This window comes from Leptospira yasudae, from assembly GCF_003545925.1.
Lineage (GTDB): Bacteria > Spirochaetota > Leptospiria > Leptospirales > Leptospiraceae > Leptospira > Leptospira yasudae.
Window position 1 is genome coordinate 1 of the sequence record NZ_QHCU01000001.1, and the last position, 115343, is coordinate 115343.

The 115343-nt window shown below is 46.3% G+C and carries 94 protein-coding genes, 1 tRNA gene and 2 pseudogenes (1 of these 97 running past the window's edge); 38 read left to right on the plus strand and 59 right to left on the minus strand.

Annotation, left to right across the window (positions count from 1 at the left end):
* From DLM76_RS21835 to DLM76_RS00020, 4 genes are all read left to right on the plus strand, one after another.
* Positions 1 to 203: hypothetical protein (locus DLM76_RS21835; RefSeq protein WP_206610250.1), on the plus strand; the 203-nt coding region annotated here is incomplete at its 5' end.
* Positions 204 to 770: 567 nt separating this feature from the next.
* Positions 771 to 2177, plus strand: a complete 1407-nt coding sequence (locus tag DLM76_RS00010) for an APC family permease (protein ID WP_241548178.1) — start codon at positions 771 to 773, stop codon at positions 2175 to 2177.
* A gap of 15 nt (positions 2178 to 2192) precedes the next feature.
* Positions 2193 to 2570: a hypothetical protein gene (locus DLM76_RS00015; RefSeq protein ID WP_118956459.1), complete on the plus strand. Its 378-nt coding sequence runs from the start codon at positions 2193 to 2195 to the stop codon at positions 2568 to 2570.
* A gap of 54 nt (positions 2571 to 2624) precedes the next feature.
* Positions 2625 to 3794, plus strand: coding sequence for an acyl-CoA dehydrogenase family protein (locus DLM76_RS00020; protein ID WP_118964038.1), 1170 nt, complete (start codon positions 2625 to 2627; stop codon positions 3792 to 3794).
* Positions 3795 to 3890: 96 nt separating this feature from the next.
* On the opposite strand, the gene DLM76_RS00025 is transcribed toward DLM76_RS00020, so the two are convergent.
* Positions 3891 to 5213, minus strand: a complete 1323-nt coding sequence (locus tag DLM76_RS00025) for a glycosyl hydrolase family 18 protein (protein WP_118964039.1) — start codon at positions 5211 to 5213, stop codon at positions 3891 to 3893.
* Positions 5214 to 5476: 263 nt separating this feature from the next.
* On the opposite strand from DLM76_RS00025, the gene DLM76_RS00030 reads away from it, so the two are divergent.
* Entirely contained in the window at positions 5477 to 7861 is a 2385-nt protein-coding gene (locus DLM76_RS00030) for a sensor histidine kinase (RefSeq protein ID WP_241548145.1), read from the plus strand.
* Positions 7862 to 7937: 76 nt separating this feature from the next.
* On the opposite strand, the gene DLM76_RS00035 is transcribed toward DLM76_RS00030, so the two are convergent.
* Both DLM76_RS00035 and DLM76_RS00040 read right to left on the minus strand, forming a co-directional pair.
* Positions 7938 to 8573: a hypothetical protein gene (locus DLM76_RS00035; protein ID WP_118964040.1), complete on the minus strand. Its 636-nt coding sequence runs from the start codon at positions 8571 to 8573 to the stop codon at positions 7938 to 7940.
* A 125-nt stretch (positions 8574 to 8698) separates the two neighbouring features.
* The gene (locus DLM76_RS00040; RefSeq protein WP_118964041.1) at positions 8699 to 9352 is read right to left on the minus strand and encodes a response regulator; all 654 of its coding nucleotides are present in this window, start codon (positions 9350 to 9352) and stop codon (positions 8699 to 8701) included.
* A 157-nt stretch (positions 9353 to 9509) separates the two neighbouring features.
* Between DLM76_RS00040 and DLM76_RS00045 the strand changes: the two genes are divergently transcribed.
* The gene (locus DLM76_RS00045; RefSeq protein ID WP_118964042.1) at positions 9510 to 9803 is read left to right on the plus strand and encodes a hypothetical protein; all 294 of its coding nucleotides are present in this window, start codon (positions 9510 to 9512) and stop codon (positions 9801 to 9803) included.
* 51 nt (positions 9804 to 9854) lie between these two features.
* Here the strand turns inward: DLM76_RS00045 and DLM76_RS00050 are convergent, their stop codons facing one another.
* Positions 9855 to 10283 carry a hypothetical protein gene (locus DLM76_RS00050; RefSeq protein ID WP_118956452.1) on the minus strand — a complete coding sequence of 143 codons (429 nt, stop codon included), beginning with the start codon at positions 10281 to 10283 and terminating at the stop codon, positions 9855 to 9857.
* Between the two features lie 273 nt (positions 10284 to 10556).
* Between DLM76_RS00050 and bcp the strand changes: the two genes are divergently transcribed.
* Entirely contained in the window at positions 10557 to 11036 is a 480-nt protein-coding gene (gene bcp / locus DLM76_RS00055) for a thioredoxin-dependent thiol peroxidase (protein WP_118956503.1), read from the plus strand.
* Positions 11033 to 12520 (plus strand): leucyl aminopeptidase family protein, encoded by a 1488-nt coding sequence (locus DLM76_RS00060; RefSeq protein ID WP_118956451.1) that lies wholly within the window; start codon positions 11033 to 11035, stop codon positions 12518 to 12520. The genes bcp and DLM76_RS00060 overlap by 4 nt, the downstream gene beginning before the upstream one ends.
* Before the next feature lie 78 nt (positions 12521 to 12598).
* Here DLM76_RS00060 and DLM76_RS00065 read toward each other — a convergent pair whose 3' ends face one another.
* The 3 genes from DLM76_RS00065 to DLM76_RS00075 form a co-directional block, all read right to left on the minus strand.
* Complete coding sequence (locus tag DLM76_RS00065) at positions 12599 to 13870, minus strand: response regulator (RefSeq protein ID WP_118956450.1); 1272 nt, start codon at positions 13868 to 13870, stop codon at positions 12599 to 12601.
* A gap of 365 nt (positions 13871 to 14235) precedes the next feature.
* A complete protein-coding gene (locus tag DLM76_RS00070) occupies positions 14236 to 15087 on the minus strand; it encodes a metal-dependent hydrolase (RefSeq protein WP_118964043.1) in 852 nt (283 codons plus the stop codon).
* A gap of 170 nt (positions 15088 to 15257) precedes the next feature.
* Positions 15258 to 15911: a TetR/AcrR family transcriptional regulator gene (locus DLM76_RS00075; protein WP_158586062.1), complete on the minus strand. Its 654-nt coding sequence runs from the start codon at positions 15909 to 15911 to the stop codon at positions 15258 to 15260.
* 198 nt (positions 15912 to 16109) lie between these two features.
* Here DLM76_RS00075 and DLM76_RS00080 point away from each other — a divergent pair, with 198 nt between their 5' ends.
* The 3 genes from DLM76_RS00080 to DLM76_RS00090 all read left to right on the plus strand — a co-directional run bounded on the left by DLM76_RS00080 (position 16110) and on the right by DLM76_RS00090 (position 19027).
* A complete protein-coding gene (locus DLM76_RS00080) occupies positions 16110 to 16943 on the plus strand; it encodes an SDR family oxidoreductase (RefSeq protein ID WP_118964044.1) in 834 nt (277 codons plus the stop codon).
* 21 nt (positions 16944 to 16964) lie between these two features.
* The gene (locus DLM76_RS00085; RefSeq protein WP_118964045.1) at positions 16965 to 18092 is read left to right on the plus strand and encodes an MBL fold metallo-hydrolase; all 1128 of its coding nucleotides are present in this window, start codon (positions 16965 to 16967) and stop codon (positions 18090 to 18092) included.
* A gap of 281 nt (positions 18093 to 18373) precedes the next feature.
* Positions 18374 to 19027 carry a lytic transglycosylase domain-containing protein gene (locus DLM76_RS00090; protein ID WP_118964046.1) on the plus strand — a complete coding sequence of 218 codons (654 nt, stop codon included), beginning with the start codon at positions 18374 to 18376 and terminating at the stop codon, positions 19025 to 19027.
* Positions 19028 to 19129: 102 nt separating this feature from the next.
* Here the strand turns inward: DLM76_RS00090 and DLM76_RS00095 are convergent, their stop codons facing one another.
* Both DLM76_RS00095 and DLM76_RS00100 read right to left on the minus strand, forming a co-directional pair.
* Positions 19130 to 19981, minus strand: a complete 852-nt coding sequence (locus tag DLM76_RS00095; protein WP_429946398.1) for a substrate-binding periplasmic protein — start codon at positions 19979 to 19981, stop codon at positions 19130 to 19132.
* A gap of 209 nt (positions 19982 to 20190) precedes the next feature.
* Positions 20191 to 22173 carry an acetoacetate--CoA ligase gene (locus DLM76_RS00100; protein WP_118964047.1) on the minus strand — a complete coding sequence of 661 codons (1983 nt, stop codon included), beginning with the start codon at positions 22171 to 22173 and terminating at the stop codon, positions 20191 to 20193.
* A gap of 127 nt (positions 22174 to 22300) precedes the next feature.
* Between DLM76_RS00100 and DLM76_RS00105 the strand changes: the two genes are divergently transcribed.
* Positions 22301 to 22708 (plus strand): type 1 periplasmic-binding domain-containing protein, encoded by a 408-nt coding sequence (locus DLM76_RS00105; protein ID WP_118956443.1) that lies wholly within the window; start codon positions 22301 to 22303, stop codon positions 22706 to 22708.
* A gap of 166 nt (positions 22709 to 22874) precedes the next feature.
* Here DLM76_RS00105 and DLM76_RS00110 read toward each other — a convergent pair whose 3' ends face one another.
* Entirely contained in the window at positions 22875 to 23285 is a 411-nt protein-coding gene (locus DLM76_RS00110; protein ID WP_118956442.1) for a 6-carboxytetrahydropterin synthase, read from the minus strand.
* A 165-nt stretch (positions 23286 to 23450) separates the two neighbouring features.
* Here DLM76_RS00110 and DLM76_RS00115 point away from each other — a divergent pair, with 165 nt between their 5' ends.
* Both DLM76_RS00115 and DLM76_RS00120 read left to right on the plus strand, forming a co-directional pair.
* Positions 23451 to 23678 (plus strand): DUF1858 domain-containing protein, encoded by a 228-nt coding sequence (locus tag DLM76_RS00115; RefSeq protein WP_010574154.1) that lies wholly within the window; start codon positions 23451 to 23453, stop codon positions 23676 to 23678.
* A gap of 176 nt (positions 23679 to 23854) precedes the next feature.
* Positions 23855 to 24613 carry a hypothetical protein gene (locus tag DLM76_RS00120; RefSeq protein ID WP_118964048.1) on the plus strand — a complete coding sequence of 253 codons (759 nt, stop codon included), beginning with the start codon at positions 23855 to 23857 and terminating at the stop codon, positions 24611 to 24613.
* Between the two features lie 54 nt (positions 24614 to 24667).
* On the opposite strand, the gene DLM76_RS00125 is transcribed toward DLM76_RS00120, so the two are convergent.
* The 6 genes from DLM76_RS00125 to DLM76_RS00150 form a co-directional block, all read right to left on the minus strand.
* Positions 24668 to 25474: a hypothetical protein gene (locus DLM76_RS00125; protein WP_118964049.1), complete on the minus strand. Its 807-nt coding sequence runs from the start codon at positions 25472 to 25474 to the stop codon at positions 24668 to 24670.
* 194 nt (positions 25475 to 25668) lie between these two features.
* Positions 25669 to 27174, minus strand: a complete 1506-nt coding sequence (rodA, locus tag DLM76_RS00130) for a rod shape-determining protein RodA (RefSeq protein WP_118964050.1) — start codon at positions 27172 to 27174, stop codon at positions 25669 to 25671.
* Positions 27161 to 29113, minus strand: coding sequence for a penicillin-binding protein 2 (gene mrdA / locus DLM76_RS00135; RefSeq protein ID WP_118964051.1), 1953 nt, complete (start codon positions 29111 to 29113; stop codon positions 27161 to 27163). Before mrdA ends, rodA begins: the two co-directional genes overlap by 14 nt.
* A gap of 1 nt (position 29114) precedes the next feature.
* A complete protein-coding gene (gene mreD, locus DLM76_RS00140) occupies positions 29115 to 29627 on the minus strand; it encodes a rod shape-determining protein MreD (RefSeq protein ID WP_010574150.1) in 513 nt (170 codons plus the stop codon).
* Complete coding sequence (gene mreC, locus DLM76_RS00145; RefSeq protein WP_118956438.1) at positions 29624 to 30730, minus strand: rod shape-determining protein MreC; 1107 nt, start codon at positions 30728 to 30730, stop codon at positions 29624 to 29626. Before mreC ends, mreD begins: the two co-directional genes overlap by 4 nt.
* 80 nt (positions 30731 to 30810) lie before the next feature.
* Entirely contained in the window at positions 30811 to 31833 is a 1023-nt protein-coding gene (locus DLM76_RS00150) for a rod shape-determining protein (protein WP_010574148.1), read from the minus strand.
* A gap of 192 nt (positions 31834 to 32025) precedes the next feature.
* Here DLM76_RS00150 and DLM76_RS00155 point away from each other — a divergent pair, with 192 nt between their 5' ends.
* From DLM76_RS00155 to DLM76_RS00170, 4 genes are all read left to right on the plus strand, one after another.
* Positions 32026 to 33588 carry a Ppx/GppA phosphatase family protein gene (locus DLM76_RS00155; protein ID WP_118956437.1) on the plus strand — a complete coding sequence of 521 codons (1563 nt, stop codon included), beginning with the start codon at positions 32026 to 32028 and terminating at the stop codon, positions 33586 to 33588.
* Between the two features lie 101 nt (positions 33589 to 33689).
* On the plus strand, positions 33690 to 34382 hold the full coding sequence (locus DLM76_RS00160; protein ID WP_241548146.1) for a DUF1361 domain-containing protein: 693 nt from the start codon (positions 33690 to 33692) through the stop codon (positions 34380 to 34382).
* Positions 34383 to 34499: 117 nt separating this feature from the next.
* Complete coding sequence (locus DLM76_RS00165) at positions 34500 to 35372, plus strand: DUF4349 domain-containing protein (protein WP_118964052.1); 873 nt, start codon at positions 34500 to 34502, stop codon at positions 35370 to 35372.
* A gap of 381 nt (positions 35373 to 35753) precedes the next feature.
* The gene (locus DLM76_RS00170) at positions 35754 to 36461 is read left to right on the plus strand and encodes a DNA alkylation repair protein (protein WP_118964516.1); all 708 of its coding nucleotides are present in this window, start codon (positions 35754 to 35756) and stop codon (positions 36459 to 36461) included.
* Between the two features lie 31 nt (positions 36462 to 36492).
* Here the strand turns inward: DLM76_RS00170 and DLM76_RS00175 are convergent, their stop codons facing one another.
* The 18 genes and pseudogenes from DLM76_RS00175 to lepB all read right to left on the minus strand — a co-directional run bounded on the left by DLM76_RS00175 (position 36493) and on the right by lepB (position 54371).
* Positions 36493 to 37593, minus strand: coding sequence for a hypothetical protein (locus DLM76_RS00175; RefSeq protein WP_241548147.1), 1101 nt, complete (start codon positions 37591 to 37593; stop codon positions 36493 to 36495).
* An 81-nt stretch (positions 37594 to 37674) separates the two neighbouring features.
* A complete protein-coding gene (locus DLM76_RS00180) occupies positions 37675 to 39096 on the minus strand; it encodes an MBOAT family O-acyltransferase (RefSeq protein ID WP_118964053.1) in 1422 nt (473 codons plus the stop codon).
* 6 nt (positions 39097 to 39102) lie between these two features.
* Positions 39103 to 40713: pseudogene (locus DLM76_RS00185) on the minus strand (hypothetical protein); the annotation flags it as partial.
* Positions 40714 to 41189: 476 nt separating this feature from the next.
* Positions 41190 to 41355, minus strand: a pseudogene (locus DLM76_RS22100) (GAF domain-containing protein); the annotation flags it as partial.
* A gap of 3 nt (positions 41356 to 41358) precedes the next feature.
* Positions 41359 to 44469 carry a midas domain-containing protein gene (locus DLM76_RS00190; RefSeq protein ID WP_241548148.1) on the minus strand — a complete coding sequence of 1037 codons (3111 nt, stop codon included), beginning with the start codon at positions 44467 to 44469 and terminating at the stop codon, positions 41359 to 41361.
* A 27-nt stretch (positions 44470 to 44496) separates the two neighbouring features.
* Positions 44497 to 44778 carry an SLBB domain-containing protein gene (locus tag DLM76_RS00195; RefSeq protein ID WP_118964056.1) on the minus strand — a complete coding sequence of 94 codons (282 nt, stop codon included), beginning with the start codon at positions 44776 to 44778 and terminating at the stop codon, positions 44497 to 44499.
* Between the two features lie 81 nt (positions 44779 to 44859).
* A complete protein-coding gene (gene atpC, locus DLM76_RS00200) occupies positions 44860 to 45243 on the minus strand; it encodes an ATP synthase F1 subunit epsilon (protein WP_118956431.1) in 384 nt (127 codons plus the stop codon).
* Positions 45244 to 45247: 4 nt separating this feature from the next.
* A complete protein-coding gene (gene atpD, locus DLM76_RS00205; RefSeq protein ID WP_118956430.1) occupies positions 45248 to 46651 on the minus strand; it encodes a F0F1 ATP synthase subunit beta in 1404 nt (467 codons plus the stop codon).
* Positions 46652 to 46675: 24 nt separating this feature from the next.
* On the minus strand, positions 46676 to 47536 hold the full coding sequence (atpG, locus tag DLM76_RS00210; RefSeq protein ID WP_118956429.1) for an ATP synthase F1 subunit gamma: 861 nt from the start codon (positions 47534 to 47536) through the stop codon (positions 46676 to 46678).
* Positions 47537 to 47550: 14 nt separating this feature from the next.
* Positions 47551 to 49062 (minus strand): F0F1 ATP synthase subunit alpha, encoded by a 1512-nt coding sequence (gene atpA / locus DLM76_RS00215; RefSeq protein WP_118956428.1) that lies wholly within the window; start codon positions 49060 to 49062, stop codon positions 47551 to 47553.
* Positions 49052 to 49612, minus strand: coding sequence for an ATP synthase F1 subunit delta (gene atpH, locus DLM76_RS00220; RefSeq protein WP_118956427.1), 561 nt, complete (start codon positions 49610 to 49612; stop codon positions 49052 to 49054). The genes atpA and atpH overlap by 11 nt, the downstream gene beginning before the upstream one ends.
* Before the next feature lie 4 nt (positions 49613 to 49616).
* Complete coding sequence (locus DLM76_RS00225) at positions 49617 to 50138, minus strand: F0F1 ATP synthase subunit B (protein ID WP_118956426.1); 522 nt, start codon at positions 50136 to 50138, stop codon at positions 49617 to 49619.
* A 3-nt stretch (positions 50139 to 50141) separates the two neighbouring features.
* Positions 50142 to 50444: an ATP synthase F0 subunit C gene (locus DLM76_RS00230; RefSeq protein WP_010574136.1), complete on the minus strand. Its 303-nt coding sequence runs from the start codon at positions 50442 to 50444 to the stop codon at positions 50142 to 50144.
* Positions 50445 to 50482: 38 nt separating this feature from the next.
* Complete coding sequence (gene atpB, locus DLM76_RS00235; protein ID WP_118956425.1) at positions 50483 to 51598, minus strand: F0F1 ATP synthase subunit A; 1116 nt, start codon at positions 51596 to 51598, stop codon at positions 50483 to 50485.
* A gap of 96 nt (positions 51599 to 51694) precedes the next feature.
* Positions 51695 to 52024: a hypothetical protein gene (locus tag DLM76_RS00240; RefSeq protein ID WP_118964057.1), complete on the minus strand. Its 330-nt coding sequence runs from the start codon at positions 52022 to 52024 to the stop codon at positions 51695 to 51697.
* Between the two features lie 51 nt (positions 52025 to 52075).
* The gene (locus tag DLM76_RS00245) at positions 52076 to 52801 is read right to left on the minus strand and encodes a TPR end-of-group domain-containing protein (RefSeq protein WP_241548149.1); all 726 of its coding nucleotides are present in this window, start codon (positions 52799 to 52801) and stop codon (positions 52076 to 52078) included.
* 278 nt (positions 52802 to 53079) lie between these two features.
* Positions 53080 to 53367, minus strand: a complete 288-nt coding sequence (locus tag DLM76_RS00250; RefSeq protein ID WP_118956423.1) for an AtpZ/AtpI family protein — start codon at positions 53365 to 53367, stop codon at positions 53080 to 53082.
* A 5-nt stretch (positions 53368 to 53372) separates the two neighbouring features.
* Entirely contained in the window at positions 53373 to 54371 is a 999-nt protein-coding gene (gene lepB, locus DLM76_RS00255; protein ID WP_118956422.1) for a signal peptidase I, read from the minus strand.
* 87 nt (positions 54372 to 54458) lie between these two features.
* Between lepB and DLM76_RS00260 the strand changes: the two genes are divergently transcribed.
* The 3 genes from DLM76_RS00260 to corA all read left to right on the plus strand — a co-directional run bounded on the left by DLM76_RS00260 (position 54459) and on the right by corA (position 57093).
* Positions 54459 to 55262, plus strand: coding sequence for an aldolase/citrate lyase family protein (locus DLM76_RS00260; RefSeq protein WP_118964058.1), 804 nt, complete (start codon positions 54459 to 54461; stop codon positions 55260 to 55262).
* A gap of 2 nt (positions 55263 to 55264) precedes the next feature.
* Positions 55265 to 55816 (plus strand): TetR/AcrR family transcriptional regulator, encoded by a 552-nt coding sequence (locus DLM76_RS00265; protein WP_118956420.1) that lies wholly within the window; start codon positions 55265 to 55267, stop codon positions 55814 to 55816.
* A gap of 257 nt (positions 55817 to 56073) precedes the next feature.
* A complete protein-coding gene (corA, locus tag DLM76_RS00270) occupies positions 56074 to 57093 on the plus strand; it encodes a magnesium/cobalt transporter CorA (protein ID WP_118956419.1) in 1020 nt (339 codons plus the stop codon).
* Here the strand turns inward: corA and DLM76_RS00275 are convergent.
* Positions 57090 to 57824: a LytR/AlgR family response regulator transcription factor gene (locus tag DLM76_RS00275; protein WP_118964059.1), complete on the minus strand. Its 735-nt coding sequence runs from the start codon at positions 57822 to 57824 to the stop codon at positions 57090 to 57092. The two genes, corA and DLM76_RS00275, sit on opposite strands and share 4 nt — an antisense overlap.
* A complete protein-coding gene (locus DLM76_RS00280) occupies positions 57821 to 58873 on the minus strand; it encodes a sensor histidine kinase (protein ID WP_118956417.1) in 1053 nt (350 codons plus the stop codon). Before DLM76_RS00280 ends, DLM76_RS00275 begins: the two co-directional genes overlap by 4 nt.
* A 230-nt stretch (positions 58874 to 59103) precedes the next feature.
* Between DLM76_RS00280 and DLM76_RS00290 the strand changes: the two genes are divergently transcribed.
* The 3 genes from DLM76_RS00290 to DLM76_RS00300 all read left to right on the plus strand — a co-directional run bounded on the left by DLM76_RS00290 (position 59104) and on the right by DLM76_RS00300 (position 61935).
* Complete coding sequence (locus tag DLM76_RS00290) at positions 59104 to 60582, plus strand: hypothetical protein (RefSeq protein WP_118956415.1); 1479 nt, start codon at positions 59104 to 59106, stop codon at positions 60580 to 60582.
* A 14-nt stretch (positions 60583 to 60596) separates the two neighbouring features.
* Positions 60597 to 61328, plus strand: coding sequence for a FecR family protein (locus DLM76_RS00295; RefSeq protein WP_118956414.1), 732 nt, complete (start codon positions 60597 to 60599; stop codon positions 61326 to 61328).
* A gap of 166 nt (positions 61329 to 61494) precedes the next feature.
* Positions 61495 to 61935, plus strand: coding sequence for a DUF1761 domain-containing protein (locus DLM76_RS00300; protein WP_118964061.1), 441 nt, complete (start codon positions 61495 to 61497; stop codon positions 61933 to 61935).
* Positions 61936 to 62183: 248 nt separating this feature from the next.
* Here DLM76_RS00300 and DLM76_RS00305 read toward each other — a convergent pair whose 3' ends face one another.
* The 3 genes from DLM76_RS00305 to DLM76_RS00315 form a co-directional block, all read right to left on the minus strand.
* Positions 62184 to 65195, minus strand: coding sequence for an Ig-like domain-containing domain (locus DLM76_RS00305; protein ID WP_118956412.1), 3012 nt, complete (start codon positions 65193 to 65195; stop codon positions 62184 to 62186).
* Between the two features lie 2 nt (positions 65196 to 65197).
* Positions 65198 to 68698, minus strand: coding sequence for a hypothetical protein (locus DLM76_RS00310; protein WP_118964062.1), 3501 nt, complete (start codon positions 68696 to 68698; stop codon positions 65198 to 65200).
* A 282-nt stretch (positions 68699 to 68980) separates the two neighbouring features.
* Complete coding sequence (locus DLM76_RS00315) at positions 68981 to 70087, minus strand: TMEM43 family protein (protein ID WP_118964063.1); 1107 nt, start codon at positions 70085 to 70087, stop codon at positions 68981 to 68983.
* 269 nt (positions 70088 to 70356) lie between these two features.
* Between DLM76_RS00315 and DLM76_RS00325 the strand changes: the two genes are divergently transcribed.
* Entirely contained in the window at positions 70357 to 71979 is a 1623-nt protein-coding gene (locus DLM76_RS00325) for a DUF2079 domain-containing protein (RefSeq protein WP_118964519.1), read from the plus strand.
* A 9-nt stretch (positions 71980 to 71988) separates the two neighbouring features.
* Here the strand turns inward: DLM76_RS00325 and DLM76_RS00330 are convergent, their stop codons facing one another.
* The 8 genes from DLM76_RS00330 to DLM76_RS00365 form a co-directional block, all read right to left on the minus strand.
* Positions 71989 to 72891: a tetratricopeptide repeat protein gene (locus DLM76_RS00330; protein WP_118964064.1), complete on the minus strand. Its 903-nt coding sequence runs from the start codon at positions 72889 to 72891 to the stop codon at positions 71989 to 71991.
* A 142-nt stretch (positions 72892 to 73033) separates the two neighbouring features.
* Complete coding sequence (locus DLM76_RS00335) at positions 73034 to 74779, minus strand: CocE/NonD family hydrolase (protein WP_118964065.1); 1746 nt, start codon at positions 74777 to 74779, stop codon at positions 73034 to 73036.
* 245 nt (positions 74780 to 75024) lie between these two features.
* Positions 75025 to 76119, minus strand: a complete 1095-nt coding sequence (locus tag DLM76_RS00340; RefSeq protein ID WP_167450707.1) for a helix-turn-helix domain-containing protein — start codon at positions 76117 to 76119, stop codon at positions 75025 to 75027.
* Between the two features lie 80 nt (positions 76120 to 76199).
* Positions 76200 to 80171 (minus strand): PAS domain S-box protein, encoded by a 3972-nt coding sequence (locus tag DLM76_RS00345; protein ID WP_118964066.1) that lies wholly within the window; start codon positions 80169 to 80171, stop codon positions 76200 to 76202.
* Positions 80172 to 80285: 114 nt separating this feature from the next.
* A complete protein-coding gene (locus DLM76_RS00350; RefSeq protein WP_118964067.1) occupies positions 80286 to 81419 on the minus strand; it encodes an Lcl C-terminal domain-containing protein in 1134 nt (377 codons plus the stop codon).
* A 152-nt stretch (positions 81420 to 81571) separates the two neighbouring features.
* Positions 81572 to 82987, minus strand: coding sequence for a Fe-S cluster assembly protein SufB (gene sufB / locus DLM76_RS00355; RefSeq protein WP_118956405.1), 1416 nt, complete (start codon positions 82985 to 82987; stop codon positions 81572 to 81574).
* A 325-nt stretch (positions 82988 to 83312) separates the two neighbouring features.
* The gene (locus tag DLM76_RS00360) at positions 83313 to 83894 is read right to left on the minus strand and encodes a peroxiredoxin (protein ID WP_118956404.1); all 582 of its coding nucleotides are present in this window, start codon (positions 83892 to 83894) and stop codon (positions 83313 to 83315) included.
* Positions 83895 to 84166: 272 nt separating this feature from the next.
* Positions 84167 to 84688 carry a GNAT family N-acetyltransferase gene (locus DLM76_RS00365; RefSeq protein ID WP_118956403.1) on the minus strand — a complete coding sequence of 174 codons (522 nt, stop codon included), beginning with the start codon at positions 84686 to 84688 and terminating at the stop codon, positions 84167 to 84169.
* 49 nt (positions 84689 to 84737) lie between these two features.
* Here DLM76_RS00365 and DLM76_RS00370 point away from each other — a divergent pair, with 49 nt between their 5' ends.
* Positions 84738 to 85163: a DUF1499 domain-containing protein gene (locus tag DLM76_RS00370; RefSeq protein WP_118956402.1), complete on the plus strand. Its 426-nt coding sequence runs from the start codon at positions 84738 to 84740 to the stop codon at positions 85161 to 85163.
* A 122-nt stretch (positions 85164 to 85285) separates the two neighbouring features.
* On the opposite strand, the gene DLM76_RS00375 is transcribed toward DLM76_RS00370, so the two are convergent.
* From DLM76_RS00375 to DLM76_RS00385, 3 genes are all read right to left on the minus strand, one after another.
* Complete coding sequence (locus DLM76_RS00375) at positions 85286 to 86050, minus strand: heparin lyase I family protein (protein WP_158586357.1); 765 nt, start codon at positions 86048 to 86050, stop codon at positions 85286 to 85288.
* A 230-nt stretch (positions 86051 to 86280) separates the two neighbouring features.
* The gene (locus DLM76_RS00380) at positions 86281 to 88005 is read right to left on the minus strand and encodes a methyl-accepting chemotaxis protein (RefSeq protein WP_118964069.1); all 1725 of its coding nucleotides are present in this window, start codon (positions 88003 to 88005) and stop codon (positions 86281 to 86283) included.
* 420 nt (positions 88006 to 88425) lie between these two features.
* On the minus strand, positions 88426 to 89085 hold the full coding sequence (locus DLM76_RS00385; protein ID WP_118964070.1) for a transglutaminase-like domain-containing protein: 660 nt from the start codon (positions 89083 to 89085) through the stop codon (positions 88426 to 88428).
* 241 nt (positions 89086 to 89326) lie between these two features.
* On the opposite strand from DLM76_RS00385, the gene DLM76_RS00390 reads away from it, so the two are divergent.
* Genes DLM76_RS00390 through DLM76_RS00400 form a run of 3 tightly spaced genes read left to right on the plus strand, consistent with a single transcriptional unit; the run spans position 89327 to position 91385 of the window.
* Complete coding sequence (locus tag DLM76_RS00390; protein WP_118956398.1) at positions 89327 to 89758, plus strand: LIC11213 family lipoprotein; 432 nt, start codon at positions 89327 to 89329, stop codon at positions 89756 to 89758.
* Positions 89759 to 89802: 44 nt separating this feature from the next.
* Positions 89803 to 90327: a YceI family protein gene (locus tag DLM76_RS00395; protein ID WP_118964521.1), complete on the plus strand. Its 525-nt coding sequence runs from the start codon at positions 89803 to 89805 to the stop codon at positions 90325 to 90327.
* Complete coding sequence (locus DLM76_RS00400) at positions 90309 to 91385, plus strand: DUF5777 family beta-barrel protein (protein ID WP_118964071.1); 1077 nt, start codon at positions 90309 to 90311, stop codon at positions 91383 to 91385. The genes DLM76_RS00395 and DLM76_RS00400 overlap by 19 nt, the downstream gene beginning before the upstream one ends.
* 181 nt (positions 91386 to 91566) lie before the next feature.
* Here the strand turns inward: DLM76_RS00400 and DLM76_RS21810 are convergent, their stop codons facing one another.
* On the minus strand, positions 91567 to 93753 hold the full coding sequence (locus DLM76_RS21810; RefSeq protein WP_118964072.1) for a hypothetical protein: 2187 nt from the start codon (positions 93751 to 93753) through the stop codon (positions 91567 to 91569).
* 129 nt (positions 93754 to 93882) lie between these two features.
* Here DLM76_RS21810 and DLM76_RS00410 point away from each other — a divergent pair, with 129 nt between their 5' ends.
* On the plus strand, positions 93883 to 94287 hold the full coding sequence (locus DLM76_RS00410) for a PaaI family thioesterase (protein WP_000648186.1): 405 nt from the start codon (positions 93883 to 93885) through the stop codon (positions 94285 to 94287).
* A 21-nt stretch (positions 94288 to 94308) separates the two neighbouring features.
* A tRNA-Leu gene (locus DLM76_RS00415) sits at positions 94309 to 94392 on the plus strand.
* Between the two features lie 409 nt (positions 94393 to 94801).
* Here DLM76_RS00415 and DLM76_RS00420 read toward each other — a convergent pair.
* The 7 genes from DLM76_RS00420 to DLM76_RS00450 all read right to left on the minus strand — a co-directional run bounded on the left by DLM76_RS00420 (position 94802) and on the right by DLM76_RS00450 (position 104444).
* On the minus strand, positions 94802 to 95194 hold the full coding sequence (locus tag DLM76_RS00420) for a DoxX-like family protein (RefSeq protein WP_118956394.1): 393 nt from the start codon (positions 95192 to 95194) through the stop codon (positions 94802 to 94804).
* Positions 95195 to 95339: 145 nt separating this feature from the next.
* A complete protein-coding gene (locus DLM76_RS00425) occupies positions 95340 to 96107 on the minus strand; it encodes a hypothetical protein (protein WP_118964522.1) in 768 nt (255 codons plus the stop codon).
* A gap of 79 nt (positions 96108 to 96186) precedes the next feature.
* On the minus strand, positions 96187 to 97401 hold the full coding sequence (locus DLM76_RS00430) for an EAL domain-containing response regulator (protein ID WP_118964073.1): 1215 nt from the start codon (positions 97399 to 97401) through the stop codon (positions 96187 to 96189).
* A gap of 11 nt (positions 97402 to 97412) precedes the next feature.
* Entirely contained in the window at positions 97413 to 98954 is a 1542-nt protein-coding gene (locus DLM76_RS00435) for a hybrid sensor histidine kinase/response regulator (protein ID WP_118964074.1), read from the minus strand.
* Positions 98944 to 99405 carry a response regulator gene (locus tag DLM76_RS00440; protein WP_118964075.1) on the minus strand — a complete coding sequence of 154 codons (462 nt, stop codon included), beginning with the start codon at positions 99403 to 99405 and terminating at the stop codon, positions 98944 to 98946. The genes DLM76_RS00435 and DLM76_RS00440 overlap by 11 nt, the downstream gene beginning before the upstream one ends.
* A 5-nt stretch (positions 99406 to 99410) precedes the next feature.
* Positions 99411 to 102089, minus strand: a complete 2679-nt coding sequence (locus tag DLM76_RS00445; RefSeq protein ID WP_118964076.1) for a PAS domain S-box protein — start codon at positions 102087 to 102089, stop codon at positions 99411 to 99413.
* Between the two features lie 66 nt (positions 102090 to 102155).
* Positions 102156 to 104444: a patatin-like phospholipase family protein gene (locus DLM76_RS00450; RefSeq protein WP_118956389.1), complete on the minus strand. Its 2289-nt coding sequence runs from the start codon at positions 104442 to 104444 to the stop codon at positions 102156 to 102158.
* 295 nt (positions 104445 to 104739) lie between these two features.
* Here DLM76_RS00450 and DLM76_RS00455 point away from each other — a divergent pair, with 295 nt between their 5' ends.
* From DLM76_RS00455 to DLM76_RS00470, 4 genes are all read left to right on the plus strand, one after another.
* Positions 104740 to 107289, plus strand: coding sequence for a cation-translocating P-type ATPase (locus DLM76_RS00455; RefSeq protein WP_241548151.1), 2550 nt, complete (start codon positions 104740 to 104742; stop codon positions 107287 to 107289).
* Positions 107290 to 107343: 54 nt separating this feature from the next.
* Positions 107344 to 107640 (plus strand): ArsR/SmtB family transcription factor, encoded by a 297-nt coding sequence (locus tag DLM76_RS00460; protein WP_118964077.1) that lies wholly within the window; start codon positions 107344 to 107346, stop codon positions 107638 to 107640.
* Positions 107641 to 107694: 54 nt separating this feature from the next.
* Positions 107695 to 108558 (plus strand): sterol desaturase family protein, encoded by an 864-nt coding sequence (locus DLM76_RS00465; protein WP_118964078.1) that lies wholly within the window; start codon positions 107695 to 107697, stop codon positions 108556 to 108558.
* 525 nt (positions 108559 to 109083) lie between these two features.
* Positions 109084 to 109521, plus strand: coding sequence for a hypothetical protein (locus tag DLM76_RS00470; RefSeq protein WP_241548152.1), 438 nt, complete (start codon positions 109084 to 109086; stop codon positions 109519 to 109521).
* A gap of 172 nt (positions 109522 to 109693) precedes the next feature.
* Here the strand turns inward: DLM76_RS00470 and DLM76_RS00475 are convergent, their stop codons facing one another.
* Positions 109694 to 111259 (minus strand): sensor domain-containing diguanylate cyclase, encoded by a 1566-nt coding sequence (locus DLM76_RS00475; RefSeq protein WP_118964079.1) that lies wholly within the window; start codon positions 111257 to 111259, stop codon positions 109694 to 109696.
* 270 nt (positions 111260 to 111529) lie between these two features.
* On the opposite strand from DLM76_RS00475, the gene DLM76_RS00480 reads away from it, so the two are divergent.
* From DLM76_RS00480 to DLM76_RS00490, 3 genes are all read left to right on the plus strand, one after another.
* Positions 111530 to 112681 carry an AraC family transcriptional regulator gene (locus DLM76_RS00480; protein WP_118956385.1) on the plus strand — a complete coding sequence of 384 codons (1152 nt, stop codon included), beginning with the start codon at positions 111530 to 111532 and terminating at the stop codon, positions 112679 to 112681.
* Positions 112682 to 112837: 156 nt separating this feature from the next.
* Positions 112838 to 113941: an AraC family transcriptional regulator gene (locus DLM76_RS00485; protein WP_118964080.1), complete on the plus strand. Its 1104-nt coding sequence runs from the start codon at positions 112838 to 112840 to the stop codon at positions 113939 to 113941.
* A gap of 184 nt (positions 113942 to 114125) precedes the next feature.
* Positions 114126 to 115343, plus strand: the 5' portion of a protein-coding gene (locus DLM76_RS00490) for an Lcl domain-containing protein (protein WP_118964081.1). Its footprint extends 1038 nt past the window's final position; only the first 1218 of its 2256 coding nucleotides appear in the window; the start codon lies at positions 114126 to 114128; its stop codon lies beyond the right edge, outside the window.

Consider the following 115343-nt stretch of genomic DNA (forward strand, 5'->3'; position numbering starts at 1 on the left):
TTACATTTTTGTGTTCTCAAGAGCACCTCTACTCTCAAGAACCTCTCTATCGCAGTATATATGTTGTTAAAGATCTTACGCGTTTCCCGAAACAGAATCTTTTAACCTGGTCTGCCAAGAATGACAAACGAAGAAAAGAAGCAGCTCAGTTGTTCGCTCTCTGCTGTCTCATTTCTGAAACAGCCGTAAGGACCAAAGTATAAATCACTTCTACCTAGTCAAATAGAATTTATAAAAATTCTTCACTTTTTGGAAGAATGTATATGAGACAATTTTCGGTGATTATGTCTAGTTGAATCCGAATTCGCAATTTAAGAATGAATGGATTGAGATCGAGGTTTTTGTGATCTTTATTTTTTTGAAGGAAGTGGACGGAACTCCAGCCTCACTCAAGAAAAATCGGTTCTCGAACAAATCCAGAATCTCAATCCAAAGGTGGACGATTCATTCTTTCTCATCGCATTTCCATTGAAACAAGATTGAAGATTAGGAGCCCCCATTTTTCAGATTTGAACTTATCCACCATATTTGGCCGTAAGACCGTCCTCATTCCGACAATCCATCCTTCCATACAAGGCCCTTACTGCTATCCGACACGAACAACCGATCACCTTTCCGAAGATAACGACATTCGTGGACGGAACTCCGCCCCAACTCCCATAAAACATTGACAAAAGGAAAAATCCTTGTTTGCGGCAACGAAACTCCCATGCTGTCAGAAAACGATGCAACTCAAACGGTCCCTCAACCTATTCGATTCCATATCTCTCATGTTCAGCTCCATGGTAGGACCGGGAATCTTCATCACGACGGGATACATTCTCCATCAAGTTCCGAATCCCAACATCGTTTTACTCGCGTGGATCTTGGGAGGGTTTCTCGCAGTCGCGGGCGCCATGTCCTACGCAAAATCCGCGTCCTTATTCCCCTACGCGGGAGGAGATTACGTTTATCTTAAAGAAGCGTATTCTCCCATCGTCGCCTTTGCGAGCGGATGGCTTTCGTTATCGATCAACTTTTCCGCTTCCATCTCTTTATCTGCATTAGCATTTTCTAAATCGTTTTTTTCTTTGATCAACCCGTCCTGGGACATTTACTTTTTCGAATTTCCGTTTTTGGGATTAACGATTTCGATCGGCACCGCGCAAATGTTGGCGATGGGCGCGATCCTTCTTTTTACGATCATCAACTTCTTCGGAATCTCCACCGCGTCCAGAATTCAAAACCTCTTTACGGGGGTTAAGATTCTCGGATTGGTCTCGTTCGTTGTGTTGGGATTCATTATCGGAAATTACGACACTTCGCGTTTTCAATCCTTCTCACTGCTTCCGTCCGGATGGAGCGGCATGGAATTGCTGTTAGCCGGAGTCATACCCGTAACCTATTCTTATCTCGGCTGGAACATGATCACATACGTAGCGGAAGAAGTCAAAGATCCGGATAAAAACATCTACAAGGCCGTGTTGTATTCCTGCGCGCTCGTAACGACGCTTTATATTCTCATCAACTTTCTTTTTCTCAGTTCCGGTTCCGTCGCGGAATTATCGGGGGATAAGATCGGAATCACCGCCTCATCCGCGTTATTCGGACCGAAAGCGACGATCTTGATTACCGCGTTCATCTGTTGGGCGTTTTTAGGATCAATCTCCGCTTATATCATCGGCGGTTCGAGAATTTATTTTGCGATGGCGAGAGACGGATTCTTTTTTCAAAACATGGCAAAGCTCCATTCGAAACACAAAAGTCCGTATATGTCCTTGCTCTTTCAGTGCGGATATGCCTGTCTATTTTGTTTCGTCAAAGAGATAGAAAGCCTTTTGTATCTCATCACCTGTTCCACTCTTCTTCTTGCGACGATCACCGCATACACCCCGATTCTTTTTGAAAAAAGACATTATAAATTGAAGTTTAGAATTCCGGGATATCCTTATACAACGTATTTATACATCGCTTCCAATGTGGGAATCATCGCTACTCTGCTCTGGAACAAACCGACCGAAGCGTTCTGGGGAGTCGGCTTCACACTTCTCTCGGTGCCGATGTATTATTATTTTAAAGCGACACAGAATTCTTCACCGAAAGTTTCCATTCCTCTCGACTCCGAAGCTCCGGAACTTTTAGCCACCAGTTTGCTTCCGGAGAACGAACCGGTTCCCGTTGCCAGCGGAGAACCTTAAATCGCCGTTCTTTCTTTGAAAGCGAAGAATCGACTCAGGCTCCATTCCTATTCGGGAATTCTTTCGATTCTGTTTTTAACCTGCAGAATTTTTCTTCCTTTGTTTACAATTCCCTTTCTTCCCCAAGACCTTTATCTTCATTTGGGAAGAATCGGAATCTTTCTCGGGCTTTTCGCGTTTCTCAGCGGATGCGGACTCGGTAAATATTTGTTCGTGCAAAATTCTGAATATACGGAAATTCATATCATTCTTCTTTTAGCGGGTTTGGCTCTTCAAATCCCGGCGATCTCGGAAAATCATACGAACTTTTACGCGAACCTCGCCTCTTGGTTCGGGTTTCCGCTCCTGCTCGCGGGATGGATTTACGGCCGAAGAATTCGCCGCAAAAAATAAAACTTTTCTTTCTTTCAAGCGCATGAATAGTCGCCTTCAATTCGCGGAGGTTTTATGGACTTTACTTTATCCGAGGATGAACTTTTGTTCATCAATTCGTTTAACGATTTTTGCAAAAAGGAAATCGAACCCTTTGCGGAAGAAGCGGATCGCAAAAAAGAAATTCCAAGATCGCACTTTCATAAACTCGCGCAAATCGGTTACATCGGTTTACCGCACGAGGAAGAATATGGGGGTCAAAACGCGGGAGCGTTCCGTTCCTTGATTGCAATGCAGATTTTGGGAAAGTCCTGCGGTTCGACATTCTTTTCGGTGGGCGCTTCGGGAGGCCTTTTCGGTTTACCGATTCATCACTACGGAAACGAAGAACAAAAAAGAAACTATCTTCCTTCGATCAACGACGGATCCAAAATCGGCTCATTAGGAATCACGGAACCCGATGCAGGTTCGGACGTTTCTTCCCTTCGAACGATTGCGAAAGAAGTTTCCAAAGGACGTTATCAGCTTTCCGGTCAAAAGACGTATATCACGAACGCTCCGATCGCGGACTTTTGTTTGGTTCTTGCCAAGGTTCGGGATTTAAACGGAAAAGAAAAAGGACTGACTCATTTTTTGGTGAATCTGAATTCGAAAGGAGTTCAACGATCCGCACCGATGGAAAAACTCGGGCTCAAAGCCTCGCCTACCGGCGCGCTCTTTTTTGAAGACGTAGAGGTTTCGTCTAACGATATTCTCGGAACTCTCGGGAAAGGATTTCGTCAAACGATGCAAACCTTCAACATGGAAAGAATTTCTCTCGCCGCTTGGTCGATCGGCTTGATGGAAGCGTGTTTGGAAGAATCCAAATCCTTTGCATCCACGAGAAAGAGTTTCGGCAAACCGATTTCGCAACATCAATCCGTCGCCAACCTACTCGCGGAAATTTATACGAAACTCGAAGCTTCCCGCTGGTTCACATACAACGTCGCCTGGGAAATGGAACGGGCCGATCGATCGGGCAAAGGAAGCATGCATCTTTCGGGCAAATGCGCCTCTTGTAAATTATTCGCGACCACTTCCGCAAGAGAAGTCGCAAACTTAGCCGTTCAGATTCACGGAGGCGCGGGTTTTATGGACGAATACAAGGTTTCCAGACTTTACCGGGACGTTCGACTCGGCGAAATCGGCGGAGGAACAAGCGAAATCCAAAAACTCATCATCGCGGGAAGCATTCAAAAAAATTGATATTCTTTGCTATAGAGATCAAAGCGACGATCTTTCGATAAAGCCTCGAACTTTGACCTCCCCGACCTGAATCGGAGATTCGGGCGATGTCGCTTATCATTTTTTGGGATCGGGGTTTTCGATCATCGTCTTCAAATAAGAATGGATTTCGGGATCGTTGTCCTGGATGAGCTGCCAAAAGGAGAACCCGCGTATTTTATATTTTTTTAATAGATTCATCTTCGTTTCAAACGATCTACGATTCATATAAAACGCGACCCGATCGCAGCCTCCGAGACTGTACCAAAGCGAAGGATCGTCGTAGACATGTCCTTCGTGGCGATAGAGATACGGTCTAAGATAAATCCAATCCCCCGATTTCCGAGCATCCTTGAATATTTTGGAAACGTCGGTAGGCTCCTCGGACCGAGGATTCCAGTTCGCTTTAATATATTGCGCGCGCGAATAAAAAACCGCCTTGGAAGGAATGTCGCAATTCAAAGGCCAATCGTATCCGTATGTCGGAATCGCCATGTATAACTTTTCATTCGGAATTTTTTTAGTAGAATATTCTAATATTTTTTCGATCCACCAAGAAGGAGCTTGCGGCCCGGGTCCGGGAAAAGCGTTCTTTCTCGGATGAAGTTCGTACGCCATGATCTTGATCTTGTCCGCAACTTTCCCCAAAAACTCGTAGTCGTGCGATAGTTGTCCCCGATAGGCTTCGTAAAAATCCACGGACATCTTCATTCCGTTTTCCTTGCACAAATATTCGGAAGGCTCCTCCGCGAACGTTTTCGGATGAATCGCGACGGAAAGAAGTTTGTTTCTCTTTTTTAATTCTTGGGATAAAAGCGTTAAGAAGGTTTCGAAACTTTCCTTTTTGTCGCAGGTCATTCCTTCATAGTCGATATCGATTCCGTCGTAATCGTATGTTTCGATCTCTTTTAGAATTTGTCCGATATGATAATCGCGGATCTTCGTGTTTCCGTTCAAGCCGATCGCATCCGAAACTTTCTCGAAGTCGTTTTCCCATCGGAAGATGGTAGGTATGATTTTGGTTTTCGGAGAGATCGTTTTCAACGCCCAGATATAAACTTCCTGCGCTTTCGGATTCCATACGGATTTGATGTTACCGGTGTTGCTCCGCCCTCCTTCCAACGTATATAAGAAAGGATGCATCTCGTCGTAAAGGTGGACGTTTTGCGCCATCGCAACGATATCTGAGGACCAAGTCGATGCGAGAAAATCCTTTTCGTTATTCAAGTTCGGATTCTCCGAATTGTTAAGCGAAGTCCAATCGAATAAAAACCGGAATTCGCTATGATTTTCGTTTAAGAATCGAAATCCGCTTTCCTTTGCAAAAAGATTCTCGTATAGGAGAAGTCCGATCAAAATAGTTAGAATGGAAACGATAAAAAGGAGTAATTTGGATTTCAAGGCGAGTTCTTATGGGACATTAGATTTTCAACCAGAGTAAATCGGGATGACATTCTGAAAAGAGAATTCCTGGAAAATGGAGATCCACTTTTTCGATTCGGAATCGGATGAAACCGGTCGTTTCCGAATTTTATCAAAATCTTTCTTTCAAAAACGAATTCCGTTTTTACGATAGGCCAATCTTCCCATTCAACACTTTTCTTCATAGAGCTGTCACCGTGTCGCATAGGCTTTTGTTTCGTCTTTTAACCGTTATTTGTTTTTTGGTTTTCCTATTTGCGATCTTTAGCTCCTGTTATGCGAACCCTCAAGATCCTTCTCCGCTTCCGAAAGCGAAACAAGGACGTTTGGATCTTACTCACTGGAATTTCGAAACCGAAAAAACTCTTCCGTTAACCGGGGAATGGAAATTCTATTGGAAGCAATTCATCGATCCGAATGCTCAGAGCGCCGCTTCTAAGGGGAAGTTCATCTTTCTGGATGCACCTGTCGTTTGGAACGGCGTCCTTTTTCAAGGCGAGACCATTTCCAGCCACGGCTTCGCTTCGTACGAACTCGAAATTCTTCTTCCTAAAAATTTTTCGGAAGCCGCCGTCTCGATCCCGGACGAAGGCACCGCTTACAATCTTTACGTGAACGGAAAACTCGTTGCGAACGCGGGAACCGTCGGAGACAAAACGGAATCTTCGCAACCGCTTTACAAACCTCAGATCGTCATTCTTCCCGATTCGGAAATTCTTCATGTAGTATTACATATTTCTAATTTTCAGAATCGATGGGGAGGTTATTGGTTTCCGATTCGAATCGGAAGTTTAAGGGACATTCTCGGAGAAGCGCAGACTAAAAAAGGAATCAGCTTTGCGGTTTGTATCGCGGCGGTTCTTATGGCGGTTTTCAATCTCGTGTTTTTCTTTTTTAGAAAAAAGGATCTCGCGCCCCTTTTTTTCGCGACTCACTGCATTCTCATTTTAATCCGGGGGCTAACCACGGGAGAACGCCTGGGACATCTCCTATTTCCGAACATTTCCTGGGAAATGTTAAACCGACTTGAATACATTTCCGTTTATTTATCCGCCCCCGCTTTGTACGCGTTTCTCCATCGATTTTGTTATACGAAATTTTGGGAAAGATACGGACTGTTTTTTAATATTCCTTTTTTCGTTACCGCTTTCATCGTCGCGGTTTTTCCGAATCAGATCTACACTCTTACGCTCAATCCGATTTCGATCTACGGTTTTTTCGTAACGATTCCGGGCTGGAGCATTTTGCTTCTTTATGGAATTCATAAAAAATACGAAGGGGCGTGGATTTTATTTTTAGGTTACATCGTGATCATGTTCTGCACGTTCCACGATATCGCGCAGAATATGGGTTTTCTGAACACTTCGACGTACACGCTTCCCTACGGTCAACTCGCTATGATCGCCTCGCACGCGGTGTTGATTTCAAAACGCTTTTCCAATTCTCTAAACCGTTCCGAGAACCTTTCGCATAAGATGAAAAGCCTCGTGTCATCCACGCGGGAAATCATGACGTCGGCTTCGTTCAACTCGGCCGCGCAGACGACTCTAAAAATTCTTTCCAAGAACATCGAGGAAATGAATCGGAAAAACGCCTTCCTAAACTTCGATCCGATTTCTAAAAATGAAAAATCGGATTTTTCCCCTGCAAAGAACGAAGGTTTGAACATTTATTTTCCCGAACAGAATTCTTCGTTGTGGAAGCGGTATTCCTTGGATGAAAAAGACGATCTTGTGGTTCAAGAGGTTTCCGGATTTATTTCCAAAGAATCGTTGGAGATCGATCTCAAAGCGTTGTATTCCCCCGCCGTCTTCGGGGAAAGCCTTCTGCTTCCCATACAAAACAGCAAAGCGAGTTTCGTCGTCTTGGATCTTCCGATCGGAAACTTTTTGGGTTCCGATTCCGAAATGGATTGGGTGCAGGGAATCGCGTATGCCTTGGCGCTTTCGATTCAAAACGTGATCCGGCAGGACCGCGAAAAACTCGCGATCATCGGAGAATTATCGGCGGAGATCGCGCACGACATAGGACATCACGTAATCCTCATCCAAAAGGTATTACGGAATTTGAATACAACCGAGGGAGCGAAGTCCGAATTCGATCTTTCGCGCGCCAAAAAGGAAACGGACGCTCTCGCCAATCTATCCTTGGATATATTAGAATTTTCTAAAAAAGTAATCATTTTGGATCTGAAAGAAGTAAGCATCCGAGAATATTTCCAGGGAATCCGAGACGATTTGGAACTTTTCTTCGAAGGAACCGGAATCCGGTTTTCATGCGATATCGCTGCGGAAGGAACCGTTCGATTGGACCCTCTTCGGATTCAAAGATTGATCCTGAACCTCGCCAAGAATTCGCTCGAAGCCATCGACGATACGGGCAATTTTTTTCTTCGCGTCGAAAAGGAAGGAGCCATTCTTTACGTTATTTTTAAAGACGACGGTCCCGGTCTCAGCGAAGAATTAAAAACCGGTTTCTACAATTCGATGGTGGAAACGAAAAAACCGTTAGGAAGCGGGCTCGGCCTTTCCATCGTTCGAAAGATCGCACTCGCACACGGCGGAGAAGTTTTAATCGATTCGAGTCCCGGAAAAGGCAGCAGATTCACCGTTCTGCTGCCTTGCTGATCCAAGGTTAAATGTCGCTTAACAAAATGGACGGAAGAACCGCGGAAGTATCGGTCTCCTTTTTCCGATTCGATTCTTAATCGCAGATCGCTAAAGAACCCGTGTTTTCCGCGGTGGTCGGTTGACCGAATCCGAAATCGATCTTAGTCGCCCAGCCGTTCGAATCATACGTATATGTCATCGCACCGTCCGAGGAAGTCGTAGGTTTGCTCGCTCCCGCCGCGTATGTGTTGGTGATCGTTTGTCCTCCGGAAGTCGTTTTCGGAAATCCGTATGAATCGTAATTCGAATAAGTGACCGTCGGAGGCGCTACTGCGGTCAATTGATTGGAGCTGTTGTACGTAAAGGTGTTGGTCGTAGCTCCTTCCACTCGATTGACTAAACCTCTTTGAACGTGCTGATTGGAGAACGAAGGAGGATCGACTACGCCCAATTTTGCCGCAACCGCAGTGGAATACGTGCGAACAACTGTGTTTCCCGTGTTGGGGACGCAGGTATAAACCTTCCCCGCTACGGCGCACGTAAATGTGGTCGTCGCGGCGGAGTTTCCGTCCTTTATCACAACTATTTGAGGAACGTTAAAACAGTTTCCGTTTGCTAATGCGACAAGAGCGGCAACCAAGGAAGTATCATCGTCGGATTCGGTCTTTTTACAATCCGCAGATAAAAACAAAAAAGCAGCAAGGTTCAAGGACAAGATTAATTTCTTCATGTAAGAATCTCCAAAATTTTCAAAAAATTTTTTCCGAATCGAATTCGATTCTTAGGAGAGAGTATCATCGAACGATGATTTTGTGAATTTCGGGAACTACGGAGAAAAAGTAGGACGGTAAGTAGTTAGAAAAGCCCGGAGGCTTTGAGCTGAACCAGAACTCGGCCGAGTTCGATGAGATTTTCTGTTTCCAATTTTTTAAAAATAGAGGCTCTATGTGTTTCGACGGTTCGAACGCTTAGATTCAGTTCTTCCGCGATCTCGCGGTTCATCTTTCCGTCTGCGAGCAGGTTTAGAATTTCTTTTTCACGTTTAGTCAAACGATTGATCAGACTTCCGATCTCTTTCGTGATTTCGGTTTCCGGTCTGAAATTTTTTACCTCTTCCGGAAATACTTTTCCGCCGTTTAGAATCGTTTTCACCGCGGAGATGACTACGGACATGGATTCGTTTTTTAGAATATATCCGTCCGCTCCGAGTGCGAACGCTTTCTGAAGATAAGACCAGTCCCTATGCATCGTTAGGAACAATATCTTTAAATCCGGAAATTTATTTTTTATGGTTTCCAATTCCTGAATTCCATTCTCCTCTTGCAAAGAAATATCGCTGATCAGAAGATCGACCTTTGAAAAACTCATACGTCGCACGGCTTCCTTCAGAGAAGACGCAGAGCCGACGAATTCAAACTCGGGATCGGCCTGAATCTCCGCTTGCAGCCCGGACCGTACGACGGGGTGATCGTCCACAAGAAAGATGGAGTTTTTTTTCGCACGAACCATTCTACCGTAGGTTAATCCGACTCGAAACTTTGTAAATAGATTCTTTCGAAGTTCGTATTAAAGCGACTTCGAAAAAAACAAGGCGCTCACGTATTACAAAAAAGAATCGGCTTTTATAACTTGATTTAATTGCAGTTAGGTTCTATTCATTGCAGCAATGAAATTTTTGTTCCGTTTTGTTATCCCCGTCTTTACGCTTCTCGTTATAAACGCTTGCAAGATTTCTTATGGATTTCAGACGATCGGGATGCCGAAACCGGACCGTCATGATCGGACGGGAACATTTATGGGTTACGACTACTTTCTCTGGGATTGCGTTCAAGGACAACGAATCGTAGTTTATCGTTGGGAAAAGGAGATGCCTTTTTTGGATTTCGATCCGTATCACAAGGAAGAGGTTCCTTGCGGGAAGATTACCGAGTTCGAAACGAAGAATGGAATCGGAAAGTAAGAAAGGGAAAACGGCCGGAGTTACGGCCAGATTTCCGAGGGAACTGATTTCTTAAACCTGGATTCCCCGTTTTTTAAGAATGTCCAAAGCGGTTTGTCGTAACATAGGATGAATCTGAAACTGGGAAGCGTCCGGAAAACTGGAAGTGGACGGAACTCCGCCATTCTCCCCTACACCCGGATCGGACGGTTCGGTCTTGAATTTGTCCGCGCCGATCCACTGACTCAAGGCCCACATCATTCTTTGAAAAATCTCATCGATTCGTTTTTGATAACCGGCCTTTTTATAATAACCGTAGGCGAGCAAGGGCATCTTCTTCTCATACATGAAGTGATCCCCGAGACGGATAAGACCGTCCTTATATTCCGCCTTTATAAAAAGATCTCTCGCCTTGCGAATATCGCCTTCGTTAAAAGCACGATTGCCTTCTCGAATCGTTTCGGCCCTTTCTCTGGAGTCCATACCAAAACTATCGGACATAGTTTCGGTTTTCGCAAGTGAAAAATCGGGGCGGCTCCTGCGCCGAAGCGCAGGACCGGGCTCAGCCGCGGCTCGCTCACGCTCGGTCCTAACGGACCGCGTCGCGCCGCTCAGATCCCTGCCGCGACAAAAGTGCCGGAGTTCCGTCCACATTTCGGTGCGACAATCGGAACTCGTATGAGTTCCCACATTTCACAGGATTCTCAAACCAACCCGCGAAAAAGACTGACATCGGAGAAAGCGAATAAAACATTATTTTCCAAGAGGTACTCCATGAGCGAACTCAAGGCCGGGTCCAAAGCCCCCGCTTTTACCGCACTCAATGAAAAAGGAGAAAAGGTAAAACTCTCCGAATTAGCCGGTTCGAAAGGAACCGTATTGTATTTTTATCCCAAGGATCAAACCCCGGGATGTACAACCGAAGCCTGCGATTTTAGAGACAATTTTTCCCGAATCAAAAAGACGGGGTTTAACGTCGTCGGCGTTTCCAAGGACAGCGTAAAATCGCATCAGAAATTCATTGAAAAGCAGGGACTAAACTTCACCCTCATCTCCGACGAGGACGGAAAGATTTGCGAAGACTACGGGGTCTGGCAATTGAAGAAGTTCATGGGAAGAGAATTTATGGGAATCGTGCGCACTACGTTCCTCATCGGAGCCGACGGAAAAATTCTCAAAATCTATCCTAAGGTCAGCGTAAAAGGCCACGTCGACGAAATCCTTTCCGACATCAAAACATTGGAGAAAAAATGAAACTGGATAAGAACAAAATCCAAAGCTCGATCGGAAAAAATCCTTCGAAAGCGTTTTATAAACTTCAAATTCTTTTAAAGGATCATTTTCCTGAGAATCTCAAAACGAAATTTTCTTTGCAAACCGCATCCGGAATTTTCACCGGAGACAACGGACAGGTCTTTACGGACGAATCCGAAAAGGTCATTTATCTAGGGTTAGGCGATTCTTCCAAAGTAAAGGTGAGAGGAGTCGCTCAGAACTTTTTTCAATTCGGAGAAAAACTGAAAAAATGGGACGGGGTCGGACTTGAGATTCATCTTCCGAAAATTCTGACAACCGCGCTCCCCGCAGAATTGCTCATATATCAGATCATCAATTCCTTGGAACAAGGGGCGTATGCGATCAACGTTCTCGCAAAAGAATATAAGGAGAATTCCAAGAAGATCGGAAACGTTTCCTTCGTTCTTCAGGACGCAGCAAAAGTCAAAGAGGCCGAAAAGGGATTAAAACGCGGAAAAGTCGTCAGCCGTTACGTCAACGGAGCGCGATACATCGCTCACCTTCCTGCCAATCACTTCACACCGGAAGAATTCGTTTCCCGTTCGAAAGAGATCGCAAAGGACAACGGACTCAAAATCACCGTGTTCGACGAACCGCAGTTGAAAAAGGAAAAGATGGGAGGAATTCTTTCCGTCTGCGAAGGTTCGGACAAAAAAGCGAAGATGATTCTTTTGGAATATACTCCCGCAAAACCGAGTACGAAGAAAAAACTCGCGATCATCGGAAAAGGTCTCACCTTCGATTCAGGCGGAATCAGCATCAAACCCGCGCAGGACATGCACGAAATGAAATACGATATGTGCGGAGCGGCAGCGGCGATTCACGCCATTGGAGCGATCGCCGAACTCGGATTAGGCGTTCCCGTCGTAGCGGCGATCGGAGTCGCGGAGAATATGCCGGACGCGGCGGCGATCAAACCCGGAGACGTTTACACGGCTCACAACGGAATCACCGTGGAAGTGCAGAATACGGACGCGGAAGGACGTTTGGTTTTAGGCGACGTTCTTTCCTATGTGGGAAAGAAGTTCAAACCGGATTATATGCTGGATCTTGCAACTCTGACCGGAGCGATCATCATTTCTCTCGGACACGAGGCAGCGGGCGTGATGAGCAATTCCGAAACGCTGACGAACTTGCTCAAAGAAGCATCCGCTTCTTCGGATGAAAGAATCTGGGAAATGCCTCTTTGGGACGAATATTCGGACGATCTCAAAAGCGATATCGCCGACATCCGAAACGTCGCCGGAAGAGCGGGCGGTTCCTTATCCGCGGCGAAATTCTTGGAACGATTCGTCGATCCTGGAATCGCCTGGGCTCACATCGACATCGCGGGCGCCGCTTGGAGAAAAAAGGGTTCCGGAACGCAGATTGGAAACGGTCCGACCGGTTACGGGGTTCGTCTTCTCGTAGATCTCGCGGAAAAGATCGGAAAGAAAAAATAAAATACGCGGGGCTTCCCGCGTTTCAACAAAGCGATCGAAATCGAACGTCCGATTGACGCAAAAAAAGAATCGATCGGATTAGAAAGTCGACAAGGTCAAAGCGGCTAGAATGACTTCTTCGGGACGTTCTCCCATCGAATGATCGGTAAGATTTTTGATTCCGAACGTCCCACCATGTTTTCTGATAACGATATCGGCTAACGTTAAACCCAAACCGGAAAAGACCTTTTCCGTTTTGACTTTTTCATCGATGAACTTTGCAAGACGATAAAAAGGCTGTTTTACTAGGTCCTCTTGTTCTTGCGAAATTCCGTCCATATAAGTATTATCGAACTTATTCTTAACGTAAAGATTGAAAAGTCCCGCTTTTGTGGAGAAATAAACGTTGATCCTGCTCCCGGTTTCGGAATATTTCAGAGCGTTTACCAGCAATTCGTGAAAGACCACGATAAACGATTCCAGATCGACTTTCGCGGATAAATTGCGCGGAAGAAGCTTTCCGTTCCCGATTTTAAAGGTGAGTTTTCTTTCTTCGATATATTCGGCTTCGTCCTTTTCGAAATCATAAAAACATTCGGTCAATTTTTTGACCAAGTCCGCGACCGAAATCGGTTCCGACTTAACTTCGATGTCCCGATTCAATAACGTCAAAGTCTCTTCCAGACGATTCGCGTTTTTTTCGATGTATTGCGCGTTCTCCGAAAGCATGGTCATCAATTCTTCCGAAATGGCGTATTTAGAATCCTTCTTTTCGGCGGAGCTGCGGATCATTTTAACCAATGTGATTAAAGCTCCGATTCCCCCTCCGCTGAATAAAGCGTATTTAATATTGTTAAGCGTAGTCTTTGAAAGTTCGAGCAAAGAATCCAACTCCGTAAGCTTGGAACGTTTGTAAGAAGCCCAATCCAATTGTTCGCGCAGACGAATATCCGATTCCTGATCGAAGAGGCGGGCGAGTCGTCGATTATGGAGTTCTTGAGCGATCTCGTTAACCACCGCGCGATAGGAAATGGGATCGATCGGTTTAATGATATAATGAAAGACTCCGAGATTCATCGTATCGATAATCGTATGCGGTTCATCGTGACTCGTCATTACTACGAAAATGGAATCGGGCTGTTCTCGTTTTACCGTTTCCATAAATTTTTTTCCGTCCATCACGGGCATTTCCAAATCGACGAAGTAAGCATCGGGTTTGAATTCTTCCTTTTTTTCTAAAGCTTGCACTCCATTCTGAACGCCGCAGTATTCAAGACCGATATGTTGAAATAAGTGCCCCAAATTCGCTCTTAAAAGATTATCATCTTCGACGATCATAATTTTCGGAAGAAGCAGAGAATCATTACCCATATAATTTATCCTAACCCTTTATAAGATGCTACTGTCGTTTTCGATGAAAAGGGGTTTAAGAGAAACACACTCCTTAAACCACGTCAAGAAGTAAGACGTAAAAAGTTATATAAATCTTTTGGCGTAATCGATTTCGAAAAAAAAGAGGGATTGTACTACCGATTCGGTTTAAAAAAGAAATGTGATACAAGACACATTACTTCGGTAATACAAAATATGAATGATGATCTCCTTGCATGCATACTTACCGCTTCTTCGGAAAATACCAAACTCAGTTAATCTCGAATTCGTGAACGAAAGTTCAAGCCCTTCGTTCACAAATTTATTTTAGCAATTGTATCTGTGAATTCTCGACATTCTTTTCTTCAGATTGTTGCCAAAGCCGCATTTGCGAGATCGTAACCTCCGGTTTGCCTCGGATGAAAGCTCGGTTTCAAATATAGAAAGAACGCCTGCGCCGTTTCTAAAAAAAGAATTTTTCCGAAAGGGCGAGACGCTTTTAGATCTTGAAAATATTTTTTGAACCCCACATCCGAATCGGTCAAAATAAACCAGTGTTGAAAGAACGCGACGTAACCCCAAAAAATCCAGGACGCTAAAAAGAATCCGAAGATGCGAAGCACGTAACTGTTCGATACGGTCTGAAGCACGTCATACGCCACCGATTTGTGTTCGATCTCTTCGCATGCGTGCCATAAAAGAAGTTCGCGCATTTCTCCGTAAGCCTTATCGTGAAATCCGTGTCGCAATGTGATCTCGCCCATCGTCGCGGTGTAGTGTTCCATTCCTGCGGTCACGGAAAGTTTCAATTTCTTTCCGAAAAAGAATTCGAAAAACGGAAGCATCACTTTGAACGCGCTCCATTCAAAAAATTTCACGAAACGAGTGACGGGCTTCCCTTGTTTTGCGAGAACTTCCAAAACCTTTTCGTGTTCTTTTCCGTGTTGCACTTCTTGTCCGATAAACGCCTTGATCGCCGTTTGTAATTTCGGGTCCGTTACCTGATCCGCATACGCTTTTACGCTCTTGATAAAGAATCTTTCTCCTTCCGGAAAAAGAATATGATACGAATTGATGATATGCGTGATGAAAGAATTCCCCGCAAAATAGTGATTGGGAAGGTTGCCCATTCCTTCAAAATCCATCTTTCGAACGGTCGGTTGATTCGCGTCGATGGGCTTTAAGTTTCTTTTTTTCGTTTTGATTTCAAGGGTCATGATTTCACTCCTTCAAACTTATCTTTTTATTTTTGTAGCGATCACTATAGAATATTCTAAACCAAAGCTCGCGCCGATCTCTGAAAAACTCTGGCCGATTTCGAAATCAGTAGAAAAAATCACCCGTTTTTCGGGGAAAGTGGACGGAACTCCGGCCGAAAAACCGGGTTTTACGGTAAATTCTTCTGCAACCCGGCCAGAATGGAAACGATTCCGACTTCCAAAGTCTGAAAAAAATCGATCCGAAACACGGCAAATTCGGGAGAAGAATTCAAAACCTTCGTAACGATCGGAGCCGGCTCCGCGTGGTGCCAAAGACCGGTGATCAGCGCGTGCAGGTAGGTGAGAAATAAAATCGCGTCCTCGTTCTTTTTGAATTTTAGAACCCTACAAAGTTCCGGGGCCGATTCGAGAACACTTTTGCGAACGGAATCTTTTAAACGGAAGGCGCTTTCATACGCGATGTTCTTTTCCAAAAGCGCCGACGCGATCGCCATCAATCGAACGGTTCTCTGGTTTTCTTTTAACGAGTTGGTGATCCATTGCGCCAATTCCGACGCGGAAAGCCCCGGATTTTTGGAGCGAAGAAATTCCTGAAAGCCCGCAAACCAAGCATCGTAATCCATCCGATGAATTTCGAGAAAGAGTTCTTCCTTGGTTTTGAAATAGAGATACAACGTGCCTTTTGCCACACCGGCTTTCTTCGCGATCTGATCCATGGAAATCTTTTCAAAGGAAGATTTGTTAAACAGGGAAATCGCGGCCTTGACCAAAAGATCCTTTTTGACCTTCTTATCGTCGTCTTTTACTGCGCGGCTTTTCATCGGATCGGGCTCTTGTTTCGAGTAAGAATCCGAGATCGATTCCCCTCTTTTCCAACAATCGGATTTCCGTTTACAAACACAATCCTCTTTTCCTATAAACCTCCTCCCGTTTTCCATTGACAATGACTTACGGTCATTATAAATTGACCAAAGGTCATTTTATAATGACTTCAAGTCACCACAAGGAGCAAAATAAGAATGAAACGCAGAACTGTTTTAATCACGGGAACTTCTTCCGGAATCGGAAAAGCGGCGGCCAAGCATTTCCAAGCCAAAGGCTGGAACGTGATCGCAACGATGAGAAATCCGGAAAAAGAAACGGAACTCAAAAATCTTCCGAATCTTCTTTGCACAAAACTCGACGTCACCGACGGTCAGAGCATCGACAAAGCGATCGCCGAAGGCATCAAAGCGTTCGGAGAAATCGACGTTCTCGTCAACAACGCGGGTTACGGGCTCGTCGGTCCGTTCGAAGGAGCAAGCAAGGAACAAATCCAAAGACAATTCGATACGAACGTGTTCGGTGCGATGGATGTGATTCAGAAAATTCTTCCTCACTTCCGCAAAAAAAGAAAAGGACTCATCATCAACGTCGCTTCTATGGGCGGAAGAATCACCTTCCCTCTTTATAGCCTTTATCATTCCACGAAATGGGCGCTCGAAGGTTTCACCGAATCTCTTCAATACGAACTGCATCCGTTCGGAATCCGAGTTAAACTCATCGAACCCGGCGCGATCGCGACCGACTTTATCGGACGTTCCTCCGATTCCACTTCCGAACAAGCTCCGGGAGAATATAAACAATTCTCCGAAGCGGTCTTCAAGAATATGGAAGACGCGATGATGACAAGCCGAAGCGAAGCGGTTGCAAAAGTGATCTTCAAAGCCGCAAAAAGTTCTTCCAAACGTCTGCGATACGTGGTCGGAATGGATGCGAAAACGCTTTTGGGATTGCGTAAATTTCTTTCCGACCGACTCTTATTCGGAATGATGAAGTTCGCTTTACTCAGATCCGCAAAAGTCGCGGCTTAAGTTCGTTTTCAAGGAGAAGGTATGTACGGAAATCGGATTCAAAAAGTTTCATTCTTATCTTTGATCTTTCTGATCGCGATCGTCGTTTTGGTTTTTATGCAGACGGCTTGTCTGAGTTCCTTCGGAGGAACTCCCGAAGGCAAACGTCTGGAAAGAATGAAAACGTCGAAGATGTATCGGGACGGATTATTCGAAAACGATCCGTATGTGCCTATGCTCGTCGCCGGATCGTACACCGAAATGCTCTGGAGACAATTGTTCGGAAGCGAACAAAGAATTCCTCCCGCGCCGATTCCGGTCGTTTATCCCGATCCGAAACAGTTTCCGGAGAATGCTTCGCCCGGTCTGAGAGCCATTTGGCTCGGACATGCGTCCGTTCTGGTTGAAATCGACGGAGTGAGAATTCTCACCGATCCCGTATTTGCGGATAAGGTTTCGCCGTTTACGAGCTTGGGTCCGGAACGATTCTTTCCTCCTCCGATCGCACTGGAGAATTTACCGAAGATCGACGCGGTCGTGATTTCCCACGATCACTACGATCATCTCGATATGAACACCGCCAAACACCTAACGTCGAAAGGAACGAAGTATTTCATTCCGCTCGGAGTCGGCGCACATCTCGAACGCTGGGGAATTCCGGAAAGTCAAATCGTCGAACTCGATTGGTGGGAAAAAGGCAATATCGGGAAAGTCGAAATCGTCTGCACTCCCGCGGTTCATTATTCGGGCCGGGGTCTTTTCAACCGTAAGTCGACTCTTTGGTCTTCTTGGAGCGTGATCGGTCCCGAAAATAAATTCTTTCATAGCGGGGACACGGGTTATTCTCCCCATTTTACCGAAATCGGAAAACGTCTCGGGCCGTTCGATCTGACTTCGATCAAGGTCGGCGCCTACGATTATACTTGGGAAGGAATTCACATGAATCCGGAAAAAGCCGTTCAAGCGCATCTGGATTTAAAATCGAAGCGAATGCTTCCGGTTCATTGGGGAACGTTCAATCTCGCGATTCATTCCTGGGAAGAACCGATCCGCAGAACCGTCGACGCAGCAAAGCCGCATTCCATCGATCTGGTCACTCCGAAACCCGGAGAAACGGTGGACGGAAGAACGGCCTTTCCTTCCGAACCTTGGTGGGATAAGATTCGTTAAAAGGAAAATTAGCGAATTCCGAATCGACGAAGAAGAGCGATAGGTTTCCGATCGGAGACCTATCGTCTTACGGCAAGTCCTGATTCTCAGCGAATCGTTTCGTTGAAGCTTGAGTAAGCCCGTCCACAAAAATTCTTCCGTAAAAACGGCCGGAGTTCCGTCCACTTTCCCCGTTTCCACGGCCTCCCAAACCCCGAATAAATGCCTTGACCTATGGTGCACCGCCAAAAAACTGGTCATAGATTGTGCGTTGCACAAATTTGAATCTACGGAGGCATCCCATGAATTTTCGCAAGATGACCCGATTTCGTTTCCGGTATTTACTTTGGCTGCTCTTACCTTTGAGCTTCCAACTGCTTCTCGCTCCGCTTGCAGGAGCCCTCAATCAGAAAAAGATCGTTCTGGACGAAGAATCCATAGAATTAGAGGCCATTCAGGCATATATCGCGGAGGTCCGACCTTCTCTCTCCGCTGAATCTCTCCAAAAACTCTCCCATGTCATTCTCCAGGAATCCAGAAGGCTGGATTTAGAATCCTGCACCTTTCGTTGTTCCGACACCGACAAAGTCAGCCTGCTCATCGGGTTGATCCACCTCGAATCCGAATTCAAGGCCACGGCCCGTTCCCCCAAGGACGCACGCGGCTTTATGCAAATCATGCCCGCGACTGCGAACTGGCTTTCCAAAAAAGAAGGCTGGAGAATCAACCTAAACGATCTCCACAAACCCGAAGTCAACATTCACCTCGGAGTTTCCTATCTGAACTACCTTTTGGATTTGAGAAAAGGAGACACACCGAAAGCCCTTCTTTCTTACAACGCTGGTCCCGGTGCCGTGGATCGTTGGGGAGGAGTTCCCGAATACAACGAGATCATTCTTTCCAACCAGACGCGTTATCTCGAATTGAGAGAGCGGATTTCCAATTCGATTCAGTAAGAATTTCGGAATGTTCGCAAGGTCGATCGACTTGCGAGCGCTTTCCTCGACATCGACTACTACTTTCGATTGCAAAGTGGCCGGTAGACCGGCCGCTTTCTTTTACGGAACCCAATCCGATTTGTTAAAATACTTATCTTCCATTTCGCGCAAAACGCCCGAACGATTCAGCTCCGAAAGAAAGAATTCAAAATTGCGAATCAATACGAGATCTCCGGATGGAAACGCCGCGCTGATATCCTCTCTTTGCACGGGTTCCAAAAGAGGCCGGAAGTTGGACGCGATCGATTTGTCCTTCAACAACAACCCCTTGATGTAAAAAGAATCCGCCACAAGGCAATTCGCGGTTCCATTTTTAACGGCTTCCCAAGCGGAAGGAGTATCCCCGTATGTGAAGATCCGATTGTTCTTAAACTTCTTGAGAAGATATTCGTGCCGATTGGAAAAAGATCGAACCGCAAACGTAACTCCGCTTACGTCCGCGAGATCCAAAATACTTCGAAAACTTTGTGTCGTAATGATATTTCCTTCCGGCGGAGGAGGAAGAGAAGTTTTTCGAATCAACGCTGCCGGAGTCGAGATCAAATACGCGGCGCTGAATTTCACGCGTTTGGATCGTTCGATGTTGCTTGAAATTCCGGACAAGGCCATGTCCGCTTCCTTCTTTTTGATCGCGTCCGCAAACTCGTTGAATTCAGGATAGGGAACGAAGGTAAACTTCACTCCTAAAAAGTCCGCATACGCCTTGCCGAGTTCGTAATCAAAACCGGGATATCCTTCCTTTGCATTCGGAACATAGAAGGGTTCGTCCGCTGGATTTCCGGCAACCTTCAATTCCCCCTTTTCCAAAATTTCCTTGAGCCGGGAAGAATTATAAAACTTGAATGTATCGACCTGTGCATTTACGGGAGAATGCTCCGCTCCGCCGATCCAAAAAATGGCCGTGGCCGAAATCAAAAGGAGAAGTTTGACGATCCGGCTTAGCCCGACCCTACCGAACGATCTACGGAACGTGGACGGAACTCCGGCAACCTGTCCCCCTATCACTTCCCAAAAGAAGACCTCCGCCCCCCCTTGTCCGTTTACGACGGTTTTGCCGATCCTTTTTTCCGCAAAGGTTCCGACAAAGAATCCGAAAAAAGATCGACTCACGGAAATCATCCTTAGTCCGTCCGCAACTCTAAAAGATTTTTATAATATTCTAAACTTTCCGGATTGCTCAACGCCTCTTTGTTGGTGACTGGTTCGCCTTGGACGGTGCGTTTGACCGCGATCTCCACCTTCTTCATGTTGATCGTATACGGAATATCGGGAACCGCGATGATTTTGGAAGGAACGTGGCGCGGTGAAACCTTGTCCTTGATTTCCTTTTTTAATTTTTGAACGAGAGAATCGTCGAGATTCTTACCGCCGACCATCTTTAAAAACAAAACGATTCGAACGTCTTCTTTCCAATCCTGACCGATGATGACGGAATCGGCGATTTCGGGAAAGGTTTCGATCAAGCTGTAAAGATCCGCGGTCCCGATTCGTACGCCGCCCGGGTTGAGAGTCGCATCCGATCTGCCGTAAACGACGAGACCTCCGTTCTTCTTCAACTCCGCAAAATCTCCGTGACACCAAACACCGGGAAAGGTTTCGAAATAAGCGGACTTGTATTTTTTCCCTTCGGGATCCTTCCAAAAATACAAAGGCATCGAAGGGAACGGTTGTTTACAGACGAGTTCTCCTTTTTCTTCCGTGACCGATTTTCCCGATTCGTTCCAAATTTCCACGTCCATTCCGAGACCGCGGCATTGAATCTCGCCTTCATGAACGGGAATATTCGGATTTCCTAATGCAAAACAACCGTTGAGATCGGTTCCCCCCGAAATCGACGAGAGCTGCAGATCCTTTTTCCACGTCCGATACACGTATCGAAACCCGGCCCCGGTCAACGGAGAACCCGTAGATAAAACGGCGCGCATCGGAGTAAGATCCAAACCCTTCGGTTGAAACTCCGACTTCTCCAAAGTAAGAATGTATTTTGCCCCCACTCCGAAAACGTTGATCTTTTCCTCGGCGGCGATCTGAAAGAGAATCTCAGGTCCGGGATGAAACGGATTTCCGTCGAACAAAACGACCGTCGCGCCGACCGACAAAGAACTCACGAGCCAGTTCCACATCATCCAGCCGCAGGTAGTATAATAAAAAATCCTTTCTCCGGGTTTGAGATCGCAATGAAGAACCAATTCCTTCCAATGATTGATGAAAACTCCCGCGCCTTGAACCATACATTTCGGAAGCCCCGTCGTTCCGGAAGAATACATGATGTACACCGGATGATCGAAACCGGTCTGATGGAATTCCGGCTCGGCTCCGAAATTCTCCGTTAGAATACTTTCAAAAAGATGAATATTCTTTTTCGGATATCCTTCCGGCAATACCGTGTTCGTTCGTTCCTTGAAATGCAGAATTCCTTTTTTGTAATCCGATACGATCACCGCTTCCAGAGAAGGAATCGACTCGAGAATCTGCGTTAGATTCTCCGCAAGAGAAAGATCCTTTCCCTTAAACGCATAACGGTCCGTGGTAAACAGAACCTTCGGTTCGATTTGTCCGAATCGATCCAAAACTCCTTTCGCTCCGAAATCGGGAGAACAAGAACTCCAAATCGCTCCGATCGAAGTCGCTGCAAGCATGGCGATCACCGTCTCGGGAACGTTCGGCATCAAACCCGCAACGCGATCTCCCGGTTTGACTCCTCTTTTTTTGAGATCCTTCGCAATCGCTCCCACGTAGCCGCGCAATTCCGCATAACTGACCTCGCGTTTGGAACCGTCCTCTCCTCGATAAATCAGAGCGGGAAAGGAATCGTTTCTCCGCAGAAGGTTTTCCGCAAAATTCAGTTTTGCTCCTGGAAAAAATCGGGAATCGGTGAAATTCTCCGCTTTGCGATACGGAGTTTCGTATTTCCTGGAATGAACGACTTCGGAGAATTCCCAAATGCTTTCCCAAAACGCGCCTATGTCCTTTACGGACCAGGCTCGCAGCTCTTCAAACGAGGATACGGAAAGATTCTTTTTCTCTTTTAGAAATTTTTGATAACGGACTAGATTGGATGATTCGATTCGATCGGAGGAAGGCGCCCATAGCTCTTGATGCATAAAAACTCGATTCTATTTTTTTTCGGTCTCTATTACATTTTTTTCGAAGGGTCGGGTCAACATGAATTTTGATTGAGAAACGGAACACGTCCAATATGTTTAGAAAAAAATAAATCCGAGAAAGCCATTGAACTCATTCGAACACATTCACTTCGCCGAAATCATTCTGATAGCATCCGGAATTCTCTACACTCTGCACGGATTGATTCACCAATTGATCGTCGGAGCGGCGGTCGGTTTCTTTCAGTTTCCGGACGAACGACAATCCCGTTTGATTCTGATGATGTGGATTACCACGGGCGCGTTTATGAGCTTCTTAGGATTTCTTCCCGCGGCTTTGATTTTATTTTTCGGTCCGCAGCCTCCGGTTCTCGCGGCTTTGATTACCGAAGCGATCGCGGTGGGATTTTTAACGCTTCACATTTATCTTTCGGGTTATCGCACGCATACGCAACCGGTTAAGATCGGTTTCTTTTTCAGTCTTGTATTTACGATCGTTTTAGTCGGATATTTGCTCTTCCATTACTGTAGATAACGCGTATCTTTGCGGAAAGGAAGAATGATTTTGCGGCTTGGCTGAGCTACGAGCGCGAAGTATAGCTACGACCATTTCCGCAACGCAGTTCTTTGAGGGAACTATTTTCCAACTTCGTTGGAAGCGAAATGACGACACTCCGTTGTCATTTCTGCAACATCGTTCCTTACGGGAACGATGTTGGCTCGAAATAGGCTAAGTTTTCGGGGCCTTCGTGGATGACGATCCGGTCGACTTTGCCGCCGGCCGAATGGACGCTTTCTTTGAGATAATGATAAAACCATCGGGCGATATTTTCGGATGTCGGATTGATCGTCTTAAATTCTTCCAAATCGTTGATCAGAATGTGATCTAACTTTCCGACAAGCTCCTTGAGCTTTTGTTTGGAAGTGAGGAAGTCGAAGCTGATTCCGTCCTCTCCGATATTCTTTTTTCCCGAAAGGTATAACTCTACTTTCCAGGAATGTCCGTGAATGGGTTCGTCCGATCCGTCCGGAAAATAGCGATAGAGAAAATGAGAGGATTCGAAACGTTCCTCGATTCGGATGTAAAATCTTCCTGATTCTTCAAAAAACATAGCTCTTGACTTTCTTTCCCAGGTCTATATATTGGAAGCAGCTGCAACTTCGAGGCGGTTTCGGTTCGACGAGACGCGACTCGGTTTATTTTTCGCGGTTTGCAGAAGCAAAATATCCGTATCGTTTGAATTCGAGTGCGGTATTTTAGTGATAGGAGATATTCAATGACAGAAGTGGTCAAGCCAAGATTTTATAAGGAAATGACTGTAGGTGAGGCTATGGCTGTTCACCCGGAAGCGGGGCTCGTTTTTTCAAGCTACCATTTAGGCGGTTGCTCACATTGCTCCATCAACGAACTTGAAACGATCGAGCAAGTTTGTATGGGCTACGGTGTGGAAGTCGACGTATTGATCGAAAGCCTGAACAATCTTCTCGAAGACTCGGAAGACTAAAAATAATCCCGGGGAAAATTCGTTTCTCCGGGGACTTTTCCGTTCCTCTTCATTCCTCCTTTTTTAAAATCCGTTTTCAACCATTTACCGATCGTCGTAAAAGAACAGGTATCGGTAGCGATCTTCGTTCCGTCGATTTTCAATCAACCTTCCCATCTTCCATTGTTATAAAACCGATGCACGCGCGACATTCCTTCTTTCAACATTCACTACGATGGATCGGATTTTTTTGGTTCTTCGGTTTCGTCGCTCCTTTCTCCGTGGAAGCGATTCGAATAGAAGTGTTCGTTCCCTTGTGCGACGGAACTCAGCTCGCGTGCGGAAAAGGAAAAGCGGGAGATGTCCGTTCACTCGAAGGAAATCTTTACTGGGGCGCAGCCTACGGCGTGGAATCGTTTTTTAAGAAGGCATCCGGCTACAAAGTCGTCGAACGCAGCGATGAAAGACAAGGTTCTCCCGTTTTAAGACGACTTCGGGTGGAACGAATTCCTCAAAAGGGAGAACAAAAAGTTTCGATTCTATTTCACGCGTATGCGGGAGACAGGATCGACGACGCGTTAAGCGACTTCTTAAATGCGAGCGCGGGAAACAGCGGATCGGATCTGATCGTATGGGCGGGTCACGATCGATTGATGGATCGTTTGCCTCCGAATTGGAAACGGTCGTCGAATTCTCCGAAACCGACCGCGGTCTTAGCTTGTGAAAGCGAAAAATACTTCGGCCCCGTTCTGCGGTCGATCGGTTCGACTTCCGTCGTTTTAACGAGAACGTTTATGGCGCCCGAAGCGTATCTGATTCAAGCGTTAGTCGACACCGCCGCAAAATCCGGTGTTAAAGACAAACGCGCGATTCGATCCGCCTTAGTCGATTCCTATGCAAAGTATCAACGCATTTCCAAACGCGCCGCCGGAACCGTGTTTTCGAAATTGGATTAAACCGAAAACCTATTTGAAACGCAAATCGCGCAGCTCGAGAGATGTTCGGAGCGTTTACGAAGCGGCGGGAATGTAGTAATACCGAACTCCGGCTTTTCGAAAATAATGACGGATGCGATTGTCTTCGCTCCGAATCTCCGCGTTTTCCAGAGATTTGAGACCTTTTCGGAACGTTCCTTCGTTGATCTGAAGTATTTCGCCTAACGTATCAAAGCGGTAGAATTCCAAACCGGTTTCACGCTTTAAAACGAGCAAATTCATCGTAAGAAAACTTTCGTTTCGATATTCCTCTTCGGAAAGTCCGTATACGAACGCGCTCGGAAAAATCCGATAAACCTGTCCTTTGTATTCGACCGTGTTTTTTCTTCGGTCCAAATCCTTGAGAATGGTATACGAAGAACGATCCGTGATGAAGTAAATCGTTCCGCAGCGAAACGTAATGTATTGGTTTCCTTTTTTGTTCGTGGCCGAAGGAAGCACAACGCCGGATGAAATCATATCCCCGGGAGAATAATGATGTTCCGCGATTTTTTCGAGACGGTTGCGTAAGGATTCATCTAGAAATTCCACCGAATCGGTTCGTTTCATCTTTCCGAGCTGATGAAAGATGCGGTCGAACTCGTTTTTTTCGTAACCCTTGTTGCGTACGAACGTATCGAGCTGCTTCTTGAGGGTTTTCAGTCGAATCTGAAAATAGGGAGAATCGTTTTTCCCGGCAAGACTGAACATCTCATCCCAAAGAGTTTCGAGTTCGCGGATCTCGTCCTTTTGGTCGAAGGTCTTTTTTTCGACCTCTTCCAAAATGCTTTCGAACTTATGTTTTAAATCGAAAAAGAATCGGGAATCTCTAACCGGGTCCATACGTGTTCTCTTTTAATATCGGACAGTTTCAATTTTTGGAAGAATTTTCGGATCTCTTTCGCGAATTCTTTTCGCACAAACGCGGCTGCAAAGCGGCCGGAGCATTTCGAACGACCCGTAGGGAGTGAGATGAGTTCAATAGCGGCAGAGCGCGGTTCTTTTCATGCAATGAAAAGAAGGCGCCCGCCATCCTTTTAGTTGGCGTGTTTTCTACTCTTAATGGAAAGAATGATTCCGACCGCGGTCATGGACATGATCAAATGGGACCCTCCGTAACTCATAAACGACAACGGAATTCCCGTGACGGGCATAAGACCGATCACGATCCCGATATTGATCGCCATGTGATAGAAAAGAAGCGCGACGATCCCCGAAGCGAGAAGCGATCCGAATCGGTCCTTACTTTCGTAACTGATCTGAAGTCCTCGAAGCGGTATCGAAAATAAAAAGAATAACAAAAACACCGAACCTAAAAATCCGGTTTGTTCCGCCCAAGAGGCGAAGATGAAGTCGGTGCTGGATTCTGGTACGTGAGGAATTCTTCCTTCCGTCATCTCGGCGTTCATCAGACCTTTTCCGAAAAATCTTCCCGATCCGACCGCGGGTTTGGACGCGCGCAATTGATAACCCGCGCCTTGTTTGAATTCTTCCGGATTTAAAAACGCAGTGAGTCGAACGACCTGGTTTTCGCGGAACGGTACCGTCTTCATCACGACGACCGCGGAGATCAGGCTGATTCCCAAAATCCCGAGAGGAATATAATATTGTCGTAATGTTCTGCTTCCTCGCGCGATTCGGATTCCCACCATCACGAGACTCGCGATCAAAAAGATCGCTCCGAACGTCAAAAGAAGTTTTTGATTGGAAAGAATCTTAAAGAAGAATCCTCCTTCCACTTCCACGACTTGATCGACCACTTCCTTCAAGGCGTTGAGAGTCTTCGGTGTGAGGTTCGCGGCTTTGAGATCCTTTCCGTCCAAAGCCAGCCAAATCTTTCCTCCGAGTCTGTTGACCACGGACAAAAGATCCGTCTTTCCGGTTCTTTGCAGGAAGTCGGAGATGTCGTTGATCAAGGTCAATCTGGAATATTCCACGAACATAGGAACCATCAACGTGATTCCTCCAAACGCAAGCAAAGATCCGATATGGAGAATGTCCGCTCCTCCGAGAAAGAGCATCGTAAAAAGGATCGGCAGAAACGAAACCGCGGTTCCGAAGTCAGGCTGCAATAGAATGAAGATCATCGGAACGATCACGATCACGAACGGAATCGAAAGAACTACGAGATTTTTCATGTCCTTCTCTTTCAGTACCATGAACTGACCGAGCAGAATCACCGTGGACAACTTCGCGAACTCCGAGGCCTGAATCCCGATCGGTCCGATCTTAAGCCAAGAACGCGCCCCTCTTCCGGAGGGCAAGTGACCGATCCCCGGTATCAACGTGATCATCAGTAAAAAGACGGTAAAGACGTAAATCACGAGGGCGTAAGCGCCTAACAACTGATAGTTGACTCGGGATACGAAATACATGATCACAAGGCCGATGATGAAGTAAAAAAGCTGACGATACCACTTTCCGGGTCCGTCCTCGAAATTGACTTCCTGACTGTAGAGAGTCAATACGCTGCAAAGGACGACGATGACGACGGAGATCACCAAAAAGTAATCGATCTTTTCAATGGACTTATCTGGCTTCAAGCGTTCCCTCCTGTCCCGTCGACGGCAAAGAAGGCGGTGCGACTCCATCTTGCGATTTTTTGAATGTTCCCGGTGGAAACGCCGCGTGAAACATTTCTCTCGCGACCGGCGCAGCTCCCGCGGCTCCACCGACCCCGTATTCCACGAATACTACGATTAACACTTGTTCGCTGGCGGGAGCGTTTGCAGGCGCGTATCCCACGAACCAAGCGTGGTTGGAACCGGACGCCCCTCTTCTTCTCGTCTGAGCCGTTCCCGTTTTTCCGGCGATGTCCGGTAAGTACGGTTTGTTCAAGACATACGCCGCGGTTCCGCTTTTGACCACGAGCTTCAATCCTTCTTTGATCGCTTCCACCGAAGATTGATTGATCGGAATGTCTCTTAATATTTGCGGGGTCGTTCTGTTGATGATGGAGTTATCAACCGGATCTCGGATCTCACTGACAACGTAAGGTTGATAGATCTGTCCTCGATTGAGAAGACCCATGTAAAACAAGGCCATTCCCATCGGGGTGGAAGAAATAAATCCCTGACCGATCGAAAGGTTGATCGTATCTCCGTCGAACCACTTCGTTCCGTACGTTCTCTTCTTCCAAGCGGAGGAAGGAACGAAACCGGTGATTTCTCCGGGAAGATCGACCTTGGACTTATTCTCCAATCCGAAAAGGCGGGAATAATTTAAGATCGCGTCGGAACCGAGTTTATAACCGAGGTTGTAAAAATAAACCGAACAGGATTTCTGCAAGGCGTGCGCGAGGTCGTTGGTTCCGTGACCGCCTTTTTCCCAACACATAAAGACCTGATCGGGAACTCCCGCAAACGTGGACTTGAGTACGAAACTTCCGTTGCAGGAATACGAAGTTTCCGGAGTATATCCGATCTTGTGTTGGCTTTCGAGAGCGGCAAGAGCGACTAACGTTTTATACGTCGACGCGGGAGGAAACTTGGATTGAATCGCGAGATTCAAAAATCCTCCGTTGTCCTTTACGCGTTTGAAATGTCCGGTCCGATCCGCCTTATTCTTTCCGGATAGGATGTTCGGATCGTAACTCGGATTGGAAGCCATCGCGAGAATTTCACCCGTGGCGACCTTGATCGCGATCGCGGTTCCTCTGCTTCCTTTGAGAGCCTTGTGCGCGGCGATCTGAATGTCCTTATCGATGGTCAGAATTAAATTATTACCGGGAGAAGAATGTTCGACTACGCGTTCTTCTTCGATGTTTCCCTCGGAACTTCGTTTTTGGATTCTAAATCCGTCCACACCTCGAAGTTCGGAATCGTATTCCAATTCGAGTCCGTTCTTACCTAGATATTGATAGGACTTGATTTCACCGGCTACGAGATCGTCCCGGGTCGGTTTACCGATATAACCGGTAACGTGCGCGAGCGCAGGTCCCATTTTGTAGATTCTTCTCGGAGAAGGAAGAAGAATGATGTATTTGGATATATTATCGAATACTGATATTCTTTCCTGTTGTGCTGTGGTGATTCCTTCCAGCAAAACGATCGGCTTTTTGGATTTGAGATTTCTGGAAAAACGGGGTTCGATCAGTTCGTCTTCGTAATACGAAATCGGAATAGAAAGCGTTCTTGCAAATTCGTGGATAAACGCTTTCGTTGCGGCGGGATCGTATTTGAATAAGGAAGTATTTAAGATCGCGTCCAGGGAAGAATAGTTCGAAACGAGCGCCATCGAAGTTTCAGGCGTAAGAAAGTTCCGATCGAACATTTGACCGCGGGCCGCCGGCATGATCTCGCTCTTCCGTACGAACTTCTCCGCTTTGAGAGCGTTGTCCGTTCCATTGAAGATCTGCAGATTGAAAAGCTGAAAGATAAACGACGCGAGCGTGAATACTACGAGACCCGAAAAGATATAAAGTCGAAGACGGAAACTTCTTTCGAGTCGGTACTCCGACGCAGACTGAGCGCCGCCGAACAACTTACGCGTCCCCCATGTGATCCAATTGATAGATCCAGGTCAGCGCGTAAAAGAACGCGGGGGCGATGAGCGCGTTGAAGATCGAAGTGAAGAATAAGGAATAACTCATATTCTCATGAAAGAACAACGAGAAGAGATAATAGGTCGCCACTCTCGTGACGAACGTGATCAACAAAGAATAGATCGTGATCGAAAGATAATTCTCGTGATACGCGGAACGCGCGAATTTTCCCACGAGATAACCGATCAGACAAAACGTCAAAGAATGAAGTCCGATTTTATACGTGACCACGTTCCCCGCGGCGATTTCTCCCCCGAGTCCCGAGTCGGTTAAAAGACCTCCGAAAAATCCGATCCAAAGTCCGTAGAGTGGACCTCTTCTCAACGCGAAAAAAAGCACGAGAAGAATCATAAAGTCCGGTTTGATCGCGGAGCCGATCTCGAACAGATTGGAGCCGTTCAAAAAGTGCGCGATTAGGATACCGACGGCGATAACGAGTTTTTCTAAGATCATTGCAGGTCGTCCTCGCTCGGTGCGGCGGAAGGATTTTTAGGCGCGTTGGTTTGCGGTTTATTCCCGTTAGGCGAAAGAGGATTCTTGGATTGATTCTCTTTTTGACGATCTTCTCCCGGATAATTGAGTTCTCCGAAATACGGATTTTCGATCGTGATGTTTTGTCCTTCCGGCCAAGTCTCCAGCCACTTCTCGGGCAGCTTGAGAATGATCGTTACGCTTTCGAGCATCTCGAAACGAACGAACGGTTTTAAGAATGCGGTTTTGAAACTTCCGTTTCGTTGTCCTTCTTCCGTGATAAGTCCGACCGGAATTCCCGCGGGAAAAACACCGCCTCCTCCGGATGTATAAACCGGTTTCCCGATCTTACTCAAGGACTCCGTGTATTGAATCATCTCGCTCGGGCCCATCGGATATTCTCCGAACACTCTCGGGTCGATGATGATCCCGCTGTCGATATAATTCAAAAGAGCTTCGGTTCCTCTTCCCGAGTTACCGGAAAGATTGGCCCATAGATTCGTATCGGGCATCGAAACTCCCATGTTGAAGTTGGAGTTGATGAGAGGTTGAACGACGGCCGATCCGCCTGTGACGGCGATCACTTTCCCGACAAGGGCTTCGATGATCGCGCCCTTTTGATCCACGGCTCTTGCGGTCACGGGCATATAGGGTTTGAGTCCCGCGTCCGCGCCTTTGTCGATGATGATGGTTCTATAAATCGAGTTCAAACGAACCGATAAAACTTCTGCCTTGATGCTTGCGTATTTTTGTCTGCTTTGAAAGCGAAGTTCTTTGCGGAGAGAATCGTTTTCACGGTTCGCCTTTTCCAAATCCTGAGGAAGAAGTTTGTAATCTTCCATGACAGCGACGCAAGAATCCCTTTCCTTGCGGACGGTTTCAAACGATTCTAACTTGTTGTAAGCGCCTTTGAAAAATCCACCGAAGGAATCGATGGAACCCGAAACGATATCGCCCACTCTTTGAAAGCTGGCGATTCCTCGAACGATTACGTTGCTTCGGAACGTTAAGGATAGAATGGAGAATAAAACGCAAAAGAGGAGTGAGACCGTCTCTTTACTTCGGCTGAGCTGAAACCATAACATCGAATCTTCTTTTGCTCCCGGCCGTGATCCGAACGATCTGACGTTCGTCCGGAGTTACGGCCCGTTTCGTACGAAACTTCTTAACGAATTCCCGGCTTGATGTATTTCAACTCGTCCAGATACTTTCCGGTTCCGAGAACCACACAAGTCAATGGGTTCTCCGCACGGAAAACGGGAACTCCGGTTTCCTTGGAAAGATATGTTTCGAGTCCTCTTAAGAGGCAACCGCCTCCGGTCAGAACGATTCCTCTTTCCACGATATCGGATGCGAGTTCGGGAGGAGTTCTTTCCAGAACTCGTTTGATTCCGTCTAAGATTTCGTCTGTCGGTTCCTTGAGTGCTTTGCGGATCTCGTTGGATTCCAGTTCGAGAGTTCTCGGTAAACCGGAGATTGCGTCTCTACCGCGCACTTCCATCGTCTCCGCTTTCTTTTCCGGATACGCGTTTCCGATGGTGAGCTTAATGTCTTCCGCGGTTCTTTCCCCGACGACCAGGTTGTATTGGTTTCTGAGATATTTGATGATTGCTTCGTCGAACTCGTCCCCGCCGGTACGGATGGATTCTGCGATTACCATTCCCCCGAGAGAGATCACGGCGATTTCCGTGGTTCCCCCGCCGATATCCACGATCATGTTTCCGGCAGGTTCGTTGATCGGGATGTTCGCTCCGATCGCAGCGGCAAGCGCTTCTTCAATGAGGAAGATTTCGCGCGCGCCCGCTTGTTCCGCCGATTCACGAACGGCGCGTCGTTCCACCTCGGTAATTCCGGACGGAACTCCGATCACGATTCTTGGTTTTACGAAAGTGGTGCGGTTGTGCACTTTCGCGATAAAATAACGGATCATTTTTTCGACGGTTTCGAAGTCTGCGATTACCCCGTCTTTCATCGGACGGATCGCCACGATTTCGCCGGGAGTTCTACCCAACATACGCTTTGCTTCCTGCCCTACTGCGAGAACCTTTCCGGTCGCTGCGTGAACCGCAACTACGGACGGTTCGGAAAGAACAATCCCCTGTCCTTTAACATGCACCAGAGTATTTGCCGTCCCCAGGTCAATTCCCATATCGTTGGAAAACAGGGCATAGAGATTATCAAATATCATTTCGTGTTACCTTTCAACCGCGGAGGTTTTTTATCTTTATTATCTGTTGAAAACGGGAATTCCTGCAGAACTTTCCGCATTTTAACGGTTTCAATAATTTCAGCGGTGAGGTTCCCGGCAACCTCAAAACAAAAAAATCAGAAAACAAATTAAGCTGGATTCGATTTTAGCGAAAAAGCAATCTGTTCAACCATGGTTCAGGAAAAACCTCTCGCGGCCATCGACCTAGGCACCAATTCATTCCACATGATCATCGTTCGGGTTCGCACAAACGGAACCTTCGAAGCCATCGCAAGAGAAAAAGAATCCGTTCGCTTGGGCAATCGACTGCAAGAAGGCGGGCCGATCGACCCCGACTCGTTTCGAAGAGGAATCGATTGTCTGAAACGATTCAAGATTCTCGCGGAAAGCGCAGGCGCGGAAATTAGAGCGGTCGCTACGAGCGCGTTACGAGAGGCTTCCAATCAGGAAGAATTCTTAGAAGCCGCATACCAAGAAGCCGGTATATCCATCGATGTGGTGAGCGGCTATGAAGAAGCCCGTTTGATCTACTTCGGAATCCTACAGGGCATCCCCGTATTCGACCGGAAGATCATGATGATCGACATCGGCGGAGGAAGCACGGAAATTCTCGTGGGCCACAGAGGAAACATTCTCTTCTCCAAGAGTTTCAAGTTAGGAGCCATCCGACTCACCGAAAAATTCTTTAAGGAAGAAACCCTTTCCAACTCCGACATCCGAAAGTGCAGATTGTATATTGAAGAGATGCTTCTTCCCTTCCGCAAAATCCTGCGCGATTTAAAACCCGATTTGGTCGTGGGTTCGTCGGGAACGATTCAAGCGATTGCTGGAATGATTCTCGCGTCCCGGGGAGAAACCGAAGAAATTCCGCTCAACAACTTCTCCTTTGTAACCCCGGAATTCAAAAAGATCCGCAACCTGATTTTGGAAGCGGACACATCCAAAAAGCGAGCCAAGATCCCGGGACTCGACAGCAAACGCGCGGACATCATCGTGGGAGGAACGCTCATTTTGGAAGAAGTCTTCGACCTCGCCAACGTGCCCGCGTTGACCGTTTCCGAGTTCGCGCTCCGGGAAGGAATCGTGTACGACACGATCCGAAAATGGGAACACTTCGAGAACACCGAACATTCCAAACATCTAGACGACATTCGACAAACTTCGGTGCATAACTTTATGCTCTCGTTTTCCCGGGACGAAGAATATTCCCAAAGAGTCGCCGATCTGAGTCTGCAGATTTTCGATCAGCTGAAACCCCTGCATAAACTCGGACAGGAACAACGCGAACTTTTGGAAGCGGCCTCGCTTTTGCACGAGATCGGACAATCGATCTCCCATTCCGCATATCACAAACACAGTTATTATATGATCCGAAACTCGGAGATGCTCCTCGGCTTTACTTTTTTGGAAATCGAAATCATCGCTTTGACGGCGCGGTATCACAGAAAGAATACTCCGAAACCGAAACACAGGGAGTTCAACAAGCTCGCGGAAAAGAATCGGACCTTGGTGAGTCAGCTTTCCGCAATCTTGAGAATCAGCTCCGCGTTAAACCGAAATCGGGGCGGTCTCGTTCCGACCGTAACGTGCAGGATAGAGAAGAACCAGATCCGCTTTCTGCTCAAGACCAGCAAGGGATACGATCCTTCTTTGGAGATTTGGGCCGCGGAAGAACAAAAGACGGCGTTTGAAGAAACCTTCGGTTACTCGGTGGAATTTGCGGCGGCTCCGTAACGTTGTCGCCGCCCGCGTTTTTATAATCAGGAATCGAGAAAGAATCCTTGCTGAAACAAACGGAATTTTATTCAGAAAAATCGGAGGAGAAGACTGTTGAAATGAATATGATACGCAAATACGCGCATACGATGCTTCTTCCGCTTTCTTTGTTTATATCCTGCGCACTCAGTCTTGTCTTAATCGAACTAAGAATCGTCTTATCCGGAAAACAAAATTACGTCTTTCTAAAGTGGAATCTGATCTTAGCGTTGATCCCGGTGTTGATCGCCTATTTCTTATGGTTCTATTACGAGGTCAGAAAGAGATCGATCGATTTTTTCTTCGTACTTCTCATTTTAGTTTGGCTCGTTTTTTTTCCCAATTCTCCGTATATCGTTTCCGATTTCATCCATCTAAAATCTAAACCGGGAATTCCGCTTTGGTTCGATATTCTGCTGATCTTTTCGTTTGCATGGAACGGATTGTTCTCCGGCTATTTATCCCTGAGAATCATCCACAATCTATTGAACGACGAATTCAACGCGTTCGTAAGCTGGTTGTTCGTTTCAGCGGTAGCGCCCCTCTCCGCGCTCGGAATATATATTGGAAGATTTTACAGATGGAATTCCTGGGATATCATAACAAATCCGCTCGCGCTTTACGAAGACATGATTGAGATTCTGATTCGTATCAGGGGAAATCAAAAATTGTTTGGAATTTTGGTATTGATGTCCGTATCGATTTTCTTCGGCTATCTGATCATCTATGCACTAACGCGATTCTCTTCACACTTGAAGAAAAACGAAGCTTAACCTGAAAACTCAACTTCCCGGCAAAAATGCGTCCAAGAACGAAACGCGGGCGCCGAACTATAGGTCATATACATTCAATATTCAGAATATTCTTTTTGACAACGGAGAAAGGCTTTTATGAATTCAAAATGGAAACTCGGTTCGATCGTAGCAGGCGGCGTTTTTCTCTTCCTCTTTTTCTTTCGTCTCGCTTACGGATACGCATACGGCTCCCGATCTTCCGGAATGGAAGTCGCCGACAACTATCGCTCCTTTCTAGGCGGAGAAAACTCGTTCAACAAACAGAACATCGCTTCCAAAAAGATTCGCTACGAAAACACGGGGTCGGCTCCCAAAAGCGTGGATCAAAAATACGAAAAAGTCGCAACGATCGAATCGCAATCTTCGGACATAAAAGCGGACGAGAAAAAGATCAGGGAATCGATCAACGCGAGCGGGTCGGTGATTCAGTACGAAAACAGCTCCGGCCTGAAACAGAGAAAAAACCGAGTCGTCAAACTCGCCGTAGGCGTTCCTCCGGAGAAGTTCGACGAACTCGTCGAACAATTCAAACAGATCGGAAAAACACTGTTGTTGACGATCGATAAAAAGGACAAGACGAACGAATACAAGGACTTGCAGGCAAAGAAAGAATCCCTGTTAAAAACGAGGAACTCCTTAAACTCTCTTAAGAGCAAAGGAGGAAGAATCGACGAATTCGTGACCCTCGAAAATCGAATCCTGGAAATCGAAGACGAAATCCAAAAGCTCGGAATCAGCTTGGGAGAATTCGATTCCGAAAACGAATTTTGCACCGTCTTACTTACGTTATACGAAAACAAATCCTCGGACGAGATCGGAATCTTTCATCGAATCAAGGTCGCACTCGAATGGACGATTAAATATTATCTTCTATTGACGTCTTCATTGTTGTTCGCGGCCTTATTGATTCACTATTCGTTTCCGCTGTTGGAAAAAATCAAAGACTTTGTTACGAAAAGAATTTCTTAAGAACAACCGCTTGTTGCTGCGATCTCGGATGTTTTCATACGGCCCGATCTAAACGATACGATCGTCCGATCAGAGATGGAAACTTCTTCTGAGATCGCACAGCGGAAGAATTTTGTAAGGAACTTCTGAATCACAAAAACGCCGAAGGCGGATTGAAAACGTCGTTTAAACGGACAAGATCGAAATCGTTGATCGTGTAGATTCTCGTATTCGGGATTGGGAAGTCCTTTTCTCTCTGCGAATTAGTTGTTCCGACAAAGCGTCTGCTTTGAAAATCGATTGATTCTTTCAATGAACCTCGATGCGAATTTTTGTTTTTCAAAAATCAACGATCCTATAAAACGGAACGGCGCTTTCCAAATCAAATCCAAGAGGATTTTCATGAACGTCGATCAAGTGATGAAAGAATTAAAAAGTATGGGATCGGAATCCGTCAAAAAAATCTTTATCAATCACGGAGCCAAGGGAGACGTTTTCGGCGTAAAAGTGGGAGATCTCAAAAAGATTCAAAAGAAAATCAAAAAGGACAACGAACTTTCTTTGCGGTTATACAAAACGGGGAATGTCGATGCGATGTATCTCGCAGGTCTGATCGCGGATGAAAAACGGATTCAAAAAAAGGATCTTCAATCTTGGGTAAAGAACGCCGGTTCTCCCATGATCAGCGAATGCACGGTCGCATGGATCGCCGCCGAAAGCAAGTACGGATGGGAACTCGCCAAAGAATGGATCGAGTCCGACAAAGAAAGCGTCGCCTCTTCCGGTTGGAGCACTCTTTCGAGTTTATTGTCCATCGTTCCCGACGATCAAATCGATCCGAAAGAAATTTCTAAACTTCTCAAACGAGTGGAAAACCAAATTCATAAGTCGCAGAATCGGGTTCGCTATTGTATGAACGGATTCGTCATCGCAGTCGGCGGTTTTTATAAGGCGCTTTCCGAAGAGGCCCTCGAAACGGCAAAAAAAATCGGCAAGGTCGAAGTCCTGATGGGTAACACGGCGTGTAACGTCCCGGATGCTCCCGAATACATTCTGAAAATGAAGAAGATGGGAAAGATCGGGAACAAGAAAAAGATGGCGCGTTGTTAAGCGACATCTAAAACATACGCCTTCTTTCGTTTTAGCGAAGAATTTCTTCCGCCAAAATCGGAATCAGTTTTCTCATCCCGCAAACGTTTAAGTGCGTATAATCCCCGAAGTCTTTCGAATCAAACTTGCGGCTACCTACTTTTAAAATCGGAATTTCCTTTTCTATAAGAATCGATTCCCAGATCGACACCTGAGGGAGAGGAGAAACTCTTTCGTCAAAGTCGGGACGAAACGGCAAAGAGAGAGCCAACACGGAAACGTCCTTCGACTTTAGGTAGGCGAATAGATCCTTCCAAGCTTCCAAAGAGGACTTTCTCGTCTTCTGAAGGGCCAATTCCGGATTCGGAGGCAAATCGATCGGACGCTCGTTCCGAACGCAAATACCGTCAAAAGAGGTTCGACTCCCCCAATTCAAGTATCCTTTATTTTTTGAATATTCGATTTCCAGAAATCGATTTTGTTCCGCATTCCGTTTCCATTTTTCGAACGGATTTCCGTGTAGAAGCCGATCCAAATTCTTTTCCGAATAACTAAACTCGTCCCCCTCTCCCACGATTTTAAACGAGGTGGAAACTCCCGCGTTCAAACGCAGAAACGGGAAAGCTCTTCCTAAAAGGTAAAAAATTCCGTTCGAAAGAGTTTTGAGATAAAAATCGCTCCACTGTTGCGTTGTAAAAATTTCGAAATGAAAAGAATCGTAATTCAACACGAGACTTCGATGAGCGCTTGCAACATCCATATCCGAAAGCGAAAATACGGAACCGTTTACGATCACAAGATGCGGTTTGATTCCGATTTTGGATTCGTAGTCCTTATAGCGCAAAAGCATCCCTTCGGGTTGTTCCGAGGGCCGAGGTAAAAACCAGATCGGACGACCGATTTTCTTTTCCAATTCCTGCGGATGAATTCCGGAAAGAATCTGACTGTCTCCCAAAAATACGACGGGAGCTAAAGCTTTCGATCTCTCGAAACCCGATTCCGTAAGCAAGGAAGAATCGATCCTCGAAAGGCGATCGTAAAGAAATGAATTTTTTTCCTGGAACGGAATTAAAAACGGAAACGCGGCGAATTGAATCCCGGCAAGAAAAACAAAGAATACAAGAGTATAAAATAGTAAGCTTTTATAATTCATCGAATCTTATCCCGCCCCCAAATTCTTCAAAATCTACTTTGAAAAACGATAATTCGGGATTTGCTCTCCTCACAGTCCTTTCTAAAATTGAAAGTAAAAGAATTCCTTTTTCTCAAATACGCCGAAGAGAAAAAACAACACGGCAATCCCGAAGGACAAAGGAATCCATCGAATCGGTTGATTCACGATCCGATCCAAAAAGGAATCCGTTCCTCCGGCAAAGATCATCCAAGGCTCCACGACAATCAACGGAAGCAAAAGGAAAACCAACTTCCCGGCAAAGATCCCGTTCCAATACAATCCCCCCGAGGCATTCAAAACAAGAACCCAAAGTTCGCCCGGAGATCGAACCTGAAACAAAAGCAAGCCCAAAGCGAACATCCAGAAAGTGAGCAAAACGCCCCCGACCTTCAAAACCCATTCTAAAATTCGAATATTCGAAGAAACGAATTTGAGAACGCATTTCTGAAAGAGGTTATATCCGACCACCTGCAATCCGCAATAACAGCCCCAAACAAGATATCCGTAGGTCGCCCCGTGCCAAAGCCCGCCCAAAACCCAAACGATCATTAGATTTACATTCTGCCTTAAAAGGGAAACACGGTTTCCTCCGAGCGGAATGTAAAGATAATCGCGGAGCCAAGTGGACAAGGAAATATGCCAGCGCTTCCAAAACTCGGCAGGACTCGAAGAGATAAACGGAAAATTAAAATTGAGAGAGAGACGGAAACCGAGAGCCTTGGCAAGTCCTCTCGCCGCGTCCGTATAACCGCTAAAGTCCGCGTAAACCTGAAAGGCAAAACAGAACGCGATCCAGAAAATCATTCCGGGTTCCAGATTCATTCCCGGTTCCATCGCTCTTCCCGTAAAAAGAAGAAGATGATCTCCGATAAAGACCTTCTTAAAGATTCCCCATAAGAAAAGAATCGCTCCGGACAAAAATCCTTCGCTCGTAACCGTTCGTTCGTTTTCGATCTGGGGCAATAGGGAATCCGGTCTTTCGATCGGACCTGCAAGCAACAAAGGAAAAAAGAGATCATACACTCCGAATCGGACAAAATTCGTGCAAGGAAGAATTTTTCCGGAGTTTATATCCGAAAGATAACTGATATTGTGGAACGTATAAAACGAAATTCCGACTGGCAGAAGAATTTCCGGGATCTTCACCGCGGCGCTCGGAGACAGAACGCCCAAAGTATCGTTCCAAATACTTAATAAAAACAGAATATACTTAAAAAAGATCAGAATCCCCAAGTTGAGAACGATCAAAAACGCGAACCATCTTCGTTTTGTTGCGCCCTCCGCTTTGCCCAAACGGATTCCGCCCGCAAAGTTGAACGCGATGCAGAATAAAAGAAGAAGAACCATTTCCGGTTTCCAGAAGCCGTAAAAGAACAATCCTCCGAAAAACAAAAGACGGTTTTGTCCGAGCGTTCCCAGACGCAGATAAAGGACGTAGAATACGATAAAAAATACGAGAAAATTCAGAGAATTAAAGAGCATTCTCTATCAGGATTCTTCGAGGAGTTCGAGAATTCTTTCCTTTTCTTTCGTGTCTGCGGGATAACAAAGAGTGTGTTGAATCACGGAAGTCTGAAAGTCTTTCGACTTGCGGTCCGTATCGTTGAGTTTGTTTTTGATCTTTCGGATCAGAATCTGCGTTTCTTCCCGGTCCTTGCCGTCGAGAATCACCGCGAATTTTCCCTGACCGATTCTGTAGTTGTAATCGGCTTCGGAAAGATTCTCCTGGATCGCCTTGCGCAATTCTTCGCTGTAAGTAGCGAAAAACCCCGAACCTTTGAGTTTTACCATACGGGATACATTCTGAACTTTGAATATAGTTAAACTAAAGGAGCTGGCCAGCCTCGCCGCCTTGAGAATCATTTCCTGAACTCGTTCCTCGACGGGACTAAACGGATCTTTGAATACGGAATCCCTCTCTTCGATGAGGAGAAGATTGGAAAAAACCGGGGCGAGAACTTCCGATATTCCCACGGCGGTTTCCCGATCCGTATCGGTCCAAGGAACGTCCGTCTCGTGAACGATCAGCATTCCGACTAACCAGTGTAAGTTGATAAAAGGAATCACGATAAAATCGGACATGAGACCGAGTTCGTCGTTGGATAACTTCTGCATCAACTCGGGATGTTTTCGGAAGTTTTCGATCCGAAAGACTCCGGGAATATTGGAAACGATTCCTACGATGGAACTTTCCAGAGGAAGCGTAAAATTGCCGACGTGTTCGGGGGTAAGAAGGTTGGAGGCGAACACTCGGAACTCGTTCTTAGTATGCCCGTCCAAAATCATAAAGGTCGCGCGGCGGACCTTCAATTCTTCCTTAAAGGTTGCGATCAGTTTATCGTATGCGTCGTCCATGCTTCGAACGGAAGCGTAATCGCGCGCAAGAGAAATGATCAGTTCGTTGGTGCGAATGACTTCCTTCAGGCTTTGGTTTTCCTGATGGAGCTGTTCCGTATCGTAGATTCTTCTATAAACGGAACCCGCGATTTCTCCGATGATCTTCAGGAACTCGAGATCCTCGATCGTATAATCCTCTCCGCTGATCGTTTTGCTCAGAATCATAATCCCGAAAAAATCGTCGAGGTAGCGGATCGGAACTAAAAGTTCCGCTTCGGATTGCCGAATGATTTCTTTTTCTTTTGCGGGAAGCGCGGGTTTTAAAAGTTCCTTCGCATACAAAACGGAACCGGCATTCTTTACCGCGTGATAAATTTCCTCTTCGGAAGAAATCGTCCACTCCTGATTGAAGTGCTCGCCTTGATAATCTTCCAAACGGAAAAATTCCTGATTCCCGTTTTTCGAGGAGAAAATTCCGATCGATTCGCTTCCGATTTGTCCCATGACAGAAAACAAAAGATTCTCGAAGAAGTTCGCAAAGTCCGTGGAAGCGCCGATCTCTTTGCTGATTTCGAAAACGGAAATATAGTTGTCCAATTTTTTTCGGGAAGCGATCTGCAGATCGATCGGAGACGTGGAGAAATTGGAATCGTCGTCGAATAAGAATTCGCCCTCCTCTCCCGAAGGTGACTTTGCGTCCTTTTTCGCGGGAGTCCGATTCGCTTCCTGCTCCGCTTCCTTAACCCAATCTCCGAAAGGATCCTTCTCCTCGAGATCGAAACGGGATTCGTCCTCTTCGTTTTCAAAGGACGGAAGTTCGTCCTCTTTTTTGTTAAGCGAAGTCGTTTCCGGGACAGGTTCCTCTCCGAAAAGTTCGTCCAAACTGAAATCGTCCGAATCGGACGTCTCCGCCTGCGGCGCGTTAAACGGATCTTCCGCAAGCTCTTCGGTATGAGTTCCTTCCGGTTCGGAAAGCTCCGGTGGAAGTTCTAAGAAATCGGTTTCCTTCTCCTCCGAAACGTCCGAAGACAAATCGCCATCAAAGGAAGAGTCGGGAAAGTCCGCTTGAAAATCGTCTCCGCCGAGGTCGGAAAGATCGGATTCAGGCGGCGCCGTAAAATCGGATTCGAAATCCGAACCAGTAGTTTCGATCGGCGGAAGGGAAAAATCCTCGGAGGGAGGAGATAAGGTCGCGGTGGAAGCCTGCGGCTCGGAGATATTTGACGTTTCGTCTAACGTCTCATTTCGCATCCCCAACGCTCTTTGAAGAAAACTTTTTTTGGTGCGAAAGGATTCCGATTTTTTTAAAAGGGATTTTTTTTCGCCGGATTCTCGGCTTTTTGACGAGGACGCACCGGAGGAATCGGATTTGACTAACTTACTGACCCTCTCGAGCAAACCCATCGATCATACACCAATCTGCTTCATCAGTTTTTTATAAAGTTCGAAATAATCGGACTGAGAGAACTCGCGGATCAAATCGTCCGGAAGATTTCCGAGGAGTTCGTCCAGATACGTCATGATCCGTTTCATCTCGTCCTTGGAAGGAACAGCTTCTCCTCCGGCGGAAGGAGCGGCCTGTGCGGCGGATTCTTCCGGAGTTTTACGCAGTTCTTCGAGAGGGGAAAGTTCTTCCTCGTCCGCGTATTCGTCGAGAACGATGACCATCTCTTCGTCCTGAACGGTTTCCGCTGTCGGCACGATTCCGGATTCACCGTTTAACGGTTGTAATGCGGATACGTCTTCGTCCATAGACTCGAACGCATCCAAATCGGAAGCGGCCGGAAGTTCTCCTAGAATTTCGTTTAAGTCCTCGCCTTCCTCTTCCGGAGCTTGAACGTCCGAAAGAAGATTTCCGAGTTCGTCTTCGGACAACGCGATCGGCCCCTCGTCCTCTTCCGAGGATTCTTCGGAAGTAAGAATATGATCGAGTTCATCGGTGGAAAGCGCGATCGGTTCCTCGTCTTCCAACGGAACTTCTTCTTGTTCCGACAAAGGAGCGTCCCAATCGATCTCGCTATCCGCTCCGGGGAATTCTTCGGTATCGGTCGCTTCGGCATCGCCGGTGAGAATATGATCGAGTTCGTCGGTGGAAAGAGCAATCGGCTCTTCCGCTTCCAGATCGGAGTCGGTAGTTTCGGCAAGCGGAGAATCCCAGTCGATTTCGGAATCAGAACCCGGAAACGCTTCCGCAGCTTCCGGTTCCGCATTGTCGGTAAGAATGTGATCGAGTTCGTCGGTGGAAAGCGCGATCGGTTCTTCCGCTTCGGCGTCGTCTCCGTCGAGAAGAGAACCGGATTCCGGTTCAAAATCAAAGGAAGAAGTTTCGGTCGGAACCTCGTCGGAGAGATCCAGATCGCCGAAAGAATCCATCGCGGGCGCTGCGCCTTCTTCTTCCGCGTTGTCCGCGAGTAAATTGCCGAGTTCCTCGTCGGAAAGGGCAATCGGTTCGTTATCTTCCGCGTCTTCCATAAAGGAATCCGCAGAGGCTTCCGTTTCCAACGAGTCCAGATCGTTGGTAGGAAGTTCAAAGTCGTCAAAGGAAAGTGCGTCGTCGTCCAAGGACGCACTCGTTTCCGTTGCCGCTTCACCGATCCCGTCCAATTCGGAAACGGGCAATGAAATGAGATCGTCTTCTTCTCCGGTGGAATCGGAGGTTTCAAAATCGAAGCCGGATTCTTCCGAAGTGGACGGAACTCCGGCCCCCTCTTCCATATCGGAAGAAAGTAGATTCCCGAGTTCTTCTTCGGAAAGCGCGATCGGTTCGCCCTCGTCGCTTTCTTCCAATTCTAAGGTAGAATCGGCCGGTTCAAAGGAGAAGTCGGAATGATCGGGAATCGTTTCTCCTTCTTCCGTTAATCCGAATTCGTCCGGTCCGCCTAAGTCCTGTTCTACGGGAAGGGAGAATGTATCGTCCTCCGAAAACATGGAACCCGTATCTTCGGGAAGAGATCCGTCATCGTGCAGAAGATCGCCGAAACCGTCGATGGAAGGTTCTTCGTCAGCCAAAGAGGTTTCATCCGACAAAAGATTTCCGAGTTCTTCCTCGGAAAGTGCGATCGGTTCGTTGTCCTCTTCATCCAAAGAAGAACCGAGAGAATCGTCCGAAACGAAATCGAATCCGGATTCTTCCACCATTGAAGGAGTAATTTCGTCTAACGCTTCCGGCTCCGCATCGTCGGTAAGTATGTGATCGAGTTCGTCGGTGGAAAGAGCGATCGGCTCTTCCGCTTCGGCGTCGCCTCCGTCGAGAAGAGAACCGGATTCCGGCTCAAAATCGAAGGAAGAAGTTTCGGTCCGAAGCTCGTCGGAAAGATCCAGATCGCCGAAAGAATCCATCGCGGACGCGGGTGCAGCGCCTTCTTCTTCCACGTTGTCCGCGAGTAAATTTCCGAGTTCGTCTTCCGACAATGCGATCGGGCCTTCGTCTTCTTCCGATCCGAGAGAATCGTCCGAGGAAAAATCGAATCCGGTTTCGTCCGATAAGGACGGAACTCCGGTCTCTTCCTCATGAATATCGTCGGTATGCGTGATAAAATCGGGGAGTTCGTCGTCCGCGTCGGACGCTTTCTGAGTCGCCGGCTCTTCCGCACCCGTTCCCAGTATATCGTCCAGTTCGTTTCCGCTCAGGGAAATCGGGCCTTCGTCATCGGTGTCGTCTAACGTCATCGTCGGGCCGGAACTCCAGTCCGGCTCTTCGTTTGCGTCGAGAATCCCGCCGAGCTCCGAGTCGGACAACGTGACATTTTCCTCTTCTTCCGCGACCGGGTTCGAAAAATCCGGCATCGGCGTTTCCGCGTATGCGATTTCGCCTAACTCGTCTTCGGATAAGGAAATCGGACCTTCTTCTTCGTTTAAAAAATCGTCTTCGTCAAAGGACAAATCGCCGTGATCGAGTTCGGTTTGTTGATCGTCCTCCAACGTGAAGTCTTGCAGGGAAAAGTCCGGTTTGACTCCCTGCAGATCGTCTTCATGCAGAGAAATCGGACCTTCCTCGTGAAGATCATCGGGCAATCCGAACTCGTCGAGGTCGTCCAATTCTTCCCCGAAGCTGATCGCATCCGGTTCTTCGGTTAGGTAACTGTCCAGTTCGGAAAAATCCTCGTCGGATTGTTCGTTCTCGTCGGCCGGTATAAAAAACGAATCATCGGATTCTAAATTAGAAATATTGGATGTATGAGAGCTTGCTAAATCGCCTATGTCGAGCAGCTTGTCGATCTCGGCGTCGATGAGAGGATCCGTGAGTTCCAGATCCAAGGAATCCTCGTCCAGATTCAATTCGGATGAGGAAGAAGTCTCTTCCGGATGAAAGGAAAAATCGTTTTCGAAACTCGTAGCGTATTCTTCCCCCGAGCTTGCGACCAGACTTTCCAAAGGATCGGCTCCGATACTCAGATCCTCCAATCCCGCGGATTTGGATGCCTCCGGTTCGTTCGAGCCTAACATGGAATCGATATCGTCGAATTGCAGTTCGTCCATACCGGAATCCTGGCCCCCAGAATTATCATCCTTAATCATGTCGTAGTCTTCCGCCATCTTCCTCTATCATTCTTTCAGTTCAATGACCTGTCCGTCCAGGATTTCCCGGTCCAGGTCTTGTTCGTTCTCGGTATTCTTTTTCATTCCGCCCGCGACACGAATCAAGTCTTCGAGAGTGTCCCCCGCTTTGAGTTTGTAGACGCCGGGTTTGTTTACATTCCCGCGGATCGCCGCCGAAATGCTTTCGGGCTCAAATACGCTTCGAACCCAGTCCCGGTTCCTTCTCAATAGGAAACCGACACTTAAGAATAACACCAGTAAGCCGATGACACGGACGGTTGTTTTCATAAGCACGTTTCCCTAATCTCCATTGTATTCGGAGAAAAGGGAATCTCTGCTACTATTTTCGGTTCGGAGGACCCCTAAAAGTTAGCGCGATGCGACTAAAATTCGGGTTTTTGTTTTTTGGAGGAGAAGATTTTTAGAGTCGGAAGGAGGAAGTTTTTCGGCCTCGGCTAACGCCTTTTTTTCGGCTTCCAAATCGATATCGTCTTTGAGAGCGCCGTGATCGGTAAGAATGCTGACGGAATTTTCCTTCACTTCGATGAATCCGCCTTCGACGGAGAGAGCCTTGACTTTTTCTCCCTTGCGGATCTCCAGAACCCCGATTCCGAGAACCGCGACCAGAGGAGCGTGGTTGGGAAGGATTCCGAAGAATCCTTCGCTGCCCGGAACTACGAGTGAGTCCACCTCTCCCTTATAGAGGATCTTTTCGGGAGAGATTACGGATACGTTCAGTTTATGTGCGGACATGCACTTATCCTTTGTATCCTTTCGCTTTCTCGATCGCGTCGTCGATGGATCCAACCATGTAGAACGCCTGCTCAGGAAGGTGATCGTAGTTTCCGGAAATCACTTCTTTGAAGGAACGAACCGTATCCGCGAGTTTCACGTATTTTCCGGGCGCTCCGGTAAATACTTCCGCCACGTGGAAAGGCTGAGAAAGGAACTTCTCGATCTTTCTTGCTCTTGCAACGAGAACCTTGTCGTCCTCGGAAAGTTCGTCCATACCCAAAATCGCGATGATATCTTGAAGGTCTTTGTATCTCTGAAGAATTCTCTGAACTTCGCGCGCTACGGTGTAATGCTCTTCTCCGAGAACCTGCGCGTTCATCACGCGGGAAGTGGAATCGAGCGGGTCAACCGCAGGATAAATCCCTTTATCGGAAATCGCACGGGAAAGAACCGTAGTCGCATCCAAGTGCGCGAACGCGTTCGCAGGAGCCGGGTCGGTCAAGTCGTCCGCAGGAACGTAAATCGCCTGAACGGAAGTGATCGATCCTTTTTTAGTGGATGTAATTCTTTCTTGGAGCGCACCCATTTCGGTGGAAAGGGTCGGCTGATATCCCACCGCGGAAGGCATCCGTCCGAGAAGAGCGGATACTTCGGAACCCGCTTGGGAGAAACGGAAGATGTTGTCCACGAAGAGAAGTACGTCCGTTCCGATGGAATCACGGAAGTGTTCCGCCATTGTAAGAGCGGATAACGCAACTCGAAGACGAGCGCCCGGCGGCTCGTTCATCTGACCGTAGCAAAGAACGGTCTTGTCGATAACTCCGGATTCTTTCATCTCTCTCCAGAGGTCGTTTCCTTCGCGGGTTCTTTCGCCCACTCCGGCAAATACGGAGAATCCACCGTGTTGTTTCGCGATGTTGTTGATGAGTTCCTGAATCAAAACCGTTTTACCAACCCCTGCTCCACCGAAAAGTCCGGTCTTTCCGCCTTTGATGTAAGGAGCGAGAAGGTCGATGACCTTGATTCCAGTTTCGAAGACTTCCGTCTTGGAAGTGAGTTCGTCGAACGCAGGAGCCGGTCTGTGAATCGGGCGGGTTTCTTTTACTGTGATTGCCGGACCTTCGTCGATCGTTTTACCGAGAACGTTGAAGATTCTTCCGAGAGTAACGTCTCCTACGGGAACGCTGATCGGTTTTCCGGTGTTGGTAACTTCTTGTCCGCGGACGAGACCGTCGGTGGAAGAAAGCGCGATCGCACGAACCGCTTTACCGCCGATATGAGTTTGCACTTCCGCGATGATGGTTTCTTTCTTTCCGGAAACCGTGCCCTCGATTTCGAGTGCGCTATAAATTTCGGGAAGTTCTCCGTTTTCGAATTCGATGTCCAAAACGGATCCGATGATCTGCTTGATTTTACCTTTATTCATCCAAGTCGCTCCAATAACGTGTGATTAGTTCAGTGAATCCGCTCCGGCAACAATCTCGGAAATTTCCTGAGTGATTTTTGCCTGTCTGACGCGGTTGTATCCGCGGGTGAGCAGTTTGATCATTTCAGAAGCCGCGTCTGTCGCGGACTTCATCGCGATTCTTCTTGCGATTTGCTCGGAGCAGTTCGCTTCGAGAATCGCCTTTAAGAATGCGGTTTTTACAACAAGAGGAAGAAGAGACTCAAGCACCAATGCGGGGCTCGGCTCATACGCGATCATATCGCTTACGTTTCCTTCTTTTGCAACTTCGAACGGAAGAACTCTCGTTACTTCCGGTTTTTGAGAAGCGGAAGAGTAATAAACCGTGGAAACGATTTCCACCGCGTCCACTTCTTCCTTAGCGAACAATTCCAAAAAGAGATTCGCGAATTCTTCGGCCTCTTTGTATCCGGACTTGTCGTCGAGATGGGTGTAGGTTTTTTCCGCCTTCTCACCCGCGAACTTGAAGAAGGAAATCCCCTTCTTGCCCACGATAAAGAGGCGAACGTTTACACCCGCTTTTTTCCACTCGGCGACTTTCGCTTTCGCGAGTCTGTTGACGTTGGAGTTGTATCCACCGCAAAGACCGCGGTTTGCAGTAATCACGAGTAACGCGACGGTTTTGATCTTGTCCGGTCTTCTTAAGAACGGGCTGTGAACCAGACCGCTCAGAGACGCAAGAGAAGACACGAGTTCCTTGATCTTGTTGGAAAAAGGATGAGAAGCGTTCACACGGTCGCTGATCTTCTTGGACTTGGCCGTAGAGACCATTTCCATCGTCCGTGTGATCTTTCTCGTGTTCTTGACCGAGGTGATTCTTTTCTTTATTTCCCTTGGAGTTGCCAAAGCGATCCTCTATCTCAGTGCTTTCTTAAGAATTCTTCCGCTACTGCGCTCAGAACTTCGCCGAGTTTTTCTTCGTCGGAGATTTTCTTTTCTTTGCGGATTGCATCCAATACTTCGGAGTATTTTTCTTTAATCGTGGTTAAGAGATACTTTCCGTATTCTTGAACTCTTGCGACCGGAATCTTATCCATGAATCCGCGCGTTACCGCGAAGATTTCCACGACTTGTTCTTCCACAGGATACGGAGAAGAAACGGGCTGCTTGAGCATCTGAACGATTCTGTTTCCGCGATCGAGCTGCGCTTGCGTCGCAGGGTCGAGTTCCGTTCCGAGCTGAGCGAACGCTTCCAAGTCGCGGAACTGTGCGAGTTCGAGTTTCATCTTACCGGCGACTTGTTTCATCGCTTTGATCTGCGCCGCGGAACCAACGCGGGAAACCGAAATCCCCACGTCCACCGCAGGACGGAAACCGGATGCGAACAAGTTGGACTGAAGATAAATCTGTCCGTCGGTGATCGAAATCACGTTTGTAGGAATGTATGCGGAAACCTCGCCTTCCTGAGTCTCGATGATCGGAAGAGCCGTCAAAGAACCCGCGCCGTATTTGTCGTCGAGTTTCGCCGCTCTTTCGAGAAGTCTGGAGTGAAGATAGAATACGTCTCCAGGATACGCTTCACGACCCGGAGGACGACGAAGCAGAAGAGACATCTGACGATAGGCAACCGCTTGTTTAGAAAGGTCATCGTAAACTACGAGAGTCGCTTTCTTTTCGTTATACATAAAGTATTCCGCCATACTGCATCCTGAGTAAGGAGCGATGTATTGAAGCGGTGCAGGCTCCGCAGCGGTTGCGGAAACTACGATCGTATATTCGAGTGCGCCTTTGTTTCTGAGCATCTCAACCGTGGAAGCCACAGTGGAAGCTTTTTGACCGATCGCCACGTAAACGCAGATGACTCCGGTTCCTTTTTGGTTGATGATCGTGTCGAGTGCGATGGAAGTTTTTCCGGTTCCTCGGTCGCCGATGATCAACTCTCTCTGTCCGCGTCCGACCGGGATCATCGCGTCGATCGCTTTGATACCTGTTTGCATCGGCTCGCCGACCGGCTGTCTCATCGCGATACCAGGCGCGGGAGATTCCACAGGTCTGGTATGTTTGGCGTTGATCGGACCTTTTCCGTCGAGCGGTTCACCTAACGGGTTTACTACGCGACCGAGAAGTTCGGGTCCTACCGGAACTTCGAGAATCCGGTTCGTTCTTTTTACGCTGAATCCTTCTTGGATTTCGAGGTAATTTCCGTAAACGACCACACCCACGGAGTTGTCTTCGAGGTTGAACGCCTGACCGAAGATTCCGTTTTGGAATTCGACCATCTCTCCGGACATCACGTTTTTGAGTCCGTAAACTCTCGCGATTCCGTCCCCGATCTCGAGGACCGTTCCGACTTCCTCAACGCTGAGGTCTTTCTTATAATTTAAAATTTCCTGTTTGAGAACGGACGTAATTTCGTCTGTTTTAATTTTCATAGATGGCTCCAACCGGTAATTTCTTTTCCAGCATGGCTTTCTTGATTTCCTTGAGCTGGGAAGCGATTGACTTTTCGATTTTTAAGTCATTGAATTGTACGACAAATCCGCCCAGAAGAGACTTATCTTCCGAGACTTCCAGAATGAATTGCGATTTGAATTTTTCCGAAAGTATAGATTCGAGTTTTGTAATCTGAGAAGGTTCTAAAGAAGGATAACTTCTTACTTGCGCGCGAACTCTTCCTTTCTTCTTATCCAGCTCTTCCGTAAACTGCTTTTGAATATCCGGGAAATTGATAAATCTTCCCTTGTTTAAAAGCACTCCGAGAAAGTTCAAAGTCGTCTCTGAAACTTTTCCCCGGAGATTTTTTACAAGAATCGTTTCCTTCTCCTCGATCGATACGGTCGGAGAAAGAAAGAAATTCCTGATCTTTTCCTCTTGAAAAAGAAGCTGAACTAAATCCGCGAGTTCTTGTTCCACTTCTTCCGGAGCGGAACTCGCTCCCAAAAGGGCGGACGCGTATATTTTCGAGACACCGGAGTCGTTCATTGTTTTATGCGCTCAGTTTTTTGAGTTTGTCTAGTTCGTTTTCAACGAAAGCTTTGTAGTCTTCCGCTTTCAGTTGTTTTTCCAAAACTTTGCCCGCAACGGAGATCGTCATATCGACGAGCTGGGATTGCAGTTGTTCCAGAGCTTTGCCTTTAGCGAGTTCGATCTCTTTCACTGCCTGTTCTTTCTGAGCTTTCACTTCTTGGTTGGTTTCTTCCAAGAGTTTATTTTTCAGTTTCAGAGCATCGGACTTGGCTTCGGCGATCATCGCATTTGCTTCGTCTTTCGCAGAGTTCAACCTAGCTTCGTAATCCTTCAGGAGAGCTTCCGCTTCCGAACGGAGTTCTGAGGCCTTTTTGATATCGTTCTGAACGGCTTCCGCTCTTTCATCGAGAGCATTCAGAATTACATCCCAGGCAAACTTTTTCAGAACTAAGACTACGACTAGAAAGGTAACCAGAGTCCAGACTACCAGACCCGGGTTCACATCTAGGAGGCTTAATCCCTTAGCAGCTAAGAGTACCAAGTTTTACTTTCCTTTTTCTTCGGTTGCTGCAGGTGCAGAAGCTTTTGTTTGGTTAGCAACAGTAGCTTTCAGACCTTCGTTCAAAGTTCCCGCAGCTTGGAAAGCGATCACGAGAGCGAACAGAGCCGCACCTTCGATAAGAGCTGCAGCGATAATCATTGCAGTTTGAATTTTTCCACCAGCTTCTGGTTGTCTTGAAATACCTTCAGTAGCAGAACCACCGATTCTTCCGATTCCGAGAGCTGCTCCGAGAATTGCGACTCCAGCAGCGATACCCACACCGATATATCCTAATCCAAATTCCATATTGTCAATTGACTCCTTGTTGATTCAATATTCTCTAATCAATGCCTATGCATGCTCAAACCCACGAAGAGGGAAGTGAGCAATACGAAAATGTACGCCTGAAGGAAAGCCACGAAGATTTCCAGGACGTAGATCAATCCGGAACCGATCACCGAAACCGGAACGATTCCCCAAGATTGAAACTGAAAGATAAAACCCATCAAAGCGAGAATGATAACGTGCCCCGCCGTCATGTTCGCCAAAAGACGCACTGTGAGCGCGAAGGTCTTTGCCATCGGAGAAACGATGAACTCCAGAGGCCACATGATCAAATACAGCGGAAGAGGAACTCCGTTCGGAACGGAATGCCAGATGAACTTCGGTCCTTGATAAATAAAACCGGCGGTATAAATCAAGAGCATGGTAAGAAGCGCAAGCGTCATCGTAACGGAAATATCTCCGGTTACCGTGATACCGCTCCAAATCTTTGCGGCAAGAGGAGCCTCGTGGTGCGAACCGTGTCCGCCGTGGGCCGCGATCACCTGCTCGGGAACCGGAGTGATCAAGCCGATTTTAGTCGCCGCAATCGCACCGTATTCTTTACCGACAACGAGCAACTCGCCGACGGAAGGAACAAGTCCCATCAGGTTACAGAATAGAATAAAGAAGAACAGAGTGAAGATGTAGTGATAGTAGCCGTGACCGTGTCCGTGCATACTTTCGTCTACGATGTCCTTGCGTAAGAAATTTACGAACACTTCGACCGTGTTTGCAAAGCGGGATTGAATCTTCAGAGGATTCTTCGCGATGATTCTCGCCGCAGGAATAAAGATGATAAAAAGAAGAAAGGCTACGATCCACATCATCGTGACGCGTTTCGTAATGTGCATGTCGAAACCGCCCACGTAATGAAAACGTTTTCCGGTTTCGTGATCGGTGAAGATCGCGGAAGTAGAAGGATCGAAACCGGTTTCTCCCTCAAAAACCTGAATCCCGCCGAAATTGAGCGGGAACTCGGCGTTATCCATCAAGTGATGAACGATGACTTCGTTTAGATCAAAGGAAGCTTCGTGAGAAGATTCCTCGGATGCAAAAATCGGGAATTGAAGTAATACGATTAAGAACGCAAAGAAGATAAACTTTTTTGTCATAAAAGAAGTCTTGTTAAGATTCATTTGTTCGAGTCAAAAGCGGAACGGTGAAAAACGGTCCGCTTGCACAGAATTGGCGATATTCCGGCCTTCTTTGTATGTAGTTGCGATTCCGGAAATTCAGCTCGCGAATACAACTATTAGAAAGTGGCTGAAATGGGCAATAAAAAAACCAATTATAAGATCAGAACTATCGTTCTGTGAAACTGCGACCCAAAGGCCGATTCCGTTGCAAAAGAATGAAGCCGCCATTATGCCCATCTGCATTCCTACACCTTTTTCGGGAAATTTAACGATCGCAAGAATTTTTAAGAGATAAAAAGGAACAAGCAAACACAAGGCGAGAATACTTCCGGAAAGAAATTTCCTTTCGGGATAAAAGACTTCGTAACCCGCAGCCAAGGCGAGAATCAAAACGGAAAGTCCTAAAAGATACTTCTTCCAGCTCATCGAATTCTATTTCGATGAGCGTCGTTTGAAATACAAGAAAGAAAGACGAAATTATTTTTTAGCGGGGCTTGCCGCCGGAGGAATCAAGGAAGGATTCAAGGCGGGACCGTCCCAAATCATTTTGATAAAATCGGGATCGGAACGAAACGCGTTGAAGTCGGAGTCGTTTTCAAAGTCCACGGTTTCTTTTCCGAGGAACAAGGCGATCTTCATGTATTGCAGCATTTCTTGTTTGTTTCCGTTCAACGCATGCAGACAAGAAAGATTGAACGCAAGCCTTGCGTCGCCGATCGGATTCGGAATCATCGTTTGAATGAGCGGAAGAAAACGATTGTCCTTGCTTTCTCCCGTATACGCGATCAGGTCCGCGACAAAGTATTCGCGTGCGGAATAAAGATTTCCGCTTTTGGTTCCTTTGATCGTAATATCTCCGATTCCTAAAAAGGGAATCGTTTCTGCATAAATCGAAGCGATGAACGCCGCGGCGGCCCAATTTTTTTGTGCGATCTGCGAATTGAATCGGCTCGCGGTTTCGGCGAGAATATAGTTCCGAAGCGATTCCTTGGTTTCGATCGAATCCTCTTGAAAACGTTCGAGATGAGTAACGTATTCTCTTTCCGCGAGTCTTCGTTCTTGGCCGGAAGACCGTTCCAATTTTTGGACGGAACTCCGCCAACGTTCCGTCGCAGTTTCAACCGGAAACAAGAGCGCACAGTTGACGGAGAATCCGATTCCGGTTCCCGTAAAGAATATTAGAAAAATACGTTTTAGATTCATAAAAACAAATCGACCGACAAGGTAACCACGAAAGCCGCGAAAAGTTTCTTCGTTTTTTGCGGAGTTCGATTTTTTTTGAAAGAGAAGTTTGAATTCCGATAGGAGCAAACAGAAAGAACGCAAACTTGCGCTTTATGAACGATGGTTCAGTAAAACTAACGGGTGATCCAGGAAATTGCGGTTGGATTAAGAAAGTCGGAACTACGAGTAGTTCTTTCAATCAAAACGATCGTTTCCATTGAAAGAACGAGAATTCTTGGAATTAGGTCGGAACTACGCTACTTCTTCAGTGTCGTTCTATAAATGATGTAGTAAATTCCGTAGGAAAATCCGAGCAAACAAGCCCCGAGCAAACCGAACGGAGAAGAATGGAACTTCGTATCCAGATAATTTCCGAGATACACGGAACCGACGACGATCACCGCGAACTCCATTCCCAAGCCCGCAAATTCCCAAGGAGAAATTTCTTTTTCCTTAGATTTAGAATCCTTTTGAAATCCGGAAGGATCGTTTTCCTTGCCGGAGGATTCTTCTTTGCCGGACGGTTCTAAATTCTTTTCAGACATAACGCCTAACGCAGAATCGTGCCGATTCGATTCCAGCGCACTTCCATTCTCCAGATTCTATACCGAAGCGTGCGTTCGATCCAGCCAAGTTTGCTTTCTTCGCGGATTAAACCGATCTCGGAAGGGTGACAGTTTTTTACGAGTTCTTCGCCTTGATACCGTTCCGCGAACTCCGGCCCTTTTTCCGAAAGTTCCTTTCCGTTTTTATACTCGCAGACGTTGTCCTTCCAGTTGATGGAAAAATAAATGATGAGCGCTTTTCCGAGTATGTCTTCCCGTTTTACGAATCCCCAAGCGCGGGAATCGTGAGAATCGTCCCGGTTATCGCCCACGACCATGTATTGATTTTCGGGGATTTCGCACCCGATCGAAAAATTACATTCGTAACCGTCGAGGCGCTTTCTGTCCTCTTCGTAGCCTTCGAGCACGTAGTGTTCAAATCCGGGCTTCTTTTCCTGAAACAAGGTTCTGGTCGGCGCGTAAAGATTGTCCAAATCACCGAGAACATCGCCCTCTTCCACTTCTACCGGATTGTAGTTTTGGAACGTTTCCGATCCCTTCTCCTTGTATTCGATCACGGAGTAGTTCACGTTTCCCTTCTTTGTGGAAAGAAATTTCGAGCTGATTCGAATCGTATCGCCCGGCAATCCGATGACCCGTTTGACGTAGCGTTTTGCAAAGAATCCGTCCCGGCTGTCGCCCAAACTCAGAGCGCGCATCGGAGGTGCGAAGGTTACGATATCTCCCCGTTTCGGATCGTCGATCCGAAAGAGTTCCGCTTCGGTGAACGGCATCCGAACCGAGTATCGCATCTTGTTTACAAAGAGAAAATCCCCGATTTTTAAGGTGGGAATCATCGATCCCGATGGGATATTATTCGCGTCTAAAACCGAGGATTTGAAGGCAAATACAAGGATCACGATCAGAATAAAGGAAAAAGTAGAGCTGATGGGAGATTCTTCCCCGGAGGAAGAATCCTTTGTTTTTACCTCGGGTTCCTGCATAAGGGAAAGCAAAAAGAATCTCACTTCAGTTGTCAATCCTGCGTTAAAAATTCTATCGGTTTTTCAAAATCGGTCGATACTTCTAGCGTGAAAGAGCAGATAGACCGTAAACTCATCGAACTCAGAAGAACCCTCGTTTCTCTTACCGATCAGTATCCGATTTGCGGACTGAAAGGCGGCACGGAAACGGAGGATATGGACGCGGATGAAATCCGAATTCTCCATTTAGCGGCTAAGGATCTGGTTCCGGTCACCGTTAAAATCGGCGGCCCGGAAGCGAGGACGGATATCCGTATGCTCGTCAAAGAGGAGATCGAAGGAATCTGCGCTCCTATGATCGAATCCTCGTACGCACTCAAAAATTTTATTCAGACATTGAAGAGTATGCTCACTCCCGTGAACTACGGCAAGGTTTCCAAGTCGATCAATTTGGAAACGATCACGGGTTATAAAAATCTGATGGAGATCGCGGATTCGCGTTCTTTCGAGGATTTGGATCAAGTCACCGCGGCTCGTTCCGATCTTTCCGCTTCCATGGGAATGATTCCGGACGATGAAGAAGTGATGCGGGTCACGAAGAACATCGTATATCTTTCCAGAGAAAGAGGAAAACGCACCTCCGTGGGCGGAACGATCACGAAGTCCAATTTCAGAAAGGTCGCCGAAGTCATCGGCCCGGATCTAATCAATTCAAGACACGTAGTCGTAAACGCGTCGGAAGCTTTGAAAAAGAATCCGGAAGAAGTCGCGGAAGCGATGCTCTTCTTTGAAATCGAGCTCTACGATTTATTCTCCGTTTTAAAACCCGAAAAGGCGTTCTCTTATAAAAACAGAATGGAAACCAATCGGGAAAGAATCGGAGCCAGAAAGGTTCTCTACTCGATCCGATAAGAATGGCGAAAGACACCCGGGATCTGATCCTAAAAACTTCCCTGAAACTTTTTTCCGAACAAGGGTATCACGGAACCACGATGAGACAGGTCGCTTCGAAGGCGGGCATGTCTCTCGGGCTTGCGTATCGTTATTTCGATTCCAAAGAAGCGATTCTGGAAGGAATCATCGAATCGCATGATAAAATTCTAAAGCGATACGTCACGGATGAGGTGGTTTCCAATCCCAGCACGGAGGATCTGATCCAGCTCGTTTCGGAAAGTATCATCACCTTAGTGAAGGAAAACGAGGAATATCTGCGTTTGTATTGGAATCTAATGCTCCAACCGAAGATCCACAGACTCAAACGAAGAAACATTCACCTCGTGAATATGATCTTTTTTGAAACTTCCAAAAAGACGATCCGCGCGGTTAAACCGAACTACACCGAATTCGAGATCAAAAACCTCGCTTCGACTACGATCGGTTATATGATCAATTATCTTACCAACAAGAAAGAATTCTCTCTCGACGACTTTCGGAATTACCTCGTTTATACTCTGAAGAATACGTAATTCGATTCCGTAAAAATCGAATTCTTGTCGTAGTTCCGACGATCCACCGTAAAACGCGGCGAGCCCCACCCTGACTTTGGGTGGAGGGGTGAGGCGGTGGGAAAGTCCCGGCAAATTTTCACTAACAGAATATTCTCACTTCGTAAAGCGGAATTTCCTTGCACAAATCCTGTCGTACCTACGACAAATTCTCCCTAAATTTATTTCCTTGCCAGCCTCGCTTTGCCGGATAGTCTCATCCGTCGGAGACTCTCTGTTTGAAACGAATCTTACTTACGGAATCCTTTCCCGAAGGCGGCCAGGAAAAAACGGTGGCCGGTCCCTGCGAAGTCCTTTTGGAAGCGGGCGACAAACCGGAGGCAATTCCCGAACTCGAATGGCTCTGCAGCAAGGGACTCGTTTGGATCGATTTGGATTCTACCGAAGGAGCGGATCTCGATTTTCTCGCAAGAGAATGCAATTTTCACCCGCTCGCGATCGAAGATTGCATCAATAAAAACCAAAGACCGAAACTGGAAGAATACGGTTCGTATATTTTTATCGTTCTACATCGTTTCCAATACGACGCGGAAAAAAAGATTCTCCGAAGCAACGAGATCCATATCTTTTATAACGAGAAGTTCGTGGTCACCGTTCATCAAAAGGAGGAACCTTTGATCGAACAACTGCGATCGCGTTGTATGACACAGGGCAACCCTCTTTCCCGTGGAACCGATCAGATTCTGTATATGCTTTTCGATCAAACCGTGGATTCCAACTTTCCGATCCTCGATAAGATGAGCGAGGAAATCGTGCGTATCGAAGCGCAGATCCTCGTAAACCAAGACAGCCAACAGACGATCGCGGGAATTCTCTTTTTAAAACGAAATCTTACGCGCATTCGAAGGGTTCTTTCCCCGCAACGCGAAATCGTGAACAGTTTAATCCGAAGAGACAACAATTTTTTAAGCCCCAAAATTCAGATCTATTTCCGGGACGTTTACGATCATTTGAACAGACTCTACGAAACGATCGATATGGATCGGGATCTTTTGGGAAACACGATGGACGCGTATTTTTCCGTGATTTCTCAAAGAACGAACGACGTTGTTAAGCGACTTACGTTGATCAGTTTGATCTTTATGCCTCTGACCTTTCTTACCGGATTTTTCGGAATGAACTTCACCGCCATTCCCTACGACAGCGTTCCGTTTTTATACATCACGGTCGCAGGCGCGGCCTTGATTCCTCCGGGAATGATCTATTGGTTTCGAAAGAAACATTGGTTCCGGGATTAGTTCACGTTTTCCCGGAATTTTTCCTTTAATACGGAGACGTATTCGCGTCCTACGGGGAGAACCGTTTCGTCCTCGTCGTTCAGAAACACCTCGTATCCACCGCCCGCGTTCGACTTCATCCCCGAAATATATTCCAAATTAAGAATATACTTTTTATGAATTCTCACAAAACGATCTCCCGGAAGTTCCTCTTCCAAATCCCCCAGAAGTTTCGGAGTTTCATGATCCTTTTCCGTGCTGTGCAGCACGCATTTTTTTCCGTTTGCGGTCAGATACAAAAGTTTGGAAAGACTGAGACGGTGCAGAATCCCCGATTCCCGAAAAAACAAATAGGCTTCGGCCTTGTTCCCTTTTTTGCGGACGGACAAGAATTCCTCCACACGGGTCATCGTTTCCCGAAATCGTTCCCGGGAATACGGCTTTAACAGATAATCCAAAGCGCCCGCCTCGAAAGCGCGCAATGCGTGATCCCGATATGCGGTCGTAAACACGAGCGCAGGAGCGGGTTTGCCCTTCTCCTCCAAAACCTGAATCCCCGATTTTTCCGGAAGATTCACATCCAGAAAGACAAGATCGAAATTCTTCCGTTCCAAAACCTCGAGCGCTTGACGGCCGTTGCCGGCGACGGCATCGATCTTAAAGGAAGTCCATTCTTCCAGATATTTGCGGAGAAGTTCCCGGGCAGGAGCCTCGTCCTCCACAATCAAAACAGAATATAATAAATCTTTCATACGGAATATTCCAAAAGAACCGTGGTTCCTCCGGTCTCCCCTTCTTCCAATTTTAATATGGCGTCCCGGAAATTATAATCCAGTCGCGCCTGAATGTTTCTCAAAGTGCTTCGTATCGCCTGCATTCCAAATCCTCCCCCCGGCCCGGAATACTGTCTTCTCGACGTGGAGATCGTTCCGTTGTCCTCGATCGAAATCCGTATCTTTCCGTTTTTTATTTCCGCGCTTACGAAGATCTTTCTCTGCACGTCTCCCGAATTTACGGAATGTTTGAAACTGTTCTCGACCAAAGGCTGAATCGACAAGGGAGGAATCGAAATTCCGGAAAAGTCCCCTTTGCTTTCCATTCTAAGTTCCATAAAATCGGCGAAACGGATTTTCTGAAGCTCGAGATAGTTTCTCGTAAATTCCCATTCTTCCCGAAACGAAACGAGTCTTTCGGAATGCCTTTCGGTTAAAAATCGATACGAATCCGATAAAAGGAGAATTGCACGGTCCGCTCTCGCAGGATCGATTTCCAAAAGAGCGTGAATCGTATTCAAAGTATTGAATAGATAATGCGGGTCCATCCTCGATTGAAGCGCGGCGTAGTGCAGTTCCTTGAGCGCGCTTTCGGATTCCTTCTTTTTTTCGATGAGAATCTGCATGGACTTTTCCAATACGGAGATAAAGAGCGCGAGGATCAAGGAACTTAAAAGGATATTGTACGAACCGCTGTGATGTCTTCCCGGAGTTTCATCGGCCAAGGCGATCGCGTGAAGAATTCCTCCGGCCGCAACTCCCACGATCGCCGCAAAACAAGATGCTAATATTAAAATGGCCCCCGATTTTATAAATCCGTGCTTTTGTCCCGAGGAATTCAGGGATTCAACGGTCATCTCCACGATCCCGCAGACGAAATGCGTGGTGATTTGGGTGGCGAGAAAGACTTTCCAAAAAGGAGACTCGGAATTGTGCGCGATCAAAAGGGCGTTCATGGTTCCGATGACTGTGTTTATAGAGAACCAGAAAAAAAGTTTAAACCAGCGTATGCGCTTACCGGAGTTCATTTTCAATTCACCTGCTTAGTATATGCATTGGAACGCACAATTTATTTCCCGTCATTCCGGATTTCATCCTTTGATTCCTCAAAACCTGCATTTCATTTCCCAAGAGCATACTCTTTTGGGAAAAGAATTGCCAGCGTTTGTTTTTTTTAAGAGGAAAAGAAGAAGAATGAAATCGCATAAAAAATTGACGGAAATAACTTTTTCCCGGCTACTAACGGTTCAGAGGAATCATGAAAATACAATCGATCCGTTTCATTCTAATATCATCGTTCTTATTAACGGCTGAGACCATGTTTGCAGAGCCAGTAGTTACAACAAAAAAAGACGAACCGGACGCCTACTACGGATTGGACGTGCGGGGAGTCATCTCGCCCTCCTACGGGGAAAAGCTGAACAGCGACTCGGCGGGAACGGTAAACAACGGCGCCAATCCCTATTTGAATCCGAACGACAAAGTGGGCTTCTCCACTCCTTGGACCTTATTGATGATCTCGAAAACGTTTCAGGAAACCGGAATACAAACCGAGCTCTGGGGAGAATTGGTCCGCAACGCCCAGCTAACAGCGGATACACGATTGGACGGAGGAACGAAGCCGAATCCGTACGTGATCGCCATCCGCAGAGCGAGCATTAAGAAAACCTGGGAAACTTCCGCGGGAAATTACACGCTCAACTTCGGAATGCAGGAGTTGCCTCACACATACACTCAATGGAGCAATTATTGGAAGTGGAGATATATAGACAGGGGTCCACTTGAATCCCTTGGCTTTTCTCCGCAACCGGCCGACATCGGACTCAGCGCGACCGGAAAGTGGTCGATCGTAAGCTCCCAGCTGATGTTGAGCAACGGAGAAGGATACAGAGAATCGCAAAACGCCAATTCGGCGGGGATGGACGTATCTTCCCGGGTATCCGTAGAACCGGAGTTAGGCGAGAAAGGAAAAGCGGGATTTCATCTTTTTTACAGAAGGGAAAACGCGTTCGGAGCGCGCAAAAACGAATGTTACGAAGGGAAAACAACCTGCGTTCGAAGCGATCTCGATCCGAACACCAGCTATTTCAAAAGCAATCGTTCCCTACAATCCGACACGGCCGGTTCCGAATTCGATTTAATTTGGAACGGCGCGGTTCAAGTGAACTTCGGTATCGGCGCATTCTTTAAAAGGCAATACGCAGGAGAACTCCGCGATCGTTTCCAGCCCTTTTCCGCGCCTTTGGTTTACGGAAAGGATCGTTTCGGGAGAGGCGCTTACGCGTGGCTTTCCATCGGAATCGGTAACTTTTCCGTTTTAGGAAGAATCGAACGCGGAACGGGGAATAACGGAATCGTAGGCACGACCGATTCCCAGCAGAAAGAATGGATACCGGGAACCGGAGTTCCCGTTTCCACGCAGACGCTGCCTACGGCCCTTGCAACGTCCGTTCCCGAAACGTCGAACAACGGTTATGCGAGCAAGAGTTCCTTCAGAAGGATCAGCGTCTTTTTCGAGTGGATCGTGATGCCTCAATTTCGGATGGCTCTCGGTTATGTGGAGAATAAGAATTTCGATTCCAGAGGAATCGCGCAGAATTCTTACATCGACGTGAACGGGACCGAAAGAACCGAACGGGAATATTTGAATCAGTTTAACGGAGCCGGGGGACCGGGGATTCTTTCCCACTCCGCCTTAGATAGACAGATTATCTTAAAGACAACGATAGAGTTTTAAATTAGGAGATTTTTATGAACCGCAAATTCAAGATCGCATCGATACTTCTCTCGCTTACGTTAACCGGAAGTTCGATCGTTCTTCTGAGTCAGGAATCGAAAACGGGAGACGCAAAGGTCGGCTTTTTATTAGGAAAAGCTCATGTTCAGAAGACCGGTAAAACCTCTTGGGAGCCTCTCAAATCGAACGATTTCGTGGACGAAGGAGATTTAATTTCCACCGGAAACGGGTCCAGGATCACCATCGTTTACAAGGGTTCCGAATTCAAGATTCAGCAGAACAGTAAGGTAAAACTCGCCAGCCTCCACGGTGAATCCAAGGACGGACGCGTCGAGGTGAATCAAGGTTTCGCTTGGTTCAAGATCGTCGGACTGAAAGGCAAAAAATTCGACGTGGCTACCGCGACATCGACCGCGGGCGTTCGCGGGACTTCCTTCTCCGTTTTATACGATCCGAAAACGAAGGATTCTTCCTTTTGCACCTGCGAAGGGAAAGTATTGGTCTCCGATTCGGAAGGGAAGGAAATTCTTCAGGAAAAGGGGCAAGGAACGGTCGTTTCTCCCAAAGATTCCGATATGAAGAAAGTTGAATATGAAGGAATTATTAAGAAGCTGAAAGCTCTCTCCGGTTTCGAAGCAAGACTGAAAAAGAACGCTTCCTTAAAGAACTGTCTTTCTTGCCACACTCCGGAAGGTTGGACTCCTCCGAACGACGTTCAAAAGGACGAGACCTACGGTAAACAATAAGTTTCTCTTTAACCAAAACCAACATCCGCTGCCCGGCTTCGGCCGGGTTTTTTTGTGCCTGCGACTTTTACGAAAAGCTCCCTCTTCCTTCGGCCGCTTAAGAACCGCTTGACATCCGTTCGGCGGGGCCTTATACAATTCTCCTTCTCGGAGAAAAGGAGTAATTATGCACCCGGAACTACACATCAATTATCTGGCGGTTTTAGCGGCGGTCGCAGCGAACGTCGTCATCGGCTGGTTTTGGTACGGCCCGATTTTTGGAAAAGCCTGGATGAAGGAACTTTCCATTCCCTCGGACGTTCAACCGGAAACGAAGGAAATGCTGAAGGCTATGGGAATCATGGTCATCGGTTCTTTTCTAACGAGTTACGTTCTGTTTTACACCACGAACGTTTGGAGAGCCTCCTCTTGGCACGCGGGTGAAGACAGTCCGGCTTATGTCTACGGATTCTTTTCCGGATTTTACACTTGGCTCGGGTTCTACGTTCCGATGCTTCTGAACAACGTGGCCTTTGAAGGAAGATCCTGGAAACTTTTTTCGATCAACGCCGGATACAACTTCGTGGCGCTTCAGACGATCGCGATGATTCTTTCCTATTGGAGATGATCCTCGTATTCCTCGCATTTGTTTCGAGAGTATTTTAAATAATCTGAATGTGTCCCAGAAACGAATGCGGGGCGCTTCTGCGCGCTTGCAAAAAACGTAATTGACGAAAATATGAAATAGGCGCGCAGACCAGGCTTGTTCCGCGCTCCGGCTAACGCCTTCGGTCGCCTCTTAACGAGGCGACTGCTCCGCACGCTCCCCATCCTTAGCGCGGAGAAAGCTCAAACCTCCCTTCTTTGGTCGCTCGGTTATGGACAGGTAATCAACACGCCCGGATCCGCCGCGGCAGGTCCGCCCGATGTTAAACGAAGTCCTCCGAATACGTACGGATACGGTTCCGTATCCGCGATCGGCAGAGTATAGAGATAAGAATGTGTCGTTTTCGTAATGATTCCGCAAGCGGTTCCGTTGGTCGGATGCGTAAGCGCCGGCAAACTGATGCTTGCAGGAAGCGGAATCTCCTTCAAGACGTTGTTGACCAGAGGAACGATCAAGGACGGAACCAGGGGATCCACCACGGAGAGAATTCCTTTCGGATCCAGACCGAACGGATTCGGCGCCCCCGCACCGGAAGAACCTTCCAGAATATCCAACGTGTAAGACAAGGTCGAACCGTTTGAAATTTTGATCTGCAACGCGTTGAGATTCGCATACGCAGGATTTCCCGTCGGATTGGAAAAGGTTACGAAATCGAAATCCGCAAGTCCTTTCAAACTCGCTCTCGCCGTACTGATGAGATAGGTGGAGTTGTCCGCTCTCTTTCCTAAGATCGAAAGTTGGATATCGGTGAAGTTCACTTCCAATTTCGGCTTAGCGGTTCCCACCACGGGCTTCAACGTTCCGTTCGGAGCTTGAATCGGACTCACCTGAATGATGATGTCGTCCGTTCCGCTGATCGCGGGAACAACCGCTCCCGTTACGGGATCGATTCCGATCAAAGACGATCTTCCCGGAGCGAGAATGTTTACGATCGGAGAAACCTTAATCAGCGATTCCGTCAATTGAAAGAGAGGATCGCTTCCCGCATACAGCTTGATCGTATCGATGAACGCCTTATCGATGCTCAGATCCAAAGCCCGGTTCTTCCAAAGATGATACGCGGCTTGTGTGATCGAGTCGACCGTCAAAGAAAGAAGAAGACCTGGATTGGCGTTGCTGTTGGAAAATTGATAGAGATTGCTCATCGCTCCGGTCGGCTTGCTGACTACGAAACCGTTCGTAACTTGATGCGTACGAGGAGAACCGATCGGACTCGCCGCCGAGATTCCGAGATCGATGGAACCCACGATTCCCTTGTTCAATCCCGTTACGCGCACTTGAGAATCCGCACCCAACTGAATCTTGATGTTCAACGCGAAGTTAGCCAAAGGCGCCGGAAGATAAGAAGGCAGAGCGATATTGACTCCCGGATTTTTCAAGGACCCGATGATGGAGTTCAAAACGGACGGAGCCACGTCTTCGATAAAGTTACGAAGCATCGAACGTGTGATGAGAGGAGTCAAAGAAGGAACCATTCCGTTCGCCGCACCTTCCGTGGTTCCGGACAACCAGCCCGCGATTCCGCTCGTTGTAGCCTCAAGAAGAACCGAGTTCACTCTTCCGGTTCTATCCTTTACCGTAAGATTGTTCGACCAATCCGTCGTATTGAAGTTGGTCAAGTTCGTAATCGGAGTAAAAATGTTAAGCGAAGCGTCTCCGTTCGTGTCTACGGTCAGACTCGCCTTTCCGGTCGTGGAACGGTCCGCAGGCGGAGCGTCGTTGTAGTTCAGATAGGCGGTCGTCGAGAATACGAAACGGTTCCCCGCGCCGATCACCAAAAAGAGAGAACCGCGGCTTCTCGCGATCATAATCATGTCGACTGCGAGTGTTTTTCCTTTGAAGTCGAATCCCAATTCTCCCGTATTGTTCGCGACCATCGATACGCCGATGTTCTTCAACCCGGGATAACCGGCCACTCCCGTATAAACGGTGATTCCTGTGATATAAACGTCGATATCGAAATCCGTGCAGCTTGTGAAGATCACGGTCGCACAACCTTCTTCCGTAAAGCCTCCCGGATTATCCCCTGCCGGTCCGCAATAACCGTCTCCGAATCCAGTTGCGGAATCTCCGTAGTAACGGATGTAGGCGGGCATGGTAAAACTTCCGATCCCGTTGTAATCGATACAATAGCTCGATCTTCTCGTGGTCGTTTTATCGGAATCGGCAAACTGATTGAAGGTCTTTCCGTTTACCTTAAAATTTCCTGCGGAGAATCGTTCGAGAACCTTGGACAAGAAAGGCATCGCCTGCGCCTGATCGAGAATCAACGAACCGCCGTTGACGATCGGATTGTTCGGTGCGGTATTTACGTTTCCGTAATTGAACGTCGCAAATCGTTTAAACACTTTTCCGGAAGCGACGGTGATTTCGTAATAATAAACGTTCCCTCCGATAAAGGGAGGAATCGCCGAAGTCGTCAGATTGGTGGTAAGCGTAGAACTCATGTTACACGGAGAATTGCAGATGTTGATCCCAGTCGTGTTCGTATCCCCCATGTGTTTGAGTTGGATGGATTGGATCGAGTTCGCACCGACGACCGGATTGTTGAACGTGGAAGTCAACGTCAAGGTCGGGGTAGTCGCCTTGTTGAACGTGACGTCGTTCGTTCCGCCGAGAGTGTTCGTCGTATTGATCTTATTCGTCATCAAATAGTCCGGCTCCGTGGTGAAACTCTGCGAATAGTTCGTAAGATTTTGACCGTCGATCGTTTTGGACGCGCTCGTTAAACTCAGAGTATATTGTTCGTTGGTTTTAAATTCCCGATACGGATCGAAAACCAAACGCGAACTGGAAGCCCAATAAAAAACCCCGCCTTTTCCCGGACCGGGCAGGACTCCGGCGCTCGGAGATAAGGACAAATCCGCTTGAACGGTTGCCTTGTTCATAGGATGAGAAAAACGGATCTCGATACTTTTATAACGATCCACGTCCGATGTGGATGAAATAAAAAGAATCGCTTCGGGAGCCGCGGTTCCGAAGTTGGCAGGAAGACTCGCGGGAGTATCCGTCTCCGTATAAGGAGCGACCACGTTAGCCGAAACCGAAGTATCAGTCGCCACTCCGAAAAGGGATAAGACGCTGTTCAAAGGAGAATTCGCGTTTTTCTCTCCCGAACAAGCCGATACAAAACATACCACGACCGAAAGAATTCCCGAAAGGATTATACGTTTCTTTCCGTTCATCTTGATTACCCCGTTCTTCTCTGTATTTATTCTCATCACTACTGCACCGAAAACATAAAGTTCATATCGTCCCACAACGTCGACGTCGGTTGATCGTTGTTCCAATTGTCATACATGTAAAAACCGACGGGTGAGAATTTTCTTCCCGCCTGATAGATGTCCGCCATCTGACGGATCAAGGTTCCCGTCGAAAATAAAAAGGAACGGTTCGTATCTTCCTTGTTCTGGATGATGTCCGACCGTAGGAAATTTTTCACGTCCGCGAACAGATCCTTCACGGCAAAGGAAGGATTCATAAACATCTTCGCTTCCAGATAACTGAAAAAACCGCCGCTCGCAGCGAGATAATAACCCGTTCCATACAAAGGTCTTCCGTACGGAGACATCGCTTCCAGCACGGGAGGAAGACTTTGCGTGAGAATATTGGTGATCGTATACGATCTCGTATTATCTGCGTTGTAAAAAAGGGAAGAAGCCAAATTCAACAGCTGCGTAATATCGGCGCTGCTCGGAGAGATATCCAAAAGAAGATTCAGAAGAAAATCCAAACTCGCAACGACGGACCAACCGGAACTTCTGGAAAGATAATCCTTAAACAGATTCACGACGTCGTCCACTCCGCTCCACAAAGGATCGAAGATGTTCGTTCCGTTGACGGTCGGATAGTTCGCTACCTTGTCTCTCCATTCCGTGAACTTCATTTCAATGTTGAACTGAGTCGCGGTCGGACTTTCCACGGTAAGTTTGATTTCACCCATCACGAGTTTTAATCCGTTGAAGACCTTCGTCTTAACGTTTACGTTAGCCGGAAGACCGAGTTGACCTAAGAATTTCGTAAGCCCGGTAAGAAGTTGCGTTTTACCGATTAAGTTCAAAGCCCCGTCTTGAAAGCGTCTCGTGTTTTCGGAGAGAACGCTGATCAAGGTTCTATATTCCTGCGCGCCCGAACTCGTGATCGGATAGTATTCCATCACCGAAGCGACCGGATTCCGAAAACCGTCCGCCATTCCCACGATACGGACCTGCGTGAAACTCGGAGGCGCCGGGTTCGTAGGATTGGTCGCGGTCGTATCGGGACCGAAGAACACGAGAGGTCTGGAAAGAATTTCGGAAAGGTTGGTAAGAAGAGTATAAGGATTTTTGAATCCTGCGGTCTGCTGACCGGAGACTTGATCGTCCATCGCTTTTGCTAATGCGACAACGAGAGGAGTGAGGGTGTTTCTCTGACTCCAATTGCTGTTCACAAGATCCGGAATCACTTTCGTGGAAGTGGTAAAACCCAGTCGTTCCAAAACGGGAACGTTCAACGAAATCACCGGAGGAAGCATACCGTAGATCAAATCCGGATTCGGAACGATCAAGGACCAAAGCGCAGGATATACGAACGTGACTTGAAAGGCCTGTTGGCCGTCTGCTCCGAATCCCCAACCTTCGAGCAGCATCACCGAATCGCCGGGAGTGTTGGAAAGATGCGTTAGATCGGAACCGGCCGCGCTGTATGTTTTTACGTAGTTCGCATTGTCGATGGTCCAGCGTCCGTTGTCCGCCGCGCAGGAAGTAGGATTACAATTCGGTTTGAGATTGAGCATTCCCACAAGACCGTTCCCGATCGCGGTGATAAATAAAGCCTCTTCGAACGCGACGGTTGCGGCCAATTTTGCACGAACGGGAAGAACGGCAACAAACCGTTTTTCATACATGAGCCACTGGAGATTTTTGTAGAAGGCTTCTTCGTCGCTGTCCACCGCGCGTTGTGCGTCGGTTTTCGGAATTTCGGTGATGTTATAAAACGTATTCGGAACGTTCGCTCCGTTCTGATAATTTCCGCGCAATCCCACATATTTCGTGTTATTCGGAGCGGGCAGATTGAGCTGAACCTCGTAACTGTGCGTTTGCCAACTCGATTGATACAGGGTTTCGGATAAATCGTTGTTGCGAGTGATCGTTCCGTCCGGGGACAGATAATTTCCCGCGCCGTCTCTGCGGTTTTTGTTGTAATAAGGACCGTATCCGCCGTATGTCACTCGTTTGATCCAATTCAGAGCCCAAGGAAGCGTTTTATTGTAAACTCGATCGAAGTTCGCCGCGGCCGGATCGGTAACGGGAGCGGTAATTCCTCTCGCATTATTTTCCAAAAGGGAAAGAACGCGGCTGTTCAAATCGAAAGAATGAACTGCGCCGTTGCGATAAACTTTCCCGCTATTCTTACTTAAATTCGTAATATTCTTAAAATTGAATGAATCCGAAGAGCCCATCACCGACTTTAAGGAATGAATGGCGTCCCCTACGGTCAATTCTCCGCCCGTGGTTCCATTTACCCAATCGTTCCCGGTGGCCGCAGTATCCCAGGTAAAACCGTAGTTGTTGGCGATCGTTAAAACCACGAAAAGGGTTTCGAGGGCTGACATGGAACGGCTCGTTCCGTCGTAGGCGCGATCCTTACCGTCCACGTCGATTCGGATCAGTTCCTTGAGGGAATTGTCCACGTTGGAGGGCGCAACGGCAAAATCCAACAAAGCCAGATTCTCCGCCGTTTTTTGAAGAAGATTGACCGGTGTTGCGGTTAACGTTCCCGTATCCAAAAGGCTGCGGACGATCTGAAACGATTCCATTAGAAACGATTTCAGTTCTGCGGGATGCAGAGGATCGCCGTAATCCGCGTTGTGTTGCGCTCCTCCCGCCGTGAAATACTTATCCAAATTGAAAACCAATTCTTTCATCGCGGTATTCGGAGTTTTGAAATCGCTGAAACCCGCGCGCTTGAACATCATCTCGCCCAAGTCGTAGATAATGGAAATAAAACCGTCCTTAAGAGAGCGATCGGCGACCAGCGCCGGGTCAAAGAAACCGTTCAAAAGACTTTCCACGCCGGCTCTTGCGTTCGCGTTCGCGACCAAACCCTTATAACCGACGTCTTCGATCTCCACTAAAAGATCGCGCGTGCTTGTGCTTTTTAAATCGGATGCAAATTGTTGAATGGACTGAGTGACTTGGTCCTTCGTTTTGGAAAGATACTCCTGACGAATCGCGTTAGCCGAAATCGGAATCAGATTCCGCACCACCGGTTTCGGATACGCGCGGATTTTTTCAAAAAGAGGTTGAACCGCGTCGTACGCGGCGGGATTCGTAGTTTCCATCTTTTCGATCAATGAAGCTCCGTCGGAACTCAAGGTCTGAATGCTGGAACGGCTTACCAAAAGCGCGGACTGAGTGGCACGAAGGGTTCCGAGATTGTCTTCCCGGCTTGCTTTTGCCAGGTTGTCACCCAAGGCTTTGTTGAAATCAACGGGATCTAAACTGACAAAAAAGCTTTTGAGAACGGGGAATCCGTTCAAAACCGTAAATAGGGAAATTCCGTCGTACGAATTGACGTTATCAAAGAAAACCTTGGTATCGTATTTGGTGGATTGCGGTTTACATCCGAGTACAAAGAGGAGCGCAATCTGAAAAGCCATTAGAATTCTATAAAATAGAATTCGATTTTCAAAAATAGCGAGGGCAAAGTTTGACTTTCGATTGCTGTTTGTTTTCAAATTCATCCCTAAAATCCTCTTCGTCGGTTTCCCTGGAGGCATTCCCCTGTAACGTTCGTTACGGAGATTTATATATATACTAAATTCTAATTATTTTGCAAATATATGCAAATGTTTTTTTATATCAATCGTTCAAATTTTATATCGATCGCTACAATACATGATAAAAAGCTCATGTTTAATATAACGATCGTTATTTTTAAAGCAAAAAGCCTCTCAATACAAAAAGGGCCGGCCTCCCCTGGACGGAAGACCGGCCCTTCTCCGATTTAAAAATCGATGGAAAACCTATGCACCAGCGCTTTGAGGCGCGTATTTCTTCTTGTAGATCGCATATCCGATTCCTCCCAAAAGGAGAATCAACCAGATATACCAGAATTTAATCAGAAGAATGGTGATCGCCGTGATGACAAAGGCGATCACTCCTAAAACTACCTTGATCAGACCGCTGCCCAAATCCCCAAGAAACGGAATAAAGCTGAGCAGGGAAGTCAGAGGACCGGCCATCATAGTAAAACTCCCAAACATCGCGAGAAAGCCGATAAATCTTCCGACCCATTTCATCGTATTATCGTCGGACTTGATATCCGCCATCGTTTCCGCAAAACCACCCACGCTCGCATTCAAGAATTTATTTCCTTCCGAAGAAGTGAACTGACCGACTTTCGAACCCTTCACGTCTCCGATAAACGTCATATCGCCTTCCGGAATCGGAGTTACGGAAACCTTCACTCGTTCGCAGCCTTCCTTTTCGGATTCCGCACAAGACTTGGAGCTATGGAGATAACCGTCCGCATAAACGAAACCGTTGGAAATGATTTCGTCTTCGTTCGCGTCTCTCGAAGAAACCTGCGAAGTGAAATCAACGTCGCTTAAATTCACCGCGTAATTCTTACCGTCCGCAGTGATCGTTCCACCGTTCGCGGAATCTTCCTGATCTTTTACGGATTTTCTATGATAGGCTTTCGCGCGACAACCGGAGAGTTTAAAGCTGGAAGGATTTTCCGGAGAAGAGGTCCATTCCAAAACGCAGTTTCTCACTTCTTTCTTATTGCTTCCCGAACCTTCGGTCTTTACTTCTTCGTCCCACGCATACACTTCGGAACTCACCGCATACGAAATATACGGACCCGATTTTACGAATTCTCCGCCGAGCGAGTTCGCCTTTAAGGTTCCAGTCACGTAAGAAGGCTGACCTTCTTTTGCTTGGCCCGCCGGAACCGCGTTCTTCAATGCGGCGCTCGCCTGCTCGCAGGTTTCCACGTTGTAAATAATGATAAACGACACCGGTAACAAGACGATTCCTGTAAGAATACTCTTAAACGAGTTTCCCATTTGAGATAGGAAACCTACACTCTCCGTTGAGGACATTCCGTCCGGGCTTTCAAACGCCATTGTTTTTCTCCTTTCGTTGTTGGTGAGAATTTGCAGCCTCGCTTCTTTTTAATGCACGAATCCGATCTATGAGCGCGGCTGTAAGCTGTGAGAGTTTCCGGGAAATCCAAGGATTGTAAATAATTTTTTATCTAAATTCGATTCGGAAAGAGGAAGAATTTCGAACTACCGTGCGAGAGAAAATAAGTCGAACTTTTCCGCAGTTCGTTCCAAAATCCTTTTTTTCGGAAGAATTTAAAAAGAAGAAATAGGATTTGGATAAAACGAAGATGTCTGTGTCAGTTTCATTCCTTCCCTTTTTTCTTTTATATCTCCCGATTCAGATCTTGTTCGGAAGCAAAGGACTCGGCGGATTTGCACTCGCAGGAATTTTGATTCTTTGCGTTTTTTTGCATGGGGCGGACCGGAAATACGGACATTCTTTCTTTCGTTCCTTAAAAGTTTCACCGGTTGTCTTGATCTCGTATTGGTCCGTCTTCGTTTTCGCGGAAGGAATTGTTTACACGCAAAGGGCCGCCGACTCGTTTCTGTTAGGCGACTTGGACTACACGGCTCAGTTTAGAATGATTCTTCCGGGAATCGACAAATCGTTTTTTCAAACGCAATACTATGGAACCGAAGAGAATGCGAATTTTCTTTCGCATCACATGTCTCCCGGAATTATTCTCTTAACGCCGTTTGCGATGTCGTTCGGCTCCCCTCTCGGTTTAGGAATCGGAGTTTTCTTTTTTATCGCGATTTCGATTCCTCTTTTGTATTTCTATCTCCTCGCCTCTTCCGTCTCGAAAGAAATTTCCCTTTGCGCTTCTTTGCTTTGGGCCGGTTCTTCCGGTTTGTATCGGCTCGGACATTCCCTTCACTTTGAAGCCTTGGTTCCGTTCGCGATCCTATTCGTTTTAATCGGCGTTCAAAAAGAAAAACATTGGATGACCGTTCTCGGACTCGTTTTCTTTTTAGGAATTAAAGAAGATCTCTCTTTCTACTTGGCGGCGCTTTCGATCGGACTTCTGCTCGCCGATCCGCGAAGAAGAAAAGAATGGATTTTCGTTTTGAGCGTCTGTCTTGTTTATTCTTTTCTCATCCATCCGTATTTAAGCGGATTTGCGGGAAGTTCCGCGCAAAGAAACTGGAAAGAGTATTGGGGAGAAGGGAGCAAGAATCCGTTTTCGGCCGCGCTTTCGTATATTCAAAAACCGGAAGGTATTCTTTCGTATTGGAAAGGAGTTCGAGATCTCAGCTTGGAATGGGGATTTTGGAATTGGACGGGAGGCTGGCTGCTGATTCCGTTTTTCGGTTTGTATTCCGCGTTTCGACTTTCGGTGCATCCGTGGGTTCGGGATCTCTACAGCTATTACGTATATCCCCTGATTCCATTTTTGATTCTTTTTTTAAGAACCGGTTCCGCTTGGATTCAAAATGCCGCAAACGATTTCGAACCTTCGCGAGAATCCGAAACTTCTTTCATTCATCGTTTCGAATTTTTAAAACGAATTCCGAAAGAACGGAAAATTTTCGTTCTTCTTCTTTTAACGTTCGCGTTCAGCGTTTACAGAAACTCGAAGGAAAACGAATATCCGATTCCATTACGACCGCAAACGACCAAAACGCAAGAACTCAAAGAAGTTTTAAAATCGATTCCCGCGGGAAGTTCCGTATCTGCCGGGTTTCATCTTTCGCCGTTCGTTTCGCTGCGCAATCCGGTGTATCCGATCCGGGAAAACAGGGAATGGAAAGAATGGATCGTGTTCGACCAACGATACAATTCTCCGTATCTTTCCTCGGAATTGATTTTGCAAAGAATTCGGAAAGACGTTCAAAACGGAACGATCGAGCCCGTTCTAACTTCGGAAAATTTCGTTTTGTATAAGCGAAGTGCCAATCCGAAACGTTAAAAACGCTTCCTACTTACAATATTCTTTCAAGCGTTTGCCGGAGTCTTGGTATCCTAGATCCAAAGACTTTCGAAAGTCCTTACAAGCAAGCGATGTCTTTTTTAAAAAGACATAGGCAAGACCGCGGTTGTGATACGCGACTTCGTCGTTCGGATTGAACGACAAGGTCTTCGAATAACTCGCTACGGATTCCGCATATTTCCCAAGAGCGTATTGCGCGTAACCGAGTTCGAAAAGAGCGTATGCGTTCTTCTTATCCAAGTTCACCGCTTTCCGCGCCGACTCCAAACCCGCCGTATAATCCTCGTCCTTGTTTTCGCAGCGCGCCTTATGTCCGTAGAGTTCCGAGTTTTTGTTTTCACCGAGATCGATCGCCTTTTGAAAATCTTCGATCGCCTGCATACAATCGTCGATCATCTCGTTTCCGTATCCTTTGTAAAGATAGGCCGCCGTTTTGTTCGGATCGATCTCTACCGCCTTATCGAAATCCTTTACCGCATCTTCGTATTGTTTCATCGTATAAAGCGCAAGACCTCGGTTGTAATAACCGGAAGCGTCTCCCGGAACCAATTCCAGATATTTGGAATATTCTTCGACCGCCTGTTTATACTCCCCTCGTTCGTTGGCTTGATACGCTCGATTAAAAACCTCGTTCGGGTCTTCCCCGGTTGCGGCGCCGGAAGAAGAACCTGCATTCGTATCGGAAGAATCGGAGGAACTGGAAGAAGCCATGCTCGTTTTGATTTCGTGAATCGCGGCGAGAATTCCGCTGAGAGCGGTTTCGATCCAAGGAGGTTGTGCGACAGCGGCGGGATCGTTCGGATTCGCATCCTTTGAACCGGGTAACACGATGCTGAGAAGAAGAATGATAATTCCGAGGATTAAAAACCAACCGAGTATTCTATTTGCCATCAGGTAATAGAATCCAAATTCCTCGAGAATTCAACTTTTTATTGAACAAAAAATTTCCGAAAACGACTCGAATTTTCCGTTTTTTCCGACTTGAAAAAGACGAGCCGAATCGATCGACTCGTCCGAAAATTTCATACCGATTCTACTCGGATTGAATCGCAAGAGTGGATTGTTTGTTCGGATTGTGTTTCACGTCGAGTCCGTATACGAGCATGGTCGGTACTGCGTATTGAGGATCGAACGTGTCGATAGCGATCGCGATTTTATTCCCCGCGGGAACGTCGTAAGCGACCGCGTTCAAGTCGATCGTAAGATCCACGGTTTCAAACGCGGACTCGTAGATGGAAGCGGTTCCGTGCGTAATGAGCTTACCGACTCCGTTCTTTGCAACATCGTAAAAGTAAACGTTCACATTCGCTTTTCCTAATGAAGAAGAAACCTGCCCTTTCCAGAAAATTTTTCCCCTGATCTTCAAGGCCGCGCCGAGAGAATCGGATTCATACACGATTCCGTTGATTCTGCTGAGCCAATCCAAAGACGCGGTCACAGGAACTTCCAGATGGGAAGCGAGAATATCCGAAAGCAAAGGAACGCCGGTCGTAGCGATCGTATCCGCTCCGGAAAGAATGCTCGTGTTCGCATTGTTCGTGTTTTGCGTCGAAGAGATTTTTCCGTCCGTAAAAAGGGTTCTCGGTTTCAGATAATACTTCTTTTCGGAAACGGTGGGAGAAGGCCAGGAAGGAAGAGTGACCCTATCTCCGTTAAAACGTTTTTGAAACGTGACCTGAGGTTTGGACATGATTCCGTTGTTGATTCCTTTCAACCAATAATCGAACCAATCGTATGCGTTCGTCCAAATCGGATTTGCAAGGCCGATCACTCCTCCGATCTCCGCGGTTGCGTGAATTCCTTCGTTCAGATCCAGTTTTTTAGGAACGGTCAAAGATGCGAAGTAATCCAACATCTGATTCGGATGAAACAAGAAATCTTCGAAGTTGCTCGATATATAAACCGGTTTTCCGGAAGCGTTGAGTTGAGAAACAAGACTCGCCGGCGAACGTTCCGCGGCCCAAGCGGTAACACTTTCGATGTCGTTGTGCGAAAGAAGTTTACCGAAATTCTCCGCGATGACCGGATCCATTTTCCCCGTAAAATAACCCGCGCCGATCAGGATCAAACCCCAGACCAGACGAGGAGTGTCGTTTCCGTATAAGGAACGTTTGAGATCTCCCCAGCCGCTCATCGCAACCGCGGTTTTAATTCTCGGTTCGAAGCTCACTCCGATCAAAGAGATTCCGGCTCCATAAGAAATTCCTGATATACCGATATTCGCAGAATCGGCTTGCGTGTTTGCAAGAAGCCAATCGACTACGGCGGTTAAGTCCGCGCGATCCTTGAGTCCGGCGGTATTGATGAGTCCGCCCGAAATTCCGAAACCTCTCGTGCTGTAACTCAGTACGATATACCCTTTTTTAGCGAGTTTGGCTGCGGGAACCAAATACTCGTATTCGTTCAAAGCCCAGCTGTTCACAAAGATCACGGCGGGAGCTTTTTGACCGGCGATCAAATTCTTAGGCTGAAACAAATTTGCGGCGAGGGAAGTTCCGTCCGTGGAACGGATCTGGATCGAATCGTTCCAGGTAAAACTGCCGTCATTCTCCGTTTGAAACGCGGTGTTGATTTGCGCCGAGGTGATCCCTTGTTGAAACGTGCTCCCAGAGTTCGTATTCAAGATCGATTCGGATGCGCCGGGCAGGAACGCAGCGAGCGCCGCGAGATTCTGTTTGGAAGAATTCCCCTGCCCGTCTCCGCAATGCAAGAAGGTTAAAAACAGAAATGCGGTGGTCCCTGCTTTTAACATATCAATCGTTTTAAATCCAATTCTCATTTTTTTTTCTCCTAAAACTTTTAGCGTAATGCCGTTCGTTTCACTTACGGAGAAGGAGTTTAATCGCGAGAAGATTCGAATTCGCCTAAGATTCGAACTTCGGTCGAAAAAAAGGTCTTAAATCCGAATTCTAAACGAAATTGTTCCTGTTGGTTCGATGAATCGAGGAGTTCCAACAAAAAAGATAAGAAGCAAGCGAGACCGATTCAAAATAAAAGTTCGTTTATTTTGAAAGACGAAAACGTTTATCCGTCTCGGCGCGCAGTTCTCGACTGTCTCAGATATTCGCGGGGAGACGTTCCGAAAACGGATTTAAACGCAAGATTGAACGTGGCCTTTGAATTAAAACCGGAACGATACGCGACGGAAAGAATGTTCGCGCCTTCTTCCGTTTTTAATAGTTTGGCCGCTTCTTGAACGCGGTACGCGTTGATGAACTTGGAAAAGTTCATTCCTTTTCTTGAATTTAGATATTCCGTAAGTTGATAGGACTTCAGATCCAACTTCTCCGCAAGAGTGGAAAGATCCAAATCCTCCTGCAGATAGAGTTTTTCTTTTTCCATCAGAGATTCCAAACGGGTTTCCAACTCGGACAGGTTTACGCTTTCCAACCGGGAATTCTGATACGCTTCTTTTACCGCGGGTCCGATTTCGCCCAAAAGTTTCGGAGTTCTTTGATGGGAAAGATAGGCGGCGACGGAATAGATCGTGGTGGCGACAACGGAAGCATACAATAATTCTAATTCTCTTAACAAATACGCGGAAACCAAAAGAAGAGTAACGCTTGCACCTCCGCATAAAATCATGAGAAGAAAACGTCCGCCCGGTTCTTTTTTCAATTGGCTGATCGTAAACAAAGAACGGGTTTCCCAAAAGATAAACGCATAATATGCAAGATTGATGATAAATCCAGCGAGAAACAATAGATCCCAGACGCTCGTCGTCGATTTCCGAAAGTAATCTTCGGGACGATGCGGAAACCATTCCGGCATCGCGAACGAACAAATCGGAATCAGCAACGTTAAGAATATGCCGGGCAGATACAACCATCGATCGGAACGCCAAACGTAAGAATCCTTTACGTTCGCCGAAAACAAACTGTACATGCCCGCACCCAAATACCAGGAACAGGGAATATACATATAATTGAAACAACGCGTCTCGAACCGGACGTCCTTCAGGATGAAATAAACGTATAAGAATAGAATCGAACCGCAGAGGTTTAAAAGAAAGACGAGACGGTTCTGAATCCCGAACGGATTTCGAAGCAACGCCCCCGTGCCGATCAACAACCCGAATACCGTTCCGAAAAATACCGTTTCCGTAAGAATGGAAGACACGAGTTCAGATGGAACTCGACCTCGGATTCTCAGTCCAGAATTTTTTTACCAATGGATCGAAAACGAATATGAACGTCGGTTTATTTTTTGGGAAGAATCACGTGAAAGATCGTTCTACCCGGTTCCGATTCGAGTTCGATTCTTCCGTCGTGTTTTTTTACGATCCTTCTGGAAATGTCCAAACCTAAGCCGCTTCCTTCTCCCGGTCCTTTGGTCGTAAAAAACGGATCGAATATTTTCTCCCGAACGTCGCGCGGAATCCCGGGTCCGTTGTCCTGAATGGAAACTTTGACATCGTCCTTTCGATCTTCGATGGAGATTTTGATCTTTCCTTTGAACCGCATCGCCTGCAGCGCGTTGTAGATAAGATTGGTCCAAACCTGCACGAGATCGTCCGGATAGGCTTCGATCGTTGGTCTGGTCGGAAAGTCCAATTCCACATCCACGCCGCTTTTGATTTTATTGTGATAGATCGTTAGAACGGTTTCGATGTTCTCCGCAAGATTGGTGAGAACCTTTCCTCTGCTTTCTTCCGTGTCGATATGCGCGTAGTTTTTGAGAGCATATACGATCTTGGAAGTACGGTCCACAGCCAATCGGATCGATAGGATATTTCGATACGTATGAATTTCTTCTAATGCGAATTTGATCAACGGATAACGCGCCGGATCGGAAAACAATGCCGAGAATTCTTCCAGAGCAAGAGGAAGCCCGTTGTCCAAAAGACGATCCGCAATATCGTGCGGATTCTCGAATCCCAATTCGGTTAACTTCGATTTGATGGAAGCCATCGCGGCTTTTTTGTTTTCTCGCGAAAGCATCGCTTCCTTGCTTTCGATCCCTCTGCGGATCAGTTCCGAAAGATCGTGAATGAATTCCGAACTCACCTTAACGAACTCGGGACTCAACGTTTCCATTCGATCCGCGGAAGAATTCAAATACGCGCGGAGTTCTCCGCTGAGAGCCGCGATTGCGCCTAACGGATTGTTGATCTCGTGCGCGATCCCCGCGACGAGTTGTCCGAGTGCGGCCATTTTTTCGGAAAGGATCAGTTGTTCCTGCGTCTTTTGGAGATTCTCCAGAGCCTTTGCCAATTCGGAAGTTCTCACCTTAACGGCCTTTTCCAATTCTTCCTTGGCTTCCTTTCTTTCCGCGTTTAATAAAAGCTGGGTGACTTGTTCGGCGACCGTGACCACGAATTGTTTTTCGTATCCTTTCCATCTTCGCTGCTCTCCGCGGTGTTCGAGACAAACGACCCCTTTGATTTTTCCTCTAAGAAAAAAGGGAGCATCGAGAAGGGAACTGATCCCGTTCGGTTTGCTATACGTTTCCGCGAGTTCGGAAGTTCGCGGATCTTGAATCACATCGGACGCGTCGACGAAACGATCGCTTCGAATCGCCTCGAAATAAGTCGGATACTCGGACATGTCCAATTCAATCCGAGGCATATAGGCCTGATCTTTACGATCCCAACCCGCAAACATCGTCCATAGATTCGGATTTTCTTTCGGAAAGATCCAAATCGAAACGCGGTCGCAATCCGCGACCTCCGATACCATAAGAACGATCTTTTTCGTCCCCGCTTCCAGATTTCCGGACGCGAATTCCGAATCGGTCGCAATCTCCATCAGCGCCTGCGCGTGTAAGGCGATTCTTCTTGTTTGTTCTTCCCGTTCTCTGGAGGCGGCCTTTTGTTGCGTAATATCTCTTGTGATCGCGATCGCGATCGGTTCTTCGCCGATTTTGATTCGTCTTGCGGAGAACAGTGTGTCGACGATTTCTCCGCTTTTCTTCTTAAATTGAACCTCGTAGTCTCGGATGATTCCTTCGTCTCTGAGAATCGAGACGACCTTATCCCTTTCCCGAGGATCGTTCCAGATGCCTATGTCGATCGGAATCTTGTCGATCACTTCCTCTTTGGTATATTTGAGCATCTCGGAGAAGTGTTCGTTGACTTGAACGTAGCTTCCGTTGGAAAGATTGTTGATCGTGATCGTATCGGGATTCATCTCGAAGATCATTTCGAACAGATCCTTGCTTTCCTGCATCTTTGCGAAATATTCGTTTCGCTCGAGTTCCATCGCCTTTTTATCCGTTACGTCGATGAGAAGCGCGAGCAACATCGGTTTTCCGTCCAACTGAAAAACCCGATTCCCCGATAATACGTGCTTCACAGTTCCGTCCGAGGTTTGAATCGTGGCCTCGAGACTCGCGGTCCAACCCTTCTCCTCCAATTCTTTTTTGAGTTTCGCACGATCGATCGGAGTTCTCCAGATTCCGAGTTCCATCGAAGACTTTCCGATGATCTGCTCTCTCGTATAACCGATCAGATCGCAATAGGATTGATTGATTTGTCGATAGATTCCCGTTTCCAATTCGGAAAGGGAAACGGCGGCGGGCGTAAGCTGAAAGAGTTTTTCAAAAAGGTCCTTGCTCAGACGAAGTTCTTCGTCCAATCTTCTGCGGTCTTCCTCGGACTTTTTCTTTTCCTCTATATCGGTCGCAAGAGAGATAACCTGTTTTCTTCCGTTGATTTCTATGATTCTCGCCGAATAAAGAATCGGAACGACTTCCCCGTCCGAAGCCTGATAAACGGATTCGAGATTTTTCACTTCTCCCGTTTTGGAAAGAGCTTCGTAGACTTCAGCTCTGAAATTTCCGGACTTATCCCAGATATGAATTTCCGGCGTCGTCTTACCGATCACTTCTTCCCGGGTGCGTTTTGCCATTTCGAGAAATCGTTCGTTTACGTCGACGATCGTCTTTTCCTCCCAGTCGGTGACGACTAACGCGGAAGGAACGAGTTGAAATAACTTTTGAAAAAGGCTTTTGCTCTTTTCGAGTTCCTGCGCGAGATTTTTCAGATTGGAAGCCGACTCCCTGAGATCGGAAATATCGTGACCGATGGAAAGTATTTTTTTCTCTCCGAAGGATTCGATCATTCTCGCGGAAAATAAGATCGTCTTAATCATACCGTTGAAAGTTTTCAGCTTAACTTCAAGGTTTTGTACGATTCCTTTCTCCCTCAAATTTTGAAAAATCAAAGCTCTGTCTTCGAGGTTGTAGTAAAACCCGAGATCGAGCGGTGTTTTGTTCAATACTTCTTCTTTCGTTTTGCCTAAGTATTCCAAAAACCTTTCGTTTACTTCTAAATACGTACCGTCGTCTTTCGATAACGTGATCGCGGATGGATTCATCCGAAAGATCTGACTGAGGATCTCTTCCTTTTCCCGGACCTCGTCCAAGAGTTTTTGTTTTTCCCGTTCTTCCTTGATCCGATCCGTCATCGGAACGGTGATGCTTAAAAGAGCGGTCCTTCCTTTGTATTCGATCGGCTGCGCGGAAAAGAGCGCCCAAAATTCTTTTCCTTTCGTGGTTCGAAACGGAATCTCGACGCTGTCCACGAAGCCGTCCCGTTTCATGATCGAAACGATCGTTTCGCGAACCTGCGGCGAAAACCAAACGCCGAGTTCCAAGGTGGTCTTGCCTACGAGCTGATCGTAGTCGTATTCGATCTGTTCGCCGAACTTGCGGTTTACTTCCAGAAGTTTTCCCGATCCGATTTCGGAGATCGCCATCGGAAACGGATTGAGCACGAAGATTCTCCGTAGAGCTTCCCATCCTTCCTTGATTTCATCGTATAATTTTTCGCGGACTTCTTCGTTTCGTTTTTGTTCGGAGATGTCGCGGATGATTCCCCAAATCGCCACCGGCTTTTTGGAATCGTCCTGAAGCACGTACGTCTTAACGCAGATCGGAACCGAACTCCCGTTCTTACGAACGTATTCTTTTTCGAATTCCTGAGAATAACCGGAAGAAAGGAGATTCTCTTCGAAGTCTTTTTGTTCTACCGAATTCCAGTGAGAAGGAGTTAAGGACCAAAAGCTCTTCCCCCTCAGATCTTCCAGAGAATAACCCGTAAGAGTTTGAAAGGCGGGATTCGCTTCTAAAAAATTTCCTTCGAGATTTGCGATCGCGATTCCGTCCCGACTGGTTTCGAATATCTGCCGAAAGAATTCGGAATTAAGCAAATTTGAATCTAAGGTTTTCATGGGTCGGGCGACGGTTCCGCTTCTATTTAAAAGACGTTTAAATATTAAAGAGAACTCGAAAAAGGAAAAATCATTTTACACGGGATTTTCGATTTTTTCGCGATTCAGTTCCGATTATGGAGCGGTAACGCAGCGAAGATACCAGTTCGAACTTTTTCCGTTCCCGCCCATGAGTCCGCTCGTAAAGAAAACGGCAAATCCGTAGGTCAGGTTGTTCCTGGCCGTGGACGAACTCCAATAGTATTGGGAAACGGTTCCCGGAAAATAGGTCGCATTGATCGCGGGACTTACGCCGGTATAATCTACGATGCTGAGAAGTTCGTTGATGTTCGGGAGTCTCCAACTTTTACCCGCGAGAGAAAGAGAAGAACAATAACTGAGAGCGCCTTGCCATGTGTTCGTTCCGCCCGAACCCGCACCGCCCTGCCAAAGCAAACCGGTTCGATTGTCCGTAACGGTTCCGTCACCGTTATTCGTATAAGAAGGCGCAGAGAGAGAAGTTCCCGAAACGCAACGAACTCCGTACGGGCTGGTTCCGTAGTTCAATTGATCGTAAAAACCCGCGTTGATTTGAATGTGCCAACCCGTTGTGGAGGGGCTTCCCGAATACGGAGTATCGGAAATAAAATTCACGCTCGGGTTTCCCGGAAACGCGGAAGAATCCACGGCCGTATTGCTTTCGATATTCGCGAATCGTTCGAGTTCGAAAATCGAAGGCATTCTCCAAGTCGTGATTCCCGCGTACCCCGCACCCGAGTTCTGCGCGTTCAACGCGGCGCAATAAGTCGGCGCGCTTGCGTACGTAGTCGCGGTCGCGGTTCCGGTCGAGCAAGTAGGTCCGCTCAAACCTTCGGCACAGGTTTTCCAAATAAGCCCGCGGACCGCATCCAAGGTCGTATAATCGTTCGTATAAACCGAATGCGCCGTGGGACCGATATAACTTCTGTTAGACGGAAGATCCAGAAAATCCCCGTCCTGACGCGGATAGGTTCCGTTACCGCAGGAGATGTTGGTGGTTGCATCGTAACAGAGCGTTTGTCCCGTATCGGAAATCTTATCCGGAAAAATGGACGGTAAAATCGGGGGAAGTCCGCAGGAAGAATTTTGCCCGAGCGCGCAACGAAGAATCACGCTGTCCCACCAAGCCTTGGAATACGGGATTTCGGGATTGTATGGTTCCTTTCCGGGATCACAGGCAATCAAAAACAAAAAGACGAATAGAAAAAATCCCCGGGACATATCTTTCATTGTAACAAACCGAAAAAACGTTTAGTCAACATCTTTTTGATAAGACGAAATATTAATCCGACATGGATCGTTTTATAAATCGTCAGGATCGATTTTTTTCGCGATCGAATTTTTAAAAGAAGTTCAAAAACGGAAAGGCGACTTGTTGAGGATCAGCTTACGACGGAGCCGTTGTTTTCCTGAATGACGTGACCGTCTTCTAAGATCATTCGGATCAAACGCGTCATCTCGACTGAGTATTCCACGTTGAGATGTTTGGTCACACCCTCGCAGAATCCGTTGATGATGAGAAGTTTCGCGTCGTCTTCGGACAATCCCCTCGATTGAAGATAAAACAGCTGATCTTCGTCGATCCGCGAAACAGTCGCTTCGTAGTTGAGCGTTCCGTTTTGACCGGAAACGTCGTTGTACGGATACGCGTGCGATTGGGAACGATTGTCCATCATCAAACCGTCGCACTTAACGTGAGAGTAAGAATTCTCCGATCCTGCGGTGAACTTAACAAGACCTCGGTAGGAGTTGATTCCTCCGTCGAGAGAAACACCTTTTGCTAATATATTGCTTCGAGTATTTTTACCGACATGAATGATTCTCGCGCCGGTATCCTGGATCTGTCCTCCGCCCGCAAACGCAAGAGAAAGAATATCTCCCGTGGAATGATCGCCTTGCAGAACGATTCCCGGATATTTGACGGTGTTCGCTCCGATGTTCACGTCCGTCCAAGTGATATGCCCTCTTTCGTGGCATAACCCGCGTTTGACGGTCCAGTTGTACATGTTCTTCTTCCAGTTCTGGATCGTAGTATAAAAGATCTTCGCGTTTTTGTGTGCGATGAGTTCTACGACCGCGGTGTGAAAGTTCGTGCCCTTGTCTTGAACGGAGGAACAACCTTCGGAGTATTCGATCTCCGCTCCTTCATCAGCAATCAATAATGTTCTTTCATACTGACCGGACGAAGCGGCGGTGACTTTGAAGTAAGCCTGAAGAGGCATCGGAGTTTTCACTCCCTTGGGAACGAACGCGAACGAACCTCCCGAAAAAACGCAGCTGTTCAAAGCGGAGAATTTGTTGTCTCCGACGCTCACGACCGTGCCGAGATATTTGCGTACGATGTCCGGATATTCTCGGATCGCCGTGTCGATGTCGCAGAAAAGAATTCCGAGTTCGGTTAATTCTTTTTTTACGTTTGCATAAACGGTTTCGGAATCGTTCATCGCTTCGATTCCGGCGAGATATTTGCGTTCGTGTTCCGGGATTCCGAGTCGTTCGAAGGATTTTAAAACTTCGGGATCGACCTCGTCCCAGGATTTTTTCTTTTGCTGATTGGAGCCGATGTAGTGCGTGTAAGAATCGATGTCCACGTTGAAGTTGGGAAAGAATCCCCAAGTCGGCATGGGCTTTTGTTCGTAGATTTCAAAGGCTTTGAGACGGAATTCAGTGAGCCAGCCGGGCTCGTTCTTAATATGAGAAATGGATTCAACGACCTTGCGTGTGAGGCCTTTCGGAAAATTATCCGGACGATAATAGCGATCTTCGGGAAGAATTTCTTTTTCCAGAACTTGTTCCATTTTCATCTCCTAAGTCGCGACCCATAGGGAGCGACTTGCTGAGTTTATCGCGACCCATAGGGAGCGACTTGCTGAGTTTATCGCGACCCATAGGGAGCGACTTGCTGAGTTTATCGCGACCTAAAGCCCTGTTCTAAAAGATTAGACTGAGATTGCGACTCATAAGAACAATCCGCTGCCTAATTGCAACCCCTTGGAGGCAAATCCATCGCATTTTCGCGATCGGGAAGCAGAACAACAATATCAGAACTATCTTACGAAATTCAGCGCTTCTGAAAACCAGAATCCGCAGGCGAGCGCCTGCGGACAGAAAAAAACCGTGAACTTAGTTCACAGCGGAGAAATAGTCTTTGGACTTTTGAGGGTCCGCAACCATCGTTTTCTTTCCTTCATCCCAGTTCGCAGGGCAAACTTCGCCGTGTTTTTCCACGAATTGGAACGCTTTGATCAGACGAATCGCTTCGTCAATATTACGTCCCACAGGAAGATCGTTGATGGTAGCTTGACGGATCACTCCCGCCGGATCGATGATGAACGTTCCTCTCAGAGCCACGCCACCGTCCGTAAGAACGTTGTAGTCTCTGGAGATGGACTTCGTAAGATCCGCGATCAGAGGATACTTAATGTCTCCGATTCCGCCTTCTTTTTTCGGAGTATTTTTCCATGCCAAGTGAGTGAACGCGGAATCCACGGAAACGCCGAGAACTTCCGCTCCGAGTTTTTTGAATTCTGCGAGCTTGTTATCGTATTCGATGATCTCAGTCGGGCAAACAAAGGTGAAGTCGAGCGGATAGAAGAATAGAACCACCCATTTTCCTTTGTAGTCGGAAAGTTTAACTTCCTTAATTTCTTTTCCAAGAACAGCTTCCGCTTTGAAATCCGGCGCGAGGGATGTAACCTGAGGCATTTTGTTTCTCCTTTTGAATTTTGATTTTGAAACTTAGACCCTTCCATAGTATCGCCTCCACCCCCGGAAGCAAATATTTTTTAGAATGATTCTAATTTTTTTTCAATTCTAAAAAATGGACGGAACTCCGGACCGACAGAGGAGAATCCGACGATCCTCCTGTTACAATGTATGAGTTCCCACAACCTGCGGAAATATCTTGAATTGTTCCGGAGAAGCGTTCGGCCGAAGTCATACGGAGTTCCGTCCGGAGTGTGGGAACTACCACAAATTTAGGAAACCTGTAAGGCTTCCCATTCCGGCCGAAGAATACTCATCTCGTAACCGGACCAAAATCCGTCCCCGAACCGAACGGTGTCCCGGTTTAAACCTTCGATCTGAAATCCGACATTCTGATAACAGGCGATCGCGGCTTTGTTAAAATCATACACGTTCAGAGCGACCCGGTGTAATCCGAGATCCACAAAACAAATCCGCAAAAGAAGTTTTACCAATTCTCGGCCCATCCCTTTTCCGCGAAACTCGGGTTTGCCGATCAAAAGCCGCGAAAGACGAGCGGACCCGTGTTCCATGTTGATCGAAGCGAGTTCGCAATAGCCGATCCTTTCGTTCGAACTCGTTTCAATGATGCGAAATGCCTTGCGATCGACGGCGCGGAGATTCTCCAGAAGCTGATCTTCGGTTAAAGGAAAACGAAATACAGGACCGGAAAATTGCAACAGCAGCTCTTGAGTATCGACCCAGGAAATCAACAGAGGAATATCATTGGTTTCAAACGGTTCCAATCGTATCATGACATACGGAAGAAACCTCGAAAAGGAATTTTAGAAAAGTCTAATTTTTATGGAAACGGCGCTTTTGATTCTTCTTTGCTGCACGACCTTGATCGGACCCAGAACCGGAGTCTACGACAAGGAACTCAACTATTGTTCTCCGAGACCGAACTGCGTTTCGAGTCAAAGTTCTTCGTTTAACTTCATCCATCACATCGAACCCTTCCGCTACAAAGAGGAAAAGGAAGAAGCCTTTCAAAAACTCAAAGAAAAACTCGAACAGGCGGACCGCGTAAGCGTTTTGGAAGTCGACGGTTATTATATTAAAACCCGCTTTTATACCAGGGTCTTTCATTTTCCGGACACGGTGGAATTCTTATTTGATGAGAATGACAAGATCGTTCAGATCCGCTCGGAATCCATTCTAGGTTTGTTCGATTTTCTTGCGAACCGGAGAAGGATGAACAATCTCCGCGAAGAACTCGGCTGGGAATAAAAAATACGAAGTCGCTTAACAAAAAGTAAATCGTTACTTATGAAGAACCGTCGCTTGCGCGAAATTCGAATAGATTTCCGTCGCTGATTCCTTTTTTACAATCTTTCGTCGATCTCTCGATCTTACGGACTCGCGTCCACTTCTTCGATTTTCAGATCGTCGTTATAAACCGTTCCGCTCGAAACGCTGGGCGGCGCGTATAAACCGAAATGCATTTGCGCGATCGTATTCTTTCTGCAATACACTTTCGCTTCCGAAACGAGGGTTCCGTTCTGCCAAACTTTGACGTTTCCTTCCGGATTGGAAAAGTCCAAATAGACTTTCAGCTCCACCCATTGAGACTTCGGAAACGACAACGAACTTGTCTGATAGGAAGTTTGTTTCTGCCCCATCCAGGGAACGTGCATCAGATGAACAAACCCTTCGTTGTTTAAATTTACTAGAACGGGGCTGTTCCAATTATCGGAAGAATCATCCGCGATCGTCGCAAAGCTGAACCACTCGTTTTCCGGCTGCATCGTCCTCAAATTCATATCCAGCCAAACGTTCATCGTGATCAAAACCGGAGTCACGAAACTTCCACCGCTCGTCTTATGCAGCTGTATCGTCGGATAACCTCGGTGATTGTTGTTCACGAAAAGACTGCTCGCAACATACGAAGAATACACCCAACCCTTGTGCGACTTTGCTCCGGTCTTTACTTGTTCGGCGGAAAGATCGTGAGAACAGGAATTGTGATAGTTCTGCGGAACGATATAGAAGTTCGAAAAATCGGAAACGGATTCAAAGGAAGTGAAGAAGGTTCTCTTCGCTTGCGTTCGCGTCGCATTGGCGGCGGAAGAACACTGCGCTTGATTGTAGGCTCCGAGCAGGAGCAAGGCTTGCATTTGACTTTCATCCGAATCTCGGCGACAAGCGATCGCCAGAAATGAAAAAGCCAAAAGACTCACAAAAAGTCTTTCGGCTTTGGTTTTTTTTCGGAAAGTCTCTTTATCAATTTCTTTCCAAACAGGCTTCATGTTCTAACTCAACAATTCGACCGAATCGTTTTTTTCAGTTTCGGAATATTTTCTTTCTATAGATGCGATTTTAAATCTACTTTTCGTTCCGAAAACTTCTATCCCTTGAGAAAGCTCATCGTTTCCTGCAGATTTTTCGCGATCTGCAACAAACTCACCGCGCTTCCCGCAATCTGTTCCGAATTCGCCGCGCTGTTTTGAACGGTAATGGAAATATTCGAAACCGCGTTTGCGGTTTCCGCGATCGCCACCTTTTGTTCCTTCACGGAATTGCGGATTTCTTCTGACTTCGCGTCCACTTGATCGACTCCCGAACGTATCTTCTCCTTCTTCTCTTGCTGAAGTTCCATAGTCGCCACGATCTGGTTGGAAGATTCCTTCAAATGTTCGAGACCGCTCAAGATCTGAGCGTAAACTGTAACGGAATTTTCCACGATCTTTCTTCCGGTTTCAATCTCGGCATTGCTCGTTTTGATGAGTTCTTCGATCGTCATCGCACTGGAATCGGTTTGTTCCGCAAGTCTCGTAATCTCGCTTGCAACCACCGCAAACCCTCTTCCGTGTTCCCCGGCTCTTGCCGCTTCGATCGCCGCGTTTAACGCGAGTAAGTTGACCTTTTCGGAAATCTCCTTGATGATCGCGGTGATGGATTGCATTTCCACGGAACTGTTCTCGATCTTTTCCATACTTTCGGAAAGATCGCCCATCGTCTTCTTACCGGAATCGGTTTTGAGATACATCTCGGAAATCTTATCCAGAGAATTCTTAACCGCGTCTCCCACCTTCGAGATCATTCCTTCCAGTTCGCGCATTTCGCCGTTAAACGAAGAAATCAAGGCGTATTGGGATTCCGCATTCCTCGTTACGTATTCCATCCCGGAACTGATTTCTTCCACGGATGCGGAAATCTCCTCCACCGAAGCGGACTCTGATTGCGCATTGGAGGAAAGGTGATCGGCCGATTGGGAAAGCTGTTCGGAAGAAGCAACGATACTTTCCGAAAAGTTCATAATCGTATCGAGCATCTCCTTCACCTTAATCTGAAAAAGACGGAAGGCAATCAGAAGAAGATAGAGTTCGTCCTTTTTCTTTTTGTCCTCGTCCACCTCGACCGGGTGAGAAAAGTCCGCGTTTACGATCGCTCCGCTGATGGTGGTCAGGCCTTTGACCAATTGGATCGAGTAGATCACCGCGATCAGAAGAATGTATGTCAGAGTTATTCCCGAAAGAAGAATGAACACGAACCAGCTGAAAGCGAATTCCTTCTCCGCTTTGATGTAAATCGAGTCCGTGATTCTCAACTGAACCTGGATCAACTCTTCGATTTTTTCGGTCACCGGATCGATTCTAGGATAAAGGCGTTTTTCCGCAAAAACCCCGAGTTCTTCGAAGTTTCTCGTTGTCATCAGCTCTCTCGCTTCGGCAACCGCGGCGTTGGATGCGTCAAACAAAGGAGTTAATTCCTTGATGATCACTTCCTCTTCCTTTACGAGATGCGTCGAGCTGTAAGCGGTCCATTCCTTTTGAATTCCGGAAGTCGCTTTATCCAGATTGGCAACGCCTTCTTCGGGGGTGAACGCTCCGCTTCTCACTTTGTGAACGCAATCCACGATGAAAATCGCGTAGAGATCGGAGATTTTCTTCAATTGTTTCAGAGGAATTACACGATCTTCGTAGATCGTTTCAATGTCTTCGATTCTATCTTTCGTGTTGGTAAGCGCTAAACCAACCAACAAAGCGATCGGTATCAAAACCGATCCGAATAGAAGCATAAGCTTTTTTCGAATTCCTAACCTTTGGATGAATATATATATCTTTTTCATAGATTTTAAGGCGGCTAATAATAGCCTTAATCCCATGGGTAGTCAAGTGTTTTCAAAAACGAGGCAGTGTTTACTTATATAAGTTTATAAAGTAATCAGACGCAGAGATAATGTGAGTCAAAGCTCTTATGTTTTAGAGCAATTCTAAACGCAAAGAATAGCGCACACACATACAAAGGGTTATTCTAAAAACAACAGAAGGAGCGTTCACTTATTTCTTGGAGGAAAAGAGACCGTATACTTATTTAAATGAACACATCGTAAAAGATAAGATGAGAAAAACGAATCCAGAGCACGGAAGAATGCAGGAAATTTATTTCTTCGGTTTAAAAAGAAGTTCCGATTTGGAATGATTTTAAATCCGCACTAAAAAGAGACGTAATCAAATCGCATAGAAAACGGATGTGTCCGACAAGAATGTCAAACCGAAGGCTTTTCGTTTCTCAAATCACCTTGAAACGTCTTACCCATCACGTTCGGATAGAAGTCCTTGAGACCTTGGATTACGAATTCGAACGGAAAGTCCTCGAAAACTCCCCGATGATTTACGTATTCCATGAACTTCTTCCCTTCTCCGTCGAACGAATGAAAGATCGTATCGTTTTTTCCGTCGAAGTCGAGAGGAGCGACTCCGAATCGTATACAAAGTTCCTTGTCAAAAACGGGAGTCGCTTTGACCCAAACTCCGTCTATTAGAATTTCTGCATATCCATGAAATGCGAAAATCGTCGTCCCAAGATGACGGATCAATCGTTCACTCGCTAGATGATTGACCACATCCGAAAATCCGATCTTGGAAGGGAACCCGAGAGCCCTTGCGCCGGACGCAAAAAGAATCGACTTCGGAATACAATAGTTCTGCTTACTGTCGGCGATCGTACTGGACTTATAGGATTCTTTCCGATCGTTCACTTGATACGGATTGTATCGAATCTGATCTCGAACACCTAAATAAAATTCTTTGAGTTTTTCCAAGGGAGAATTTTCGGCGGTCGTCACTCGTTCCAAAAATTTCCGCACCGATTCGGAATCGTGATCGAGATAGTATGTGGATTTTAAAGTCGATTCCAGGGATTGCATCTTCGTACTCCGACTCGGATTTGCTTTCACTACACTATTTTTTACGGGGACCTTCGCGTCCACTGCAATCGATCCTATAATTCGGAGAGTCAATTTTTGATTTTTCTTCCCGAAAATCGTGCGTATGTTCTTGGAAATGCGAAATTATAAATTTTGATTTTTACTGTAAAAATCCGTTATAAGATTGGAAATCGCGAACGGTATTCTATCTGTTGTAAATCCGTTTTCAAAGGAGAATGTTATGAAAGAAAAACACAATCGATGGACGATCGGAATTTTAATTCTCGCTCTCGGCCTTTCCTCGATTCTACTCGCCTGTCAAAACGAAAAAAGTTCGGATAAGGAGGATTCTCTCAGGAATCTCGCCTTTCTACTGGGTTCGGCCGCTCCTCTCAAAGAACTGAGCAATTCCGATTGCACCGATCCCGCTCCCGCATTCTCCACGTTAAACGCGGCCGGAACTTCGACTTGTTCCACTTGTCATAATGCGAGCAACGCAAACGCCGGTTTTGATATCACTTCTTACAACGCGGTTCGAAACCGAGTGGTCGTAAACGATCCGAGAAACAGCCTTCTGTTTCAAAAAATCAACTCGGGCACGATGAGAATTTACAACAACGATTCGATCAACAAGGCGGTCTTCTGCTGGATTCTCAAAGGAGCCAATCCTTGATTTCTGCGCTTCTTCATTCGAATCGTACATTCGCTTTTTATTCTATTCTAATTTTCTGGAGCTTTTCCGCCTTTGCGGCGGATAAGAATCCCAAGGAATGGATCGTAAAAGAGGCGAACATTCGGTTTTTGAGCGAAGCTCCTCAGGAAACGATCCAAGGAACCGCTTCCAAAGCCGAAGGAACGGCCAATTTGGATACGAAGAAGTTCTGGTTTCGCGTGAATCTGAACGACTTGAACGTTCCCAATCGACTGATGAACAAACACATGCACGAGAATTATCTGGAAACGGAAAAGTTCCCGCTCGCAACGTTTCACGGAAACATCGTCAAGTGGGATAAAGCTTCCAAAACGGTACTCGTGGAAGGAGAATTTTCGATCCACGGAATCTCCAAGAAGAACGTTCGAGTCCAGGGAATCTTCGAGGAAAAAGAAAAAGAACTTGCGGTCAACGCGACCTTCGATCTACTTCTGACCGACTTTAAAATCGAAATTCCTAAATTAGTAATTTTGAAACTGAATGAAAAAATAAGAATCGAAACATCCGTAACATGGCAAACCAAAGAATAAAACTTTTCCTTCTTCCTTTTTTGTTTCTAATTTCTGTCGGACTTTCCGCGCAGGAACAAAGAAAATCCGCGTTTCTCGGAAGCAGTTTGATCCACATGCCCAGCACCGAGGACGTGGGCAAAAACGGATTGGACTTCCGAATCAATCACCGTTTCGGAAATGCGAAGTCCACTTCGTACGACTTCATCGGTTTGGACAACGGAGCCAACACGCAGCTTTCCCTCGACTACGGATTGACCGATCGGATCACGATCGGAGTCGCAAGGACTTCGTTTCAAAAAACGTACGAGGCGAGAGGGAAGGTTCGCCTTTTGACGCAAGATTCGAACTTTCCGGTAACGGTCAGTTTTTTCGGAGTGTTCGGTCAGGAAACGGAGGAGCAGGAACGATTCTACGGTCCTTATCTCAAGGTTTCGACGGGACTTAACACCTTCGATTCCGAGGCGAATAAAAAGCTGAATACGTACGAACTGACGTATACAGATCGCCAAAGCACTTTGGCTTCGTTCTTGATTTCGAAACGATTCGGAGACGTGTTCTCTCTTCAACTTTCTCCGATGTTCGTTCATAGAAATTTCGTAAAAGATCATATCTCGAACGATCGAACCGGTTTGGACGTTTCGTTCCGGATTCATCTTTTCAAACGATTGGACTTCACGTTCGGAACGATTCTCACCCCGAAACGGGATTACATCGGAGACTCGTATGTTACCGAAGACCGCAAAACGAAAATCGGAGGAGTGGAATATTCCGCTTCGGAGATCAACGATCTCATCGCGAGAGGAAGAACGATCGACGCGGTCATCAACAACATTCTTCTTTCCAAGCCGGTGGAATACATGTCCGTTCCTTTGAGTTTCGGCGTGGACTTTGAAACCGGAGGCCACGTGTTTCAATTGTTCGTTACGAACAGCCGATCCATCGCTCACACGCAATTGCTCCGCGGGGCAGATTACGATTACAACAAGAAAGAATGGACGGTGGGTTTTAACATCCATCGTTATTTTTCCTTGGAGAGTTCGGAGAATTCTACCGCCGCGGCTCAAAAAACGAACTAAAAATCGGTTAGCGTTCTTTGGCTTACGGTCTTAGCGATCGAACAAAGAACGCTTCAACCAAGAATGGAAGCTCGCGTTCCGAGAAAATCGGAGAAAGAGCCGCTTACGACTGCGTTTTACTTTCAGAAGCAAGGGAGAATCGATGATCGCTCTCCGATCGGAAATTTTTCCTGATTAGCCGTTAGCCGCCTTTGGCCATAAGATATTTTTCCATAAACTCGGTGATGTCCTTGATGTTTCGATTGATCATCTTTCTGAGTTCGGGAGGAATGTTCTGCGATTTGATGACTCGATAGTAGTTCAGCGCGTTCTTGAGCATCTTCCTTCTCGCGAATTCCTGCGCCTTTACGAGCATCGGTTTATACTTGTAATAGGAGTATTCCATAATACTGTAATTCTTAGAAAGTTTGAAGGCGTGCGGAATCTTGTCGAAGTCGTAGGTCAGAGTCAAGAACGGGGCGTCGTCCACTTCCGGAGGTTTTAACTCCAGAATCCCGTGGATCATTCTCGGTTCTTCTTCTTTGGAACCTCCTCCGGATTCTTCTCCGCCTCCTTCTTCTTCCTCCGTTTCCTCGTCGAACGGCTGCAAACCTCCTTCGAGAACCTCGATCTCGGGAGCTTCTTCCGCTTCGGGAGTCGTCGGAGTAGGCGCAAGATGCGGAATCTCCGGAGTCGCTTCGGCAGTCTTTTGATATTCCGGATCGGGTAGACCTATTTTAGGAAGTTCTAATGGTTTAAATTCTTTTTCCGGAGCTTCGGAGGGAGCCGCTTCGAAACGAACTTCTCCGGAAGGTGCGGGACTCGGAGCCGGGGGCGGACCTTCATCCGGAGGACGAACGGTTTTGTCTTGCGGATCGGGAAGTCGGATCGGTACGAGTTCGATCTTAGGAACGACGGGAGCCAAGAACGGAGGAAGGTCGTCCCGCATCGGCGGCATTTCCATTTCCGACCAGTCGTAGGGAGGCGATTCTTCCGACGGAGTTGGAGCTTCGGCTCGTTCTTTCTTTTTCTGTTCTTCCTTTTGTTTGAGATAGTCATCTCGAAGTTTGAATAGATCTTCTTGTCGGCGGTCGTCTCCCTGTCTTCGATCCTTTCGGGTCGGATCTTCACCGCGACGGTCACTGCCGGATCGTCTGCTTTCTCCGGTTCGGCGATCGACTAAAGGAAGATCTTTGAACTTCTCCCATTCTTCCGAGAAGAATGTGTCGTCGGGAAGATCCATCGCGTTCGGATCCAGATGCTCTCTGGAAGAAGGTGTGGACGGAACTCCGCCCCCGCCGCCTGCACCACCACCTCCGCCGGGAGAACCACCCCCAGATCCGCTTTTAGAGCCGGAACTCAATGACTCACTCTCTATGGATCGTTCGTCACCTCCACCGCCAGGAGCCGAAGGAGTTCCCACACCGGAACCGTCTCCACCTCCGAATCCGCCTGGTCCAGCTCCGGGTCCACCCGAGCCTGCTCCACCCCCGCCGCCACCTGCGCCTCCTCCCATAGGGAAAGTAGGATATACACCCCCACCACCCGCTAAGGATTCCGGACTTGGAGGAGGAATGCTCCCCGGAGGTAAGGCCGGACCGGGACTGAAAATATGATAGGAAATCGGCCCCGGAGGCAGACTACCAGGCACGGTCGGAGGACCGGGCAACGCGCCCGGGTCCAAAGGAGAAAGCGGAAGTGAAATCGGATTGGAAAATCCTTTCGAGATGGTATCGCCTAACGACTCACTGATGTCCTTGATGGCGCGGACCAAATCTCCCAAAGGAATCGGAGCGCCGCCGTAGTCGTCCGGACGATAGACTTCCTCTTCGTCGCTCTCGAGATGATTCTGGATCTGATCGATATTCTCCTGAATCTTCCCTTGAATCTCTTCGTCGGGAACTCGAGTCTTGGTTCTTTTATAAATTTCTAATGCACCGTTGTAGCTTTCCTTATCAACGAGAGCTTCCGCGTTGATGAGAGGACGACGATGATTCGCAAATTTGGAATTGTTGCGAATGATATCGTCGACTTTGTTCTTAAGATCTAACTTAGGCTTTTTCCGAAGACCGGGAAAATCTTCTTTGTGTTTTTGCGCGTCTTCCTTTCCGGGTCTTGGTCCGCCTGCGGATGGAGCCTGCGCGCCCGCACCACCTGTGGACGGAAGACCGGCCCCCGGTTGTTGCCCGGCTCCTCCTGGAGCGCCCGGTTGAGAAACGGGAATTTCTTTTCCTCGATCCCCGCGAACGTTAGTCCCACCGCCGCCCGGTCCCGCACCGCCTGGCCCGCCGGACGAGGATTTTCCCGAACCGGAATCGCCGTCTTTCGAGGCAGGTTTGTCTCTGAAAAGAGTGTAGGCTCCTGCCCCCGCGGATAAAAGACCTAACATGAATAAGAGGAGTGTTGTCATAGGGCGAAGCTACTGTTCTTAAAATCGACCAAACCGGATACCGATCTTGAACTCATTCGGACTTCTTTTTGTAATTGACGTCATGGATGTATAGTATATTTCTGACTTATGAAAGCTTCGGTTCGGGCAAACTTAAGTTTTGGATCCAGTCCAGACAATCCGGACGGACTTCAATTGAAAATCACCTTTGACGAAGATACACAATCCGCATACGGTGACTTCACTTGTCCGGAAAAGTTTCAAGGTCAGCCAGACGTAATTCATCCAGGGATTATATCTACGATCTTAGACGAAATCATGGTCAAAATCAACGAAGCCATGAATTTCAAAACAACCACGGGTGAACTAACGATTCGTTTTCTTCAGCCTGCCTTCGTCAACCAGCCGCTCCATTTGCGCGGATGGTTTGTGAAGAAGAACAAGAAAGTGATCGAAAACCGAGCCGAGATCGAAAACGAGATCGGAAAAATCGTAGCTCGTGGAAAAGGCAAGTACATCGAAGTAGACGACTGATCTTTCTTCCGCAATCAAACCGCCGATGTGGTGAAACTGGTAGACGCAGTGGATTCAAAATCCACCGGGGGCAACTCTGTGTCGGTTCGAGTCCGACCATCGGCAAGATTAAAGAAATTCAAAACTCACCCGACACAACTCAATGTCGGTTCCAGTCGCCCCATCAGCCAAGATTAAAGAAATTCAAAACTCAACCGACACAACTCAATGTCGGTTCCAGTCACCCCATCAGCCAAGATTTTAAACCAACAACAAATGCAGGACTCGAAGCGGGCAGAACATCGTTTCGGGCGGCTCCTGCAAGTTTCTTCTAAAAACGCGAACCCTTTCTAAATACGGCAGGACCGAGCTCTTCCGCGACTTCGCTTCCGCTTCGGTCACTCCGTGACCGCGTTCTCTCACTCGCAGTTGCTCGTTCGATCCCGCGTCGCTTCGATCTCTGCCGCGTCGTGTTTAGAGGATTTTGTTGGAACTCCGCCAATCTCCTAAATCGCATTCAAAAAGCGGAATGCTTTTAGTAGCTTTTGTTCGTAAGAATTCTGGAAAAGATGGGATTTCGATCCTTGCTCGCAAAAAGCTGTAGAATGCAACAGCTCAAAACCACAAAGGCGAGAATAAACGAAACTCCCGCTTCTCCCTGAAAACCGAGCATGGAAATATGGGAACCGATGGCGCCGATCATGATTACGGTAGCGATCATCGCACCCAGCCAACTCGTCTGTGGAATCAATAATAACAAAACGACTCCAAGTTCGAAAAATCCGACCACATAACGCCCAAAAGGTTCGGCGTCCAATGCGGTAAACGTAGCGATGGAACGTTCTGCGCCGGAAAGTTTAAAGTAAAATGCCGGAGTCAAAATCGCAATCGCAATGATCCTTGTCGTCCAATCTAATATTTTTTTCATAGACCTTACTCCACTTTTAGCGTCCATATTCTAACAACTGGAGAATGTCATCGCAAGGACTTTTCCAAAAAAGCGCCGATCATAAAACCGGAATCCGCACCGATTTATTTTTTTCTAATGAAGTCTAATTCGTCGATCGATCCGTCTAAGCCGATTCGAATCTTCCGTTTCGCTTTAACGCATCTTCGAAAAAATCCCTTTCGACTTGATCGATCGCTTTTAAGATCAGCTTCATTTCGGAATCGGAAAGTCCCTGAAAGAGTTCTTCTCCCTTTTGAAGAATGGCAAGACCCAATCGGATGCCTGAGACATCTTCGGAAGTGTACGTCTTCGGCTTGCTTTCCATCTTTGCGACGATGGCTTTCATCATCGAAACGATTTTAGCGAGAAGTTCGCGGTTCGACAGGGTTTCGAAAAGCTTTACGACGTCATCTCTGAACTGGTCCGCTTCCTTTTTGGGAACGCGGGAAATGATTCTTTCAAAAACGATTTCGTTCTCCGGATCGTTTCCCGCTCTCAATTCTTCCTTTGTAAATTCGAACATAAGGGCTTCGAAATGTCTCGCAGTAAGATACGAATGAAGCGCCGCAAATCCGGTTTTAAACGCAGCCCCGATATGTCTTCCGAAACTGAGAGCCGCGGCGCCTAAGGAACCGATCAAACCGAAAACCTTGGAAGGACTGTGAACGAAACCCGAAAGTGAATCAAAAGCGCCGTCCAAAAGAACGCGGCCTTCGTATTCGGGATAAAGGAGTTCCAAAAAATATTTCAAAAGAGTATCGACGACCGAACGGGGAATTTCGCGCAATTCCGGATAACGTTCCAAGTTGGAGGCGGAATATCTCCGGATCAATGAAGAACGATACGCGCGGATGAGAATCGGAAAGTCCGGGTCCTGGAGAAAATTTTTCATTCTTCCGGAAGGATGGAATTCTCCATCGGAGAGTAAATCAGAAAAAAAGAACAACGATCTCGAACCGCAATCGTCGCGTTTAGGCTTTAAAGTTCGCTAAGTATTGCAGAGCCGCGTCGGCGGGCATCGGCTTGCTGTAAAAATAACCTTGTCCTTTATCGCAGCCTTCCTTCTTCATCAACTCGCCGACTTCCGCGGTTTCGATTCCTTCCGCAACGACCGTCATTCCGAGTTTATGACCGAGATCGATCGCAGCCTGACAGATAAAAAGCGCTTCCTTATCGTACGGAGCCACGCTCACAAACGAACGATCGATCTTGAGTTCCGTAAACGGATAACGATGAATCTGTTTCAAGGAAGAATAACCGATTCCGAAGTCGTCCACGGAAAGACCGATCCCGCGGATTCGAATCCGAGTCAGAATGTCGAGAGTCGACGTGATGTTTTCCAATAACTGAGTTTCCGTCACTTCCACGATAAGCTGATTGTTTTTTAAACCGAACCCCTCGATCATCTTGGAAATCGTTTCGGGAAGAATGAGTTTGTTCAAACTTACCGGAGAAACGTTCACCGCAACCGCGATACCCGGAAATTGTTTGTTCCAAATCGAACACTGACCGAGCGCTTGTAAAATCAACTTCTCCGTCATCGCGTCCATCAAACTGGGATACGATTCCAAAGTGGGGATGAATGAATCGGGAAAAACCAAACCTCGCACCGGATGAGCCCAACGCACCAAGGATTCAAAACCGGAGACAGTTCCCGTTTTAAAATTGATCTTAGGCTGATAAAAAAGACGAAACTGATCCTCTCGAATTCCTTGTTCGATCTCTTCCGCAGTGATCGCCGAAGCGGGTTCAGCAACGGGTCGCTTGCCGACTGTCGAAGAATTGACAGAATCGCTCTTGTTATCGGAAATCAATCCCGTTAGAACTCTTTGATATTCTTGAATTCGAATGGGTTTTTCCAGAACGCCTGAAATTTTTAATCCGTATTGAATCGCAAGGGATTCCGCGCTTTGTAACACGCGTCGATCCGCGCCGCTGATGAGAATCACGGAAACGGATAATTTTTTCCCGGATAACATCCGTAAAACGTCCACCCCGTCCACGCCGGGAATCATCAGATCTAAAATGATATATTGCGTATGATCGCCAAGCTTTTCAAAGAAAACCCCGGCTTCGTGCGTGATCGTAACTTCAAAGCCGCATTGTTTGGCTAGATCTCCGAGGATCCCGGCGATCTCTTCCTCGTCATCTAGAATCAGTAAATTAGGTAGAGGGTGCTGATTCATGAATGGCTAATTTATAATCGACCGAAATGATTCACAAGAGATTTTCGAGAAATCGGCCAAGGGATTTCCGAAGAATTTTCCGATCCGTTTTCCGAAACGGATGCGGAAACGTAAAATGTTTTCAGCATAGAATTCGACTTCTCCGCATTTCTGCAAATCTCCTTCCATTGAGGGAAGGATTCTCCCCAACATTCCGAGAATAAAACGGCTTTCCCTTTCACTTTTGAAAGTTCGGATTGAAAGGAGGTTAATTCTTGAAATCGACGAACCTGAAATCCTAAAGTCCGAAAGACATAAGAGGTTCTCTTCGATGTTTCTCCCTCCCCCGTAAAATAAAAGATTTCAGATCCATCACCGGAGATCGCATTCCCTGAGGGATGCAAGTTCGGTTGCCGTTCTTCCAAGGGAAAGTAGGCGTAAAAGTCGGAACACCAACCGGGGTGCGATTCGAAGGCGACTTTACCGCCGCTTCGTTTCACAAATCCGAAAACCATCGAAAGCCCGAGCCCGGAACTTTTCCCTTTCGGTTTCGTGGTGATAAACGGTTCGAAAATTTTATCCGCGATGTTTGCATCCACTCCCCGCCCGTTGTCCGCGATCCTGAGCAAAAAATAATTTCCGATTTCTAAACCGAATTCCTTCGATTCTTTGGAAGAGGTCACGGCGATCGTATCCGTTTCGATCAGAACGGTCCCTCCCGATTCTTCCACGGCTTCCTTTGCGTTTTGCAGCAAATGCATGAGACAATTTGCAAATTCGCTTCGATCGATTCTACACTTGGCGCCCCGGCCTCCCGGTTCGAAAACAACCCGAACGTTTTCCGGAAACGGTTCGACCGGTTTTTCCAAATATTCTCCGATCCATCGATCCGGTTCTACGGATTCGGGATTGAGGGATTGTTTTCGGGAGAAGTTTAGAAGTTTCTTATTTACTTCCGCGCCTCGCATCACCGCTCCTTGTGCGGAATTGACTCGACTGAGAACGTTCGGCTGCTCCTTGCATTGCATTTCCAAAAGGTCCAAATTCGCGATGATGATGTTTAGAATATTATTAAAATCGTGTGCGATCCCGCCGGCAAATTGCGCGATCGTTTCCATTCTCATGAGAAGCGGGTCCGCAAGTGCATTCTCTTTTTTGAATGTTTCTTCGTTTCTATTTTGCAAAAGCAAAAAGAAGACTTTGGCAAGGACAAACGTCGAAAGAGTCTTTTTGTCCAGATATCCTTGAAATCCCGCTTCTTCCGCTAAGGATGCGATTTCCGATTCCGGCAAACCCGAAATCAAAACGGCGGGTGCCAATCCGGACGCAGAACGAATTTCTTTTAATAATTCAGGACCGGTCTTCGGTCCTAAAAAATGATCGATCACATAGATTTTGTAAGCATCGGAATTCGATCGGATCTCCGCAAGCGCCGCGTCCGCATTCTGAAATCGAGTCACTTTGTATTTTGGATACGAAATATCGCCGAGATATTCCTTAAAAAGAATAAAATCCTCCTCGTCGTCTTCGACTAACAATACTTTGACGACATCGAACGAATCGTCAGGAAACAATGGGAAGCTCCACGATTTCGAGCCAGTATTGTCCGAGTGTTCGAATCGTTTCCATAAAAGCTCCGAACTCGACCGGTTTACGGATAAAGGAATTCGCGCCGAGATCGTAAGTCTGCAGCATATCTTCCTCTTCCCGGGAAGTAGTCAAAACGATGACCGGAATTTTTTTGAATTCGGGAATGGTCTTGATCGTTTTCAAAACCTCTCTTCCGTCCATCTTGGGCATATTCAAATCCAGAAGAATGATTCCGGGACGGGGGTATTTTAGAATATCCGAATATTCTCCTTTGTTTTGAAGAAATTCGAACAGCTCCTCTCCGTCCTTTACGAAGTGAAGCGGATTGATGAGGTTATTCTCCCGAAATCCGTCGCGCATCAAAAGACGATCGTCCGGATCGTCCTCCGCCACGAGTATATGAATGGAATTTTGATTTTTAATTTCCGGCTTCATCGTTTTTAAATGCCGGAGAGCGTTCCCGGCAGATCCACATAGAACGTGGAGCCTTTGCCCAAGGTGCTTTCCGCATAGATTCTTCCCCCGTGAAGTTCCACGATCTTCTTGCAAACCGCAAGACCGATTCCGTTTCCTTCAAAGTCTTCTCGGCTATGCAGTCTTTGAAAGAGCGTAAATATCTTATCACCGTGCTTTTTGTCAAAGCCGATTCCGTTGTCGAAAAACGTAATTTGAATCCAATCCGGTTCGGTCGGATGGGGAATGCACTGGATGATGACTTCCGGCGTTTCGCTTTTGTTGAACTTCAGACCGTTCTTGATCAGATTCTGAAACACCATTCCGATCTGAGAAGGATCGCACCAAGTAAAACCGAGTTTGGAATCCACGACCTTCGCGTTTCTTTCCTTACTATAAATTTCCAAATCGCCGATCGCATCCTTGAGAATCTTCGTAAGATCCGCGAACTGAAACGGCTTAGCCCGGCTCTTGATGCGGGAATACGATAAAAGACCTTCGATCAAGTTCGACAAACGATGTGCGGAAGACGACATTCTTTGAATGTAATCCACGGATTCCGAATCGAGATTGGAAACCTTACGAAGAAGCCGATCCCCGAACGCCATAATCTTTCGCAGCGGTTCTTGAAGATCGTGAGAGGCGATAAAGGCGAAGTCTTCCAGATCCGCATTGGAACGCTGGAGTTCCTTGGTCAGATTCTCGAGTTTTACCTGAGCCTTTTGCATTTCGGTGATGTCTTTTCCGGTCGTGTATATCAATCCGTTTTCGGCGGAAAAGGTGGTTTTCCAGATGATGCTTTTAATCGCCCCGCTTTTAGAGACGTATTTGAAAGTTTCCGTAACGTTCTGTTGGTTCGCGCGAAAACTTTCGCGCAGTTTTTTCATACGTTCCCGATCTTCCGCGACTGCGAGATCCAGTAGATCGATCGTTTCCAATTCCTTTTGAGTGTAGCCCAACACTTCTTCCCAAGCGGAATTTCGCTCGATGACTTTCCCGTCCAATCTCGTGATCTGAAACATATCCCCCGATAGTTTAAAGAATTGATCCTTCTCCTCTTCCGCTTCCTTGTTCCCGAAAAGAACCTCGATCTGATCCGAAACGAATTCAAACATTTGTATATAAGAACTTTCTAAATTGAGTTCCATCGAAGTGCAGAATTCCAGGACATAACTCTCGTGTCCCGTCCGGAGAGGAATGGCGATCCAGGATCGGATGCCCGATTGAATCGCCTGTCTCGTCCTTTTGAAATCCTTTTCCTTTTGAATATCTTTGATAAAACGGATTTTTCCCGTCGAAAAAACCTTTCCGATCATTCCTTCCCCGGAGGAGAAGCGCGTTTCAAACGAAGACATTCTATAACGCAGATAAATCGCTTCGGAGGAATACCAGGCGGAATTCTCCTCCAATAGAATCTCGTCGTTGTTGTATCTCCAAGCCTGCGCAAAATCCCAAGGGGTCGCCTTGCAGATTTCCTCGAAAAGAATTTCGAGCGATTCCTTTACGCCGGAAGCTTTGGGAATTCTTAAAGAAATCGCCTTCAAGATTTCCTGTTCGGAATCTCTTCTTCTTTTTTCCGTGATGTCCTGAAAGAAAACGGAAACTCCTTCCTCGAACGGAAACACGCGAAACTCGACCACGTTTCCGCTTTCTTCCACCTTGTATTCGAACGTAAGCGGTTTTCGCGTCTGTACCGCCAGCTCGTATTTGTCCCGGAAAAACTGCGCGGAAGGCTGGAAATATATATCCCAAATGTTTCTGCCGATCAATTCTTCTTTCGATTTTCCTAATGTACTAATGGCTTGTTTGTTTACGCTGATGAATTTCCAGTCCTTTGAAAGCGCGAAGTAACGATCGGACATACTTTCGATGATCGATTCCTTTTCGGAACGATTCTGCTTAAGCGCGTTCGACGTTTCGATCGTTTCGGAAACGTTCGTCAAAGTGGCAAGAACCGCAACCGAATCGCCGAACGGAACCCGATTCGCATTGATCTTCATGTATAGGATCTTTTTATCCTTTCTCCAATGTCTCCAAATACCTCTGGATTGAATTCCGGCTTCCTTCGCGAAATTTTTAATCACCGTTTCCATATCGACCCGATCTTCGGGCGGACGTATTTCCAGAAGATTCATCGAAGAAAATTCCTTTCTGGAAAATCCGTACAGATGAATCGCCGCGTCGTTTACCGCGAGAAATCGAAGCGTGGACGGATCGAAGAGAAACGCAGGTTCGGGCAATTGGTAAAAGATGGAATCGTTCAGCGATTTTCCCGGAACAAAATCGAAATCCCCTTCTTCCGAAAGAATTTCAAACGTGTAAAGACGATACGTTAGTCCGTCTTCGCGGAGCAGATCCTTCCAATCGAAACGGAGAATCCGATTCTCCGCAAAAAGAGTATCAAAATATTCATAATCTTGAATATGTCTCAGCAGAATTTTTTCGGTGAAATCGGCGTAGTTTCGAATCTTACCGTGAAGATGGAGCAAAAAAGACGAAAACGAATCCGGCTCGCGTGCAAAACCGCGGAATCCCCAAAAACGCTTACATTCTTCGGAAAAAAGGATTTTTCCCGAAGGACGCTCCTCCAAGAGGGAGATCTTGTCTTGAAAGGAAGGAATTTCTAAAGCGAATTCCTCCAAGGATTGAATTTTGGAAGGTTGCATTGTGGTCGCCGAAGAAGGACAATTCTAACTTCAACGCGAAAAGGATTTCAATTAAAAAATGAGAATTTACGAATTTAGTTTTTTCTTAATTTCGTTTTTCCAAACGTGAACTTTTTTTCTTCCCGCCTCGTATCCGATTTCGTACAGCTTTTGAAACTGATCCCAGTCGAACGTCGAATAACCGCCCACTGGAAGTTCTATGTATAAGTCCGAGTTGTCACGGGTTCTATTCAGCGTATTCTTACTCGAAAGCATCAACGAACGCATCATGATTTCCGCAAAACCCGTATACTTCGTTTTTAAACTTTGTCTTTTTAAATGATGAAACAATAAATTCAAAAAAGAAGGAGCCTCTCCCAAATACTGCGGGCTGAGCAAGTTATGATACATTAAATCCTTATCCGCTTGTCCCCCTCTTCCCAAATCCACGGAGATCAAAATTCCCGCCCCTCTTTCTTTTAAGATCGAACCGGGAAGATTATCAAGCAAACCTCCGTCCACATACAATTCTCCGCTTTCCGAAAACGGAGGAAAGATTCCGGGAATCGACGTGCTGGATCGAACCGCCTTCCACAACAAACCTCTGTCGAAAACCTTTCGTTCCGCTTTCGTAAGATTGCAAGCGACCGCATAAAAAGGAATCGGAAGCGTTTCGATGTTTCTATCCTTAAAGAATTCGTGAATCGCGTTCGAATATCTTTTTCCCCGCACGAGCGAAACGAACGGAAACGTAAAGTCTCCGAGTATGTTTCGATTCAACCAAAAGTTTCGGATTAAAGGAAGAATATCGGAGGAACTGAGTCCCATCGCGAACAAACCTCCCATGATCGCGCCCGCGCTTGTTCCGGAAATCATATCGACCGGAATATCGTTCTCTTCAAAACACTTCAGCAAACCCAGATGTGCGAAACCTTTGGCGCCTCCTCCCGATAATGCGACACCGATGCTTTTACCGGTCAATCTGCGGGAAAGCCTTCCGAAGTCCGCGTCCACGTCCCTTCGAATGATCGAATGCGAGATCGAAGGAAAATCCCTTAGGATCGCTTCGATCTTTTTCCAGTTCGTAAAACCCGAATCGATCAAAAAAACGAGTTCCTTTTGAATTTCTCCGGGCAACATGGAGTTCGCCGTTTCGCATTCCAATTCAAGAGGAGAGTTCGGATCGATCAGAATTAAGATACGATCCGACTGACGAAAACATGTCTCTCTCCAGCCCGGATTGTACGCGTCCGTTTTGAATATAAGTTTATCATAATATTTTTCCAGACGATAAAACCAATCCACCAAGTCGCCGATACGATAGGTTTTCGATCCGTTGCGGCCTCGGGCGGGAACTTTGCTTCGGAATTCCTTTCGAAACGCATTCGAATCCACTAATATCGTTTTCCCGAACGTCTTCAGGCCGTTCTGAAGGGACGCATAAAAGCGTTCGGGAATCGCCGACGCGTTCAGAGGAAAAATGGAAACGGTCCGAACGGAATTCGCACGGCGATAACCTTGGTTTCTTTCGGTGCCGAGTCGATGCGCGATCGTTCCGGTGATTTGAAAAAGAGCTTCGGGAGAATGAGCGAAGCTCTTTCGAAAATCTTCTCTCGAAATCCGAACGACTTGACTCGTTCGAAGAGCGACGACGGTCGCGGAACGTTTATCCCCGCTTAAGAGCGACATCTCTCCGATAATATCACCTTTTCCTAATTCGCCTTCCGCGAGAATTTCTTTGCTCTTGGAACGGACAGTCCAAGACAATCGGCCGGAAACGAGAATGTACATCGAGTCGCCGACGTCCCCTTGTTTGAGGAGAATTTCCCCGCCCGGAATAACGAGCCATTCCATTCTCGATTCGAGTTTGGAAAGAGTGGCCTTATCGAGATGAAACAAAAGTTCGACCGAAGACAGGAAAGACAACAGCTCCTTTTTGGATGGTCTGAGTTTGGAAACGTGAAAGAGATGATTCTCTCGATTCAGATCGGCGATCCATTTTTTCCAAGAATGAATTTTGGAGATAATCTTGGTTAGATCACGGAGCGATATATAAAGAATTTCTGATATTCCGGAATGACGAATTTTATCCGGTTGATACAGGAAATAATCTCCCGGAAACAATTCGCGGAGAATCAGATCCTTTTCTTCCCCGTTCAAAAGCGTTTCTTCGAGTTTTCCCGAAAGAACCAGACAAAGCGAACCTGGTTCCGTTTTTTGAACGGAGGAATTCGGATTCCATTCCGCGAACTTGAGTCGGTTAGCGACAAACTCCTCTTCGGCGGCGCCGTTCCATCCAGGAAACGCGGAAGATGTTTTGGAGCGGAACGTACGCAGTTGTTTGAGAAGTTTTCGATTGGAATCCTGATGATTCATATTCTAGTTAGTCGTTCATTTTTCGGTATTTCCAGCGTTCCGGCAATTACTATATCCGCGTTGTCGAGTCGAAATCGAATCTTTTTTCATTGATAAAAATCGTTCTCGCTCGAATCGCACTCAAAACTCTTTTCGAAACCGACGTTTCTTGCCGACCTTCTATTCGGTCTTTTTAACTTTACAGGTTGACCTCGATAGAAAACGAATTCATAAAGGAAAGGGGAATCGAATTCGAACAAAAGTATATTATATACCCATAATGCACTTTACGATTTCGATTTGAAGGAAGTGATTCTTGACGATCATAAAATCCGATAAAGAATATATATCCAAAGGTCAAACCTCCGAAGAAGCCGAACAAAAGCTGAAACGATTCGGTCCGAACGAACTGAGTACGCATAAGCGTTCCTTTTTGAAGGACATTCTTTCGGTGATTTCGGAACCGATGCTGATTTTACTGATCTTATGCGGAAGCGTATACGGACTACTTGGCAACTTGGACGAAACGGCCATGTTATCCGTCGCCGTAATCGCCGTAATTTCGATTACCATCTATCAAAAGAACAAATCCGAAAAAGCGTTAGCGTCCCTAAAGGAGCTTTCGCCTCTGCGCGCAAGGGTGATTCGAGACGGGAAAATCGACGTCATACCATCGCGAGAAGTCGTCCCCGAAGATATCATCATCCTTCAAGAGGGGGATCGAATCCCGGCGGATGGATCTCTGCTATTCTCCTTAAATCTAAACGTAGACGAATCCCTTCTCACCGGAGAATCGGACGGGATTCCGAAAGAAGCCGACGAGAACGTTCCAAGTTCTTCAAAGAATCGAAAGAACAAAGTATTTGCGGGAAGCACGGTTCTTTCGGGAGAAGGCGTCGTCCAGGTAACCGCAACGGGTGATCGCACGGAAATCGGAAAGATCGGAACGGAATTTCGTCAAATCGCCCAATCGGAAAGTCCGCTTCAAGCGGAAACGAAACGATTTACGATCGTATTCTCCTTATTCGCCGGAATATTATGTATTTTTCTAATATTAGGATTCGGTTATAGAACGGGGCGCTGGCTCGAAGCGGTTCTTGCGGGATTAACTTTTTCCATGGCTGTTCTACCGGAGGAAATTCCAGTCGTATTGAGTGTCTTCTTTTCCTTAGGCGCTTGGAGAATTTCGAAAATCGGAGTATTGACGAAAGAATTGAGCGCGATCGAGACGTTAGGCGCAGCGACCGTGTTATGCGTCGATAAAACCGGAACCCTTACCGAAAACAAAATGAAAGTGCGGGGATTATACTGCGACGGGGAATATTTAGAATGCGATTCTAAACTTACTGAAATTCCGGAATCGTTTCATCGCCTTTTGGAATTCGCGCTGCTTGCTTCTAAAAAGGATCCTTACGATCCTATGGAGAAGGCGATTCAAGAATTGGGAATCGAGTTTCTTTCGGGTACGGAACACATTCATTTCGACTGGGAACTCAAAAAGGAATATCCGTTATCGTCGAAACTGATGGCCCTGAGTTACGCTTGGCTATCCGATGAAAGCGTCGAAACTCTTTCCGTAGGAGCGAAGGGAGCGCCAGAGGCGATTTTCGATCTTTGTCATTTGTCCCAAGAACGAAGCCGCGAGTTGGGGGACGTTGTCGAAAAATATTCTTCGAAAGGATTTAGAATCTTGGGAGTTGCGAAATCGAGCGTATCGAAACAAAAACTTCCCGAAGATCAACACGATCTGAATTTCGAGTTTTTAGGTTTTGTACTTTTGGAAGACCCCATTCGAGAATCCGTTCCTAATTCGGTTTCCGAATGTAAACGCGCAGGGATTAAGATCGTTATGATTACGGGAGATCACGCGGGAACCGCCAAGTCCATCGCGAACCAAATCGGCTTTGATCGTTCCGATGGAGTGCTCAGCGGAGACGAGTTGGAATCGTTAAACGACTCCGAGTTGGCGTCGCGTTTAGGCGACGTTCGTATCTTTTGTAGAATTCTTCCGCATCAGAAGTTAAGACTCGTTCGTTGTTTTCAAAACAAAGGAGAGATCGTTGCGATGACGGGAGACGGCGTGAATGACACACTCGCGTTACAAGCCGCGCATATCGGAATCTCCATGGGAAAAAGAGGGACGGACGTAGCCCGAGAAGCTTCGGATCTTGTCCTCTTGGATGATAATTTTTCATCGATCGTAAAAGCGATCCTCTTGGGAAGAAGAATTTACGAGAATATTCGAAAGAGCGTCTCCTACATTTTTTCCGTTCATATCCCGATTATCGGAATGTCGATTCTTCCCGTGTTTACGGGAGATCCGATTTATTTTTTTCCCGCTCATGTCTTATTATTGGAATTAATTATAGATCCTGCATGTACTCTCGTGTTCGAAGGCGTGGAAGCCGACAGACGTATTCTGGATTCGCCTCCTCGAAAGAGAAAGGAAAATCTGATCAGTTTTCGAGGCGTATCTCTTAGCTTATTCCGAGGAGGGTTGATTCTTGCCGTACTCGTTCTGTTTACTTTTTGGGGAAAACACGAACACTGGACTTACGAAAAAATCCGTGCGCTTGGTTTTATCGGTTTAGTCTCCTCGAATCTGGGAATGATTCTGATCCATCTTTCGGAAGAAATCCCTTTTTATAAAATTCCGTTTCGGAACAATTCCGTCGCCTATTGGATCATATCGCTCACGATTCTCCTATTTGCGATCATCTTTCAGTTCGAATCTCTTAGAAAACTTTTCGGTTTCGAAGTGATTCCGTTCAGCGAAGCGCTTGGTGCGATTGGGGTAGGTTTAGCGGCAAGTTTCGTATGGGAGTTTAAGAAAATGATTTCCCGAAATAAGCCGATCGAAGCGTAAAATCTTCTATTTATCCCTTGACAGAAACATATCGTTAATTTCAGATATATAAATATGAAGAAGCATCCGGGAATAGACCCCCGAATTCAGGAATTTCTCTCCGCTTTAGCGAGCGAGACGCGCTTGAATCTTCTTCTTTCTTTTGCGGATGGCAAAGAAAAGACAGTCGGAGAATTGGTCGAACTTTCTGGATTGGGACAATCCACGATTTCTACTCATTTAAATCAGTTAAAAAAGGGCGGGATCTTAATTCGCAGAAAATCCGGGAAAGAAGTCTATTATAAACCGGACCGCGAACGGATCTTGGAACATATTTCCAAATTAACTTCCTATCTTCGAGGTTGTTGCTGATTTTTTTTTCTGTTTAATATATCGTTAAATCTAGATATTTAGGAGTATACAAATATGAAGATTTTTAAACAAGGAATTCGATACGTCGGATTCCCGATCCTTTTTCTTTCGTTTTCGGCGATTCTCATTCTAAATTCGGGAAATCTATGGATCGCTTACACAACGCTTTCGCTTTCGGTTTTGATGGGAATGATCCTCGAAAGAATCATCCCTTTTGAAAAGACATGGAACGAATCGGATGCCGATTCGAAATCCGATTTATTCTTCTTCGTGATCCAACCGATCGTTGCGCCCTTTGCGGGTACCGCCGTTGCGGGAATCGTTCACCTATCTCTATCCGCATTCGGCGGATCGCCGACACACTTAGGCGGCTCGTCCCTATGGTTTCAAATTTTGATTGGAATGTTTTTTTCCGGTCTAATTCCCTACTGGATTCATCGATTCTCTCATGCAAAGGACGGCTTTCTCTGGAGAGTTCATTCGATCCATCATTCTCCGAAAAGGTTGTATTGGATGAATGCGTTTCGATCACATCCCATCAATACGATCTTAACTACGGGAGGGGCTTTGCTTCCGGCGCTGCTATTGGGATTACATCCCGACGCGCTTTTGATCGTGGGAATGCTGAATAATTTCGTGTCGATCTATAACCACATGAACATAGACTTTCGTTTGGGTATCTTGAATCGAATCTTCAACATGAATGAGTTGCATAGATGGCACCATTCTAAAGTTCCTGCGGAAGGAAACAACAACTACAGTTCGGGTGCGTTCGTCTTTTGGGATATTCTCTTCGGTTCGTATTATCTTCCTCGAAAAGAAATGGACTCGAATTTAGTCGGGCTGTTCGAACCGGATAAATTTCCGGCAAAATCGATCCTAAAACAAATCCTGTTTCCCATCTGCAAATGTTCTTAGATTGAACGTCGAGTTCCGTTCCATCGAAAATCCTTTCTTTGGAACGGGGAAATTTCGATGGAACAAGTTGGGTTCCGCATTTGCAGGGTGAGGAATGGTTGAAAACGAAATGACCTTACTCAGGGGATACAATTAGTATATACGAGAGGAAAAAAGAATTGTATACTTATCTTTTTTAACCGGAATCGATCTAAAAAAAAATAGCATCGCGATCGTGTTGGACTTTCAGAAATGCTCCTATAAAATTTCCGAAAGCTTACTAATAAAGATTCTATAATCCTTTTTGAAGATTCAACGTATCATTAAGGCCCTCCTCATTCTCTAACTTGACGGATAGTTGAATATTTAGCGTTAAGTTACGGCTCTTACGGAAAAATTGTTTAGTATAGTTTTTCGAATTCAAAACAGTACCAACCAAGAGGCGGAACACGCATTATCCGAAGTGAAATACGCTGGACACAAGATGAAAACCGAATTAGAATCGCAAACGTTTAAAATTACGAGTGTCTTCTAAGGGAGGATCCAATGAAAATTACTTTGCCTTTGATCTTGTCGGTTTTGTTTTATTCGAATTGCATCTTAGATCCTTTTTACTCGGCGAAAGATCGAAACGACCCTTCTAAAGTATCACGACAGGAAGCCGAAGAAAAAATATTCGCAACTGCGGCTCTCAAAGCAGCAATATGTGGGGAAGTGAGCCAAAAAGGAATATTAGCGCGAGTCTTCATGACGGTCAGCGATAATATCTGCTATGGATACAAACCTCCATTTGATACAGACAACAGTAAAAACCTAAGAAGTTGTAAAAACGAATATAGTTATGTTTCTAAAGATAATCTTGAATCATGTATTAGCGAAATAATATTAAGTCCATGTGAAACCACTTCGGATATAAACATTGCGTTAAGCATAGGTTATCAAGCTTGTACAAGCATGCTCAATACCAAAGGTCAGCTATATTGAAAAATAGGTTGATCCGGACCCGCGCAATCTAATTGAAAGCGGGTCAGCTATTTTTTTATTTGTACAGTAACAGTATTCAACTAGTTTCAAAAAGTCTCCGCACCGACGTTCGTTTCTCACACAGAGAAAACCGCATTTATGCGGATTATCGAGCTATAGTTCCCCGATACAATCACGAAAAGACACAATTTCTGCCATTCGCTTTCGCGCAATAAAGAGCCGCATCAGCTCTTCTACATGCTTCCTCGAAACTCTCGCCGATTTTTCCGTTCGCAACTCCAATACTCAATGTTACCGGTGACCCGTCCTTCAATCGGATATTTTTTTCTACTTCTTTGCATAGAAATTCGGCTAGTTGAATTGCGGTTTCCGGATCGACATTGCATAAAAAAATCGCGAACTCTTCCCCTCCCCATCGAGAAACGAAATTAGGTTTTAATATAACCGAATCCATTAATTTTGCTATTTGCACCAAGACAATATCTCCAGCTTCATGACCGAAACGATCATTGATGCTTTTAAAATAGTCGATATCAGCCATAACGAATGCCCACGGTTCCCTTTTACGATTCATGGCAAGATAACTTTGAACAGATGATAAAAAATGTCTTCTATTAGATATTCCAGTCAAATAATCGGAATTCGAAATATGAGAAACGATTTTAAGCGATTCTCCCAATTTAGAATATAAAATCATAAGAATGAATAGCGCAACAATGAGGGCCCAGTAAGGAAGAAGATTCTTAAAAGACAAATAAACAAAACTAAAAATAGATATCCTATGGACAAGCGCCATTCTACCTTCAATTACTTCATATGCCGTCCACAGGTATTTCCCGGTAAAATTCAGTCTTTGAAAAGAATCAGTAGCTATTTTCAACGTTAAGTCTTGCACATCCAACGATAGTTCTTTGGAAATACTTTGCTCACCCTCGCCCATCAGATAACTATCTCCTTTACTAATGCCGGCATTCAAGATCTTGCGTATCTTTTCCAGGCTCAGATCGATAGTGATCGCTCCTATGACCTTTCCGTTGCGCAAAACCGGTTTCGAGAGACGGAGCATACTTACTTTATCAAATGGATCTTGATAAAATTGAAAAATGATCGGCGAGCTTCGATTCTTAGAATTAATTGCGATTTTTTCCCAAAATGATTCATTATACATATCCTTTCTAAAATAGACTTCTTTAACGTCTTTTTTAGGAACAATGTATAAAAAACCCTGTCGCGAAGTGTAATAGGATCTCACGATCTCACTATTCTCGGCCGTTAATATTTGCATTTGGCCGTCTAAAGCAAACGCTCCTATCAATTCTCTGCTTTGCAAAGAATTAGATAAAGCGAACGGTTTATCTGCGGTCAATCCTCCTACAAAGCGCATTCTTTTACTTGCAAAAGATGATTCACTGATTAATACCGCGCCTCCTTCTAATTTTTTTACGATCCTGAAATTCAGCGGCGCACGTATAGTCTCCTGCGAATTTTTATTCAGATAATCGGTAACCGTCATTTCAAGCGTTTGAAGCTGAATATCCAATCTTGCGAAATAATCATGTAAAAGGTAAGTACGCAAAGCGATAACTTGTTGCGTATTAAAAAGTGTTCGATGAATTTCATACGCGAGTGTTGCCAACATCAGCACACCCACAAATATAAATGCTAACCGCTTTCTATTTCGGTCCATCGATCTAATCCCCCCAACGCCGCTCATTTTATTTTCAATTTTATCTATCATCTTAACGCCTCATATCGAATCAAATCTTTTCGCTAAAGTTCTTAAATTTCAAAATAAACCATCCTCATATTGCCGTGCGGCGATTACGGACAATAAATAGGATTATTCTTTTATAATATTCAATATATAGACATCAGCGGCAAATTATTTAATGCGACTTCATTTTTTTCATGAATTGACGAAAAAAATACTTCTGACTTTATAAACTCAGTAGCTCCAAGAACTAAGTTTCATTAAAATAAATACAAAAGGAGTTAATCAGTTTTGCAAATGTCTCTTGATTTTTATTTAGCAAGTTCTGTGGAGTATCTTGCTTTAGGTTCAATTTATTTCTTAAAAAGAAAAAGCATCTTTCACAAAAGGCAAGCAACGGTGTTGATTTTTATTGGTTGCAGCTTGTTTTTATCCTCTATTCAAAATTATTTTGATCAGGGAATCACACGCATTATCAACGATTTCTTCCATTTGTTCTTTATCATTTCCGGAACAATAATGATTTACACGATCTCCATTCGCTTTTCAAGAAAGACCAGCAGTAAGCACCTAACCACTTTCGGAAAGGAGTTCTTCTTTTTTTCAACACTTGCTTTGTTTGCGAGCTTGGTAATCGTTGCCTTCTGGAATAGACCGGAAGAAATATTCGCTCCTAATTTATTCTCTTTAGTAAGCGAAACATCGATCTTTATCCTGATAATTTACTGTATTCTCTACAGATACGCCGTAAAAATGAAGTATTTAAAAAGGGAGATGAGGTTAATTTATTTCTTAGTTATTCTCATGATCGTGGAGAAAATCAATCTACTTGCGCAACCGGAGCAAAAAGAATTCTTCGGAATGTTGAGCGGTATTTTTTATATTCTTTCACCCATATTTCTATTTACCAACCTGATCTATTTCGCAAACGAAGGATACGAAAAAGTAAGCGAAGCTATTACTAACCCCGATCACGAAAATCAAATGAACGCAAATCTTTACGTCACCAACACGGTATTAAAAGGAATCGATATTGAAGCGATTAAATATAAGTTATACAATCTTCTCGAAAAAGAAAAAATATTTTTTGATGAAGATATTAGACTACCTAGCGTTGCCGAGGAAATGGAAATCTCGACGCATGTTCTTTCTGCCTTTATCAATCATCATCTCCGAACGAACTTCAACACGCTAATTAATTACTATAGAATTAAAGAAGCTATTTCCCTTTTCAAAGAAGAACCTAGACGCACAACAATGTCCGTCGGCATGGCGGTTGGATTTAATTCGAATTCAACTTTTCAAAGGTCCTTTATCCAGTTTACGAAATTGTCTCCGAGCAAATTTAGGGAACAAATCAGGAATGGGCGAAAAATAGAATTCGATTCCTCGTTGCAAATATCCGTCGTTACTCATGAATTTCCGGAAGCAGACCTCAAATTGACTTAAATCCTTTATTTCGATTCAACAATTTCAAACGAATCAGAATAGCTCCTCGTCTAACTAAAGACTAGGGGCTTGATTCGTGTTTACAAGTATATACCAATTAAACGCGGGTTCGCTCGCTTATTGAATTCATAGGAAGCAATGTTTTAGGAATCATAGATGAAAGAGATTTTGTTTTTTATCTTCCATCATTTGGTCGGATTTGGAGGAGTTCTATCGATCATATTCGCCTTTATTCATGTTTCTAAAGGAAAAAATCTTAAAAATATTATTCTATTCACGATTTTTATTTCCATGGGTTTTTTTCTAATGAAAGGCTTAAGTCTTTTAATTGGTTTTGGAATACAATATTTTCATTTTTTTTCTATCGAAATATTTTTCATCTTTTTGATCGGTCCTTCTCTTTATATCTATTTTAATTTATTACTCTTAAAGGAACAAATAAAGAAAAGAGAACTTCTTTTTCATTATTTTCCGGCATTTCTATTTTTCATTGGCTTCCTGATCGATACGTTTTTACTTATTTTACGAGGTTCCGATTTACCGGATTTAAACGATAAATATCAAGGCCGATATGACATTTTTTATGGCATATCGACCATGATCGCATTCATTTATCTTGTTATAATTCTGATCAGAATATTGAAATTATTCAAAGGTAACGTCATCGAATCGGCTTGGCCAAAACATATGATCGCAATCCTTTGCATAGGTTTATCGGGAATATTGATTAATTTAACAATCGATTTTAGATTCCTATTCTCACTCTACGATTATTTCATCGAATTATACATCTTGAGTTTATCCGTTCTTACGATGGTCGTTCTTTACGCTTTTATCATTAGTCAGATTTATCCCATCACGTTCAACATCGTGTCTGAAACGTTTCAAAAGATGAGCTATCAAAGGAGCACGCTTCAGAACATCGACTCGGAACAGGTTTCCGATCGTTTGAGCAAACTAATGAATGATGAAAAAATCTACCTTGAAAGCGATTTAACTCTTCAAAAATTAGCAATGAAACTGAATATCAAATCGCACCAACTTTCCGAACTCTTAAATAATAACCTAAATAAAAGTTTCTTTGCATATGTGAATCATTTTAGAATCAACGAATCAAAAAGACTTTTATTATCGGAGAAGGATATGGCAATAATCAAGATTGCCTTTACCTGCGGATTCAGTTCATTGTCCGTATTTAATGCGACTTTCAAAAAGGAAGTCGGAATACCTCCTTCGCAATTTAGAAAGAAAAATCTTTAAGTCTACATTCTCGATCAATCTAATCCAAAATCATTAGAATGTAGTTTCTCTTTCTCTGTTATAATTCTTTAATACGACTTTCCGCCTAATGCTGAGAATTCAAAATAATATGAATCGATGCACCTTATAGATCCGGCTGCCCTTTTGAAGCATTGTTGCTACTCTTAATTCATCCTAAATAAATATGGTCAAGGTTATGAGTATTAAAAATCGAGTGTTGCTGGATATTCAAGGTCTTCTTTTTAAGAAGTGTATGATTATCCTTTTGCTGCAACTCCTTATATTCAATTGTTTGCCGGCTGGTAAGGGGAACAAAGGATTCACAATTTTTCCGCTCAACATCGGACTTCCCCCCACAAGTGAAACTGCTCCAACGGAAACTAACGTCGCAGCAACGGGAACACTAACGTACACTTCACCAAACACGGTTTATGTGAGCGGTAGCGGGCAGCCGGGCGTATTTGAATACGCGGACGTTCAGTGGAGTAGTTCGCTTGCGGCGGACTATGAAATTAGATACGCCTCTACCAATTGCACCGATGGAACCCTTGATAGCCAGGGTACGGTCACCGCCGGAACTTCCACCACTTCCAGAATTCATGCGACGGCGGGAACCGTTCCTTTGAGTGTTGGAAGTAATACGGTTCGAATCTGCCTTTACGATATCGGAAAGACCACACGTTGGGATTCGTATGCCATTACGGTTTTACGAGACGATACAGCTCCAACAGTGAGTTTTTCCCCTGCTGGAGGAGTTTTCGGCTCTTCCGCACCTACCGTTTCGATTACCTGTGCGGATACGGGAAACTCCGGTTGCAATCGAATTACCTATCGTACAGACGGAACGGCGGCTTCAATCGCGAATGACGGAAGTGTGCCAAGCGGAAACCTGCAATATTCCTCGGGAATTACTTTACCCAATAACACGACAACGAATTTTAGCGCGATCGCAGTGGATCAAGCCGGAAACATCGGAACCACAAATGCCGCCTCCTACGTGGTCGCATTCGGAAATCCCACGATCACGATTGTTTCACTTAGTAAGTCGATTATTAGAGGCGTGGATAATTCCACTCTTACTTGGAACTCTGACATCGCGGGAAATTATTCGATTCGTAGTAACGGTACCAATTGTAGCGATGGAACCGTTCTGCTGAGTGGAGCGGCAAGCGCAAACACGAATGTGAGTAGCGCAATCTCCGGCTCTACTCTCAATGCAGGATCAAACACAATTCGAATTTGTTTAACGACCGCAGGTACGAATCAAGGAACAATATCAACCTCCATCGCAAGAGATGATATAGCTCCGAAAATTATTACGGTTTCGCCTGCGATTACACCGAATACGACCGCTTTTGCATTGAGCGTGAATCAGAAAACGTTTAGCCTAACGTTTGACGAA

Bases quoted from the DNA above. Each gene is read 5' to 3' on its own strand.
- DLM76_RS00010 (WP_241548178.1), top strand. From the start codon at position 771: ATGTTCAGCTCCATGGTAGGACCGGGAATCTTCATCACGACGGGATAC.
- DLM76_RS00020 (WP_118964038.1), top strand. From the start codon at position 2,625: ATGGACTTTACTTTATCCGAGGATGAACTTTTGTTCATCAATTCGTTT.
- DLM76_RS00035 (WP_118964040.1), bottom strand. From the start codon at position 8,573: ATGAAGAAATTAATCTTGTCCTTGAACCTTGCTGCTTTTTTGTTTTTA.
- DLM76_RS00040 (WP_118964041.1), bottom strand. From the start codon at position 9,352: ATGGTTCGTGCGAAAAAAAACTCCATCTTTCTTGTGGACGATCACCCC.
- DLM76_RS00045 (WP_118964042.1), top strand. From the start codon at position 9,510: ATGAAATTTTTGTTCCGTTTTGTTATCCCCGTCTTTACGCTTCTCGTT.
- DLM76_RS00050 (WP_118956452.1), bottom strand. From the start codon at position 10,283: ATGTCCGATAGTTTTGGTATGGACTCCAGAGAAAGGGCCGAAACGATT.
- bcp (WP_118956503.1), top strand. From the start codon at position 10,557: ATGAGCGAACTCAAGGCCGGGTCCAAAGCCCCCGCTTTTACCGCACTC.
- DLM76_RS00060 (WP_118956451.1), top strand. From the start codon at position 11,033: ATGAAACTGGATAAGAACAAAATCCAAAGCTCGATCGGAAAAAATCCT.
- DLM76_RS00065 (WP_118956450.1), bottom strand. From the start codon at position 13,870: ATGGGTAATGATTCTCTGCTTCTTCCGAAAATTATGATCGTCGAAGAT.
- DLM76_RS00070 (WP_118964043.1), bottom strand. From the start codon at position 15,087: ATGACCCTTGAAATCAAAACGAAAAAAAGAAACTTAAAGCCCATCGAC.
- DLM76_RS00075 (WP_158586062.1), bottom strand. From the start codon at position 15,911: ATGAAAAGCCGCGCAGTAAAAGACGACGATAAGAAGGTCAAAAAGGAT.
- DLM76_RS00080 (WP_118964044.1), top strand. From the start codon at position 16,110: ATGAAACGCAGAACTGTTTTAATCACGGGAACTTCTTCCGGAATCGGA.
- DLM76_RS00085 (WP_118964045.1), top strand. From the start codon at position 16,965: ATGTACGGAAATCGGATTCAAAAAGTTTCATTCTTATCTTTGATCTTT.
- DLM76_RS00090 (WP_118964046.1), top strand. From the start codon at position 18,374: ATGAATTTTCGCAAGATGACCCGATTTCGTTTCCGGTATTTACTTTGG.
- DLM76_RS00100 (WP_118964047.1), bottom strand. From the start codon at position 22,173: ATGCATCAAGAGCTATGGGCGCCTTCCTCCGATCGAATCGAATCATCC.
- DLM76_RS00110 (WP_118956442.1), bottom strand. From the start codon at position 23,285: ATGTTTTTTGAAGAATCAGGAAGATTTTACATCCGAATCGAGGAACGT.
- DLM76_RS00115 (WP_010574154.1), top strand. From the start codon at position 23,451: ATGACAGAAGTGGTCAAGCCAAGATTTTATAAGGAAATGACTGTAGGT.
- DLM76_RS00120 (WP_118964048.1), top strand. From the start codon at position 23,855: ATGCACGCGCGACATTCCTTCTTTCAACATTCACTACGATGGATCGGA.
- DLM76_RS00125 (WP_118964049.1), bottom strand. From the start codon at position 25,474: ATGGACCCGGTTAGAGATTCCCGATTCTTTTTCGATTTAAAACATAAG.
- mreD (WP_010574150.1), bottom strand. From the start codon at position 29,627: ATGATCTTAGAAAAACTCGTTATCGCCGTCGGTATCCTAATCGCGCAC.
- mreC (WP_118956438.1), bottom strand. From the start codon at position 30,730: ATGTTATGGTTTCAGCTCAGCCGAAGTAAAGAGACGGTCTCACTCCTC.
- DLM76_RS00150 (WP_010574148.1), bottom strand. From the start codon at position 31,833: ATGATATTTGATAATCTCTATGCCCTGTTTTCCAACGATATGGGAATT.
- DLM76_RS00155 (WP_118956437.1), top strand. From the start codon at position 32,026: ATGGTTCAGGAAAAACCTCTCGCGGCCATCGACCTAGGCACCAATTCA.
- DLM76_RS00160 (WP_241548146.1), top strand. From the start codon at position 33,690: ATGAATATGATACGCAAATACGCGCATACGATGCTTCTTCCGCTTTCT.
- DLM76_RS00165 (WP_118964052.1), top strand. From the start codon at position 34,500: ATGAATTCAAAATGGAAACTCGGTTCGATCGTAGCAGGCGGCGTTTTT.
- DLM76_RS00170 (WP_118964516.1), top strand. From the start codon at position 35,754: ATGAACGTCGATCAAGTGATGAAAGAATTAAAAAGTATGGGATCGGAA.
- DLM76_RS00175 (WP_241548147.1), bottom strand. From the start codon at position 37,593: ATGAATTATAAAAGCTTACTATTTTATACTCTTGTATTCTTTGTTTTT.
- DLM76_RS00180 (WP_118964053.1), bottom strand. From the start codon at position 39,096: ATGCTCTTTAATTCTCTGAATTTTCTCGTATTTTTTATCGTATTCTAC.
- DLM76_RS00190 (WP_241548148.1), bottom strand. From the start codon at position 44,469: ATGATTAAGGATGATAATTCTGGGGGCCAGGATTCCGGTATGGACGAA.
- DLM76_RS00195 (WP_118964056.1), bottom strand. From the start codon at position 44,778: ATGAAAACAACCGTCCGTGTCATCGGCTTACTGGTGTTATTCTTAAGT.
- atpC (WP_118956431.1), bottom strand. From the start codon at position 45,243: ATGTCCGCACATAAACTGAACGTATCCGTAATCTCTCCCGAAAAGATC.
- atpD (WP_118956430.1), bottom strand. From the start codon at position 46,651: ATGAATAAAGGTAAAATCAAGCAGATCATCGGATCCGTTTTGGACATC.
- atpA (WP_118956428.1), bottom strand. From the start codon at position 49,062: ATGAAAATTAAAACAGACGAAATTACGTCCGTTCTCAAACAGGAAATT.
- atpH (WP_118956427.1), bottom strand. From the start codon at position 49,612: ATGAACGACTCCGGTGTCTCGAAAATATACGCGTCCGCCCTTTTGGGA.
- DLM76_RS00230 (WP_010574136.1), bottom strand. From the start codon at position 50,444: ATGGAATTTGGATTAGGATATATCGGTGTGGGTATCGCTGCTGGAGTC.
- atpB (WP_118956425.1), bottom strand. From the start codon at position 51,598: ATGAATCTTAACAAGACTTCTTTTATGACAAAAAAGTTTATCTTCTTT.
- DLM76_RS00240 (WP_118964057.1), bottom strand. From the start codon at position 52,024: ATGAGCTGGAAGAAGTATCTTTTAGGACTTTCCGTTTTGATTCTCGCC.
- DLM76_RS00245 (WP_241548149.1), bottom strand. From the start codon at position 52,801: ATGAATCTAAAACGTATTTTTCTAATATTCTTTACGGGAACCGGAATC.
- DLM76_RS00250 (WP_118956423.1), bottom strand. From the start codon at position 53,367: ATGTCTGAAAAGAATTTAGAACCGTCCGGCAAAGAAGAATCCTCCGGC.
- lepB (WP_118956422.1), bottom strand. From the start codon at position 54,371: ATGCAGGAACCCGAGGTAAAAACAAAGGATTCTTCCTCCGGGGAAGAA.
- DLM76_RS00265 (WP_118956420.1), top strand. From the start codon at position 55,265: ATGGCGAAAGACACCCGGGATCTGATCCTAAAAACTTCCCTGAAACTT.
- DLM76_RS00275 (WP_118964059.1), bottom strand. From the start codon at position 57,824: ATGAAAGATTTATTATATTCTGTTTTGATTGTGGAGGACGAGGCTCCT.
- DLM76_RS00280 (WP_118956417.1), bottom strand. From the start codon at position 58,873: ATGAACTCCGGTAAGCGCATACGCTGGTTTAAACTTTTTTTCTGGTTC.
- DLM76_RS00290 (WP_118956415.1), top strand. From the start codon at position 59,104: ATGAAAATACAATCGATCCGTTTCATTCTAATATCATCGTTCTTATTA.
- DLM76_RS00295 (WP_118956414.1), top strand. From the start codon at position 60,597: ATGAACCGCAAATTCAAGATCGCATCGATACTTCTCTCGCTTACGTTA.
- DLM76_RS00300 (WP_118964061.1), top strand. From the start codon at position 61,495: ATGCACCCGGAACTACACATCAATTATCTGGCGGTTTTAGCGGCGGTC.
- DLM76_RS00305 (WP_118956412.1), bottom strand. From the start codon at position 65,195: ATGAGAATAAATACAGAGAAGAACGGGGTAATCAAGATGAACGGAAAG.
- DLM76_RS00310 (WP_118964062.1), bottom strand. From the start codon at position 68,698: ATGAATTTGAAAACAAACAGCAATCGAAAGTCAAACTTTGCCCTCGCT.
- DLM76_RS00315 (WP_118964063.1), bottom strand. From the start codon at position 70,087: ATGGCGTTTGAAAGCCCGGACGGAATGTCCTCAACGGAGAGTGTAGGT.
- DLM76_RS00325 (WP_118964519.1), top strand. From the start codon at position 70,357: ATGTCTGTGTCAGTTTCATTCCTTCCCTTTTTTCTTTTATATCTCCCG.
- DLM76_RS00330 (WP_118964064.1), bottom strand. From the start codon at position 72,891: ATGGCAAATAGAATACTCGGTTGGTTTTTAATCCTCGGAATTATCATT.
- DLM76_RS00335 (WP_118964065.1), bottom strand. From the start codon at position 74,779: ATGAGAATTGGATTTAAAACGATTGATATGTTAAAAGCAGGGACCACC.
- DLM76_RS00345 (WP_118964066.1), bottom strand. From the start codon at position 80,171: ATGAAAACCTTAGATTCAAATTTGCTTAATTCCGAATTCTTTCGGCAG.
- DLM76_RS00350 (WP_118964067.1), bottom strand. From the start codon at position 81,419: ATGAAAGATATGTCCCGGGGATTTTTTCTATTCGTCTTTTTGTTTTTG.
- sufB (WP_118956405.1), bottom strand. From the start codon at position 82,987: ATGGAACAAGTTCTGGAAAAAGAAATTCTTCCCGAAGATCGCTATTAT.
- DLM76_RS00360 (WP_118956404.1), bottom strand. From the start codon at position 83,894: ATGCCTCAGGTTACATCCCTCGCGCCGGATTTCAAAGCGGAAGCTGTT.
- DLM76_RS00365 (WP_118956403.1), bottom strand. From the start codon at position 84,688: ATGATACGATTGGAACCGTTTGAAACCAATGATATTCCTCTGTTGATT.
- DLM76_RS00370 (WP_118956402.1), top strand. From the start codon at position 84,738: ATGGAAACGGCGCTTTTGATTCTTCTTTGCTGCACGACCTTGATCGGA.
- DLM76_RS00375 (WP_158586357.1), bottom strand. From the start codon at position 86,050: ATGCAAGCCTTGCTCCTGCTCGGAGCCTACAATCAAGCGCAGTGTTCT.
- DLM76_RS00380 (WP_118964069.1), bottom strand. From the start codon at position 88,005: ATGAAAAAGATATATATATTCATCCAAAGGTTAGGAATTCGAAAAAAG.
- DLM76_RS00385 (WP_118964070.1), bottom strand. From the start codon at position 89,085: ATGCAATCCCTGGAATCGACTTTAAAATCCACATACTATCTCGATCAC.
- DLM76_RS00390 (WP_118956398.1), top strand. From the start codon at position 89,327: ATGAAAGAAAAACACAATCGATGGACGATCGGAATTTTAATTCTCGCT.
- DLM76_RS00400 (WP_118964071.1), top strand. From the start codon at position 90,309: ATGGCAAACCAAAGAATAAAACTTTTCCTTCTTCCTTTTTTGTTTCTA.
- DLM76_RS21810 (WP_118964072.1), bottom strand. From the start codon at position 93,753: ATGTTAGGTCTTTTATCCGCGGGGGCAGGAGCCTACACTCTTTTCAGA.
- DLM76_RS00410 (WP_000648186.1), top strand. From the start codon at position 93,883: ATGAAAGCTTCGGTTCGGGCAAACTTAAGTTTTGGATCCAGTCCAGAC.
- DLM76_RS00420 (WP_118956394.1), bottom strand. From the start codon at position 95,194: ATGAAAAAAATATTAGATTGGACGACAAGGATCATTGCGATTGCGATT.
- DLM76_RS00425 (WP_118964522.1), bottom strand. From the start codon at position 96,107: ATGAAAAATTTTCTCCAGGACCCGGACTTTCCGATTCTCATCCGCGCG.
- DLM76_RS00430 (WP_118964073.1), bottom strand. From the start codon at position 97,401: ATGAATCAGCACCCTCTACCTAATTTACTGATTCTAGATGACGAGGAA.
- DLM76_RS00440 (WP_118964075.1), bottom strand. From the start codon at position 99,405: ATGAAGCCGGAAATTAAAAATCAAAATTCCATTCATATACTCGTGGCG.
- DLM76_RS00445 (WP_118964076.1), bottom strand. From the start codon at position 102,089: ATGCAACCTTCCAAAATTCAATCCTTGGAGGAATTCGCTTTAGAAATT.
- DLM76_RS00450 (WP_118956389.1), bottom strand. From the start codon at position 104,444: ATGAATCATCAGGATTCCAATCGAAAACTTCTCAAACAACTGCGTACG.
- DLM76_RS00460 (WP_118964077.1), top strand. From the start codon at position 107,344: ATGAAGAAGCATCCGGGAATAGACCCCCGAATTCAGGAATTTCTCTCC.
- DLM76_RS00465 (WP_118964078.1), top strand. From the start codon at position 107,695: ATGAAGATTTTTAAACAAGGAATTCGATACGTCGGATTCCCGATCCTT.
- DLM76_RS00470 (WP_241548152.1), top strand. From the start codon at position 109,084: ATGAAAATTACTTTGCCTTTGATCTTGTCGGTTTTGTTTTATTCGAAT.
- DLM76_RS00475 (WP_118964079.1), bottom strand. From the start codon at position 111,259: ATGATAGATAAAATTGAAAATAAAATGAGCGGCGTTGGGGGGATTAGA.
- DLM76_RS00480 (WP_118956385.1), top strand. From the start codon at position 111,530: ATGTCTCTTGATTTTTATTTAGCAAGTTCTGTGGAGTATCTTGCTTTA.
- DLM76_RS00485 (WP_118964080.1), top strand. From the start codon at position 112,838: ATGAAAGAGATTTTGTTTTTTATCTTCCATCATTTGGTCGGATTTGGA.